The 115,343-nt window shown below is 38.8% G+C and carries 117 protein-coding genes, 7 pseudogenes, 2 riboswitches and 1 other annotated feature (1 of these 127 running past the window's edge); of the genes and pseudogenes, 42 read left to right on the top strand and 82 right to left on the bottom strand.

Annotated elements, in window-relative coordinates:
- The 3 genes from GSM42_RS15635 to GSM42_RS15625 all read left to right on the top strand — a co-directional run.
- Positions 1 to 232 carry the 3' portion of a 2-phosphosulfolactate phosphatase gene (locus GSM42_RS15635; RefSeq protein WP_160802466.1) on the top strand. It extends 479 nt beyond the left edge of the window, so the window shows 232 of its 711 coding nt (coding positions 480-711); its start codon lies beyond the left edge, outside the window; the stop codon is at positions 230 to 232.
- Between the two features lie 55 nt (positions 233 to 287).
- Positions 288 to 743: a DUF441 domain-containing protein gene (locus tag GSM42_RS15630; RefSeq protein ID WP_160802465.1), complete on the top strand. Its 456-nt coding sequence runs from the start codon at positions 288 to 290 to the stop codon at positions 741 to 743.
- A 671-nt stretch (positions 744 to 1,414) separates the two neighbouring features.
- On the top strand, positions 1,415 to 2,026 hold the full coding sequence (locus GSM42_RS15625; protein ID WP_160802464.1) for a DUF2238 domain-containing protein: 612 nt from the start codon (positions 1,415 to 1,417) through the stop codon (positions 2,024 to 2,026).
- On the opposite strand, the gene GSM42_RS15620 is transcribed toward GSM42_RS15625, so the two are convergent.
- The 10 genes from GSM42_RS15620 to aroQ form a co-directional block, all read right to left on the bottom strand.
- Positions 2,023 to 2,760, bottom strand: a complete 738-nt coding sequence (locus tag GSM42_RS15620; protein WP_160802463.1) for an ABC transporter ATP-binding protein — start codon at positions 2,758 to 2,760, stop codon at positions 2,023 to 2,025. The genes GSM42_RS15625 and GSM42_RS15620 overlap by 4 nt on opposite strands.
- Positions 2,757 to 3,461, bottom strand: coding sequence for an ABC transporter permease (locus GSM42_RS15615; RefSeq protein WP_237446656.1), 705 nt, complete (start codon positions 3,459 to 3,461; stop codon positions 2,757 to 2,759). The genes GSM42_RS15620 and GSM42_RS15615 overlap by 4 nt, the downstream gene beginning before the upstream one ends.
- A 37-nt stretch (positions 3,462 to 3,498) precedes the next feature.
- Entirely contained in the window at positions 3,499 to 3,798 is a 300-nt protein-coding gene (locus GSM42_RS15610) for a thiamine-binding protein (protein WP_160802461.1), read from the bottom strand.
- 1 nt (position 3,799) lies between these two features.
- Positions 3,800 to 4,789, bottom strand: a complete 990-nt coding sequence (locus GSM42_RS15605; RefSeq protein ID WP_160802460.1) for an ABC transporter substrate-binding protein — start codon at positions 4,787 to 4,789, stop codon at positions 3,800 to 3,802.
- Between the two features lie 58 nt (positions 4,790 to 4,847).
- Positions 4,848 to 4,958, bottom strand: a riboswitch (TPP riboswitch).
- Between the two features lie 93 nt (positions 4,959 to 5,051).
- Complete coding sequence (locus GSM42_RS15600) at positions 5,052 to 6,368, bottom strand: glucose-6-phosphate isomerase (RefSeq protein WP_160802459.1); 1,317 nt, start codon at positions 6,366 to 6,368, stop codon at positions 5,052 to 5,054.
- Between the two features lie 41 nt (positions 6,369 to 6,409).
- Complete coding sequence (locus GSM42_RS15595; protein WP_160802458.1) at positions 6,410 to 7,666, bottom strand: PTS ascorbate transporter subunit IIC; 1,257 nt, start codon at positions 7,664 to 7,666, stop codon at positions 6,410 to 6,412.
- A 47-nt stretch (positions 7,667 to 7,713) separates the two neighbouring features.
- Positions 7,714 to 8,538, bottom strand: a complete 825-nt coding sequence (locus GSM42_RS15590; protein WP_160802457.1) for an HAD family hydrolase — start codon at positions 8,536 to 8,538, stop codon at positions 7,714 to 7,716.
- Between the two features lie 205 nt (positions 8,539 to 8,743).
- Positions 8,744 to 9,301 carry an elongation factor P gene (gene efp, locus GSM42_RS15585; RefSeq protein ID WP_160802456.1) on the bottom strand — a complete coding sequence of 186 codons (558 nt, stop codon included), beginning with the start codon at positions 9,299 to 9,301 and terminating at the stop codon, positions 8,744 to 8,746.
- Positions 9,302 to 9,323: 22 nt separating this feature from the next.
- On the bottom strand, positions 9,324 to 10,397 hold the full coding sequence (locus GSM42_RS15580) for a M24 family metallopeptidase (protein WP_160802455.1): 1,074 nt from the start codon (positions 10,395 to 10,397) through the stop codon (positions 9,324 to 9,326).
- Positions 10,398 to 10,399: 2 nt separating this feature from the next.
- Complete coding sequence (aroQ, locus tag GSM42_RS15575) at positions 10,400 to 10,840, bottom strand: type II 3-dehydroquinate dehydratase (protein WP_160802454.1); 441 nt, start codon at positions 10,838 to 10,840, stop codon at positions 10,400 to 10,402.
- Between the two features lie 121 nt (positions 10,841 to 10,961).
- On the opposite strand from aroQ, the gene GSM42_RS15570 reads away from it, so the two are divergent.
- The 3 genes from GSM42_RS15570 to GSM42_RS15560 all read left to right on the top strand — a co-directional run bounded on the left by GSM42_RS15570 (position 10,962) and on the right by GSM42_RS15560 (position 13,434).
- Positions 10,962 to 11,930, top strand: coding sequence for a DUF1385 domain-containing protein (locus GSM42_RS15570; protein WP_160802453.1), 969 nt, complete (start codon positions 10,962 to 10,964; stop codon positions 11,928 to 11,930).
- A gap of 21 nt (positions 11,931 to 11,951) precedes the next feature.
- Positions 11,952 to 12,206, top strand: a complete 255-nt coding sequence (locus GSM42_RS15565; protein WP_160802452.1) for a hypothetical protein — start codon at positions 11,952 to 11,954, stop codon at positions 12,204 to 12,206.
- A 175-nt stretch (positions 12,207 to 12,381) separates the two neighbouring features.
- Positions 12,382 to 13,434 carry a coiled-coil domain-containing protein gene (locus GSM42_RS15560; RefSeq protein ID WP_160802451.1) on the top strand — a complete coding sequence of 351 codons (1,053 nt, stop codon included), beginning with the start codon at positions 12,382 to 12,384 and terminating at the stop codon, positions 13,432 to 13,434.
- Between the two features lie 70 nt (positions 13,435 to 13,504).
- Here the strand turns inward: GSM42_RS15560 and GSM42_RS15555 are convergent, their stop codons facing one another.
- The 6 genes from GSM42_RS15555 to GSM42_RS15530 form a co-directional block, all read right to left on the bottom strand.
- Positions 13,505 to 14,473, bottom strand: a complete 969-nt coding sequence (locus tag GSM42_RS15555; protein ID WP_160802450.1) for a patatin-like phospholipase family protein — start codon at positions 14,471 to 14,473, stop codon at positions 13,505 to 13,507.
- Positions 14,474 to 14,537: 64 nt separating this feature from the next.
- The gene (mntR, locus tag GSM42_RS15550; protein ID WP_160802449.1) at positions 14,538 to 14,999 is read right to left on the bottom strand and encodes a transcriptional regulator MntR; all 462 of its coding nucleotides are present in this window, start codon (positions 14,997 to 14,999) and stop codon (positions 14,538 to 14,540) included.
- Positions 15,000 to 15,088: 89 nt separating this feature from the next.
- Complete coding sequence (locus GSM42_RS15545) at positions 15,089 to 15,544, bottom strand: hypothetical protein (RefSeq protein ID WP_160802448.1); 456 nt, start codon at positions 15,542 to 15,544, stop codon at positions 15,089 to 15,091.
- A gap of 99 nt (positions 15,545 to 15,643) precedes the next feature.
- The gene (locus GSM42_RS15540; RefSeq protein ID WP_160802447.1) at positions 15,644 to 16,390 is read right to left on the bottom strand and encodes a metallophosphoesterase; all 747 of its coding nucleotides are present in this window, start codon (positions 16,388 to 16,390) and stop codon (positions 15,644 to 15,646) included.
- Positions 16,391 to 16,456: 66 nt separating this feature from the next.
- Complete coding sequence (locus GSM42_RS15535) at positions 16,457 to 17,254, bottom strand: lipoate--protein ligase family protein (protein WP_160802446.1); 798 nt, start codon at positions 17,252 to 17,254, stop codon at positions 16,457 to 16,459.
- A 126-nt stretch (positions 17,255 to 17,380) separates the two neighbouring features.
- Entirely contained in the window at positions 17,381 to 17,866 is a 486-nt protein-coding gene (locus GSM42_RS15530) for a hypothetical protein (protein WP_160802445.1), read from the bottom strand.
- Between the two features lie 169 nt (positions 17,867 to 18,035).
- Here GSM42_RS15530 and GSM42_RS15525 point away from each other — a divergent pair, with 169 nt between their 5' ends.
- Both GSM42_RS15525 and GSM42_RS15520 read left to right on the top strand, forming a co-directional pair.
- On the top strand, positions 18,036 to 18,527 hold the full coding sequence (locus GSM42_RS15525; protein ID WP_160802444.1) for a ferritin-like domain-containing protein: 492 nt from the start codon (positions 18,036 to 18,038) through the stop codon (positions 18,525 to 18,527).
- A gap of 279 nt (positions 18,528 to 18,806) precedes the next feature.
- On the top strand, positions 18,807 to 20,333 hold the full coding sequence (locus GSM42_RS15520) for an MDR family MFS transporter (RefSeq protein ID WP_160802443.1): 1,527 nt from the start codon (positions 18,807 to 18,809) through the stop codon (positions 20,331 to 20,333).
- A 21-nt stretch (positions 20,334 to 20,354) separates the two neighbouring features.
- Here GSM42_RS15520 and gcvPB read toward each other — a convergent pair whose 3' ends face one another.
- From gcvPB to gcvT, 3 genes are read right to left on the bottom strand one after another with little or no spacing between them, the layout of a single operon-like run.
- Entirely contained in the window at positions 20,355 to 21,806 is a 1,452-nt protein-coding gene (gcvPB, locus tag GSM42_RS15515; protein WP_160802442.1) for an aminomethyl-transferring glycine dehydrogenase subunit GcvPB, read from the bottom strand.
- Entirely contained in the window at positions 21,803 to 23,152 is a 1,350-nt protein-coding gene (gcvPA, locus tag GSM42_RS15510; RefSeq protein WP_160802441.1) for an aminomethyl-transferring glycine dehydrogenase subunit GcvPA, read from the bottom strand. The genes gcvPB and gcvPA overlap by 4 nt, the downstream gene beginning before the upstream one ends.
- Positions 23,149 to 24,249: a glycine cleavage system aminomethyltransferase GcvT gene (gene gcvT / locus GSM42_RS15505; RefSeq protein ID WP_160802440.1), complete on the bottom strand. Its 1,101-nt coding sequence runs from the start codon at positions 24,247 to 24,249 to the stop codon at positions 23,149 to 23,151. Before gcvT ends, gcvPA begins: the two co-directional genes overlap by 4 nt.
- Before the next feature lie 152 nt (positions 24,250 to 24,401).
- A riboswitch (glycine riboswitch) is annotated at positions 24,402 to 24,503 on the bottom strand.
- Positions 24,504 to 24,955: 452 nt separating this feature from the next.
- On the opposite strand from gcvT, the gene GSM42_RS15500 reads away from it, so the two are divergent.
- Positions 24,956 to 26,668 (top strand): DEAD/DEAH box helicase, encoded by a 1,713-nt coding sequence (locus GSM42_RS15500; protein ID WP_160802439.1) that lies wholly within the window; start codon positions 24,956 to 24,958, stop codon positions 26,666 to 26,668.
- Positions 26,656 to 27,468, top strand: coding sequence for a YqhG family protein (locus tag GSM42_RS15495; RefSeq protein WP_160802438.1), 813 nt, complete (start codon positions 26,656 to 26,658; stop codon positions 27,466 to 27,468). The genes GSM42_RS15500 and GSM42_RS15495 overlap by 13 nt, the downstream gene beginning before the upstream one ends.
- A 378-nt stretch (positions 27,469 to 27,846) precedes the next feature.
- Here the strand turns inward: GSM42_RS15495 and GSM42_RS15490 are convergent, their stop codons facing one another.
- Entirely contained in the window at positions 27,847 to 28,593 is a 747-nt protein-coding gene (locus GSM42_RS15490; RefSeq protein ID WP_160802495.1) for an amino acid ABC transporter ATP-binding protein, read from the bottom strand.
- Between the two features lie 18 nt (positions 28,594 to 28,611).
- Positions 28,612 to 29,298, bottom strand: a complete 687-nt coding sequence (locus GSM42_RS15485) for an amino acid ABC transporter permease (protein WP_160802437.1) — start codon at positions 29,296 to 29,298, stop codon at positions 28,612 to 28,614.
- Between the two features lie 107 nt (positions 29,299 to 29,405).
- Between GSM42_RS15485 and GSM42_RS15480 the strand changes: the two genes are divergently transcribed.
- On the top strand, positions 29,406 to 30,299 hold the full coding sequence (locus GSM42_RS15480; protein ID WP_160802436.1) for a DMT family transporter: 894 nt from the start codon (positions 29,406 to 29,408) through the stop codon (positions 30,297 to 30,299).
- A 22-nt stretch (positions 30,300 to 30,321) separates the two neighbouring features.
- Here GSM42_RS15480 and GSM42_RS15475 read toward each other — a convergent pair whose 3' ends face one another.
- The 3 genes from GSM42_RS15475 to GSM42_RS15465 all read right to left on the bottom strand — a co-directional run bounded on the left by GSM42_RS15475 (position 30,322) and on the right by GSM42_RS15465 (position 33,277).
- The gene (locus tag GSM42_RS15475; protein WP_160802435.1) at positions 30,322 to 31,101 is read right to left on the bottom strand and encodes a transporter substrate-binding domain-containing protein; all 780 of its coding nucleotides are present in this window, start codon (positions 31,099 to 31,101) and stop codon (positions 30,322 to 30,324) included.
- Between the two features lie 308 nt (positions 31,102 to 31,409).
- The gene (locus tag GSM42_RS15470; protein WP_160802434.1) at positions 31,410 to 31,616 is read right to left on the bottom strand and encodes a hypothetical protein; all 207 of its coding nucleotides are present in this window, start codon (positions 31,614 to 31,616) and stop codon (positions 31,410 to 31,412) included.
- A 206-nt stretch (positions 31,617 to 31,822) separates the two neighbouring features.
- Entirely contained in the window at positions 31,823 to 33,277 is a 1,455-nt protein-coding gene (locus GSM42_RS15465) for an alpha/beta hydrolase family protein (protein WP_160802433.1), read from the bottom strand.
- 361 nt (positions 33,278 to 33,638) lie between these two features.
- Here GSM42_RS15465 and GSM42_RS15460 point away from each other — a divergent pair.
- Together GSM42_RS15460 and GSM42_RS15455 are read left to right on the top strand one after the other, a co-directional pair.
- Positions 33,639 to 34,317, top strand: a pseudogene (locus GSM42_RS15460) (response regulator transcription factor).
- A 2-nt stretch (positions 34,318 to 34,319) separates the two neighbouring features.
- Positions 34,320 to 35,441 (top strand): sensor histidine kinase, encoded by a 1,122-nt coding sequence (locus GSM42_RS15455; protein WP_237446655.1) that lies wholly within the window; start codon positions 34,320 to 34,322, stop codon positions 35,439 to 35,441.
- 94 nt (positions 35,442 to 35,535) lie between these two features.
- On the opposite strand, the pseudogene GSM42_RS21430 reads toward GSM42_RS15455, so the two are convergent.
- Positions 35,536 to 37,639, bottom strand: a pseudogene (locus GSM42_RS21430) (transposase); the annotation flags it as partial.
- Positions 37,640 to 37,814: 175 nt separating this feature from the next.
- Here GSM42_RS21430 and GSM42_RS15445 point away from each other — a divergent pair.
- From GSM42_RS15445 to GSM42_RS21425, 4 genes and pseudogenes are all read left to right on the top strand, one after another.
- Positions 37,815 to 38,825, top strand: coding sequence for a medium chain dehydrogenase/reductase family protein (locus GSM42_RS15445; protein ID WP_160802431.1), 1,011 nt, complete (start codon positions 37,815 to 37,817; stop codon positions 38,823 to 38,825).
- A gap of 17 nt (positions 38,826 to 38,842) precedes the next feature.
- Positions 38,843 to 39,268: a MerR family transcriptional regulator gene (locus GSM42_RS15440; RefSeq protein ID WP_160802430.1), complete on the top strand. Its 426-nt coding sequence runs from the start codon at positions 38,843 to 38,845 to the stop codon at positions 39,266 to 39,268.
- A 211-nt stretch (positions 39,269 to 39,479) separates the two neighbouring features.
- Positions 39,480 to 41,227: pseudogene (locus GSM42_RS21220) on the top strand (Tn3 family transposase); the annotation flags it as partial.
- 188 nt (positions 41,228 to 41,415) lie between these two features.
- Positions 41,416 to 41,801 (top strand): annotated as a pseudogene (locus tag GSM42_RS21425) (Tn3 family transposase); the annotation flags it as partial.
- A gap of 322 nt (positions 41,802 to 42,123) precedes the next feature.
- On the opposite strand, the gene GSM42_RS15420 reads toward GSM42_RS21425, so the two are convergent.
- The 6 genes and pseudogenes from GSM42_RS15420 to GSM42_RS15395 form a co-directional block, all read right to left on the bottom strand.
- Positions 42,124 to 42,495 carry an SDR family NAD(P)-dependent oxidoreductase gene (locus GSM42_RS15420; protein WP_237446650.1) on the bottom strand — a complete coding sequence of 124 codons (372 nt, stop codon included), beginning with the start codon at positions 42,493 to 42,495 and terminating at the stop codon, positions 42,124 to 42,126.
- 4 nt (positions 42,496 to 42,499) lie between these two features.
- Positions 42,500 to 42,950, bottom strand: a pseudogene (locus GSM42_RS15415) (Tn3 family transposase); the annotation flags it as partial.
- 78 nt (positions 42,951 to 43,028) lie between these two features.
- A pseudogene (locus tag GSM42_RS20745) lies at positions 43,029 to 43,204 on the bottom strand (helix-turn-helix domain-containing protein); the annotation flags it as partial.
- 183 nt (positions 43,205 to 43,387) lie between these two features.
- Positions 43,388 to 43,561, bottom strand: a complete 174-nt coding sequence (locus tag GSM42_RS15405; protein ID WP_160802427.1) for a hypothetical protein — start codon at positions 43,559 to 43,561, stop codon at positions 43,388 to 43,390.
- 306 nt (positions 43,562 to 43,867) lie between these two features.
- Positions 43,868 to 44,128, bottom strand: coding sequence for a hypothetical protein (locus tag GSM42_RS15400; RefSeq protein WP_160802426.1), 261 nt, complete (start codon positions 44,126 to 44,128; stop codon positions 43,868 to 43,870).
- An 81-nt stretch (positions 44,129 to 44,209) separates the two neighbouring features.
- The gene (locus tag GSM42_RS15395; RefSeq protein WP_160802425.1) at positions 44,210 to 45,493 is read right to left on the bottom strand and encodes an anti-phage deoxyguanosine triphosphatase; all 1,284 of its coding nucleotides are present in this window, start codon (positions 45,491 to 45,493) and stop codon (positions 44,210 to 44,212) included.
- 91 nt (positions 45,494 to 45,584) lie between these two features.
- Between GSM42_RS15395 and GSM42_RS15390 the strand changes: the two genes are divergently transcribed.
- Entirely contained in the window at positions 45,585 to 45,758 is a 174-nt protein-coding gene (locus GSM42_RS15390) for a hypothetical protein (protein ID WP_160802424.1), read from the top strand.
- Positions 45,759 to 45,799: 41 nt separating this feature from the next.
- Here the strand turns inward: GSM42_RS15390 and GSM42_RS15385 are convergent, their stop codons facing one another.
- A complete protein-coding gene (locus tag GSM42_RS15385) occupies positions 45,800 to 46,447 on the bottom strand; it encodes an FMN-dependent NADH-azoreductase (RefSeq protein ID WP_160802423.1) in 648 nt (215 codons plus the stop codon).
- A 219-nt stretch (positions 46,448 to 46,666) separates the two neighbouring features.
- Here GSM42_RS15385 and GSM42_RS15380 point away from each other — a divergent pair, with 219 nt between their 5' ends.
- Both GSM42_RS15380 and GSM42_RS15375 read left to right on the top strand, forming a co-directional pair.
- On the top strand, positions 46,667 to 47,002 hold the full coding sequence (locus GSM42_RS15380; RefSeq protein ID WP_160802422.1) for a hypothetical protein: 336 nt from the start codon (positions 46,667 to 46,669) through the stop codon (positions 47,000 to 47,002).
- Between the two features lie 133 nt (positions 47,003 to 47,135).
- The gene (locus GSM42_RS15375) at positions 47,136 to 47,531 is read left to right on the top strand and encodes a hypothetical protein (protein ID WP_160802421.1); all 396 of its coding nucleotides are present in this window, start codon (positions 47,136 to 47,138) and stop codon (positions 47,529 to 47,531) included.
- A gap of 161 nt (positions 47,532 to 47,692) precedes the next feature.
- Here GSM42_RS15375 and GSM42_RS15370 read toward each other — a convergent pair whose 3' ends face one another.
- The 5 genes from GSM42_RS15370 to GSM42_RS15355 form a co-directional block, all read right to left on the bottom strand.
- Positions 47,693 to 48,205 carry an adenine phosphoribosyltransferase gene (locus tag GSM42_RS15370; protein ID WP_160802420.1) on the bottom strand — a complete coding sequence of 171 codons (513 nt, stop codon included), beginning with the start codon at positions 48,203 to 48,205 and terminating at the stop codon, positions 47,693 to 47,695.
- Positions 48,206 to 48,210: 5 nt separating this feature from the next.
- Positions 48,211 to 50,520, bottom strand: a complete 2,310-nt coding sequence (recJ, locus tag GSM42_RS20735) for a single-stranded-DNA-specific exonuclease RecJ (RefSeq protein WP_160802419.1) — start codon at positions 50,518 to 50,520, stop codon at positions 48,211 to 48,213.
- 90 nt (positions 50,521 to 50,610) lie between these two features.
- Positions 50,611 to 51,522, bottom strand: a complete 912-nt coding sequence (secF, locus tag GSM42_RS20410; RefSeq protein ID WP_202404952.1) for a protein translocase subunit SecF — start codon at positions 51,520 to 51,522, stop codon at positions 50,611 to 50,613.
- The gene (gene secD, locus GSM42_RS20405) at positions 51,512 to 52,786 is read right to left on the bottom strand and encodes a protein translocase subunit SecD (RefSeq protein ID WP_237446648.1); all 1,275 of its coding nucleotides are present in this window, start codon (positions 52,784 to 52,786) and stop codon (positions 51,512 to 51,514) included. Before secD ends, secF begins: the two co-directional genes overlap by 11 nt.
- Positions 52,787 to 52,975: 189 nt before the next feature.
- Complete coding sequence (locus GSM42_RS15355; RefSeq protein ID WP_202404951.1) at positions 52,976 to 53,266, bottom strand: post-transcriptional regulator; 291 nt, start codon at positions 53,264 to 53,266, stop codon at positions 52,976 to 52,978.
- A 152-nt stretch (positions 53,267 to 53,418) separates the two neighbouring features.
- On the opposite strand from GSM42_RS15355, the gene spoVB reads away from it, so the two are divergent.
- On the top strand, positions 53,419 to 54,978 hold the full coding sequence (gene spoVB / locus GSM42_RS15350; protein WP_160802418.1) for a stage V sporulation protein B: 1,560 nt from the start codon (positions 53,419 to 53,421) through the stop codon (positions 54,976 to 54,978).
- Here spoVB and GSM42_RS15345 read toward each other — a convergent pair.
- The gene (locus tag GSM42_RS15345) at positions 54,975 to 55,658 is read right to left on the bottom strand and encodes a DUF421 domain-containing protein (protein WP_160802417.1); all 684 of its coding nucleotides are present in this window, start codon (positions 55,656 to 55,658) and stop codon (positions 54,975 to 54,977) included. The two genes, spoVB and GSM42_RS15345, sit on opposite strands and share 4 nt — an antisense overlap.
- A 137-nt stretch (positions 55,659 to 55,795) precedes the next feature.
- On the opposite strand from GSM42_RS15345, the gene GSM42_RS15340 reads away from it, so the two are divergent.
- A complete protein-coding gene (locus GSM42_RS15340; RefSeq protein ID WP_237446647.1) occupies positions 55,796 to 56,179 on the top strand; it encodes a TIGR04086 family membrane protein in 384 nt (127 codons plus the stop codon).
- Positions 56,180 to 56,234: 55 nt separating this feature from the next.
- Here the strand turns inward: GSM42_RS15340 and yajC are convergent, their stop codons facing one another.
- The 15 genes from yajC to GSM42_RS15265 all read right to left on the bottom strand — a co-directional run bounded on the left by yajC (position 56,235) and on the right by GSM42_RS15265 (position 68,479).
- Positions 56,235 to 56,621, bottom strand: coding sequence for a preprotein translocase subunit YajC (yajC, locus tag GSM42_RS15335; protein ID WP_237446646.1), 387 nt, complete (start codon positions 56,619 to 56,621; stop codon positions 56,235 to 56,237).
- An 11-nt stretch (positions 56,622 to 56,632) separates the two neighbouring features.
- A complete protein-coding gene (tgt, locus tag GSM42_RS15330) occupies positions 56,633 to 57,769 on the bottom strand; it encodes a tRNA guanosine(34) transglycosylase Tgt (RefSeq protein WP_160802416.1) in 1,137 nt (378 codons plus the stop codon).
- An 83-nt stretch (positions 57,770 to 57,852) separates the two neighbouring features.
- Entirely contained in the window at positions 57,853 to 58,881 is a 1,029-nt protein-coding gene (gene queA, locus GSM42_RS15325; RefSeq protein WP_160802415.1) for a tRNA preQ1(34) S-adenosylmethionine ribosyltransferase-isomerase QueA, read from the bottom strand.
- Between the two features lie 45 nt (positions 58,882 to 58,926).
- A complete protein-coding gene (gene ruvB / locus GSM42_RS15320) occupies positions 58,927 to 59,928 on the bottom strand; it encodes a Holliday junction branch migration DNA helicase RuvB (protein WP_160802414.1) in 1,002 nt (333 codons plus the stop codon).
- Positions 59,929 to 60,510, bottom strand: coding sequence for a Holliday junction branch migration protein RuvA (gene ruvA / locus GSM42_RS15315; RefSeq protein ID WP_160802413.1), 582 nt, complete (start codon positions 60,508 to 60,510; stop codon positions 59,929 to 59,931).
- A gap of 14 nt (positions 60,511 to 60,524) precedes the next feature.
- Positions 60,525 to 60,998 (bottom strand): crossover junction endodeoxyribonuclease RuvC, encoded by a 474-nt coding sequence (gene ruvC, locus GSM42_RS15310; protein ID WP_160802412.1) that lies wholly within the window; start codon positions 60,996 to 60,998, stop codon positions 60,525 to 60,527.
- 11 nt (positions 60,999 to 61,009) lie between these two features.
- Positions 61,010 to 61,564: a hypothetical protein gene (locus tag GSM42_RS15305; RefSeq protein ID WP_160802411.1), complete on the bottom strand. Its 555-nt coding sequence runs from the start codon at positions 61,562 to 61,564 to the stop codon at positions 61,010 to 61,012.
- 79 nt (positions 61,565 to 61,643) lie between these two features.
- Positions 61,644 to 62,516, bottom strand: coding sequence for a YitT family protein (locus GSM42_RS15300; RefSeq protein WP_338055314.1), 873 nt, complete (start codon positions 62,514 to 62,516; stop codon positions 61,644 to 61,646).
- A 124-nt stretch (positions 62,517 to 62,640) separates the two neighbouring features.
- The gene (locus GSM42_RS15295; RefSeq protein ID WP_160802409.1) at positions 62,641 to 63,567 is read right to left on the bottom strand and encodes a polysaccharide deacetylase family protein; all 927 of its coding nucleotides are present in this window, start codon (positions 63,565 to 63,567) and stop codon (positions 62,641 to 62,643) included.
- Between the two features lie 92 nt (positions 63,568 to 63,659).
- Positions 63,660 to 64,253 carry a class I SAM-dependent methyltransferase gene (locus tag GSM42_RS15290; protein ID WP_160802408.1) on the bottom strand — a complete coding sequence of 198 codons (594 nt, stop codon included), beginning with the start codon at positions 64,251 to 64,253 and terminating at the stop codon, positions 63,660 to 63,662.
- A gap of 151 nt (positions 64,254 to 64,404) precedes the next feature.
- Positions 64,405 to 65,157, bottom strand: coding sequence for a YebC/PmpR family DNA-binding transcriptional regulator (locus GSM42_RS15285; protein WP_160802407.1), 753 nt, complete (start codon positions 65,155 to 65,157; stop codon positions 64,405 to 64,407).
- A gap of 54 nt (positions 65,158 to 65,211) precedes the next feature.
- Positions 65,212 to 66,066 carry an NAD+ synthase gene (locus GSM42_RS15280; protein WP_237446645.1) on the bottom strand — a complete coding sequence of 285 codons (855 nt, stop codon included), beginning with the start codon at positions 66,064 to 66,066 and terminating at the stop codon, positions 65,212 to 65,214.
- Positions 66,067 to 66,924, bottom strand: a complete 858-nt coding sequence (locus GSM42_RS15275; protein ID WP_160802406.1) for a nitrilase-related carbon-nitrogen hydrolase — start codon at positions 66,922 to 66,924, stop codon at positions 66,067 to 66,069.
- 86 nt (positions 66,925 to 67,010) lie between these two features.
- A complete protein-coding gene (locus GSM42_RS15270; protein ID WP_160802405.1) occupies positions 67,011 to 67,970 on the bottom strand; it encodes a phosphotransferase in 960 nt (319 codons plus the stop codon).
- Positions 67,967 to 68,479, bottom strand: a complete 513-nt coding sequence (locus GSM42_RS15265; RefSeq protein ID WP_160802404.1) for a LysM peptidoglycan-binding domain-containing protein — start codon at positions 68,477 to 68,479, stop codon at positions 67,967 to 67,969. Before GSM42_RS15265 ends, GSM42_RS15270 begins: the two co-directional genes overlap by 4 nt.
- Before the next feature lie 154 nt (positions 68,480 to 68,633).
- On the opposite strand from GSM42_RS15265, the gene GSM42_RS15260 reads away from it, so the two are divergent.
- From GSM42_RS15260 to GSM42_RS15250, 3 genes are read left to right on the top strand one after another with little or no spacing between them, the layout of a single operon-like run.
- Positions 68,634 to 69,410, top strand: a complete 777-nt coding sequence (locus GSM42_RS15260) for a GDSL-type esterase/lipase family protein (RefSeq protein WP_160802403.1) — start codon at positions 68,634 to 68,636, stop codon at positions 69,408 to 69,410.
- Positions 69,411 to 69,423: 13 nt separating this feature from the next.
- A complete protein-coding gene (locus GSM42_RS15255) occupies positions 69,424 to 70,341 on the top strand; it encodes an ABC transporter ATP-binding protein (protein ID WP_160802402.1) in 918 nt (305 codons plus the stop codon).
- Positions 70,325 to 71,317 (top strand): ABC transporter permease subunit, encoded by a 993-nt coding sequence (locus tag GSM42_RS15250; RefSeq protein ID WP_160802401.1) that lies wholly within the window; start codon positions 70,325 to 70,327, stop codon positions 71,315 to 71,317. The genes GSM42_RS15255 and GSM42_RS15250 overlap by 17 nt, the downstream gene beginning before the upstream one ends.
- A gap of 53 nt (positions 71,318 to 71,370) precedes the next feature.
- Here GSM42_RS15250 and ilvE read toward each other — a convergent pair whose 3' ends face one another.
- Together ilvE and pheA are read right to left on the bottom strand one after the other, a co-directional pair.
- Positions 71,371 to 72,270, bottom strand: coding sequence for a branched-chain-amino-acid transaminase (gene ilvE / locus GSM42_RS15245; RefSeq protein WP_160802400.1), 900 nt, complete (start codon positions 72,268 to 72,270; stop codon positions 71,371 to 71,373).
- 69 nt (positions 72,271 to 72,339) lie between these two features.
- Entirely contained in the window at positions 72,340 to 73,212 is an 873-nt protein-coding gene (gene pheA, locus GSM42_RS15240; protein ID WP_160802399.1) for a prephenate dehydratase, read from the bottom strand.
- 118 nt (positions 73,213 to 73,330) lie between these two features.
- Here pheA and GSM42_RS15235 point away from each other — a divergent pair, with 118 nt between their 5' ends.
- The 3 genes from GSM42_RS15235 to GSM42_RS15225 all read left to right on the top strand — a co-directional run bounded on the left by GSM42_RS15235 (position 73,331) and on the right by GSM42_RS15225 (position 76,316).
- The gene (locus GSM42_RS15235) at positions 73,331 to 73,810 is read left to right on the top strand and encodes a low molecular weight protein-tyrosine-phosphatase (protein ID WP_160802398.1); all 480 of its coding nucleotides are present in this window, start codon (positions 73,331 to 73,333) and stop codon (positions 73,808 to 73,810) included.
- A 774-nt stretch (positions 73,811 to 74,584) separates the two neighbouring features.
- The gene (locus tag GSM42_RS15230) at positions 74,585 to 75,160 is read left to right on the top strand and encodes a TetR/AcrR family transcriptional regulator (RefSeq protein WP_160802397.1); all 576 of its coding nucleotides are present in this window, start codon (positions 74,585 to 74,587) and stop codon (positions 75,158 to 75,160) included.
- Between the two features lie 193 nt (positions 75,161 to 75,353).
- Positions 75,354 to 76,316, top strand: a complete 963-nt coding sequence (locus tag GSM42_RS15225; RefSeq protein WP_160802396.1) for a VOC family protein — start codon at positions 75,354 to 75,356, stop codon at positions 76,314 to 76,316.
- Between the two features lie 329 nt (positions 76,317 to 76,645).
- Here GSM42_RS15225 and GSM42_RS15220 read toward each other — a convergent pair whose 3' ends face one another.
- Complete coding sequence (locus tag GSM42_RS15220) at positions 76,646 to 76,996, bottom strand: hypothetical protein (protein ID WP_160802395.1); 351 nt, start codon at positions 76,994 to 76,996, stop codon at positions 76,646 to 76,648.
- Between the two features lie 303 nt (positions 76,997 to 77,299).
- On the opposite strand from GSM42_RS15220, the gene GSM42_RS15215 reads away from it, so the two are divergent.
- From GSM42_RS15215 to GSM42_RS20400, 3 genes are read left to right on the top strand one after another with little or no spacing between them, the layout of a single operon-like run.
- Positions 77,300 to 78,055 carry a DUF2087 domain-containing protein gene (locus tag GSM42_RS15215; protein ID WP_160802394.1) on the top strand — a complete coding sequence of 252 codons (756 nt, stop codon included), beginning with the start codon at positions 77,300 to 77,302 and terminating at the stop codon, positions 78,053 to 78,055.
- A gap of 22 nt (positions 78,056 to 78,077) precedes the next feature.
- Positions 78,078 to 78,428 (top strand): GIY-YIG nuclease family protein, encoded by a 351-nt coding sequence (locus GSM42_RS15210; protein ID WP_160802393.1) that lies wholly within the window; start codon positions 78,078 to 78,080, stop codon positions 78,426 to 78,428.
- Between the two features lie 21 nt (positions 78,429 to 78,449).
- Positions 78,450 to 78,740, top strand: coding sequence for an RNA-binding protein (locus tag GSM42_RS20400; protein ID WP_202404950.1), 291 nt, complete (start codon positions 78,450 to 78,452; stop codon positions 78,738 to 78,740).
- A 273-nt stretch (positions 78,741 to 79,013) separates the two neighbouring features.
- On the opposite strand, the gene rbsB is transcribed toward GSM42_RS20400, so the two are convergent.
- The 6 genes from rbsB to GSM42_RS15180 are packed head-to-tail and all read right to left on the bottom strand — an operon-like array spanning position 79,014 to position 84,664.
- Entirely contained in the window at positions 79,014 to 79,922 is a 909-nt protein-coding gene (rbsB, locus tag GSM42_RS15205; RefSeq protein ID WP_160802392.1) for a ribose ABC transporter substrate-binding protein RbsB, read from the bottom strand.
- Between the two features lie 24 nt (positions 79,923 to 79,946).
- Positions 79,947 to 80,888, bottom strand: coding sequence for an ABC transporter permease subunit (locus tag GSM42_RS15200; protein WP_338055317.1), 942 nt, complete (start codon positions 80,886 to 80,888; stop codon positions 79,947 to 79,949).
- 6 nt (positions 80,889 to 80,894) lie between these two features.
- Positions 80,895 to 82,382 carry an ATP-binding cassette domain-containing protein gene (locus GSM42_RS15195; protein WP_160802391.1) on the bottom strand — a complete coding sequence of 496 codons (1,488 nt, stop codon included), beginning with the start codon at positions 82,380 to 82,382 and terminating at the stop codon, positions 80,895 to 80,897.
- Between the two features lie 17 nt (positions 82,383 to 82,399).
- The gene (gene rbsD / locus GSM42_RS15190; RefSeq protein ID WP_160802390.1) at positions 82,400 to 82,795 is read right to left on the bottom strand and encodes a D-ribose pyranase; all 396 of its coding nucleotides are present in this window, start codon (positions 82,793 to 82,795) and stop codon (positions 82,400 to 82,402) included.
- On the bottom strand, positions 82,773 to 83,681 hold the full coding sequence (gene rbsK / locus GSM42_RS15185) for a ribokinase (protein ID WP_160802389.1): 909 nt from the start codon (positions 83,679 to 83,681) through the stop codon (positions 82,773 to 82,775). Before rbsK ends, rbsD begins: the two co-directional genes overlap by 23 nt.
- Before the next feature lie 5 nt (positions 83,682 to 83,686).
- A complete protein-coding gene (locus GSM42_RS15180; protein WP_160802388.1) occupies positions 83,687 to 84,664 on the bottom strand; it encodes a LacI family DNA-binding transcriptional regulator in 978 nt (325 codons plus the stop codon).
- Between the two features lie 204 nt (positions 84,665 to 84,868).
- On the opposite strand from GSM42_RS15180, the gene GSM42_RS15175 reads away from it, so the two are divergent.
- The gene (locus GSM42_RS15175) at positions 84,869 to 85,057 is read left to right on the top strand and encodes a hypothetical protein (protein ID WP_160802387.1); all 189 of its coding nucleotides are present in this window, start codon (positions 84,869 to 84,871) and stop codon (positions 85,055 to 85,057) included.
- A gap of 49 nt (positions 85,058 to 85,106) precedes the next feature.
- On the opposite strand, the gene obgE is transcribed toward GSM42_RS15175, so the two are convergent.
- The 6 genes and pseudogenes from obgE to tnpB form a co-directional block, all read right to left on the bottom strand.
- Complete coding sequence (obgE, locus tag GSM42_RS15170) at positions 85,107 to 86,408, bottom strand: GTPase ObgE (protein ID WP_160802386.1); 1,302 nt, start codon at positions 86,406 to 86,408, stop codon at positions 85,107 to 85,109.
- Between the two features lie 4 nt (positions 86,409 to 86,412).
- Positions 86,413 to 87,117, bottom strand: coding sequence for a Spo0B domain-containing protein (locus GSM42_RS15165; RefSeq protein ID WP_160802385.1), 705 nt, complete (start codon positions 87,115 to 87,117; stop codon positions 86,413 to 86,415).
- 83 nt (positions 87,118 to 87,200) lie between these two features.
- Positions 87,201 to 87,509 (bottom strand): 50S ribosomal protein L27, encoded by a 309-nt coding sequence (gene rpmA, locus GSM42_RS15160; RefSeq protein ID WP_160802384.1) that lies wholly within the window; start codon positions 87,507 to 87,509, stop codon positions 87,201 to 87,203.
- A 19-nt stretch (positions 87,510 to 87,528) separates the two neighbouring features.
- Positions 87,529 to 87,861, bottom strand: a complete 333-nt coding sequence (locus tag GSM42_RS15155; protein ID WP_160802383.1) for a ribosomal-processing cysteine protease Prp — start codon at positions 87,859 to 87,861, stop codon at positions 87,529 to 87,531.
- Position 87,862: 1 nt separating this feature from the next.
- The gene (gene rplU, locus GSM42_RS15150) at positions 87,863 to 88,174 is read right to left on the bottom strand and encodes a 50S ribosomal protein L21 (protein ID WP_160802382.1); all 312 of its coding nucleotides are present in this window, start codon (positions 88,172 to 88,174) and stop codon (positions 87,863 to 87,865) included.
- Between the two features lie 12 nt (positions 88,175 to 88,186).
- Positions 88,187 to 88,262, bottom strand: a sequence feature (ribosomal protein L21 leader region).
- A 210-nt stretch (positions 88,263 to 88,472) separates the two neighbouring features.
- Positions 88,473 to 89,581 (bottom strand): annotated as a pseudogene (tnpB, locus tag GSM42_RS15145) (IS200/IS605 family element RNA-guided endonuclease TnpB).
- A 283-nt stretch (positions 89,582 to 89,864) separates the two neighbouring features.
- Here tnpB and GSM42_RS15140 point away from each other — a divergent pair.
- Positions 89,865 to 90,194: a hypothetical protein gene (locus GSM42_RS15140; protein ID WP_160802381.1), complete on the top strand. Its 330-nt coding sequence runs from the start codon at positions 89,865 to 89,867 to the stop codon at positions 90,192 to 90,194.
- A 200-nt stretch (positions 90,195 to 90,394) separates the two neighbouring features.
- On the opposite strand, the gene GSM42_RS15135 is transcribed toward GSM42_RS15140, so the two are convergent.
- Together GSM42_RS15135 and GSM42_RS15130 are read right to left on the bottom strand one after the other, a co-directional pair.
- The gene (locus GSM42_RS15135; RefSeq protein WP_160802380.1) at positions 90,395 to 90,730 is read right to left on the bottom strand and encodes a hypothetical protein; all 336 of its coding nucleotides are present in this window, start codon (positions 90,728 to 90,730) and stop codon (positions 90,395 to 90,397) included.
- A gap of 217 nt (positions 90,731 to 90,947) precedes the next feature.
- Complete coding sequence (locus GSM42_RS15130) at positions 90,948 to 91,475, bottom strand: hypothetical protein (protein ID WP_160802379.1); 528 nt, start codon at positions 91,473 to 91,475, stop codon at positions 90,948 to 90,950.
- A 289-nt stretch (positions 91,476 to 91,764) separates the two neighbouring features.
- On the opposite strand from GSM42_RS15130, the gene GSM42_RS15125 reads away from it, so the two are divergent.
- Genes GSM42_RS15125 through GSM42_RS15115 form a run of 3 tightly spaced genes read left to right on the top strand, consistent with a single transcriptional unit; the run spans position 91,765 to position 94,219 of the window.
- On the top strand, positions 91,765 to 92,550 hold the full coding sequence (locus GSM42_RS15125) for a prolipoprotein diacylglyceryl transferase (protein ID WP_160802378.1): 786 nt from the start codon (positions 91,765 to 91,767) through the stop codon (positions 92,548 to 92,550).
- A complete protein-coding gene (locus GSM42_RS15120) occupies positions 92,519 to 93,913 on the top strand; it encodes a radical SAM protein (protein ID WP_160802377.1) in 1,395 nt (464 codons plus the stop codon). The genes GSM42_RS15125 and GSM42_RS15120 overlap by 32 nt, the downstream gene beginning before the upstream one ends.
- Before the next feature lie 12 nt (positions 93,914 to 93,925).
- Positions 93,926 to 94,219: a hypothetical protein gene (locus GSM42_RS15115; RefSeq protein WP_160802376.1), complete on the top strand. Its 294-nt coding sequence runs from the start codon at positions 93,926 to 93,928 to the stop codon at positions 94,217 to 94,219.
- Between the two features lie 85 nt (positions 94,220 to 94,304).
- Here GSM42_RS15115 and GSM42_RS15110 read toward each other — a convergent pair whose 3' ends face one another.
- Together GSM42_RS15110 and GSM42_RS15105 are read right to left on the bottom strand one after the other, a co-directional pair.
- Positions 94,305 to 94,568, bottom strand: coding sequence for a hypothetical protein (locus GSM42_RS15110; RefSeq protein WP_160802375.1), 264 nt, complete (start codon positions 94,566 to 94,568; stop codon positions 94,305 to 94,307).
- Between the two features lie 88 nt (positions 94,569 to 94,656).
- Complete coding sequence (locus GSM42_RS15105) at positions 94,657 to 95,511, bottom strand: LysR family transcriptional regulator (protein WP_160802374.1); 855 nt, start codon at positions 95,509 to 95,511, stop codon at positions 94,657 to 94,659.
- A gap of 124 nt (positions 95,512 to 95,635) precedes the next feature.
- Here GSM42_RS15105 and GSM42_RS15100 point away from each other — a divergent pair, with 124 nt between their 5' ends.
- Positions 95,636 to 96,550, top strand: coding sequence for a DMT family transporter (locus GSM42_RS15100; protein WP_160802373.1), 915 nt, complete (start codon positions 95,636 to 95,638; stop codon positions 96,548 to 96,550).
- Positions 96,551 to 96,963: 413 nt separating this feature from the next.
- Here GSM42_RS15100 and GSM42_RS15095 read toward each other — a convergent pair whose 3' ends face one another.
- Complete coding sequence (locus GSM42_RS15095) at positions 96,964 to 97,440, bottom strand: hypothetical protein (protein WP_160802372.1); 477 nt, start codon at positions 97,438 to 97,440, stop codon at positions 96,964 to 96,966.
- A gap of 896 nt (positions 97,441 to 98,336) precedes the next feature.
- On the opposite strand from GSM42_RS15095, the gene nagZ reads away from it, so the two are divergent.
- Together nagZ and GSM42_RS15085 are read left to right on the top strand one after the other, a co-directional pair.
- On the top strand, positions 98,337 to 99,548 hold the full coding sequence (nagZ, locus tag GSM42_RS15090) for a beta-N-acetylhexosaminidase (protein WP_237446644.1): 1,212 nt from the start codon (positions 98,337 to 98,339) through the stop codon (positions 99,546 to 99,548).
- Positions 99,549 to 100,074: 526 nt separating this feature from the next.
- Positions 100,075 to 100,305, top strand: a complete 231-nt coding sequence (locus GSM42_RS15085; protein ID WP_160802371.1) for a hypothetical protein — start codon at positions 100,075 to 100,077, stop codon at positions 100,303 to 100,305.
- A 157-nt stretch (positions 100,306 to 100,462) separates the two neighbouring features.
- Here GSM42_RS15085 and GSM42_RS15080 read toward each other — a convergent pair whose 3' ends face one another.
- The 4 genes from GSM42_RS15080 to GSM42_RS15065 form a co-directional block, all read right to left on the bottom strand.
- Positions 100,463 to 100,831 carry a hypothetical protein gene (locus GSM42_RS15080; protein ID WP_160802370.1) on the bottom strand — a complete coding sequence of 123 codons (369 nt, stop codon included), beginning with the start codon at positions 100,829 to 100,831 and terminating at the stop codon, positions 100,463 to 100,465.
- Positions 100,832 to 101,026: 195 nt separating this feature from the next.
- Positions 101,027 to 101,878, bottom strand: a complete 852-nt coding sequence (locus GSM42_RS15075; RefSeq protein ID WP_202404948.1) for an alpha/beta fold hydrolase — start codon at positions 101,876 to 101,878, stop codon at positions 101,027 to 101,029.
- Positions 101,875 to 102,447 carry a helix-turn-helix transcriptional regulator gene (locus tag GSM42_RS15070; RefSeq protein WP_160802369.1) on the bottom strand — a complete coding sequence of 191 codons (573 nt, stop codon included), beginning with the start codon at positions 102,445 to 102,447 and terminating at the stop codon, positions 101,875 to 101,877. Before GSM42_RS15070 ends, GSM42_RS15075 begins: the two co-directional genes overlap by 4 nt.
- A gap of 492 nt (positions 102,448 to 102,939) precedes the next feature.
- Positions 102,940 to 104,829, bottom strand: coding sequence for a CocE/NonD family hydrolase (locus GSM42_RS15065; RefSeq protein ID WP_160802368.1), 1,890 nt, complete (start codon positions 104,827 to 104,829; stop codon positions 102,940 to 102,942).
- Between the two features lie 359 nt (positions 104,830 to 105,188).
- Between GSM42_RS15065 and GSM42_RS21525 the strand changes: the two genes are divergently transcribed.
- Positions 105,189 to 105,440, top strand: a complete 252-nt coding sequence (locus GSM42_RS21525) for a hypothetical protein (protein ID WP_237446643.1) — start codon at positions 105,189 to 105,191, stop codon at positions 105,438 to 105,440.
- 51 nt (positions 105,441 to 105,491) lie between these two features.
- Here GSM42_RS21525 and GSM42_RS15055 read toward each other — a convergent pair whose 3' ends face one another.
- Positions 105,492 to 106,301 (bottom strand): MerR family transcriptional regulator, encoded by an 810-nt coding sequence (locus tag GSM42_RS15055; RefSeq protein ID WP_160802367.1) that lies wholly within the window; start codon positions 106,299 to 106,301, stop codon positions 105,492 to 105,494.
- 2,612 nt (positions 106,302 to 108,913) lie between these two features.
- On the opposite strand from GSM42_RS15055, the gene GSM42_RS15050 reads away from it, so the two are divergent.
- Entirely contained in the window at positions 108,914 to 110,731 is a 1,818-nt protein-coding gene (locus tag GSM42_RS15050) for a DEAD/DEAH box helicase (protein ID WP_160802366.1), read from the top strand.
- 194 nt (positions 110,732 to 110,925) lie between these two features.
- Here GSM42_RS15050 and GSM42_RS15045 read toward each other — a convergent pair whose 3' ends face one another.
- From GSM42_RS15045 to mle, 4 genes are all read right to left on the bottom strand, one after another.
- Positions 110,926 to 111,153 carry a hypothetical protein gene (locus GSM42_RS15045; RefSeq protein WP_160802365.1) on the bottom strand — a complete coding sequence of 76 codons (228 nt, stop codon included), beginning with the start codon at positions 111,151 to 111,153 and terminating at the stop codon, positions 110,926 to 110,928.
- A gap of 656 nt (positions 111,154 to 111,809) precedes the next feature.
- Positions 111,810 to 112,265 carry an SMODS-associated NUDIX domain-containing protein gene (locus tag GSM42_RS15040; RefSeq protein WP_160802364.1) on the bottom strand — a complete coding sequence of 152 codons (456 nt, stop codon included), beginning with the start codon at positions 112,263 to 112,265 and terminating at the stop codon, positions 111,810 to 111,812.
- A 160-nt stretch (positions 112,266 to 112,425) separates the two neighbouring features.
- Complete coding sequence (gene catA / locus GSM42_RS15035) at positions 112,426 to 113,076, bottom strand: type A chloramphenicol O-acetyltransferase (protein ID WP_160802363.1); 651 nt, start codon at positions 113,074 to 113,076, stop codon at positions 112,426 to 112,428.
- Between the two features lie 159 nt (positions 113,077 to 113,235).
- A complete protein-coding gene (mle, locus tag GSM42_RS15030; RefSeq protein ID WP_160802362.1) occupies positions 113,236 to 114,075 on the bottom strand; it encodes an alpha/beta fold macrolide esterase in 840 nt (279 codons plus the stop codon).
- Positions 114,076 to 114,894: 819 nt separating this feature from the next.
- Between mle and GSM42_RS15025 the strand changes: the two genes are divergently transcribed.
- Positions 114,895 to 115,251: a hypothetical protein gene (locus GSM42_RS15025; protein WP_160802361.1), complete on the top strand. Its 357-nt coding sequence runs from the start codon at positions 114,895 to 114,897 to the stop codon at positions 115,249 to 115,251.
- Positions 115,252 to 115,343: the final 92 nt, after the last annotated feature.

The following is a 115,343-nucleotide window of genomic DNA, read 5'->3' as shown; positions in this document are numbered from 1 at the left end:
GGCTTTAATTCTTTCATCTGAGTATAATGTCAAATTAGATGATGCAGGACTCCTGTTAGCAAATACATTTCAACACATTCAGCAAAACTCTTTTTCTTTATTAAAGCAAAGTAGATCTTCTCGACGTTTAAAAGATATAGACAAATGGGATGACGTGAGTGATTGTCTGCAAATAGATACCTATCCCATCGTTCCGATAGTCCATCAAGGAATTATCTCACTTGATTCATAAGTATAGCTGCTTGTACATAAGTTGATAACATACCTTATGGGACAGGGGCATTGGTATGAACTCAGACTTAATACTCGTTTTGCTTATCGTAACTGGACTTATTGGACGTTCACCTATTATTGCAACAGCTGCAAGCTTTCTACTTATTTTGAAGCTGATTCACTTAGAACGTTTTTTTCCTGGTGTAGAAAGAAGAGGTCTGGAGTTTGGCTTACTATTTCTTACGATCGCCGTATTGGTTCCCTTTGCTTCTGGAAAAGTTTCCGTGAAAGATATCGGCGAAATCTTTTCAACCCTTCCCGGGATGTTTGCGCTTATTGGAGGCATAGCAGCTACCTATATGAACGGAAAAGGTTTAGATCTATTAAAAATGGACCCTCAATTAGTCGTCGGACTTGTTTTAGGATCCATCGTAGGTATTGTATTCATGCGGGGTATCCCTGTAGGGCCTTTGATGGCAGCAGGGATAACAGCATTTTTGTTGAAAATATTTCAATATTTCGCGAAATGATATTTCAACTTGATTGTTATACAGCAAGCTAGGAATTTTATGAAAAATGAAGTGTGGTGAAAAAATCCTAGAATTGAAACTTAATCAGTCAACGGAATTCTAGTTGCAAAAATAATGAAACCCTTATAATTATCAACAGCATTAGATCGTTTTTTAAAAGAAGATAGTTTGCATCTCCCTATTTATCAGAATAGTTTATCATTGAATAGAGGTGATACACAAATGACAACAAAAGAACTTCAACCTTTAACAACAGGACGAATTTTTGAGGCTGATCCTCCAAATGGTTAATACTGTTGAAACAAAGGGAGCATAGCGGTATAATAGTACTTTATGTCTCCCATTGTTTCAACACCATCGGTTATTTCCAAATTCCATTTCTGTTTTAACACATCTAAAATCTGGTTAAAATATGTTTTCAAATCACGAATCTCATTTCATTCAAAGCAATTCTTACATAAGCACCAGCTGGCTAGTAAGGTCCCTCATTCTTGACTAAAATAACACCTGTACCTAACAATTTTTTGAACTCACTTCTCTAAACCGGTTGACTGCTTTATTACTGTTCATCGCGTACTTCAATAAATACACAAATTCTTTTCCGCTTATCCATCAATCATTTTCTATTTCTTACGAATACCATATGAATACACTCCTTTGGAGGAATTCATATGACAAACACAAAATCTCGTGAAAATTGGGTTGTTCTCTTATTTTCTGTTTACACCTTTATATGGTGTATCTTAGCAATTTCGCCTGTTAATCGGTTTAACTGGGCACTAGAAAACATTCTTATTTTTTTTGGTCTCGTCCTGCTAGTTTTTGTATATAAACGAATTCCTCTATCCAATACCAGCTACACGCTATTAACCATTTTTCTCGTTCTCCATACGATAGGTGCTCACTATTCCTATCAGACACCACTTGATGCATGGTTAGATCTTAAACGTGCTTACTATGACCGAATCGTACATTTCTCATTTGGCTTTTGCTTTCTCCTACCTGCCTACCAAATAATTCGGTTTCGATACTCCCTCCTACGCAGGTCTTCGATCTTATTCGCAAACATCTCTTTATTAGCAGCAAGTGGTCTATTTGAACTATTGGAAGTATGGGTCGTCTATTTGATAGCCCCTCAAGCAGGAGACTTGTTTCTCGGATTACAAGGTGATCCTTGGGATGCTCAGCATGATATGCAAATCGCGTTACTTGGCTCTATTTTCACATCTTGCTTCCTCAGTCTCTATCTCCTGATAAACGAAAAAACAACAGACCCACCTTAGGTCTGTTGTTTTAATTGCTGTTCCATTTGTTGTACAAACTCCCAAAATACAGGTGTTTTCCGCACTTGAAAACGTTCCATTTTAGGAAAAGGATTTCGAATCTCAATTGGCCTTCCTTCTAGCAAGTTAGGAAATAAGTAAATATGATCTGTTAATAGGACAGCTTCTTCTATTTGATGCGTGATCAATAGCAAAGTTTGATCTGCATTCATCAAACTGGCAAGCCATTTTTGCATCTTAGATCGCGTAAGCGCATCTAATGATGCAAATGGCTCATCCAAACAAATCAAAGAATGACCACCAGCCAATACACGCAAAAAAGATACTCTTTGCTTCATTCCTCCTGATAACTGATGCGGATAGCTGTCTGCTATTTCTGTTAATCCAGCTCGATCAAGCCAATTCCCTAATGAAAATGTCTTTTTCTTATTTCCTAATTTATATCCCAATAAAATGTTTTCTTTCACTGTCATCCATGGAAACAAAGAGCTGTCTTGTGGCATGTAACCTACCATTCCACTTTTTGAAAGTGGCATATTATCAAGCATTATTTCCCCATCATCTGGTGTATACATTCCCCCTAGAAGATAAAACAGCGTACTTTTTCCGCTGCCAGATGGACCTAAAAGACTGACAGATGACCCTGATTCCACCTCAAAAGACACATGCTTTAAGAGCCATGAGGACTGTTCTTTGTAACGAAATGATACCTGATTAAGCTTTAAATGGCTCATCGCAATCTCCTCTTGTGCTTCCAACTGAGTTCTGCTAACCAAATGAGCAAGAAGAAACATGCACTTAGCAGGACGATGAAGATAATGGCAACAAATACTCGATCTGTTCGAAACGAACTAGCTGCTTGTGTCATAATCATTCCTAAGCCATGTTCCGTTCCAAGCCATTCTGCGACTACAGCCCCCATCACACTGTAAGTAGCAGATACTTTACAACTAGAAAATAAGACCGGAATTGCAGAAGGAAAACTTAAAGAAACAAATTTTTCCCACTTTGTTGCTCCTGCCATCTCTAAGTACCTTTTTAAATTGCGATCCACTTGATCAAAAGCGTCGACCATTGCGATGGTAATGGGAAAAAAGCATACCAGTACTACTACCACCAATTTAGCGGTTACCCCAAAGCCTAACCAGATTACTAATAGGGGTGCCAATACAATAACCGGTATGTTTTGGCTCAGTAAGAGGCTTGGCATTACTAGTTTTTTTAATAAAGGTGAAAAGTGTAGTAGCGTCGCTATCCCTACCCCAACCAAAATACTTAGTAAAAATCCTGTAGATGCAATGAAAAAAGTAGCTCTTACATCAATGAGATAAGAGCTGCTATGGATAGACTGCCACAGCTCTTTTCCCACTACTATTGGGCTTGGTAATTGCCATACAGTAAAATTTCCAAAGTAAGTTATACTGCTCCATCCCAATAAGATAACACCAATGGAAAATAGGAGATAGAAAGCCTTATGCTTCATTGCTATCGTATTTATGTGTTAAGGTAGAAATCGTTATTCCTTCTGGTCGATGGAGTATCTTGATTTGGAACATGGCCTGTGTTGCTCCTAATGCCAACACACGATTATTCATATTTGTAATCAGTTTTAATAAGGAATCCCAGTCTCCTTCTACAGTTGTATCTAATGCACCCACACGATAAGGCAAACCTGATGCTTCAATTAATTTGATTGCCTCTTCGATCAGTGGGATAGAAATAGATCGATTATTATCTTGTGGCAAGATTTGAATACTAAGTAATGTATTCATGTTATTTTCCTCCTTGGGGAATAAAATCATTGGTAAATGCTTTTTTAGGATCAAATTGTCCATCAAGCAGCTGATGGCTTTTCATCCAGTTTGCATATCCGCTCCACACTGACTCTTTTTGCACTCCCCAGCTTTTCGCATCAGCTTGATAACGAGAACTTAGCCACTTTTGACTTTGGTGTACTAATTTGCTGTCTAAGGAAGGATTTTGTTTCACTAATATGTCTGCTGCTTCATCTGGATGATCAATAGCAAATTGGTAACCTTTGCTCACAGCTTGCATAAAGGACTTTACAGTAGAAGACTCTTGTTTTATTTTCGATTCGGAAGTGATTAACACTGGTGTATAATAATCAAGCTCTTTTGCTTGATCTGATAAATAGATCATGTTTAACTTTAGACCCTTTTGTTCTGCTTCTACACCTTGCCATCCATAATAAATCCAGTAAAAATCAATTCCTTGTTTTAAAGCAGTTAAAAAATCGGTTGAACCAATATTGGTTATTTTCACTTTGTTGATATCGCCATTTTCCTTCTTCATTAACGACTGAATCATCGCTTTTTCCACGGGCGATCCAAAACCGCCGTACTCTTTTCCTTCCATATCTTTTGGGCTTACGATCCCAGATGTAGATAGAGAGGCGAATCCAGAAGTGTTATGCTGGATAACTGCTGCAATCGATACAATTGGTACTCCAACCACCCTCGCCTGTGTTACTCCTTCTTGATAACTCACCCCAAAATCTGCTTTACCAGAAGCTACAAGCTGCTCAGCTGTTGATTTGCCAGGCTGGATAATCCGAACCTTTAGCCCAGCTTCTTGGAAATATTTTTTTGCCTGCGCAACATACAGTCCTGTATGATTGGTATTTGGAGTCCAATCCAATACAACTGTTACTTCTTTTTCTTTGGATTTCTCTGGTGAACAAGCTACTAATCCGAAACATAAAACTGCGATAAGACCAATGACTATTTGTTTTTTCCAGTGCAAAAAGTTACCCTCCTAGGCAAATAAAAAACCATCCTGATCAAGGATGGCAAAAAAGCGCAAAGAAACCACAAGTCCTTCCTACGCCGGCATTATCCGGATCAGGTGAAAGGGTCAGTACAAAGGTGTACTATCTCAGCCGGCCAATTCTCCAGCCCCCCTGGTCGTTCTATTCGTTTTCAAATGGATTATATACTCTTTACGGATGATTGTCTACTTCGTGAATGGTAATCCCATTCTCATCAGAGAAAGGGATTAAGTCATTTTATTTCTTTGGCTTACCCAGCAATGCAAACATATGCTGTTTGTATGCTTCTACACCAGGCTGATCAAATGGATTTACCCCTTGTAAATAACTGCTTATTCCGCACGCTTTCTCAAAAAAGTAAACCAATTGACCAAATACAAAGCTAGACAGCTCAGGAACGCGCACTACAAGGTTGGGTACTCCACCTTCTGTATGTGCTAATAGAGTTCCCTCAAATGCTTTCTCATTCACGAAATCAAGAGGCTTACCGGCTAAGTAATTTAATCCGTCTAAATCTTGATCATCTTTTGGTATGGTAATTTGATGTGCTGATTTGTCCACAAACAAAACTGTTTCAAACATATTACGCAAACCTTGTTGAATATATTGTCCCATGGAATGTAAATCAGTCGTAAATTGTACAGAAGCAGGGAACACTCCTTTTTGATTCTTCCCTTCACTCTCTCCAAATAACTGTTTCCACCATTCTGCAAAATACGCCATCGCAGGTTGATATGTCACAAGTAACTCTGTCGTGTAGCCTTTACGATATAATACTTGACGAGCAATCGCATATTGGTAACAAATATTTTTACTCCAATCCGATTGAGCATAATCATTCATTGCTTGCTGAGCTCCTGCCAGCATAGCATCTGTATCCAAACCGGAAACTGCTAAGGGCAGAAGTCCTACAGGAGTTAATACCGAGTACCTGCCTCCAATATCATCTGCTATGGTAAAGGATTCGTATCCCTCATCAGTTGCCAAACTCTTTAATGCACCCTTTTCCTTGTCTGTTGTCGCATAGATTCGTTTGCTCGCTTCTGCTTTGCCATAGCGTTTTTCCATATACTCCCGAAGAATCCGAAACGCTACAGCAGGCTCTGTGGTTGTACCGGATTTGGAAATTACATTAATACTTACATCTTTTCCTTCTAATAAAGCATATAAATCTTGTACATAATCACTACTGAGATGATGACCGAGAAAATATATTTCTGGACCGCTTCGATTACTTTTCGGTAACTGATTGTAAAAACGGTGATGGAGCATTTCAATCGCAGCTCTTGCCCCTAGGTAGGAACCGCCAATCCCTATGACTAGCAAGACATCTGAATTTTCACGAATACGTTTTGCGGCTGCTTTTAATCGATTGTATTCTTCCTTATCATAGGTTTCAGGCCATTTGACCCAGCCTAAAAAATCGGAACCGGCAGCATCTATCTCGCCTTGTAATTTTTTTTCAGCCAATTCTGCTTCTACTGTTAGTTGTTGCAACTCATTTTCTTCCATGAACGAAAGTGCATGTTGATAATCAAAACGAATAGAACCCATTAAACAACACCCTCCAATGAGAAATCAAAATATATGTAAAGCTATTTCAACATCATAACATAACCGATAAGAATACCAATTACGCCATAGTCTGCATCTCCAAAAGTTGTCGTTTTCGAAATTAAATTACCCAGAAAGGGAATTAATAATGCTGGTAGAAAGCTAATGCAAAGTCCATTTGCAAAAGAACCTAAAATAGCACCTCTTCTTCCACCAGTCGCATTACCAAATATCCCCGCTGTTGCTCCACAAAAAAAGTGTGGGACTAAACCAGGTACAATCATAGCCAGTCCAAAAATCGGAAAGAGAAACATGCTCAATACGCCTGCTAAAAAACTCATGATAAACCCTATAATTACTGCATTTGGAGCATAAGGAAAAAGTGTTGGACAATCCAGAGCTGGTTTTGCATTTGGCACCAATTTCTCTGCAATTCCTTTAAACGCAGGCACTATTTCAGAAATCAGTAATTTTACTCCAGCCATAACAATATGAACACCAACTGCAAATGTAATTGCTTGGATAATGGAAAATACAAGAAAATTTGTGCCATTCGATAATTGCTTCTCTACCATTGCTGGACCAGCAAAAAAGGCGATAACCAAAAACAGTATTGTCATCGTCAAAGAAACTGCAACAGATCCATCGCTTAAAAAACTAAGATTTTTGGGAACGGAAATGTCTTCTGTTGTTTTCTTACGATCACCTAAAAATTTACCAATAAATGCAGCGATAAGAAAACCAATCGAACCAAAATGCCCTAAGGCAATTTGATCCGATCCAGTAACTTTTCGAACAGTAGATTGTAATAAAGCTGGTGAAATAGCCATCCACACTCCTACAACGATGGAACCGATTGCAATAAGAGGAATCCCTTTGACGCCACTAGTAGAAAGTACAAGGCTTAATACACATGCCATAAAAAGAGTATGGTGCCCAGTGAGGAAGATATATTTTAATTTTGTGAAACGGGCAATGAATATATTAATGATCATCCCAAAAACCATGATCAATGCCATCTGTATCCCAAATGTTTTTTGAGCGATCGAAACCACTGCTTCGTTACTAGTAACTACACCAGTGATATGAAATGCCATGTTGAACATTTTCCCAAAAATATCAAGGGAACTAACGATAACATTAGCTCCCGCACCTATCATGATAAAACCCATTATTGTTTTTAATGTACCAGACACAATCTCTGATAGACTCTTCTTTTGCAAGATTAATCCAACAAAAGCAAATATACCAATTAAAATTGATGGATTTCCAATTATATCTATTAACGCTTCTAACATTTTTCCTACTCCTCTTTCCACTTTTTCATTGAACCGAATATAAAAGTCTATAATTGAATCGCACTTTTTCGACTATTCAATAACCATTCTGCTGCCTCTGCTACGGATGCAGCTGTCCTAGAGGCTTTAGACTGGACATGAGAACTAGCTGTTTTCATTGCAAAACTGTGTGGTATCAAATCAAACATAGATATATCATTTTCAGAATCGCCGATACAGACAACTTCATTCGGAGATACATCTAAGTGATCAAGCAAAAACTGTAACCCTGTGCCCTTATTTACATGCAGAGGCATAAAGTCCAGGCAATTTTTATCCACAAGGAAACTCGTAAACTGATTTGGAAATCTCTTATGCACTTCTTCTTCCAAAAAACGGAGCATGCTGACTTTTCCAAAATAAGAAAACTTTATTGGTAAAACTTCTCCCCCTATTTTTTTGTCTAGATGGTCAAGATGTTTAAACAAGGCGTCATCTTCATATTGGAAATAAGATTTTTGTTCCATTGGAATAACACGTTTTACTTCTGATTTACTCGATGCCAGAAATGCATCGATAATAACATGTATTGGCAAATCAAAAGATTCAATGAGATGATATAGATTCATTGCGTTTTGTGAGGAAAATTGACTGGAATGTAACATTTGTTCTTTTTCTGTATAAACTTGAGCCCCATTTTGATTTACTTGATGGTAACGCAAACCAATCCCTTGCATGACTTGCTCTACTTCGCCCTTATTTCGTCCAGTTGCTAAACAAATATTTATCCCAGCATCTACTAATTTTTTCAACGCTATTTGATCATTCTTACTCACTTTTTTTTCGTCTGTTAATAAGGTACCATCCAGATCACTAACTAATAAACGAATCATGTCATCACTCTTTCTAAGTTGTGATTAAAACTTTTCGTATATAGCCGAACTATCAAATAGATCCATTTCATATCATTCGTATTCCTTATTATACTTATATATAATCTTTTGTAAATTATATAATAAAATATTTACATATTAATTATATCTACACAAAAAAAGATCACGTGAAAAAACGTGATCTTTACCTGCTATTTTTATATCTCTAAGCTCTAGAAACATAAGCTCCACTCCGAGTATCAACAATCAAACGATCTCCAACATTAACAAATAATGGCACTTGTACCGTAAAACCAGTCGATAGTTTTGCTGGCTTGTTACCACCTGTAGCCGTATCTCCACGGATACCAGGATCTGTTTCCACTACCTCTAGTTCTACGGTATTTGGCAGCTGTATACCAATTGTTTCCCCTTTATAGGAGACAATCTGCACTTCCATATTTTCTTGAAGGAAATTTAATTCATATTCCAAACGTTCTTCTGTAAGACTGATCTGATCATATGTTTCATTATCCATAAAAGTGTAGTCACCGCCGCTTTCATACAAATACTGCATGCGACGCGTCTCTACAAGTGCTTTTTGTACTTTTTCACCAGCGCGAAACGTTTTTTCTTGGATATTACCGTTGCGTAAATTACGGAGTTTGGAGCGTACAAATGCCGCTCCTTTACCTGGTTTTACATGTTGAAACTCAATAACAGACCATACATCATTATCAATCTCAATGGTAAGGCCTGTTTTAAAATCATTTACACTAATCATAATAGCAATTTCACCTTTTCATCTATAAAATAATTAATTCTTTGGGTAAACTGGTAAGTACCTCATACCCTTCACTGGTGATAAGTATATCATCTTCAATTCGAACCCCAAACTGATTTTCCAAATAAATCCCTGGCTCGACTGTTACAACCATTCCCGGAGTGAGGATATCTTTGCTTGATGTGCCTAATCGCGGAAATTCATGAATATCTAAGCCGATTCCATGTCCAGTACCATGCCCAAAACAGTCTTCAAAACCTGCCTGTCTAATAAAATCCCGGGCAACAGCATCTGCATCTCTCGCATTCATTCCTGCAAATAGAGCTGCAATTGTTTTTTCATTTGCAACACGTACTACCTCATAAATCTCACGTTGTTTCGTGGAACAAGATCCAATTGCTATGGTACGGGTAATATCCGAAGCATAACCTTGATAAAAACACCCAAAATCAAACGTCACCAGTTCACCAGCAGCAATTGGTTTATCAGATGCTACCCCATGTGGCAGGGAAGAACGGATCCCTGAAGCTACTATCATATCAAAAGATACCCCACTTGCACCACGTTCTCGCATCAGCCATTCTAAGCGCAAAGCAATTGATTTTTCTGACATTCCAGGAGCAAGTTCTGTTAGCAACTGATGAAAAGATTCTTCTGCAATGTGAATCGCTTCCTTGATATAAGTCAGTTCAATCTCTTCTTTTATCGCACGAATTTCTTCGATAACATTTGTTGTTGCTGTCAGTGATACACGCTTATCTAGTGCACGAAAGAGATCATCATATTCTGCAAAGGATAGATGCTCTGACTCAAAATGCAGCGTAGAAATGCCAAGATTAAGACACACCTCTGCTACTTTTGCATACATTTGATTGCCTAGATGCTCTACAACGGTAAAATCAGGAGCTTGTTCTCTCACTTGGCTCAAATAGCGAAAATCTGTGACCAAAATACTGTCATCAGGCGTGATAACTAGCACTCCAGAAGTGCCTGTAAACCCACTTATGTAATAACAATTGGGACGATAAGTTACAAGAAGCGCTTCCATCTTGTTTCGCTTCAACAAAGCTTGTAGTTTTGTAACTCGCTGATTCATATTTATGCTCCTTCTATCCATTCGCGAACAGCCATCAATGCTAAATCATAGCTTTTGGTACCAAAACCAACAATTTGCCCCTTGCATGCTGGTGCTATGACAGAAGAATGTCGGAAGGTTTCTCGCGTATGAATGTTTGAAATATGTACTTCGATCACAGGTACTGTTATAGCTTGAATAGCATCAAAAATGGCATAACTGTAGTGTGTATAAGCTCCAGGATTCATAATGATTGCATCATATTTATCCATCGAGGAATGAATTTGATTAATCAATTCTCCCTCTATGTTAGATTGGAAAGTATCAACTTGACAACCCCATTTTTGCCCTTTTTCTACCAGACGTTGGTTGACATCTGCTAACGTTTCAGAACCATAATGATCTGGTTCTCTGATTCCTAATGTATTCAAATTTGGACCATGTAAAACCAAGATACGTGCCATTTGTCTCCTCCTTCTATCATCTTCCATATTATCACACAGCCGTTGACTCTTTAAGTTTAGATAATTATGGTACAATAGGAGAAATTAAATAAATGCATGTCATGACTAAGGTGGTGCAACCATGTCTGAAAACGTTGTCCCTTATGGTGGGCAGGCCGTCATTGAAGGAGTTATGTTTGGCGGACGAAATACGCAAGTAACAGCCGTTAGAAGAAAAAACGGTCAAATAGAAACACTTGAATTAGAAAAAAAGCAGATCCCCTGGGTGAATAGCTTAAAAAAAATTCCTCTCCTACGTGGAATTGTTTCCCTTATTGAAGCAAGTGCCAGCGGTGCAAAACACCTTCAATATGCAACAGAAGTATACGAACAAGAGGAAGAAGGAACTCCAGAGATAAAAACAGAAACAAAGACAACAGGGAAAGTTCAAATGATGATAGGTGTTGCCATCATCGGAGTCCTATCTCTTGTCGTGGGAAAAGTTATCTTTACGGTATTACCTGCTGCCCTTGCAAGTTGGATTTTTGACCCATATGTTAAAAATATGATCCTCCAAAATCTTATTGAAGGAAGTATTAAAACTATTTTACTTCTTGGGTACCTATGGGGAGTTTCCAGAACACCTATCATGAAACGAGTTTTTCAATATCATGGGGCAGAGCATAAAGTTATCAGTGCATATGAAAATCGAGAAGAATTAACGGTTTCCAATGTTCAAAAATACTCTACACTCCATTACCGTTGCGGCAGTAGTTTCATGATTTTCACAGTAATTGTTGGTGTAATTGTGTACTCGTTTTTTACGTATGATTCTGTTTGGGATCGAGTATTGACCAGGTTATTACTTCTTCCACTCGTTATTGGCCTTTCATTTGAAGTACTCAAACTTACGAATGCAGTCCGCAAAATACCTGTATTGCAATATCTTGGTTACCCAGGACTTTGGCTACAGAAATTAACAACAAGAGAGCCTGACGATGATCAGGTGGAAGTAGCAATTGCTGCTTTTGTCCGTATGCGTGACCTTGATGAAGCCTATGTCACAAATGGTCAACCAGCAAGAACAGTTGCCAAGAGCATACAAACTTAAGCGAAAGGATGGAAAAAGCCCATGAACAAAACCGTTGGTACATGGCTCATATTTTCGTTTATAGGTATTGCTTTACTAGCACAACTTATTAAAAATCCTGTTCCAACACTGGTATTCTTTGCTATTCTTGGAGTAGTCATACTCCTTTATAAGTTCCCTCCTAAATGGTTGATTTCATTTGCAAACCCTGGGAGAGAGCCAAAAACTGCTCAGAAAGGGCGAAAACGCAAAAAATACCCATTTCGTGTTATTGATGGCAAGAAAAAAAGCAGTTGATACTCAAATGCCTGCCTATGGAGACTAGAGGTAAATCTCTTTTCTACCATAGGTTTTTTATTTGATATTGTAACAAAACAATCATTTATCTACTCGTTTTTAAATTGACTTTATCGAATGTTTGTACTATATTTAAATACGTACATATGATTCCATATTAGCTAGGAGAGACATCATGGCGAAAATCACCGAAAAAGATACAAAAGCTACAATCCTTGGAGCATTACGTCAAGCTGAAAAGAAAATTATTGATTTAGAAAAGGGCAAACTGAAAGCAGAACAAGAAACTACTCAAAAAAAGGCCAAAGAAACCATTACCAAAGCTGACTCCATGGTAGAAGTAAGTATGGAGGATAAAATAACCGACTTAACAAAATCCATCAATCAAGTTTTAGGAAAAATCGGTTCAGATATCGCCGCAGAATCAGATAATCTCCAAACAATTAAAAGTGCAATCGCTCTCAAAGAGGCTGAGTTAAAAGATTTGTTTGGAATTGAGAAACAAGCAAATACCTTGGCTGCATTAGTGGACGCGCATCAAGAATTAAAATTAGCTCAAGAAAATGAATTAGTCGAAGCCAAAAATGAAGCTACCAACAAACTAAACCAAATTGAAGACCTCATCAAAGCAAAAAATGAAGAGTATCAAGTTCTACTCAAAGAACAATCCAAAACATTGGCACAAAAGCAAAAACGCGAAGATGAAGAATTTACCTATGATTTTGCAAGACGTAAAAAGATAGAAAATGACAAATTAGCTGACGAGCTAGCTTCGAAAAGAAAAGAATTCGAACAAGAATTAGAAAATAAAAATACGGAACTTGCTAGCTATAAAAAATCTTTAGATGAGCGCCAAGTAGAGATTGAAAAACGTGAGCAAAAAGCAGACAAATTAGAAGCTGAGATAGAAGCATTCCCAGCTAAATTAGAGGAAACCAAAAAAGAAGCAGATGCGAAAGCAAGTGCTGAAATCAAAAGAGTTCTCGCCATTCGTGAAGCAGCTATGAAGAGAGAAATAGAAGCAGATAAACGGATATTAGAAGCGGAAAGAGATAACCTGAAAACACAATTGGATAAATCTTTAGAAGTCAACGGTACACTTCAAGCAAAACTAGACGAAGCTTATAAACGTATTCAGGAAATGGGTATTCAAATGGTGTCTAGCTCTAATGAATCAAAAGCATTTGATAAAATTGCATCACTTGTTACGGAAAAGAACAGCAAATAAAGCTACTACTATAAAAAAGTCTAAGTTTCTCCGCTTCAATCGAACTTAGACTTTTTTATACTTTAACATGTTATCCTGTAAAACGTCGTTTATTTGGATCTTTTGTAGATTCATTAGCTAAATCAACTCTACTTCGCATTTCTAAATAACTTGAGAATGTAAATCGCTTAAAGAAATTCTCTCCTGCAGTTACACCAGACTGAAACAGAGCTTCTCTTTTTTTTATATCGATTGAAAAATCAGTTATCTTCACATTCAATGCGGGCACAGTAATCGTTCTCACTTGGTCCTGTTCCCGAATATTTCGGTTGTCATGTGCATCCATCATGGTCTCAAATAAGGCTTTAAACATGGATACAGGACTATCAATCTTATGCCCTGTTGGAGGATCATCAGAAGTCAAACGAAATCCAAATGTTGGCCACTCTGGATTATCGGAATCAAATAACCAAATTGGATAATTACTGAGAACAGCCCCATCAACCAAATAACAGTTTTGCTTTATTTCTTTGTTTAGCAAACGTGCAGGTTCAAAAAAGAATGGGATACTACAACTCATACGAACTGCTTTCGCAACGGAAAAACAGGAAGGATCATGACCATATGCAGCTAAGTCTTGTGGAAAAACAAGAAGATTTTCTAAGGTAATATCAGATACAATAATATGAAGCTTGGTCTCCTTCTGTTCTAAATCTTGAAACGTATGAACACCTTTTTGTGCTAATAAATTTTCTAGCCATTTTTCTAAGCGATTGGTTGGATGAAGCCCTTTTTTAAACCATAAACGAGCACCGGGACCGAGGAAAGGAATATAATCATACCAAGTAGGAGCTAAAAAGTCAGCGAAGTTTTTATGAATCATGATTTCGTACAATTCTTGTCCAGAGTAGCCAGCTGCGAGTAGTGCTGCTAAAATCGATCCAGCCGATGTTCCAGCAACTCTTTTCCATTTGTACCCTTTTTCTTCTGCCACACACAGAGCACCTACCAGTCCAATCCCTTTTACCCCTCCACCCTCAAATACAGCATCAGCCCACATAATTACACCTCCATACTTTTATTTCCAATATATGTAGAAAAAAATCCCCTAGAATGTAAATTGTCTAGGGGATAATTTTCTCTTGGGATTTTAGGTCTTCCATTTCCTCATAATCCTCAGTTTGTGGAGTAATTTTCAGTTGTTGTTGAACACTCGTGTTTTTTTCTAAAACCTCCACCAAATTCTCAATACAAGTGATGGAATTCCAACTGAGATGATGTTCAATACCTTCTACATCTTCGTAGACAAATTCTTCTTTCACACCTATTAAACGGAGAAATTGTTCTAAAAGTTCATGCCGATGAACCAATCGCTTACCCATTTTTTTCCCTTTTGCAGTAAGCATCAAACCTCTGTATTTTTCATAAACCAGATATTGGTTTTGATCTAACTTCTGGACCATTTTGGTTACGGATGAGGGATGCACTTCCAACGCTTCCGCGATATCGGAAACACGAGCATAACCTTTTTGATCAATAAGTTTATAAATATTCTCCAGATAATCCTCCATGCTAGGCGTTGGCATGTAAGCAAAACCCCCTGAAACAACTTTTTTAAATAGCGTCTACTATTTTATCATAACTTTGTAAACAATCGTAAGGCGAAATATAAACACTAAATAGTATGTGCTGCCAGACGAATATAATCGACATAGATAGTTCCTCTTACTCCCGAAAAAGAAACAGAAACTGATTTTGTCTGTGCTGGTGGTGGTGGGACAATATTAAAATATGGTTTGAAAGCTAATCTTGTAGCTCTTGGAAGTATAATCTGCAATGGTGTAGAGCGCAAAATCCTTCCGTTTTGATCTAAGTATGCTACGGTTGCAAACAAATTTGCCTGTGCACCTGCAGCAGTCGCATTGAGCAAACGAAAATACAAATAATAGGCACAGCCTCTTTGGATTGTCAGTCGCTGTTTTTGTTTAAGAACACTCCCTGTTCTCAACAATACAGAATAATCATTTTTATAGACTGGATTTTTTACTCGCTTCACATTAATTCCAGTCCATGGAGCTAGACCTTGACGGAATCCTCCATTAACCAAAATATTCGTATTGTTACAAGCCATCGAATCTCCCCTACCCTTCTTCTGATCCTTTACCTTATGCCAGTTGAGTAGGGAATGTTTGGGAATGTATATTTTTTATTACCTGCAACAACCCAACTGCTATGACCATATTCGAAATGGAGAAAAGTCTAATGCATCACAAGAAACTAATTTTAAAGGAATTCCATCAACTTCCCCTTCAACTGCATCCAAGATGGCTTTGCCATGAAGATGACCATAAATACAATACTTTACGTTATACTGTTTGACCAGCTCCCAAAAGCCAGATGTTTCTCCACTTTTGTTAACAGGTGGATAATGAAGCATTACAATAATCTCTTTGTTTGGATGATAAGATACAGCAGACTCTAAAGACATCTGCAATCTTCCTACTTGACGGTTATATATCTTCCGATCATCTTCCTCATCGAAAGATCGATCAGTTGGTAATGTCCATCCTCTTGTTGCACAGATTACTTTTTCCTCTACTACCGCAAAATCAGCGTCCAGCCATTCCATATTTGCAGGAAGAATATTTCTAATTTTATTTTTGCTATGATAGTAGTATTCATGATTTCCGGGAGAGAGCACTTTGTGACCTGGCAATTGACTTATCCAGTTCAGATCATATAAAGCCTCTTTTTGCTTCAAAGCCCAGCTAATATCTCCTGGAATTAATACAGTATCTTGGTCTGATATGAGCTTTCGCCAATTATCACGCACTCGATCATAATAACGTTCATCCCAACCAAATATATCCATTGGTTTGACAATATCCTTTTCTGGATCAATTTGATCAATATGTACAGATCTATTAAAAGATAGGTGAAGATCACTTATTGCATAGATTGCCACTCGTCTATCCATTCCCTTCTTTTGCTATCTCTATTATAACAAGAATGTACGAATGGATTGAAGTTACAAATAAGTATTCTATCTTTTTTCATTCCATTCTGTTTTGCTGTATTTATCTTTGACTAACTGTTCTGCTAACTCCCATTCATAGGGCGATAGATTTTGTTCCACCAATGAAACACTTAATCCCTCTTCAAAACCAGAATAAACCGCCTTCATTGCTTCTTCCATCGGAATAGGTCTGTTACATAGTTGTGTAAGTGTGCCTATTCTGGTTTCAAACTGAAGTCTGCTCTGTTTTGTGGGAAAAGTGAATATATCATAGAAAGTTTTGAAATCAAAATCAAGCAATATACTCCCATGTTGTAACAATACTCCTTGTTGCCTCGTTTGAGCACTTCCTATTGCTTTTCGTCCATCGATTAAAAACTCCTCTGAACCTGGTGCATCAAAGCACGCTGCTGAAGATGTCTCTGATTGTATCTTCTGCACGCTCTCATCCACTTTAAGAGTTAGTTTTTTGATTGCCGTCTCTAGAGCTAAATTTATTTTTCGGTACGTTGCTTGGACGGAACTGGAAACCAGAGGATTTTTTTCAGAAAGTATCACACTGTAAGTTAACTCTCGATCATGAAATACCGCTCTTCCCCCTGTCATCCTTCTGACAAAACCTAAGTTCAGCTCTTCTATTTTTTCATGATTGATCTGGCGATGTGCATGTTGAAAATAACCAATGCTGAGTGTTGCAGGATTCCATCCATAAAGACGAAGTGTTGGCAGCACTCTATTTTCGTGATGAGCAATTAAAATAGCTTCATCTATCGCCATATTCCAGTATGGATCATAAACTTGGTAGGGAATGAATCTCCAGATCATCGTATTCTCCTTTCTGTAACGAGGTTCAATGTAGTTACCATCTATCTGAAGTCAAACTGCTATCATTATACAATGATGAGGTACAGAACAACGGAATGTTCTGTACCTCGACTTCATGCTTGATCGTTATTTGATGAGCTTCATACACTGCCCTTGAGGACGGGATCGATCGTCGTAAAACTGCTCCGCCAGCTGATTCAACTTAGCATCAGTGGGGTTCTTTTTCTGTGCCCCGTACTTCTTACCATAATGGAGGATACTGTTTCTCAAATCACGACAAGAATCCGAATCAGGAAGTCCAGACATCTCTACCACAAGACTAAGCTTTGAGAGACCACCTGTAATGTCCCAAATATACTTGGCATATAGATTCCCAGCATTTTGAGGCTTCGCGTTTACCTGTCTGAGAGTTTCATCTGCTTTCCTGCGCAGCATCCTGTCCTGTAGAGAATCTGCAAGTTCCTTGTCTTGATGAAGAAGCTTTACGACTGCCTCTTTTGTACAACTAGCAGAACATACAGGGCTGTTTGTCTCATTACTTCCCGACTGTCCACCGCTACAAGCTGTAGCAAAAAGCATCCCAGCAGTGACAATAATAAGTTGCTTTTTCATGATTCCTCACATGAAATCGACTACTTGATTTCCATTTACACTTCAATTATATCAGGCAATCCATACCTTTACCAAACTCAACCGAGATAAGGATAAATCTTTTCGAATTACGTTGAAATGAGCTGGGTATAACTAAAGGAGAAAATTGATTAGAGAAGGAGATTTTAGAGTGGACCATAAAATACACGAAGAACTGAATAAACAGGTAGCGAACTGGAGTCTTTTGTATACCAAATTTCATCATTATCATTGGTATGTAAAAGGGAGTACTTTTTTTGAGTTACATAGTAAATTCGAAGAATTGTACAGGGAAGCAGATAGTATATTAGATGAATTAGCAGAGCGTCTCTTATCTATTGGCGGGAAGCCAGCATCTACTTTTCCAGATATTCTTGCAAAAGCTAGTATTCAAGAAGCGACAGGAACAGAATCTACGGAACAAATGATAAAACAATTGGTGTATGACTTCCAACAACTAAGTGGTGAACTACGTGATGGTATCGCAATTGCAGATGAAGCGAAAGATTATCCAACTGCAGATATGTTGACTGGAGTGTTAACAAAGATAGAAAAGTATGGCTGGATGTTCGAATCATACATTGGAGGAAAAACGATAACAAGTATTAAAAAACGAGAAAGATCCCTAAGTCAAAGACTATAAAATTGGAAGTCGTTTTTGTGACCCCTTCTTTCCTACCCTCCTTTTTCTAAAAAGGAGGGTACTTTTGTTCCATTTTCTATTTTATATTTCTCAAAGAAAACATTTTCCATATTCGTGCAGTAAGCAATATCTTTTCTTTGGAAAGTAAATCTCTATATTCGAGCATCCTTTCTCTATAGATCGAAACTTATTTATTTCGGAAGTAGAAATGTTATAATCTTGATGGTGGCGAATATCAAAAATTTTTTAGCCGCACCTAAAGAAACGAGGTTACCAAATATGACTTCTTATGCACCTACAAACGAATTATCAGAAGCTGCTAAAAAAACAAAACGAACTCATGTGTTTGTTTTTTTACTCATCACCATGTTTATGATTTCGATTGAATCCACCATAGTGGCTACTGCTGTGCCAGAAATCGTTGCAGAATTAGGTAACTTTTCTGCTTATAGTTGGGTTTTTTCGTCATTTTTATTAATGCAATCAGTTACCACACCAATATACGGTAAGCTTTCAGATATTTTTGGCAGAAAACCGATCTTTTTGATTGGAACGATCATCTTTTTAATAGGTTCTTTGTTATGCGGTTTTGCAACATCTATGGGGTTACTTATCTTATATCGTTTTATCCAAGGAATTGGAGCAGGTGCAGTAATGCCTATTGCGACAACATTGGTAGGAGATTTATATTCCTTAGAAGAACGATCTAAAATTCAAGGTTATCTCTCCAGTGTGTGGGGGATTTCCTCTGTGATCGGTCCCTTAGCAGGCGGATTGATTGTTCAGTATGTAAGTTGGGCTTGGGTATTTTGGATCAATATTCCACTTGGTATTTTAAGCATTATTGGGATTCACCACTATTTGCATGAACAAGTAGAAAAAAAGAAACCATCGATTGATTATTTAGGAGCAAGTCTTTTTTCTGTTTCTGTTTCCGCCCTTATGCTGATATTAATCGAAGGAGGCTCCAATTGGGGTTGGACTTCCACACCTACCATCTCATTATTTGTTGTATTTGCCATCACTATGGCTATTTTCATCTGGTGGGAAACAAAAGCTACTTCCCCTATGATGCCATTGTCTCTATGGAGAAATAAATTAATCGCTGTAGCGAACGTATCCACTCTACTAGCTGGTGCATCCATGATCGGACTGGCGAGTTTTTTACCCACTTATGTCCAAGGTATCATGGGGTCATCCGCACTTGTAGCTGGCTTTGCGTTGACAGCTATGTCAGTAGGATGGCCTTTGGCTGCAAGTGCTACTGCAAAACTATTCCCACGCATAGGGTTTCGCTACACTGCTATTCTTGGTGGTATCTTCCTTATTTTAGGTTCTATCTTTTTTATCACCCTTGATCCAAGTAAAGGACCAATTTGGGCTGGTTTGGGCTCCTTTGTTATCGGAATAGGAATGGGATTTGCTACCTCTACTTTCACCATTTCGATTCAGAGCAGTGTAGGTTGGGAGATGCGAGGGGTAGCCACTGCTTCCAGCATGTTCATGCGATCCGTAGGAACTACATTAGGAACGGCAATTCTTGGAGGAATCCTCAATCTTCAATTAAAAAATTACTTAGAACAGCATCATGCAAGTAATCTAAACCTTTCATCGATCGATGCAGCAAATGTATTATTGGACCCAGTCAAAAAAGGACAATTGACGAGTGATGCTCTTCATCTTCTTCAAAGCGGACTACAAACAGCGCTACATACTGTTTTCTGGGGTGTTTGTATCTTTGCTGTACTAACATTTTTGTCCACTTTGTACTTCCCTTCTGCTCAAAAAGAAAAACAGCCGAAATAATACATTCCGGCTGTTTTCTTCTTATTTCGTCCAACGAAGTTTTGGTTTGCGTGCTGCTAAAACTTCATCTAAGCGTTTCACTAGTGTATGGTGAGGCGCTTCTTGTATTACTTCAGGTGTTTCTTTTGCTTCGTTTGCGATTTGAATCATCGTTTCAATAAAGTGATCCAGTGTTTCTTTGCTCTCTGTCTCTGTTGGTTCAATCATCAAACATTCTTCGACAATAAGCGGGAAGTATATGGTTGGTGGATGGACACCGAAATCTAGCAAACGTTTGGCGATATCCAGCGTACGAACTCCTGATTTTTTTTGACGGTTGCCTGAGAGTACAAATTCGTGTTTGCATGCTTGCTCAAAAGGAAGATCATAATAATCTTTTAAACGCGCCTTCATATAGTTTGCATTTAACACTGCATTTTCGGATACTTGACGAAGACCTAGAGCTCCCATTGTTCGAATGTAAGCAAATGCCCGCACCAAAATCCCGAAATTCCCATAATAGCCTTTTACTCGCCCAATGGAATTTGGCAAATCAGATTCTAGATAATAGGTTCCATCTTCTTTTTTCGCTGCAAGTGGTTTAGGCAAAAATGGAACGAGTTCTTTTTTGACCCCGACTGGACCGGCACCTGGCCCACCTCCACCATGCGGAGTAGTAAAGGTTTTATGCAAGTTCAGATGCACGACATCGAAGCCCATATCCCCAGGACGAGCAATCCCTAAAATGGCGTTTGCATTGGCTCCGTCATAGTAGAGCAAACCTCCAGCTTCATGTACAAGTCTAGCAATCTCTACAATTTCTTCTTCAAACAATCCCAGTGTATTTGGGTTTGTCAGCATTAAAGCAGCTGTATCTTGCCCCAATACTTCTTTTAGTGCAGCAACATCAACCAAACCTTTTTCATTAGATGGAATTGTAATGGTTTCAAATCCAGCAACCGCTGCACTGGCTGGGTTGGTTCCATGAGCAGAGTCAGGAACAATTACTTTGTTTCTTTGTCCTTCACCACGGCTTTGATGATATGCTTTGATCATCATCAACCCTGTCCATTCTCCTTGAGCACCAGCTGCTGATTGTAACGTTACCCGATCCATGCCAGTAATCTCTGCTAGATCTTGTTGTAGCTCAAACAACAATTGCAAAGCACCCTGCACAGTTTCTTCTGCTTGATAGGGGTGAATTTTTGCAAAGCCGGATAATCTTGCAACATCTTCATGTACTTTTGGATTGTACTTCATGGTACAAGAACCAAGTGGATAAAATCCATTATCAACCCCGTGGTTCCGACGTGATAACTCCGTATAGTGGCGCATAAGATCAAGTTCTGAGACTTCAGGAAGATCAGCTACCTCTTCTCGAATAAATTCGTTTGGAAGTTGTTCCACTTCAGGGACGTCTAGCACCGGTAGACTATGAGCGATGCGACCTGTACGACTCATTTCAAAGATTAAAGCTTTATGTGCATTATTCATATCAGCAACTCCTCCAGTGCATGACATAATGTAGCAATATCTTCTTTTGTCCGCTCTTCTGTCACCGCAATCAGCATGTGATTAGTCAGCTCTGAATAGGCAGCTCCCAAATCATATCCACCAATTACACCATAAGAGAGCAACTCGTGATTTACCGCCGCTACTGGTCTTGCTAACTTTAGGACAAATTCATTGTAAAAAGGAGAGGAAAACACAACTTCTACTCCCTTTATTTTGCTAATTTCTTGTCTTGCATAGTGTGCCTTATGAAAGTTTTGCCTTGCTACCTCTTGCATTCCCTCTCTGCCCATGGCACTAAGATAAACAGATGCGGCAAGTGCATTGAGCGCTTGGTTGGAACAAATATTAGATGTAGCTTTATCACGACGAATATGTTGTTCCCGTGCCTGTAAGGTCAGCACAAATCCACGATTGCCGTCTTCATCGACTGTCTGACCAACAATTCTCCCAGGAATTCGACGCATCAAAGCTTTTGTGGTAGCAAAAAAACCACAATGTGGACCACCAAAAGAAGCCGAAATACCAAGCGGCTGAGCATCTCCCACCACAATATCTGCTCCAAACTGGCCTGGTGGTTTCAACATTCCCAAAGAAAGAGGATTGCTGCTGACTACGAACAAACTTTTGTTTGCATGTGTTAATTTCTCAATCTCGGTTAAATTTTCTATATGACCAAAGAAATTAGGAGTTTGCACAATAACAGCAGCAGTTTCAGATGTAACTAACTGTGCTAGTGCTGTAACATCTGTCACTCCATCACGATATGGAGCTTCTACGATTTCCAAACCCAAGCCATGGGAACTCGTATCCAATATTTCTCTCGCTTCTGGATGTACTGTACGAGAAATGATGATTTGCTTTCGTTTTGTTACACCCGAAGCCAAATTTGCTGCTTCTGCTAGTGCTGTTGGTCCATCATACATAGAAGAGTTTGCAACATCCATACCTGTCAGCTCTGCAATCATCGTTTGAAATTCAAAGATAGCTTGTAATTCACCTTGGCTAATCTCTGGTTGATAGGGGGTGTAGGCTGTATAAAATTCTGATCGAGAAATCACATGTCCCACCACACTAGGAATATGATGGTCATAAACACCTGCACCTAAAAAGGATGCATAGGAATCCGTAGAAGCGTTTTTTCCAGCAAGTCGACGCATGTGACGAACCAATGTGGATTCTGCCATCGGGGCCGGAAGGTTCATTTCCCCTTTAAATCGGACAGTGGATGGTATTTCGGCGAATAAATCTTCTACTGTATCTACCCCAATAGTTGCGAGCATTTCAGCACGGTCTTTTTCTGTCATTGGCAGATAGCGTTGTTTCATCCTCTTGTCCTCCTATAAAATGGTGTAGGTACGATTTTTGCTTTGACACGTTTTCCTCTTATCTCTACTTCTACTTCTTGCTCAATCTGGGCAAAAGCCGAATCAATCAGCGCAAGTCCAATGTTTCTTTTGGTAAGTGGTGATTGAGTTCCAGAAGTAACTTCTCCAACTGCTTGACCCTTTACATAAATAGGATAATGACTTCTTGGGATTCCTCTATCTATCATTTCGATCCCGACTTTTTTCCGTTTTAATCCTGATTCCTTTTGGAAAAGTAGAGCATTGGAACCTATAAACTCTCCTTTCTGTAGCTTAACAGCAAATCCTAATCCAGCTTCAAAAGGAGAGATCTCTGCTGATAATTCTTGTCCATACAGAGGTAAAGCTGCTTCTAAGCGTAAGGTATCGCGCGCTCCCAGTCCACAAGGAATCAATTGATACTCTTCTCCAGCTTGTAATAAAAATTTCCATAAAGCCTGTGCTTCTTTAGCGTCCACATAAAGTTCAAATCCATCTTCACCTGTATAGCCAGATCGAGATACTAAACAGCGAACCTCCCCTATGTCTATGTTCATAGCAAATTGAAAGGGAGATAAAATAGCTAGATCAAAGGTCGTGCAACGTTGCAATATATCTTCGGCAAATGGTCCTTGTAATGCTAGCAACGCTGTTTCTGCTGAACGATCTCTTAATTCCAACTGTTCATCTTTTATTTGATTTTGTAACCATTCGATATCTTTTTCTATATTGGATGCATTGATAACAAGCAAAAACCCCTCTTCTTTTATCTGATAGACTAATAAATCATCTACTGTTCCACCATCTGGATAACATAATAAGGAATACTGGGCCTGACCAACAGTCAACTTCGAAATATCATTCGTCGTCACACGATTTACAAATTGCTTCGCATCAGGTCCACTGATCTCCACTTCACCCATATGGGAAACATCAAACAATCCTGCTCTTGTTCGAACAGCTTCGTGTTCTTCTTTGATACTGGAAAACTGGACAGGCATCTCCCATCCGCCAAATGGAACAAGCTTTGCTTCTTTTTCATAAACCGAATAAAGGGGCGTTCGCTTTAATGCTGTCATCTTCGCACCTCCACATTTTATTAACAAAAAAAGACAGAAAAATTCCTTATAAAATAAAGAATTCCCCTGTCCTTGTTACCTGAGAGTTCGGTCTATCTTTACAGACCTGCCCCTTTGGTGGCTCTTTTCATGAAGAGCGCTCTCCAGAGTGACGTCCGATGAGCCTCCTTTTGCCTGAGAGATTCACCTATACAGGTTTGCTCCTTCGGCGCCAACTACCATCCATAGTGGTTGGTCTCTCCTCTCATCATCAACCGTCTACACCTATGTATTTGTCCCCTTCATTGTGCCATAAAATCCGATCATTTGCATGTTTTTTTAAAAGAAAGTACGTCTTTTTTTATTGCGAGTAATTCTTTTTTTCAATGCGCACAAAATTATTGGTGATCCTCTATGAAATTCATTGCCATCACAATCCTCTTCACTTTAACCTCAGTTATGAATTCATTTCAGTTTTCCATTCAGCTAGATAAAATCAGATTTCGTGCTGGGCAAGTGGTGACTGTATAGCATTATTTGAAAGCATGCCATTGTTAGGCACTAAGAGGGATAAGAAAGGCATTACATTTTAAAATAAAAAACGATTATCCGCCAACATTTCACTCTTGTTGAACTTACTACCTTCTTATTTCTATTCATCATGCATTATTTACCAAAAAACAACCCATACTACATCAGATACTACATTTACTATAGGAGGCGAAAAATGAACACCCCTCCGATTCGTTTTCACCGTGAATGGTTACCTCATTTTCAAAATCTCGTAGAACTTGACACGGGATGGGCAAATTGGGATCGATTTCAGCTGGCACTAGAGGCAGCCCAGATATCCGCTGTCCCTTCCTTTGACACACTTTTATGTCTTGAACAACTGCAAGGTATTGAACCTTTGCCACATCAGATTGATGTGACAAAACGTGTTATTCAAGAAATGCGTGGCCGGGCAATATTAGCTGATGAAGTAGGGTTAGGAAAGACCATTGAAGCTGGGCTTATTTTGAAAGAATATCTCATTCGCGGGTTGGTGCAAAAAGTATTAATTCTTGTACCTTCTTCCCTTGTTCTCCAATGGACAAGGGAATTAAATCAAAAGTTCCAAATACCAGCTGTGGCTCAGAAAAAAGCTTGGATGTGGGACAAATACGATATTGTGGTTGCCTCTATGGATACAGCCAAACGGGACCCGCATCGAGAAGTTGTTCTGAATCAACCTTACGATCTACTCATCGTCGATGAAGCACACAAATTAAAAAATCGCCGCACGAAAAACTGGCAGTTTATCAGTGAAATGCAAAAGAAATATTGCCTACTGCTAACTGCCACTCCTGTTCAAAATGAGATGGAAGAACTATATAACTTAGTCTCCCTCTTAAAACCAGGTCAACTAGGAAATGAATCTCGTTTTAACAAAGATTATGTGGCCGGAAAACGAAAACCAAAAAATGAGGATCAATTAAGACAAGAAATAAATCAAGTATTAATTCGCAATCGACGAAAAGAAAGTAACTTACCATTAACAGAACGAATCGTAAAAACAATTCCTATTGAGCTTACGTCAGAAGAAAAAGCACTATATGATGGTGTGAGCGATTTTGTTCGAGATCGTTATTCTTCCAAAGCTGATTTAAAGAGCATGCTTTCTCTCCTAGTATTACAAAAAGAAGTATGCAGTAGTCGAGACGCGGTTTTTCTAACACTTTTTAAATTGTTTCAAAAAGGAAACGAACAAAAAACTTCTATTCCACCTGAAGTAAACCACTTAGTCAACCTTTTAAAAGCTGTCACGACTTCATCAAAAGCCGAAGCAGCCGTCAAACTGATCGAGAGCATACCCGATAAAGTGATCTTATTCACTGAATATCGGGCTACACAAGAAATGTTACTCCGTGCTCTTGCAGCAAAAGGAATACATGCTGTTCCTTATCGAGGCGGATTTAACCGGAATAAAAAAGATTGGATGATGGAGCTTTTTCAAAAGAGAGCACAAGTGATGATCGCCACAGAAGCAGGAGGAGAAGGCATTAACCTTCAGTTTTGTCATCACATCATCAATTATGATATGCCATGGAATCCCATGCGTGTCGAACAACGAATTGGCAGGGTACATCGCCTCGGTCAAAAAAACGATGTACATATCTACAATTTTGCTACGGTTGGAACCATTGAAGAACATATTATTTGGCTGCTTCATGAAAAAATAGCATTATTTGAGTCAGTTATTGGTGAACTTGAGACCATTTTGGAAGGGTTAGAAAAGGATGACTCACTCGAAAAAAACTTAATGGAAATTATGGTCAATAGCAAAACAGAGGAAGAAATTAGAAATCAACTCAGCCAGATTGGCGATCGATTTCAACAAGCAAAAAAGGAACATCTTCAGGATAAAGCAAGAAAAGAGGAGTTATTGTGGACCAAATAACACTGCGAAGCTTTACAGAAAGATATTTACAAGCAAATGATTGCCAGATTTTAGAATCTACTCCATCTTACCTCCATACTCAATTATCCGTTGAAGCAGATAAAGATTTGATTAATCGCCCTTTTTACTGGATGTATGTAGAGAAGATGAATCTACCAGCTAATCCTATGCAGCTTTGTCTCGTGTTCGATCCTGAAAATCCTCCTGAAGAACGTCGGGCTGAACATTTATTTTATGGTTCCCCCCGTTTTCGGCAACTTTTACTCTCGGCTCGAAATCAAGGAAAATTTGTACGGCTTTATCAAGAACCGCCTAGGTGGACACCATCCTCCTCAAAATCTATTGGATACAAACCATGGCTATCCATTCAATATCTTATTTCTTATGTATGTGATCAAAAAAAAGATCGAATCGCTTCGTTTGGTATCGATTTGCAAACGGCACAAATCGAACCTAATTTTATTCAGCGTCTTCAATCATATAAATGGACACATAAATTACCAGAGCGCAGATATACGCTAAGTCCGCGAATGACGATCCAAGAAGCAGTTGGTGAAGTAGAATATATGCTAACAGAAGAACTAACAGCAGAAGATCACCAGTGGGCAGAAGAAGCAGAAAAACGTCTGCAAGAGGAATTAAACCAAGTTTCCACCTATTTTCCAGTAGAAGAAAAACAGACAGAAGAGGAAAAAGCAGCAAATACCGCGCGACGTCGGGAATGTATCTGGCAGTACCATCCACGTATTGAAATTCATGTAGTATCTGCTGGATTGTTTTATTTAGAAGACTGTAAATAACAGCACAAAAGATAAAGCGCCTAAGCAAAAACTTAGGCGCTCTTTATTGTTCAAGCCTTATTATTGTGCGGCTCGGACGGGGTTCGTCCGAGCCTTCACTCAGTTCTGCGGTCGCTCGACCCGGTCCTGGTAAGCCATCTTACCCACTCCAATCGCACACGCCGCAGAAATTGCAAAGATGCTCAAGAAGAATACCTGTCCAAAGCCCTGAAGCCCAAGAAACAGGAAGAAGAGAGAGATTCCCCCTACAGCAATTGCGCTGCCCGTCATCTGGCTAGCCTGCGACGACGCCGTTTGGGAAGTCATCTCCACGTTCTCCATCTTACTTGTCCTTCCATATTTGCGAGTTATCATTATCATACTAATTTCGCATGAAAATCACAACTGATTAAATCTTTCCAAAAATTGCTTTGTTCGATCCTTTTGCGGATACTCAAAAATATCTTGTGGTCTGCCTTGTTCTACAATTTGTCCTTGATCAATGAAAAGAATTCGATCTGCTACCTCTCTAGCAAACGATAACTCATGCGTTACAATCAACATGGTTTGATTTCCTTTTGCAAGTTGTCGAATCGTCGCTAATACTTCTCCTACTAACTCTGGATCAAGTGCTGAGGTAGGTTCATCTAGTAATAAAACCTCTGGTTCCATTGCAAGCGCACGAGCAATGGCAACACGTTGTTGCTGTCCACCAGATAATTGATCTGGATAGGCATCTTGCTTATCCTTTAAACCTACTTGTATTAATAAATGCTCTGCAAGAGACACTGCCCTGCTGGTGCTTATCCCTTTTACTTGAATTGGTCCTTCCATCACATTTTGCTTTGCCGTCATATGAGGAAACAGATGAAAACTTTGAAAAACCATCCCTGTTTTTCCTCTTAATTTCCGAATTTCTCGATCAGCAATTCGCTTATGTTCTTGAAAAGAAAGGATCACATTATCTATTTGAATGGAGCCCATGGTTGGAAGTTCCAATAAATTTAAACAGCGCAAAAAAGTCGACTTTCCAGAGCCACTAGGTCCAATAATTGCAAGTACTTCTCCTCTTTTAACTGTTACATCCATTCCATGTAGCACTTCTTGATCATCAAACCGTTTCACTAAATTGGTAACTTGAATCATATCCATTCTCATTTCCTCCTACTTCGTAAACTTCCCATAGCGATCTTCCAAGCGATCTTGAACCCATGCGAGAATGGTACAAACAATCCAATAAAAAATAGCAACCAATATGTACATGGTTAAATAATCAAATTCCCTGCCACCGATGATTTTCGCTTGATACAGCATTTCTGGTACTGTAATCATAGAAAGTAGAGAAGTGTCTTTTACCAAACTCAATAATGTATTTGCCAGCGATGGAAGTGCTACACGAAGTGCTTGTGGCATCACAATACGTCTTAATGCTTTGCTATACGACATATTAATGGAATATGCTGCTTCCCACTGACCTTTTGGAATCGCCAATAATGCTCCACGAAACGTCTCTGCGGAATATCCTCCTACATTGAGTGATAAACCGATTACTGCTGCAAGAAATGGGGTTAAATTTAGTCCGATGACCGGTAATCCAAAATATAAGATAAATAATTGCACCAATAGTGGAGTACCACGAATAATCGAGATATAGGCTCTTGCTGGATACCTTAGTATTTTGGAGGAAGACATTCTCATTAATGCCACGATCAGGCCTAATAATAACCCGATAACCATCGTAATGATGGTTATGAGGATGGTATATTTTAACCCTTGGAGTACAAACCACGCAGAGTCTTGTGCTAATTGGAAATCAAATAGATTATTCCATTGTATGGCATTCCAATTCATATTTTCCTCACCTTTTTTCTGTTTCTATGTAAGGTATTTATTTTGATTTATAGATAACGTATAATCAAATTGGATGTTTTAAGACTATTATGAATAGGGGAATTTCCTTGTTTGATAGATTTTCTATGGGATACTTCTACTTATCCATCTCTGTTATCTTTTGGGGAAGTGGATATGTATTATCTAAAATACCTATTGACCAAGTAGTACCTTCAGTTGCTGTATTTACTCGATTTTTTATTGTAGCTATTTGTTCCCTTTTTATTTTGATCTATCATTGGTCTACTTTTACACGACTAACTAGAAAAGATCATCTTATTTTCCTGACTATGGGTCTCGCATTAGGTATCTACAACTGGTTTTATTTAGAAGGTTTAGCTCGGACAAATGTCATTGATAGCATTTTTATCGAGACTGCTTTCATACCCATTTTCACCGTTCTTATCGTTTATTTTTTTAAAACGCCCATCTCCAAAAATCAATGGATTGGAGTTAGTATTTCTATTCTTGGTTGCTCCTTTTTCTTTTATCCTCTTTTAGAAGTCGATTCCTTTCATTCTACACGAATCATTGGGATTATCATTTTATTCCTATCCGTTTTTTCATGGATACTCTATACCTTGCTCGGAAAAGAAATATTTTCCAAGATAAATATATTGGTCGGAACTTCTTATGCAATGATCATTAGCAGTTTTTTTCTTTTACTTATTGCATACCCAGATATTCAAAATGTTTTCTGGTCTGATTTGCATACAGACTATTGGCTCACACAGTTATATTTAGGAATTTGTTCAAGCGTAATAGGAAATATATGTTATGCAATTGGAATAAAAAAAGTTGGTGCTGCCACAGGATCATTATTTCTCTTTCTTGTACCAATCGTTGGGTTTTTATTAGCTCATCTACTTATTCAAGAAACACTTACTATGATCCAAATTATTGGTACTTTTACCATGCTGATAGGTGTTTGGCATGCGAATAAAGTTGGAAAAAGTAGTTGATCATCATCAACTACTTTTTGTATTATTTTGAAGCATCAATTCCAAAATATTTATTAGAAATTTTTGCGAGGGTACCATCTTTTTTCATATCTTCTAATGCTTTGTTCACTTCATCCACTAACTTCTTGCTATCTTTTGGAAAAGCAAATGCGGAAGAAGATTTTTCTACAGGTTCCCCTACTGTTTTTAGTGGAAGCTTCGTTTGTTTCATCATTTCAGCAATCGCCAAACGATCATTCATACTCATTTCGATTCTTCCCGCTGCTACATCTCGCATCGCACTCATCATATCTTCATAAGGAACAATAGTTGCCCCAGCATCTTGCGCCATTTTCCCATAGTTACTGGTAGTGGTTTGACCAGATTTCTTGCCTTTCACATCTTGAAGAGTCTTAATCGATGTATTATCGTTTTTCACTACAATTTGGGCATAGGAAATCGTATAAGGAGTGGAAAAATCAAATTTCTTTTGCCTCTCTGGTTTAATCCCTACTTGATTCGCAACCATGTCAATTTTTTTGGACGATAAACTTGTAAGCATACCATCCCAAGGAATTTCTTTAAACTCGACTCTTAGTCCAAGGCGTTTTCCAACCTCACGAGCAACCTCTACATCATATCCTGTAAGCGCATTTGTTTTTTCATCATGATAACTAAAAGGTTTATAAGTTCCTTCTGTCCCAACTAGCAATACTCCACTTTCTTTTACTTTTGTGTATGTATCATTGGTAGTACCAACACTACATCCAGCTACTAGCGCAAAAACAAGTAGAATTGGAGCTATCCACTTTAATCTTTTCATCAGCCCAGACTCCTCTTAATCTTATTGTTAAAAGCATGTTCCAAACTAATATAATTATACATAATAGGCGATCAAAGTCAATAAAACCAACTGCATTAGTCGGATTTTTATTCATCTTAAAGAATCTAAAGAAAGTATACTTCTTTGATTAATTGGGTTCATTTTCTTTCCCCTAGAAAAAGTATACTTTAAGAAGTGCCTTTCAAACCTTTGTTGGTTCACTATTTGCAAAATTTCCATATCAGCAGATGTTTTTAGTAATTAGATTAAATTTTACTTAATTATTTTTTGGTATCACTACTAAATTCTCAATTGGAAGATGAAAGGCGTGGTATATTCTGCATTAATCTGCTCATCAGGCGGATAGTGTCGCTTGCCTTCTTTTGAATTCTTGACATAATACCCATTCGTTTTGCTACCTCAATCTCCTGTTCTCGTATATCAACCCCATTGTCACCCTCCCGCAGCTTAGGTGCTCGCTCGATCACAGTAGGACGAAATCCATAGCGTTCCAACCAGTATGCTAGAGCCAGGCCTCAATACTTGACTTGCACCTGAAATTAGAATTCGTGGGTTATTTGTATACACCTCATAGGTTTTATTATTTTTGTAGAACATTTTGCATGTCTGCCTCCGCGAACTTATTAAAAGTCCTATGCACGTCTATTTCGTCCTTTCATCGTTACTATACAGAATAATCATCGACTTATGTCTATCTAGGTCACCGTTTTTCAAAGTGCACTTCAGGATATTGTTTTGATGGTTCATCAAGCAGTTTTGCTGGCTTACTCTTTAGATACTTATTAAAAAACGCCAATGTGTAAGAATTAATGATACTGTTTGCCCGATCGCCATCGATTGGTCCGGTTAGACCTGCCCATGACATCAGTGGTGAGTAAAGTGACGCATCAGTAAAGTTTACGTGAAAAGTGCCAGGTATCATAATTAAGTAACCGTCTTTTGGCAGTTTCTTGTAAACTGACCTCATAGTCGTTTGAGTCAAATCTATATCCTCTTTCGACCACCCCTCCATCTTCATCCACTTAGCTTCACGACCGATAAACATAGTTGGTTGCTTTAAACCAGAACGAATCACATTGGCAGGCATATGAACATCCAACGCTATAAAGGCACGCAAACGTGGATCTAAGTAACTGGCTTCAGCACCTATAAGACCACCCAGTGAATGTCCAATCATACCAACATGCTTAAGATCCAATCGTCCAGTCAGGATTCCTTTCGGATCAGACTGGTTTAAGGCTGTGAGTTGATCAAGTGAAAACATAATGTCCTTGGCGAGATAGGGAACAACAGTATTGTCAAAAAAGTTGCGGTCATCTGGCAAATCACTTTTAGTCCCGGGAAAAAGGCGAGAGTCAAGAGAAATCAAACGACCATCAGGAAATTTTACTCCGCCAGCGGTATAAGGGTGATCGATGGAAGCCACAATGTATCCATGTGACGCCAACTCCTCAAATATTTGAGTGTTTTGTTGACGAAAACCGCCACGCGCAGCTGAAAAAATTAGCACTGGATATTTAGACTTAACTGTCGACACTGTTGCAGAAGGAATAGCATGAGTCTTAACGTACTTTAATTGCTCAAAGATAAATCCCGGCAAACCTTTCATACGGGCAACTGACGCTAAGGGTTCTGTCTCCTGAATGTAGGGAGCGTGCGGCGATGATAGATTTTCTTTGGCAGGATACCAAATCTGTACCATGATCTCACGACGATCTTTGGGATTATCTGTGAAAATCTCTGGACGATTTTTATCTACCCAATGATAGATCAATGTACCGATTTGGTTAGGTCCTGACGGTTGTGGTAAGTTGAATACAGGAAAAAGAAACGGTAGAACGGAAGAAACTATCAGACTCAGTGCTCCTAGACTAATCGTAAAACCGGAGGCAAGTCGCTTAATCATGCCTGTTTCACCAAGTTTAGGCTTTCGCACAGTATTTTTAGCTAACCAGGCCACAAAAAATATTCCACTCATGATATAAGCTGGGATTATTCCCCAACGAGAACCCTCCACCAGTACCTGAATACCAACTATTGGTAACGGAACGAGAGCCAAATATTGCGCCCACTTTATTGACTGTTTCAATGGGATTACCAAGGAAAAAAAAGCCAGTAAATTGGCAAACAGTAGTATTAATTCAATAAGTCTCATCACAGACATCCTTCCTTTGGATGCCTTGCACCCAGAGAGATTTTTACGATCAGTGATTCATTTTTCATAGAAGGTAACTCCTTTTCTCTACCTATTGAGCAAAGCAGAGATCTTTGGGTTTCACTAGATGTGTAATATAACAAAATATCTTTCGTGTTAGTATTGAATTTCTCGCTGCCTCCTTGCGAACGGATTAAATGTCCATTGCTCGCCGAGTCCGTTCTTTCATCGTTAATTTACAGAATAAATATCGAGAACTTATGCAGATTTTTATCTATTCTTGTGAATCTTTTCGTTATCCCAACAATCACACGATATAATATGATAAAGAATTTCTGTGTATTGGAAGGATGAAATTAAAATGGAGCCAAAATTGATGATTGTAGAGGACGAGAGATACATGCTGGAAGAAATACAAACTTATCTGCAGCGTGAAGGGTTTCAAGTCCATACCTGCCAAAACGGAAGAGAAGCACTTGAGCTCGCTCAATTAGAGCAACCAGAACTCGTTGTGCTCGATTGGATGCTTCCCGAAAAGAGCGGTCTTGATGTTTGCCGCGAGTTAAGGCAAATATCGAATTGCGGCATTATTATGGTCACAGCCCGATCAGAAGAATCGGATAAAATCGTTGGTTTGGAAATCGGTGCAGATGATTATTTGACAAAGCCTTTTAGTTTGCGTGAGCTGTCTACGCGAATCCGGGCTTTACTTCGGCGCTTGCATGGGGCTGAAAATAAGCCTCAGATTTTGAAAAGAGGCAACTTGACCATTTCCGAAGCCAAATGCCAAGTATACAAAGACGACCAAGAAATCCAACTAACACCGACCGAATTTAAACACATTGGCTGCACGTCCTGGCATTGTTTTTAGCCGCCTGCAGTTATTGAAAGTCGCACTCGGGGACGAATATATGGGTTATGAACGAACGATGGATTCCCATATTCGAAACCTTCGCCGAAAATTGGGAGACGCTCCCGCCAATCCGAGATATATCCAGACGCTATACGGCTTCGGTTATCGGTTCGGTGAGCAGACATGAAAATGACCGTACGTCAAAAAACCTTTGGTTACATGGGACTACTCGTCCTGATCATTACCCTGTCTCACATCTTTAGCTATCAAGTTTATCTGGCACTTGTGTTCGATGATTTTCAGAAGGAACAAATCGGAAAGGCTTTTTTGAGCGCCTCACCCGATCATCAAATGGAGATGTTGAAGACGTATGTAATTGACAAAATGAAGCTGATGGGGGTTGGGATAGCCGTATTTTTTATTGCAACGGGCCTGTATTTTAGTCTATGGATATCGGGAGTCATCACACTTCCGCTTCGAAAACTGATTACCTCTATTGAACAAGTTGCAAAAGGAGATCTCAATGTGAACGTTCCGATGGAATCTAGGGACAAATACGGGAAAGTCGTCCAGACATTCAACGATATGACGTTTCGCTTACGTGAAGCCGAGAATGTGCGAAAGAGGATGTTTGCGGATGTCGCTCATGAGCTTCGCACTCCGCTTTCTATTATGCAATTAAAGTTGGAAAATACTCAGCAAGCGAGTCAGCATGTTTCCCCTGAAATGCTGCTTAGACTTCATGACGAAGTGATCCGTTTGAGTTTGTTAGTTGATGATCTTCATCTTTTGTCGTTGGCCGAAGCAGGACGGCTGCGTTTGGATTGCAAGCCGATCGATCTGACGACAAAACTGAAACAAATCGTGAATGATGTAGAGATGGAGGCCGAAGAGAACGGATTGAGGATTAGCCTCTCTTCCTACTCAAAACCTGTGATTACAAAAGTCGATGCTAGACGAATAACACAAGTATTTATCAATTTGTTGAGCAATGCAATCCGCTATACTCCGAAAGGCGGAATGATAACGGTTGATATCAAAGAAGAGGTTGTAGATCAACATAAGGTTTACACATGTGTTTCCGTAAGCGACACCGGAATTGGTATACCCAAGGAAGAACTTCCACACTTGTTCGATCGTTTTTATCGGGTTGAAAAGGCCCGTTCACGGCATACAGGCGGAACGGGGATTGGATTGTCCATTGCCCACCAATTTGTTAAAGCCCATGGTGGTTTTATCGATGTAGTAAGTCAGCCTGACGAGGGAACGACATTTACCGTTTACTTGCCTTCAGAAGATTTATCGGAATGATTTGACCTCGCGGGGTACAGCAAGAATTACTTCTTTTTTGGGCCACATAGAAACAAGAGAGTATAAAGTTCATAAATACTCTCTTGCTCAGGTTTCAAATAGCAGATTTTAGTTGAGAAGGAGATACAGAGATATCAAATTGAAGATTCGAAGGACGACGATCCGAGTCCAAATGATACTTTCCAAAACGATTTACATGAAAGGTAAGATAGGGGCTTAGATCAGACAACACTTCTTCGTCCAATGAATTTCCTTCTTGCATGTATTCATGAAGAATATGAGTGAGTTGGAAGACATTATAGAAAATTAAACAGTTTGCAACTAAGTGGTTATACTTAATCATTTTTCTTTGTCTCTGACGATTGTTCTCCGCGATGATCCCTTCTCCACCAAAGAATAACCATTTGATAAATCCATTAAAGGACTCACTTTTATTGGTAGCCGCTTGAATAGTGCTTCGCAATTCTTCATCCGATAAATAATATAATAAAAACAAGGTACGAATCGCACAGCCTAATTCGCGAAATGCTTGATACAATTTATTTTTCTTGCTATATGTACTTAACTTGTTCAGGATGGTGGAGGGATGAATGCGTCCTGATTTAATTGACATGGCCACCCGTAACAAATCTTCATAATGATCTTCGATCAGTTTCCAATCGATAGAACCAGAGAATAACTCATCAATGTGCAGATAAGCAGATTGTTTACTTGGGTGTAGCACATTTTAAATTTTTCCAATTTCGGATACGAGGCAAAGCTAATCCAAATACAGGTGCGTTCTGTCCTTGTGTATCAGAATGGAGAGTATCCGGTTGAATATCCGATTGATTCTTCATCAAGATATCTAGAATGTAAACTCCTTTCCACACTCCACAAGGAATAAAGTGACTAAATAAAGCAATATAGGTATCTAAAACATGATAGTAACCAAGCCCTCCATATCCCCCGTAGCGGATATGATTTTCAGACAGGAGGTTTTGTTCATACAAATCCCATTTTGTTCCGTCAGCGGACGCACTGGCTCCCGATCCCCAATACTTAGGCAAATGGAATTTGTTATAAGCGTTAATGATCCATTCAATTGCTTTTTGAATATTTTCCTTGGTGATATGTCTTTCATTTATCCAAGAAATATGTTTTCGATCTATATTACCCAGAGATCGAGCGGTTTGCGTTGATCCTAAGTTACATCCATAGCAGAAAGCTGTTGTGATATAACGTTCAGATGGGTTGTCTATTTTTGCGTCATGACCAGATATTGGACCAAAAAAGCGGGTCCAGTTTAACCAATATTCGGTGTCCGCCAACAAGTCTAACACATTGATGGGTACCATCTTTTCTTCAATTCGTTTTCGAATCGCTTTCAAAAGCGGAGATGCTTTTTTCTTTTTCACTTTTGTAATAAATGGTTCACCATTACGGATCGTGACAGCTTTATTTTTAGAAAGAGAAGCATCCACTTTTCGTGCTACCTGCTCCAATTGCTTATAAACCTGTTCCTTAAACGCCTGAGCAGTTGTAGGAAGCCCTGCTTGTTCGCAGAAAGTATGCACATTTTCTCGATACTCCTCCCAAGAGATTAACTGTTTTCGGTAATCTGCGTATTTTTCACTCCCTTCAATACAGAGATCTCCTGACTATAATTCATTCCAGACCTGAGAGAATACACAAGCTTCAAAATGGCGGCGATTAATTTTCTTGGGATATATGTTTCTTTGATGATGAGAACTAATCCATCACCACCACCCGTCTGGAACCCAAGAAAGATCAACTAAATGAATCCACTCCCAATCGTCTACACTATTGCTTTTCTTATGTAAGTAAGTGATCGGAATCCAATCCGATTTTTTATTTTTATTCTCTAACAGAAACGTAATAGCTTGTTCTAATCCTTTGTTTTGATTGGTTGATTTCAGGTCAAGCGATTCTAGCATCTTGATTAACCCAGACCGACTACTCTTCAAGTGTTTCCATACGAAAGAGAAATAGTTGTTCCTCGAATATGCTAAATGATCTTCACAATTTTCTAAAATACGCTGACCACGATTCCCATCGAGCATTTTCTCCAATCCTTTTAACCGCTGTTCTGCTGATCCTTCAGATTGGAAAGCGACCACTGTATCACGCAGAACGGTAACTAGGCCATCTGTTTGTTTTTCTCTCTTTTCTTTCAAATCCTTAAGGGACTTTTCTGCTTGACTATTAGCGCTTGTTACTCGTTTCGTATACCTTTACAAACGACGAATTAAAAGAAATGATTTCTACCATACTCTTTTATGTAACGAACGTAAATCAAACCGCTTGACTTAGAGTTTACTCTAACAAATATAATACAGACACATTCGATTCTTTTTATAGAGGTGAGAAATCATGTTAAACACACGTGTGATTGTAACTCGATACGGAGGACCAGAAGTGATCGATATGATAGAGGAACCTCTTCGTAAACCTGAAAAAGGAGAAGTTCGCGTAAAAGTCCAGAGCTCAGGAGTTGCGCTTGCAGATATTATGAGGAGGGAGGGGAAGTACCCATTATCTCCTATACCTCCATTTACACCAGGATATGACGCGATTGGAATTGTTGACGAAGTGGGAGAAGGCATGCAAAAATATTCGTTGGGAGATAAGGTAGCCGTTTTTTTTAACGGGACAGGTGGTTATGCTAGTTATGTGTATCCAAAGGACGATGAACTGGTTAAAATTTCTGCGACTATCGATGTTGTATCAGGAGTTGCTGTCATCCTAAACTATGTAACAGCTTATCAAATGCTTCACCGCATTGCCAAGGTTTCTGAGGGAGAACGTATTCTTATTCATGGGGCAAGTGGAGGAGTTGGTACAGCATTACTTGAGCTTGGAAAGCTTGCAAAATTGGAAATGTACGGAACGGCTTCCTTGGCTAAACACTCCATTGTTTCCCAATATGGTGCCATGCCGATTGATTATCGAAACGAAGATTTTGTAGAGGTTCTCCGCCTTCACGCTCCCGAAGGGATGGATGCGGTATTTGATCCGATAGGCGGACGGAACTACGAGCGTTCCTTACAGACCTTAAGTAAAAACGGTCGGTTCATCGGTTATGGATATACGTCGATTCTTGAGGAGGGAAGTCCAGAAGATTGGGCGAAGGATTGGGAAAATCTAGCGAATAAACAAACCACAGTAAATGGAAATCCTGTATACCTTTACATTATATCTTCTTTAAAAAAAGAAAAATTGGATTGGTTTCGAGAAGACGTTCAGTTCCTTCTCTCCTTATTAGAGAAAGGAAAAATCAATCCATTGATTTCTCATCGTATTCCATTACAGGAAGCAGCTCAAGCGCAAGAACTACTTGAAAAATCTTTATCTATCGGAAAGGTTGTTCTCATTAATGAGTGAGAGGAGTATAAACTTCTATGTACTCGATAAGTGAGATATCTAAATTAACGGGTATTACAGCATACACACTTCGATATTACGAAAAAATTGGTATTTTGCCTAATCCTACTCGTTTGAATGACAAACTAAATGGAGTTAGGCGCTATGATGAGCAAGATCTTCGCTTTATCCGTTTTATTTATGGATTAAAACAAACAGGAATGAAGTTAAAGGATATCGCATTGTTTGCTGAAGATGGTTGTCTCTTAACCGATGACAACCAAGAAATAAAAGATATGGAGGGTACTTTACACAAACGAATTGAAATATTAGATAAGCATATTGATTTACTAAAGCTACAAATTGATCAATTGGAAAATGTGAAGGCTCTTGCACATGAGAAAAAAGCTATTTATTCTACTATGCTAGATGAACAGACTTGCAAATCGACGAAGGAAGTTTAAACGGAATATACCCTGCCTGTTTCATATGAGTCATGATAGTAAGAATAGATTATAAAAAAACGTTCATTCACTTTTGATGAACGTTTTTTATAAGAGGCCCAAAAAAGAAGTAATTCTTGCCGTACACCTACTATACTAATTTGGAAAAATTTTCAGATGTGGCCCCTCATTCCTCGAATCGTTCACATACCCCAAAAAGGTCGGGAAGCGCTTTAATGCGGCTTCTCTCCATGATCCATTAATCGAAGCTGTTCATTTTTTGAAAGATGCATTTCATCAAAATAAACCGTTATCAAAAATTGATTCGGATGACTTACCAGATCGCTTTATACCTAATCGTACAAAACGTTATATTCACAAACGAAAAAAAATCTTAGTAGATCGATATGAATTTTTGATCTATCGTCTGTTACGTCATCGCATAGAAGCAGGGGATATTTTTTGCCGAGATAGCATCCGATTTTGTAGTTTTGAGGACGATTTAATCACGAATCAACAATGGCAACAGAAAGAAACATTTATAGCCGATATGGGTTTGACTAATTTCAATCAATCTATTCATAGTCACTTGGCTGAGCTGGAGGAGAAATTGGAAAGTCGAATTGCTGAGGTAAACGAAAATATATCATCTGGTAAAAATGAACATCTCCAAATCAAAAAAGGGGTCAACACACCAGTTGGACATTACCTTATACTAGGGATGCAGAGTCTATTAACCATTCTTTTTATGACTCATTAAAACAAATAGACATTAGAAGTGTCCTGCACTTTGTCCATCAACACTGTCCATTCTTGGATTCGTTTGAACACATCTTAGGACGTTATGCCAAACAAAATAAAGATAATCGCATCCTCATCGCATGTTTGATCGCTTGGGGAACCAATATGGGGCTCAGCAGAATGAGGGAAATATCTGATATTCCTTATCCCTTGCTCGCTTCTACGTCAGATAACTTTATTCGTCTGGAAACGTTAAAAAAAGCGAGTGATTGTATCAGTAATGCAACATCTAAGTTACCCATCTTTAAGCATTATGATATCGGTGAAACGATTCACTCCAGTAGTGATGGACAGAAAGTGGAGACCAAAATTAATACCATTCATTCTCGTCATTCCCCTAAATACTTTGGTTTGGGAAAAGGAATTGTCTCTTATACGATGGTAGCGAATCATGTTTCTGTTAATACTCGGATCATTGGATCCAATGAGCATGAAAGTCATTATATATTTGACATTCTCTATAATAACACAACGGAAATTCAGCCCAGCGTGCATTCTACTGATACACACGGAACCAATGAGGTAAACTTCGCTATTCTTCATTTCTTTGGTTACCAGTTTGCACCTCGTTAAAAGATATTCATGGCAAGGTTAGTGATGATCTCTATGGATTTAAACACCCAACCCAATATGGGATAATTTAATTAAGCCAATCCGAAAGATTAATACAAAATTGATCATAGAAGAATGGGAAAATATTGAACGAATCATGTTATCTCTGGCTGTTAAAACCACTACTCAAAGCATTATCGTTGGCAAGTTAAACTCCTATGCTCGAAAAAACAAAACGAAACGTGCTTTATGGGGGTATGATAACATCATAAGGAGTCTATATCTTCTAAATTATATTGATTCTCCACCTTTACGCGCAACGTACAAAAAGCATTGAACCGAGGAGAAAGTATTCATAAGCTCCGTAAGGCAGTATCCTATGCCAACTTTGGTAAGTTACGCTTCAAAAATGAAAATGATCAACATATATGGGGTGAATGCAGTCGACTATTGGCTAATTGCATTATTTACTACAAGTCTTGCATTTTATCTAATATGTTGACATATAGAGAAATGAATGGTCAGGGTGCAGATATGATAAAACAAATATCCCCTGTCGCATGGCAACATGTTAACTTATATGGACGATATGAATTTAATACCCAACAAGAGTCCATAAACATGGAGAAATGATACAGGAATTAGCACAGTCTAAGGTAATATCTGAAATGAAGTAAAAAAATAAGGAGTACTGCACTGATTTTTTTGTGACGTATTCCTTATCCCTTTTTCCATGGAGTATGAGTGATAGGAATCCCGAAAATATCTGAAAATTCAATATTCCACCTTTTCGAGGCGCTGGGCAAAAACACCCAATTTGTACCCTCTTTTTACTTCGATATATTACAGATATGGAGCTACGACAACAAATTACAAGCGAGACCAACAAAGTAGAGGCGTTTCATGGTTTTTCTGGGTGGCTATGTTTTGGAGGCGATGGAAATATTTCAGATAACGATCCGGAGCAGCAAGAAAGAGTCATCAAGTATAATGAACTTGTCAGCAATGCTGTGATTTTTCAAAACGTTGTGGATATGACATTCTGAGAGATTTAAATAGAGAGGGTTATTTGTTCGATTCGGAAGATGTTCGATTCATAAGTCCTTACTTGACAAGTCATATTAAACGATTTGGAGATTACATCATTGATTTGGGGCAGTCTCCACAGCCTTTTGAAGGTGCACTGGATTTCACAGGTTAACAAAATGCGTTAGCCCAACGGTTGTTGGGCTTTCTGCGTTCATTGGTAAATATTCCTTGGTTATGTCCTATTTTTACACGTATCTCCCCGCTACCCCTAATTGGTATGATCCTTTGTATTTTTTGGTGATAGCACCATATTGTTGACTGTACTAAGAAAATTGAGTCTGCTGTTATTTAAGAAAAGAGCTCGATCTATGAACTTCTGGCTTGAATCCAGTCATCAAAATCGACGGCCACGATACGCTCGCCGGTAATTCCTTGTGCATCATCGGAACAAAGGAAAATGACTGGCTTCGCCATAATCGAAGGATCGAGTACATTCATCTGTTTCGCGTAATTTCAGCTCTGATTTCTTCTTGATCTGGAATCATTCCTGTCTCTGTAATGCTTCCAGGCAGGAGCTGATCTACGGTGATGCCATAAGGTTTTAGATCTTCGGCCATAATTATTGATAACGATCCAGTTGCCGCTCGGGATGGGCCATAAGGAATAAATCCTCTACGTTTCATTGTTTCATAATTCACAGAAATATTGATGATGTGTCCTTGGCCTTGCTGCACCATTAATGGAGCAAAACCTCGTGATACCAGAAAATATCCTGTCAGATTGGTATCGTAGAACCAGCATCCGGCGACTGAGGGGTAACGTAACCATATAATGGAAAATGAACCAACCAAAAAGGAACGGTTCATTTTATTAGGCCAATAAAGCTAATCGCTGATCGAGATCCATACGGAATTCACCGTATTGATCAATATGGTTGTAAATAAGAGGAGTGAAGTGCTTGGTAGTCTTCTGCCGTCATCTGATCCACCCATTCTTTTTCTTGCAATACATGTTGGATTTTGAGCGTATTGATATAGACCAAGCAATTTTGCAGTAAGTGGAGGCTGATGATGGCAATTTCCTGCTCCTGAGGTTGATTTTTTTGGATTTCTCCCCCTTCTCCATAAAAGATAAAGTCACTGCCTGAATGCCAGTTTTCCACCACATTTAGTCCAGCAAGGACTTCAATACGCACTTCTTCGAGATGTAGGTATTCGCATAAAAAAATCGTTTTCAAAACCTTCCCCAACTCCTGTAAGGCTTTATAGGTGGGATGGGAGGTGTTTTTTGAGAATTGCTTTAGAATGGACTCTGTGTCTGCTAGGGGTACGGAACCGATTCGGAAAATGAGGGGCCACTCTGGGGATTAATTACATATCCAGATGTAGAGTGGCCACTTCTATTTTGTTAGATACCGATAAACAGTGGTACGGGAGATCTCCATCATTTCAGCAATATCTTTAATCGGTGTTTTATTTGCTGCAAGTGTTTTGATCATCTCCCCTCTTTTTTTCCTAATTTTTCAGGTCTGCCACCTAACCGTCCTCTCGCACGAGCTGCAACTCGTCCCGCTTTGTTCTCATTAAAATTAAGTACTACCAAGTAATTTGTAGGGATGACTGCCATGAGCTTGTGGCATTTGAGGATGTGCAAACGGCTAACTGATTTAAGACGTTCTATACTCCAGTTCATAACTTATAAATGACTTCGGCACAGACCCTGTTAGATCTGCACCGAAGAATGTTCCTTGGCGGCGGACTAAAAGAAGACCGCCTTGATGACGTTCACGACGAGCAGGATCGCACCTGTTCCCATTGAGAGATAAGCTCCAATGAGGGAAGGGATTCTGAGAATCGCCTTCTTCTCATGGGTAACGACCGCCATACCGATTCCCAGTACGACCAGCAGGGATCCGATGATCATCGGATTCATGACACTCCTCGGTTGATTGAGAAGACAGGAACTTCTTTCATATTAACTCTTATCAAACAATTGAGCAAATCGCGTATAAAGCAGTTTTGTTTATTTAAGATGTTTATAATAGTGTTATCATTTCTGGTTTACAAAAAACAATATGTATAAACAAATTTATTATGAATCATCCACATTTACGGATGGATATTTAGTATAAATGAACCTAAGAGTGAATATTTCGTATTATCATGAATATGTACCCTAATTAGAATTATAAATAATAATGCTTGATCGTGTGATCAAGCATTACTTCCAACTTTCTATTTAAAATCGTTTCCGATCAGTCTTTGGTAAATTTTCGCTGTTTTGCATAAACAACAGTTGGGTTTCCACATCATGAATTCGTTCTTGTAGATAACGGATTTCTTGGTTTAATCGGTAGAATTGTTCTTCATACTGATTTTCAATTTTATCCATTCTCTTTTCGATTTCTCGTGTCTTGCTACTATATCGATCTTCTAACATTTCATAGCGGCGGTCTACACTTTCTAAGAGAACATGAATTATTTCATGATACTCATTCATGGAAAACACCCTTTCTACTTGTCCCTTTCACCTCCTAAATAATACCATCTTATAATAAAACTCATCAAGCAGGATTTTGCCCTATAGATGTGGAATAAAACCTGCCCCGTCTCCTCTACCAAATAATTGCTGATATATTTTCATCGCATAAGAATCGGTCATCCCAGCTATATAATCACAGACAACTCTTGCTTTATCTGCTGTAGCAATACCTGATGCAATTGATTGGCGGTCATTCGTTGGCAATAGATTGGTTTCATTCATCATAGCCTCAAACAGTTGCTTGATTACAAAACGTCCTTTCCAAGCCATGGTCTGTACTGTCTGCGAATATACTACCTCATCGATCACTAACTTCTTTAGAAGCCGCAATAATTCAAATCTCTCTGGCAACAGCTCTACGCGATATTTTAATCGAGGATATTCGGTTTTCAGCTCATTTTCTTTCAATTCCACGCCGAATACAAAATAGGAAATAAGCGCCGAAATAAGTTGTTTCAAATCGTATTTAAAATGATCCGTTCGTAAAAAGTGCCTTTGAAACTCCGGAAAAGATGAAAGTAACTGCAATAACGTAGAGGATGGAATAAAACCCAAATTAATCGCATCTTCTACATCATGGGTAACGTATGCGATGTCATCAGCTAATTCTAATAAAGAACACTCCCATGCTTTGCGAATCGTTTTTTGAAATCCTTGTTTGGATTGCTTTGTTTCCATATAATAGTTTTTTTCTTCTTCTGATAAAGGCTCCATCATCCAGTTAAACGCATCTTCATCCGCTTTATATATATTTGCCTTCGGGGGGATAGATTTATTTGTATTCGTCCCGATTGCATCATCAAGAATAATCGGATATTTGACAATAGAATATAGCAATGCACGAGTTAAATTTAATCCTACAACCTTATCGCCTTCTATACGCGAAAGAATCCGAAAGGTTTGTGCATTTCCTTCAAATCCTCCATATTGATTCATACAATCATGGAGAGCTTGCTCACCATGATGACCAAATGGAGGATGACCGAGATCATGCGCTAAAGCTGCTGCTTCTAAAAGAGAAACATCAAGTGAAAAATCTTCACCTAGCTTTGGATCATGTGCATTCAGAAAAATAACAATACTTCGTGCTATTTGCGCCGCCTCCATGGAGTGTGTCAATCTTGTCCGATGAAGATCACCAGCTTCCGATCCGATCACTTGTGTTTTCGCTTGAAGTCTACGAAAAGAAGCGCTATGCACAATTCGCCCATAATCTCGCTCAAAAGGGTCTCTTGTCTCCAAAGGGGAGGTGAAAGTAGATTGTCTCCTAGCTAAATCATCTTGGTTGTAGCATGTATTGGTAAAATTAGAATAAATAATCATATTCTCAGCTCCATCTCAAAGAAAGTTGCAAATACTTACGCTTTTTTCTACTATTATTTCATATGTAACAAATTATCGAAGGGAGCATGAAATGGACTTTTTTAATAAAATAATAGATGACTTCCAAAGTGTAGAATGGGGATTTCCTGATATAAACATACCAATCTTTGAACGTTTTCATCCATTTTCCAACGAGCAAGATTTCATTGTGATGGTTGTATTTATTATTCTACTTCTATTACTCATCTTATCTCAACAAAAATAAAAAAGTACAACCAATAAGGATTGTACTTTTTATATTCATTATCAAACATGAATCATTTCACCAGCGAAATTTTTTGCGACTTCCCTTGCCTTTTCAATTGCTTTGGCAACAATACCTTCTGCTTTACTCGGATCGTAAGCCATCCCTTCAGCCACTACGGTTTGAATATCGGTAACTCCTAAGAAACCAAACACGGTACGCAGGTATCGGTCTCCAAACTCGAGTTCTTTCGTTGGTCCTTCTGAATAGAAACCGCCACGTGCCTGGATGTGTACCACTCGTTTTTCACCAAGTAATCCGACGGAACCGTTCTCCGTATATTTGAATGTTTTCCCTGCAATACAAATGGCATCAATATATGCTTTTAATTTTGGCGGGAAGAAAAAGTTCCAAAAAGGAGTTACAAATACATATTTATCTGCCGAAACAAATTCGTCTGTGATCTCTGCAATTCGCTCCACTTTCGCTTTCTCATCGGAAGTGAGGTCTTTTCCGTTTGCAAGTTTTCCCCATCCGTTGAATACATCCGCATCTATCATTGGGATATCTAGTTTGTACAAGTCAAGATGGACAACTTCATCTTGTGGACTGGCTTTTTTATATTCTTCTAGGAATGCTTGACCTGTACGCAAACTAAATGATTCTGCTACTGGTTTTGGATTTGCTGTAATATATAGGACTTTTGCCATTTAGGAATACCTCCAGGATAAGTTATACACTGTCCAATTCATATGTGAGTATGTAAAAAATAAAATGATATCTTACTTTATTTGTATTTTTCCCTACTTCATCCTTTTTATGTAGAATTAATATGTAGAACAAAAACAAAATTTATTAGCGGCATTTGTTGTCAATTGTGCTACTATTTATATGAATAGATTCCACGTTCTCTGTGATCAGGGAGAGCATTGTCCTATCGATCAACCACAAACCAACTTATTAACCTTCGAAAGCAAAGGTTGAAACTAGAAAAACAATGTTGGTCCATTGCTAATCAAACATTACGCGAAGCATCTGATGTGCAAAAAATACTAGATGCATTGAATGCTGCTTTTGAAGCCTTTGCAAAATTCATCGTAGCTGGATGCCCCCCTGAACTCAACTCCAAGTTTCAGCAACTCCAAGCAGATGTTGCCGATATCTTTGTAAAATGGGAAGCGAAATGGAACATGCTCCCTTTCACATGCGTGACAGAGCTACGAGATGTCGATAATCGCATCTACCACTTGGTGCGTCCATCCTGATCAAAACAGGGTATCTCTCAAGAGATACCCTGCCTCTATTTTTAATAGGTATGTAGATCTATTTATTGCAACATCTATGTTTGTTTTTTAATATATACATAAGGCAATAATGCCGAAAAGGAAAGGAATTCACGTGGGTAAGCTCACTGAGGTTGTAGAAGGAGTGCCTGAAGGTGCTTGTCTTCTCTATGATGCACTTGTCAACTCGACTGAGCCTCCTTCAAATGTTCAGCAACTCATCGACGACTTGGCCAAGGCTTTGCGAGAGGTGATGGTGTCCAAACTCGACTTTAGCATTTTCGTTGAGTCACCCGTACGGCCTGCCAACAATCAGAAGAAACTCAAGCAGGCAGCCCGACAGCTCGAGAAAGAGATGCAAAACTTCTTCCAGGTACACGAACAGTATGGAAAAAATTCTCGAGAAGTTTCCGTTGCCGTAGGAAAGTCCGTCCGGGCACTCAAAAACTTCGAACATGAACTCGGTGCTGCTCTAGGAGCGGGTGTGGCGATTACCCTTCATGTGGAGTAATCAGCTTTTCTTCAGAGATCTTCTGGAGGGTTTAAAACATAGCCATCCAGAAGATCTCATACAATATTTCATAAATAAAGCAAAAGCTGATAACGGAAAGTTATCAACTTTTTACTGCCAATCTTTTCAATTGATCCAGCTGTTGCTTGTGTAAGTTCTTATTAGTATTGGACAAGTGTTGTGATATCCATATCTCCAAGTTTTTTTCTGCCATTGAGATATGTTAATTCAATCAAAAATGCGGCTCCAACTATTTCCGCTTCTAGTTGTTTGGCTAACTCCAAAGTCGCAGCAATAGTTCCCCCGGTTGCCAATAAATCATCTGCAATCAAGACTTTTTGCCCTGGTAAAATAGCATCTTTATGCATAACCAAAGAATCTTTTCCATATTCCAAATCATAGGTAACTTCGATTGTTTCATGTGGCAGTTTTTTTGGCTTGCGAACGGGAATAAATCCTACCCCCAATGCATAAGCCAAAGGTGCTGCAATAACAAATCCACGTGCTTCTGGACCAATGATCAAATCAATTTCTTTGTCTTTGTATATATCTACAAATTCATTGATCATTGCCTGGTAGGCAGGTCCATTTTTTAATAAAGTAGTAATATCTTTAAAGCGTATTCCTGGTTGAGGGAAGTCTGGAATGACGCGAATGTTATCCTTCAAATTCATGGTGTTTATGCTCCTTTAATTGTTTTACTTAATTCGCGATAAGAGGAGTATATAAGAGTTTGTAATACTTCTGATTGGTTTATTCCTTGTTGATAAATTTTGGATTCTGAAAGATCGCGCTTTGCAGGATTAGCAATCACTTCCATTTGATCCTTTTCGATCTGAACAAATTGTAACTCTTGAAAAACATCCATCAAAAAGCGAATTGCTTTTTTGGAAAGACCAAGTCTTCTGCTAAGTGCTTCCATGCTAGCTTGCAAAGGGAGTTTAGCAGAACGTTTTGTCCACAAAGTTTGGTACAACAGTTTAAATTTCTCCCTATTCGGCACGACAGGAAGTTGATAAGTTATATCTTCATCACCAAAGCAAACATAGATCCGCTCTATCCCTTCTAAATGATGAAGAATTTCTTTTAATTTAGCCAGTGACGGTGGGGCATCTAAAAGCGCCAAGTGTGCAAATGGTAAATCACTTGGTATCGCTTCATCCCATGTAAATAATTGACCATCTTCAAGATTGGTATACCTCTTTTTGTCAGAACAGATACATAACACAGGTTTTCCAGCTAACTCAGCAACTCTATCCAGTTTACGATTGGTACGCCAATCAAAAATTTGCAATTGAGATATTGCCAGATCACGAATCAAAACTTGTATTTTTCTTCTTCCGTTCCACTCGTTTACTTGTAGTTCACCTACGATTTGTGTTGGTGCTCCTACGGTTACTTGATCAGCTAGTTCACTGCATCGAAAGCGGATTGCTTCTATTTTATGACCTGAAGTATCTTGCAAATGCAGCTTGAGATGATTGGACTGTCCCCCCATCCAGTCCACTTTAATCGTCTCCGCTTCCTCTATCTGAAACAAAGGTACAGGGTTCCCCATTCCATAAGGGGCAAGTTGGTCTAAGGAATCCATTAAGGTGGTATTCGCTTCTGACAATGCTATTTTTTCTTCTATGATAGTCTGTTTGATATAATCTTCGCTGCTAAGCCACTCGTCGGCGAGCATGGTGAGCTTCTGACGAAAAGCAGAGAGGTTATCGAGGGGTAACGCCATGCCAGCTGCCATTTCGTGACCACCATATGTGGTTAAAAGCGAACCGACTTCTGTAAGTGCTTTGTGCAGATGAAATCCGCGGATACTCCTTGCTGATCCTTTCATTAGACCCGTTTTTTCATCTCTTCCCAGTACAATCGTTGGTCGATAAAAAGTTTCTACTAACCGAGAAGCAACAATCCCTACTACTCCCAAGTTCCAATCCTCTTGATATACAACAATCACTTTTCGATGTTGATCCACATTTGCTTCCACTTGGGCTATTGCTTCTGTTGTTGCAGTATCCACTAGGGCTTGTCGTTCTATATTTTTCTCATTTAGCTCCGCAGCCAACAATTTTGCACTTGCTTTATCATCCGTTATCAGTAGCTCCACGGCATTTTTTGCGGATGCGAGTCTGCCGATTGCATTTATTCTTGGTCCAATCGAAAACCCTACATGACCAGCATTTACTTTTTTCTCAATTCCAGCAACGGCCATCAGCTCTGTTAAACCAACATTTTTTCGTTGATTCATACAAGCAAGACCATATGTGGCAAAAATACGATTTTCACCTACAAGTGGTACTAAATCAGCAATGGTACCAAGTGCTACTAAATCAAACCAGGGTAATGGTATTTCTCCTAACAAAGCAGTAGCCAATTTTGCTGCTACTCCTACACCAGCGAGTCGTTTATCTGGATAGCTACACATCGGTTTTTTTGGATTAATCACAGCTAAGGCTTCTGGCAAAATTGCTGAGGGTTCATGATGATCCGTAATAATGAGATCCAATCCAATTGATTTCGCAAAAGACGCTTGTTCTACTGCGCTAATCCCAGTGTCCACTGTAACCATCAAGTCAATTCCTGTATCTTTTGCCGATTGAATAGCTGCTTGATGCAACCCATATCCTTCACGAAAACGATCAGGGATATAGTAATCCACACTGGCTCCTAGTTGGCGTAAAACATGCAACATCAAGCTAGTACTGGAGACTCCATCAACATCATAATCCCCATATATGAGAATTTGCTCTTTATTTTGAATGGCTAAGTGAATACGTTCTACTGCTTTTGACATATCATGGAGGAGAAATGGATCATGTAAGTCATCGAGAGAAGGATGTAAAAATCGGCTCACTTCCTCTTTTTCTCTAAGCCCCCTCCCTATTAAAATCCGGGCAACTAATGGATGTATCGATAATTCACCTGCAAGTTTTCTAATCTCTTCTTCTGTTACCGATACGAACTCCCATCTAGATTTGGGATGTAACACAAACCTTACTCCTCTCCTTCATCTTTCTCTAAAAGGATAAAACCGCGAGAACGCGGTTTATCTCAATAGATAAGAAAGTATACTACTTCACTACACAAAGTTTCTTTTTGCAGATTCCAATTTTTTTTGCATCGATTTCCAAGTCCAAACGATCCAAATTTGACTTGCAATAAAAATAGAAGAGTACGCACCAGATATCAATCCCAAGACAAGAGCTAAGGAGAAATTCCGAATACTTTCCCCTCCTAAAATGACCAAAGCGAGAGCAGCAAAAAGTACAGTAACAACCGTATTTAACGAACGCACTAATGTTTGCCTGATACTTTCGTTGACCATGTTGGCAAGATCATCCCATTTTTTTGGTTGCATCTTTTGAAAGTTCTCCCGGATACGGTCAAAAATAACGATGGTATCGTTAATCGAGTAACCGATAATGGTAAGTATCGCTGCAATAAATACAACATCTACTTCGATTTGAAAAATCGAAAAGATTCCGATTGTAAACAGAGCATCATAAAACAAAGTGACAACTGCTGCGATGGCAAATCGGTGTTCAAATCGTATCGAGACATAAATCACAATAGCAACACATGCCAGTAGAGTGGCAATGATCGCATTTCTCGCCAGTTCACGACCAATAATGGGATCAACCACTTGGGACTGGATATTTACTTTTGTAGCAAATTGTTTATTAAAAGCATCTTCAATTGCTGATACTTTTGTAGCAGTAATCGTTTGAGAAGTACGGAAGATGAGGACATCTGCCTGTTTTCCTCCTACACGTGCATTTGGCTCTGTATAACCTAAATCTGTCAAAAGTTTTTTGGACTGATCAATGTTAACAGCTTTTCCCATTGAAATATCTAAACGCGTACCACTGACAAAGTCAATCCCTAGATTTAATTGCTGTACAAATAGAGAAACAACTCCAGCTATGATAAGAAGAACCGAGATACCAAAAAATAGCTTTCGCTTCCCTACAAAATCTATATTATAAGTCACTAATCTCATCCTCTTTCACATTAAACCACCTTGGTTTGTTCATCAGGTTAGATTGAACCAATAAGTTAACCATAATACGAGATAAAGCAACTGCGGTTAATAAACTGACCACAATGCCTGCAATCAAGGAAACGGAAAATCCTTTTACTGCTGCCGTACCAAAATAAAACAACAAAAGGGAAGCAACAATAGTGGTGACATGAGCATCAATGATCGTGAGAAAAGAGCGTCTCGATCCTGTTTTCACAGCAGAACGTACACTTTTTCCATGCCTTAATTCTTCTCGTATTCGTTCATTCATAATGATATTGGCATCTACTGCTATCCCGATTCCCAAGATAAATGCTGCAAGCCCTGGCAGAGTGAGTGTCATATTCAAAGCATCAAATACCAATAAAACAAGATAACCATATGCAATCAGCGTAATAACTGCAATCAAACCAGGTAAACGGTAATAGCCTATACAAAAGATAAAAATGGCTAAAACAGCGTATGCACCAGCTTTCAAGCTGTCACGGAGTGCTTCTTCCCCCAAACTAGCATCTACTGCATAACTTTGGACTTCAGAAAGTTTTATGGGCAACGCACCAGCATTTAATAGACTCGCCAAATCTTGTGCAGCTTCTGCAGATTCTTGACCACTAATCTGTGCTCGCCCACCTGGAATCGCTTGCACAATGGTTGGGGCACTCAACTGATTTTCATCCAGATAAATAGGCATTGGCTGTCCTATGTATGTTCGAGTAATATTTTCAAACTTCTTTGCATCTGTTAATTGAATCTCTACAAGAGGTTGATTGGACTGATCATATCCTACTTTTGCACTTCCTGGCTTTAAATCAGTTCCTTTTAGTAGAACTTTCTTTCCGGTAGGATCTCGAAAGGTTAATTGGGCAGGTTTCCCAATAATTTCACGAGCTTTCTTCTGATCTTTCACTCCTGCTATTTGAACTCGGATGCGATTTGGAGGTTCGATTGTAATGTCTGGTTCTGTTACACCAAGAATATCAATCCGATTTCGAATCGCACTAGCAGTTTGATTTAGGATATCCGTATCTACTTTTTGATTGGGAGCAGCTTGATAGAGTACTTCAAAACCGCCCTGTAAATCAAGTCCTTTGGTAATCCTTCCCCAAATGGTTTCTGTTGTTGACAAAACCGTTCCCAGAATAATTACAGTAAGGACAATAAATATCACGATTCTACCGCGCTTTACTTTCATTCTTTCTACTCCTTCATCTGCACTTAAAAACAGTTGATTCATAAAAATACATTCTCATTATCCCAGCAGCAGATAAACGTTGTCAAATTCACAAAGAAAACTTGCCAATGATTGGCAAGTCTCTCCAGCCACTAAAAACACTCTTTTTGCCACTATGTTAGTGAAGTACAAACAACTTATTAACCAAATCTACCAAAATAGCGACCGTAAATAGGTCGCACATGGAAAAATTTACTCATCTGTTTTGTACACGCTAAGCATAAGCCAATTCATAAATCGATTAGCTTTTAGAGACATGATATCATTCACCAATCGATTTAATCTCGGCCAGCCCCGTCGATAGCTTTCAGAAACACATGCCCAAATTTGTTCTCCTGTGACATCTTCATAGCCATACATTTTAAATTCAGCTGCTTTACTATCACATAAATCCTCAATACACCCACGTAATTCCTCTTCGGTCAAGAGTTCTACATCTTGTCGATTATGGATGCTACTAACTGCTCTTAATGATTTTGCCATTTTTCTATCTTCCCTTTCAATTAGTTGTTAGTATGGCAAAAATTCGACATAAACGATGTCGCTTCCTGCTTATTGATAACTTTCTGACATGGAATAACCGGACAAGGCATACAAATTTACAAAGGATTATGTGAACGAGAAGGAGAGGCAATATGTCCAAACAAGGCTTTCTATACGGAACGATCATCCTAGTTGGTGCTGGTTTTATTACAAAAATACTAGGCTTTGTATACCGCATTGCCTTGTCGCGCATTATTGGAGATGAAGGAATGGGACTATTCCAAATGGTATTCCCTATCCTTATCTTTGCTGTTGTGATTACAACTGCAGGCATCCCAGTAGCTATTTCCAAATTAGTGTCAGAAGCAGAAGCACGAGGTGAGGAAGATCGTATTCCTGCAATCCTCATTGTATCAATCTTTATCGTTATGTTCACCAGTGTAATCATTGCCATTTCTATCTATTTTGGAGCATCCAAAATAGCTCATGTGATGTTAACAGATGGTAGAACGATTTATACACTTTTGGCAATAACACCAGTCATTCCGATCATCGCAATATCTTCTATTTTTCGAGGATATTTTCAAGGTCGACAAAATATGAGTCCTTATGCTATTGCACAAATCATAGAACAATTGGTTCGGATTTTTACCGTTATTTTCCTAGCTCAATATTTACTACCTTTTGGCATCGCTTATGCAGCTGCTGGTGCGATGGTGGGTATGGTGGTGGGAGAATTTGTTGGGATGGTCTATATCTATATCAGTTATCGTAGAGATGAAAAATACATACCATTACCTTTGTTTCGGCGCCCAAAGCACCTATTAAGAAGCATAAAAGAAGTACTTCGTGTTTCTGTACCTGTTACATTAAGCAGAATGATCGGTTCCTTTTCATATGCACTAGAACCTATTGTTGTTGCGCATAGTCTAGCAATCGCTGGCATCACCACATCTGTCGCTACTGCACTATACGGACGACTGGAAGGAATGGCTATGCCTCTGATCTTCTTTCCAACTTTCATCACATACGCATTAACCGTTTCTCTTGTTCCAGCTATAAGTGAAGCAGCAGCCCAAAATCAAACGAGGCTAATTGAGCATCGACTGCAACAAGCTATCCGACTATCTCTATTGATTGGTGCTCCTTGTACCGTCTTTATTCTTATTCTAGCGGAACCTTTGTCTGTACTACTCTATCACAAAAAAGAAATCGCACATATGATTTACTTGATCGCTCCTGTTTCATTTATACATTACTTGCAAGGTCCTTTTGCTTCTGTTCTACAAGGATTGGATCAAGCGAATATTGCCATGCGTAATTCAATCATAGGAGCCGTCTTAAAGATTCCACTCATTTTTTTACTGGCATCTAGACCATCCTTAGGTATTGATGGGGTAGCAATCGCTGTCAATATCGGAATTATATTGGTTACTGGGCTTCATTTTTTTAGCATATTGAAATTTGTCCCCATAACCTTTCATGTGAAATCCATATCGAAATTAACATTCTCTGTTCTGACTATGGGGGCAGTCGCTTATTACTTAGTGAACCAAGAAGGAACACCATTGCTTCAAAAAGTTTTACTGACAAGCATTTGTAGTTTTGGAGTCTACTTTATATGTCTTCTTCTTTTCAGTCTGGTTCGAAAGGGAGATGTAAACCGAATACCATATATCGGGAAATGGATTGCGATGGTGCTGCCCAATTAATGCTTTTTATCTTTGGCATCCACAAATAACTTGCCTTCATAATTCACACTAACATAAAAAATATTAGCCAAATCTTTGTAGCCTTTTTTACGAAGCTCTTTTTTTAACCAAAACCGATTTTGTCCAAGCTGTTCCAAACCATCTTCTAATATTTTTCCTTCTAATACAACTGGGATCGGTGGATGAAATGCTTTTAGATTTTTTATTTTTAGATCCTCTTTTGTTACAGGTGTTTTCTTTATTTTTGGAAACACGCTCAATTTACCTGAAGTCTCTAAAATCGCATATTCTACATCACTAACATTGGCAATATTTTTTTCCCTTAGCTGCATCATCAAATCATCCATATTGTATCTACTTTTTGCCATCACCTTATCTAGTATCTTTCCATGCTGGACAATAATGGTAGGTTCTCCATCAATTAAATGCCGTATTTTTTTGCTTTTTAGCATGACAAAAGAAAGGATGATTTGTAGTATCACAATGGCAATGATGGGAACAAGACCTATCATAAGCTCTTCATTTTGATTTTCTAACACCATTGCAGAAAGATCAGCAATCATAAAGGAGACAATCAGATCAAATACAGATAACTTCCCTATTTCCCTTTTACCCATCAATCGCATCATCAGTAACATAAAAAAGTAAATAAAGATTGTCCGAAGTAATAAACTACCCATCTACGAGACTCCTTTCTGCTTAAATCCTTTTTTATTCTTACCTTAGAAAAAGAATCTATGAGAACACTTCCAAAAAAGAGTCATAAAAATTGCTCTCATCCCATAGGTTGTACCAAGAATACCTAGGAGGTTCGGACATGTTGAAAGAGACTTTTCGCTTTGGGTGGAATTCACCCATGGTAGCTGGACAGATAATTTTATGGGCTTTTATACTCGGACTATCCCTGATTACAGCTCTTTTTCTTCGCTTTAGCAGTTTGGAAACGAGCAGTTTACCTACCATTACTTTCTGTATAAATGCAATCTCTTTGTTGTCAGCAGGTTTTATATCTGGAAAAAGATCCGGCAAAAAAGGCTGGTACTATGGTGGGCTTCAAGGAATTGTTTATACCTTATTCATTTGGTTGATCGCCTTCCTCGCATTTGATACTGGGTTGCGAGTTGATCCACTTGTTTTTGGGATATTTGCATTTGGAATAGGGGCTTTAGGTGGGATTTTTGGGGTAAATACAGCGAGATAATTCTATACAGAAAAAGGAGCTGAGATGCAGGCTCAGCTCCTTTTAACTACTTCCTTTATTTCGTTTCTACCTTTTCTTCTTGAACTGCTTTATCTTCATCTGATCCTTCTAGATATCTCTTTTCCTTGTCTTTTGGTACATCTTTCGCTGCTGGTGATTCTACTACTTCGCCTTTATCTGATACTTTTCCTTTAATTGCACCGCGTTCAAAAACTACTCGAGTGGTGTCACTAATTTTTAAAGTAACACGATGTTCATCGAGATCCACGATAGAACCATGCAATCCACCAATAGTAACGATCTTATCTCCTTTTTTCAAAGAAGCAAGCAGTTGCGCTTGTTGTTTCCGTTGTTTATTCTGAGGTCTTATCAAAACAAAATAGAGAAGCCCGAACATAACTACAATGTACAAAATGGTCATCATACTACTATTTCCGCCCATATGTATCCTCCTTAAAATGCTTTTGTTGGATGAAGTGATCCATAATACTGAGTCATAAACTCTTTTTGAAAATCGAGCAAACGATCTTCACGAATCGCTTGTCTTACTTGTTTCATCAAGTTCAATAAGAAATACAAGTTGTGATAAGTGGTAAGACGTAAACCAAAAGTTTCATCTGCTTTAATCAGGTGTCTTAAATAAGCCCGAGAGTAATTTCGACAAGTGTAACAATCACAAGCAGGGTCTAATGGTCCAAAATCACGAGTAAACTTTGCATTTCGGATGACCAGCCTTCCTTCACTTGTCATCGTCGTACCATTTCGTGCAATTCTGGTAGGTAGAACACAGTCAAACATATCCACTCCAAGAATCGATCCTTGAATGAGTGCATCTGGTGAACCAACCCCCATGAGATAGCGAGGTTTGCTTACTGGTAGAAGTGGTGTAGTTACTTCTAGCGTTTCATACATTAGTTCTTTGGGCTCCCCAACACTAAGTCCGCCAATTCCATAACCAGGAAAATCCAATTCTACCAATTGTTCAGCACTCTGTTTTCGCAAATCCGCATACATTCCACCTTGAACAATGCCAAAGAGTGCTTGTACATCAGGTCGTTTATGTGCTTCTTTACAGCGTTTTGCCCAGCGATAAGTCAATGCTACAGAATCTTCCACATATTTGCGTTCAGCAGGATAAGGAGCACACTCATCAAAAGCCATCATAATGTCTGCGCCGAGTGCGTTCTCGATCCCCATCACTTTTTCTGGTGATAAGAATAGCTTTTCGCCATTTAAATGTGAGCGAAACTCTACTCCTTCTTCTGAGATTTTCCGTAAATTACTCAGACTAAAAACTTGAAAACCTCCACTATCGGTTAGAATGGGTCGATCCCAATTCATAAAAGTGTGAAGTCCGCCAGCTTCTGCAACAAGCTCATGTCCTGGACGTAAAAAAAGATGATATGTATTACTTAAGATAATCTGTGCTTCCATTCCCTTTAACTCTTCTGGGCTCATCGTTTTCACGGTTGCCTGAGTGCCAACGGGCATGAAAATAGGCGTTTCAATGGTTCCATGTGGAGTATGTAGTTTTCCCAATCTAGCACCAGATTGTTTACACACTTTTATTAATTCGTATCGAACAGCCAATGTTCCTGTTCCTTTCTAAATAACTCTTGGTGAGATACACAATATCCATTATACACCAAAGCTTTCTCTGCTCAACCTCCAATTTACTGGATAAACATTGCATCTCCAAAACTAAAAAAACGATATCCCTTGTCAACTGCTGTTTTATAAGCTTGCAACATGATATTTCGAGTGCTAAATGCACTGACTAACATCAATAAGGTGGATTTAGGGAGATGGAAATTGGTTATCATGGCATCCACTACTTGAAAGCGATAACCGGGATAAATAAATATATCTGTCCAACCACTGGTCTCGCGAAAACCTGCAGGTTGATTAGCAATTGTCTCCAATGTACGAACAGAAGTCGTGCCAACGGCTATAACCCTTCTACCTTCGTCTTTTGCCTTCTTAATTTGTGAGGCAACTTCTGCTGACAACTCATAATATTCCGCATGCATTGTATGATTTTCCACATTTTCGACTGACACAGGACGAAAGGTTCCTAGTCCAACATGTAGTGTCAAGTATCCAATTTCTACCCCTTTTGCTTTGCATTTATCCAATAATTCTTTTGTAAAATGTAAGCCAGCCGTAGGTGCAGCAGCAGAACCAACTTCCCTAGAGTACACAGTCTGGTAACGTTCATCATCTTCTAGACGTTCCCGAATATACGGAGGTAATGGCATTTCGCCTAATCGGCTAAAAAGGGTCTCGACATCTCCTTCATATTCCAATCGAAACACCCATCCACCTGCCATTTCCGTGGGGTTTTCGGCTACAGCTTTGAGCTCTCCATCTCCAAAGGAAATAATGGTATCTGGCTTTACACGTTTGGCTGGTTTCACCAGTGCTTCCCATCGATCAGAGCCAAGTGGTTTTAAGAGAAGCAATTCGATTTTCGCTCCTGTTTCTTCTTTGATGCCAAGCAGCCGTGCGTGTCTGACACGACTATTATTGAGAATGAGTAAATCTCCAGCTTGTAAAAAAGAAGGAAGTTCTGCGAAAGTTGAATCTTTTCGTTCACCAGTCTTTTTTCCTACAACCATCAATTTGGAAGAAGTTCGGTCTTCAATTGGTGTCTGCGCAATCAATTCATTTGGCAGGTCATAATCAAAAAGAGATACATCCATTGCGATATCAACTCCAAAAAGAAAAGAGGCATCCGCCTCTTGTTTTTAAGACTTAGGCCATTTCATACCTAAGTAATCTGCACATTGTTTAGTCACCATTCTACCACGTGGTGTACGTTCCAAGAAGCCCAATTGCATCAAATATGGTTCTATTACATCTTCTACTGTATGTGATTCCTCGCCAATCGTAGCAGCAATCGTCTCTAAACCAACAGGCCCGCCTCGAAAATGGGTAAGAATCGACTTGAGAAAACGATGGTCCAATTGGTCTAATCCCATTTTATCCACTTGCATGCGGTCCAATGCACCAATAGCAGCATCTTTACTGACAAATCCATCGCCTTCTACTTGTACAAAATCACGTACTCGTTTTAATAATCGATTGGCAACGCGGGGGGTTCCTCTCGCACGTGTCGCTAGTTCATGAGCACCTTCTGGATTCATCCCAACTTGCAATAAATCTGCTGTTCGTAACAAAATCAAAGAAAGCTCTTCTTCTGTATAAAACTCAAGCCTGCTAACAACACCGAATCGATCCCGAAGCGGGGATGAAAGTGACCCAGCACGAGTCGTTGCACCAACTAAAGTAAAAGGAGGAAGATCAAGGCGTACAGTTCTTGCACTTGGACCTTTTCCAATAATAATATCCAACGCGAAATCTTCCATCGCTGGATATAATACTTCTTCCACAGAACGATTTAAACGGTGAATTTCATCAATAAACAATACATCATTCGCTTCTAAATTGGTTAAAATAGCAGCTAAATCCCCAGGTCGCTCAATGGCAGGCCCAGATGTTGTACGGATATTAGCATCCATCTCATTGGCAATAATGTGAGACAGGGTAGTTTTCCCTAAACCAGGTGGTCCATAAAGTAACACATGATCCAATGATTCGCCTCGCTGTTTTGCTGCCTCAATAAAAACTTTCAAATTTTCTTTTGCATGTGACTGCCCTATGTACTCGCGTAAAAACCTTGGTCGAAGGCTAAATTCTACCTGTTCTTCTTCCATGGCTAATTTAGCGGAAATGATCCGCTCCTCCACTTATCTCACTCCCTTTTGACGAAGTGCTGCTCGAATCCAAGCTTCTACTGATTGGTTTTCCACAAAACTTTGCTCTACTAATTGATTTGCTTCTTTTTCATCATACCCCAGAGCCGTTAACGCGTCGATCACGATTTGACGATCATCAGGAGCTTGTACTTTTGGTGCGTCTTCGAAGGCAGGAAGCCAGTGCGCTAGTTTATCTTTTAAATCTAAAATTAACCTTGCAGCAGTTTTCTTGCCTATCCCGGGCAACTTAGTCAAAAAGGTAATATTTTCGGATTGAATAGCAGAGACAATTTGCGAAGGAGAACCTGCAGATAATATTCCAAGCGCAGCTTTTGGTCCTACTCCTGAAACTGCAAGCAAAGACCGGAACAAATCTCTTTCTTCTTTCTTGGCAAAACCGTATAGCAGTGCTGCATCTTCCCTCACAACATGATGGGTATAAACAACAGCGGAATTCCCTTCTTCAAATTGATAGGGGTTCACTACATATACTTGATACCCAACACCTTGCACATCAATTCCAACATAATCATTTTCGATCAGAAAGATTTCACCTCGTAATCGTTCTATCATTTTTATACGCTCCCTTATCTAGCCCCTGCATGTACTTCACATATAGCAATTGCTAATGCATCTGCTACATCGTCTGGTTTTGGTATTTGGGGTAAGTGCAAGAGTCGTTGCACCATTTTTTGCACCTGACTTTTCTCTGCTTTCCCAAAACCAGTCACAGCCATCTTTACCTGTAACGGTGTATACTCTGTGATTTTTATATTTGCCTCTTCCGCAGCCAGCATGATAACACCACGAGCAGCACTGACCGTAAACGCATTGGTCACGTTTCGATTAAAAAAAAGCTTCTCTATAGCAACCACATCAGGTTGATGAAGGAGAAACAAATGCTTGGACGCATCATACACTTCTTTTAATCTACGTGGAGTCGGCATTCCAGCAGGAGTCTCAATACTACCATAATCAATCGGATGCAATTTGTTGCCTTTTCGAGTTAAAACGGAATAGCCGACGATAGCTATCCCAGGATCAATCCCTATTATTTTCAAAGTGGTTTCTCCTACCCAGATCGTACGATCTTATCTATCTTTTCTTCATCCTGCATTTGAGATAATAATTGTAAATTTACTTTCCAAATCTCTTCTTCTCGTATCGATTCGGCAAACAATCCGAATTCTTCTGCTAATTCTTTCAACCTTGAATTAGATAGAAATGTACCATTTCCCAACCTTACAGCTATCCCACTGTTCATCGGAACAAGTTCAACATGCCCAATATGATTACCGTTATTGTCTTTCTCATTTATATACTCTTGTATCAGCACATCACGGAACGGAATATCATCTTGCGCTACCATAGTCAATAAACTATACAAATGATTCAAGTCAATATTTTTATTTGGCGTAAAAGCAATTACTTTCCGGTTTGCCAACTCCATCAATGTCTTCTTAATCTGTTCTTTTGGTAAACCGGTAACTTCTACAATCACATTCATATCATCAAAATGTATACAACTATGTAACAATACATACTGTTGTTGATCTAGTCCTAATCTTCGGTGATATCGAAGCAATAATTTGTGTAATTGTTGTAAAGAAGGTTGTTGGGTAGTCATGGTTTGCCTACCTTTCTGTCTTGCTGTGGCCTCAGTCCCATTTTAGACCATTCTTACCCAACCTGTCTATGAAGGCGAATCAATGAATATCGTTCTTGGCAAATTGTTTTCCGCGTACATCATGTATATTTCCAATAGCCAAGAAAGCTTCTGTATCAATTTCTTCCACAATCGTTTTTAATTTTGCTTCCTCTAAACGAGTCACAACACAAAAGATAACTTTTTTCAAATCTCCTGTATAGGCACCCTCGCCATTTAAAAACGTAACTCCTCTGCCTAGTCGTTTTAACAATGCTTCCGAAATCTCTTCGTGGTGATCACTTATGATCCAAACTGCTTTCGTTTCATCAAAACCTTCGACCGTAAGATCGATGATTTTAAACGCAATATAGTAAGCAATGAGGGAGTACATCGCACGATCCCAACTGCCAAATACAAATCCGGCGCTTCCTAAAATAAACAAATTAAAAAACATCACAATTTGTCCAATAGAAAAAGGCGTTCGTCTTGAAATCCATATAGCCAATATTTCTGTCCCATCTAATGATCCACCATAGCGAAGTACCAATCCAATTCCTATACCGAGGATAATTCCACCGAAAATGGCTGCAAGCAATGGATCGTTCGTAATCGGTTGATTATGAGCAAATAACACGGTACCAATCGACATAACTGCAACACCTAATATGGTTGCAATGGTAAATGTTTTTCCTATCTGCTTGTAGCCAAACACAAAAAAAGGAAGATTCAATACAAACAAAAATATTCCAAGGTTGATATTTGTCAGATAAGACAGCATGATGGAAATACCAACCACACCACCATCGATAACTTTGTTAGGAACCATCAACATTTCCAAACTAAATGCTACCAGTGTAGCTCCCAGTATAATAAAGATGACACGCTTTATTAGAAGTGCCCAAGATGCACTTTTATGTTTCTTTTTACCCACGTACAAGACCCCTTTCTTCTAGGTATCCTAACCATATTCTTCTATATACAAAAAAAAAATAACCCCTCATTCCACAGGGGTTATTTTCCATCTTGCTATTGCTTTCATTGATGACAATATGTTTTTAGTTTTTGTCAGACTTTTGTGACTCAGGTTGCACTTTTTTCATGACAGGTTTCTTCTTATTCGGGCCAGAATTTTTGCTGTATGCTGGCATATTCAACATATCATCTATTGTTACAAATTCATATCCTTGATTTCTAAGGTAATGAATGATGTTTGGTAAAGCAGTGACAGTGGCTTGAATACTTTTTGAGCCTGCACTATGTTGCAAAATAATACTGCCTGTTTTTAAATCTTTTTTCACTGTTCCCAAAATCTTCTCTGGTGTTTGGTTATTCCAATCCAGTGTATCTACATCCCAATAAATCAATTTGTATCCTTTGTTGCCAATAGATTTTGCCAACTTCTTATTGAGAGCACCATATGGTGGTCGAATTAAAAGAGGAGTCTTCCCAATAACATTCTTAACCACATTGTTGGTATCTTCAATCTGTTTCATTACACCAGCCTCTGGGAGCTTCGTTAAAACAGGGTGATTCCAAGAATGGTTTGAAACAATATGCCCTTCTTGATCAATCCGCTTAAGAACGGAAGGATATCGTTTCGCCATGGTTCCTACAACAAAGAAAGTTGCTTTTACATGTTCTTTCTTTAAAATATCTAGGATTTGCAGAGTATAGTTATTATCAGGTCCATCATCAAAAGTAAGAGCTACCTGTTTCTTATAACGAGATCCTCGATAAAAAGATGTCTCATGTTGCATTCTCGTTGCTTCAAGTGCTATTTTTTGCTTTAAAGTAGTCATATCAATTTTTGGAGCGGGTAGTGCCTTTGCCTGAGTCAATTTCATCGATTGACTAAATAATTCATTGGTGTATTTGACTGATTTGGTATCGCTTTGTGATTTTACAGGTTGATCATCGGAACATCCTGTTAAAATAACCGCGACAGCCGTAGTTAGACAAACGAATCGGCCAAAAAGGGTCAATTCCAATCACTCCTCAAAAACCATACGTGAGGAAATCAAACTAACAAAAATCATATGAATCCTCGAACAAAGCTATTTTACCACAAACGATTTTATTCGACAGGATATTTCTCAGTTGATTGGGCGATTTTGTTACAGTTGAAAACAAAGGCAGGTGGAATATTTAATGGAACAAATGAAGTCGAAACATGACCAAATAATGATTGAAAGGTATGTTTCATTTGCCTGGAATATTGAAAAGCGACTAATTTCCCATTTGGTTTTAATACTTTATATATATCTTGTGCTATTTGGGTTCTTATTTCCCGGGAAAAGTTCGCAAAAGGAAGGCTTGAAATTACTACATCTACATATGGTTCATCAAGCGTATTCACTATATTTGTCATTTCCAAGGCATTCGAATAAAAATTCAAATTGGGATATGTTTCCTTTAATTTATTCTGCATGATTGAGTCTTGTTCAAAAATGAGACCTTTTGCAGAGGAGGAAATATTTTCTGCTATCAGCTTTGTAAAAACGCCTGTTCCTGCACCCAGTTCAATAATTGATTTTATTTCAGCAAAATTTATAGAACGAAACATTTCTTTTGCAAGATAAGAAGAGCTAGGAATAACACTCCCAATGCGCTTTGGAGATTGTATAAAAGAATAAAAAAAGTGAATTTTGTCGTTTTTGTTCAGATTCATCAAACCACCTCTATGGCTTTGCCCATTAATCTACCCTAAACCTATCGATTAATTTGGTTTTGACTTTTATCATACGATTTTTTAAGCAGTTTTGTCGAACAAAAATAAAAAAGCTCACCCAAAAGTGAGCCTATATATATTGTTATATATCTTAACTGTACTTTTCTATCTCATTCTCATCTGCATCAAAATTGGTATAGACTGCTTGTATATCATCATGATCTTCCAATGCATCAATTAAATCCAACACTTTTTTAATTGTATCCCCATGGACTTTAACTTTATTTTCTGGAATCATGGATACTTCCGCTGTTGATAAAGGTATTTCTTGTTGCTCCAGATAAGCCTGTACTTCTTCTAAACGCTCAGGCTCTATGTATACTTCATACGTATCTTCCGAGATTTCCATATCTTCTGGATCAAGATCCAGCAAAAATAGTTCCATCTCCTCTTCTTCCATGGAGACCTCTTCTTTTTCAATCTCAATGACACCTAATCGCTTAAACATCCAAGAAACACAGCCTGATTCTCCAAGATTCCCTCCCCGTTTGGTAAAAGCAAATCGAACATCCGCTGCAGTACGATTTCGATTGTCTGTCAGTGCTTCCACAAGGACCGCAATACCATCTGGGCCATATCCTTCATAGGTGATGGATTCATAATTGCTTCCATCACCTTCTCCTGCTGCTTTTTTGATTGCACGCTCTATATTCTCATTTGGCATATTTTGCGATTTTGCTTTAGCGATCGCAAGCCTTAGCTGATTGTTATTTGCTGGGTCTTTATCCCCTCTCCGCGCTGCCACATAAATCTCTCGACCCAATTTAGCAAAAATCTTTCCTTTGATCGCATCCTGTCTGCCTTTACGATGCTGAATATTTTTCCATTTTGAATGTCCTGCCATGTTTTTCTCCTCTCTACAAGTATTGATTTTTTTGCTAGGAATCATACTTGTTTTTTATAGTCCCCAGTCACGCATATATCGAAAATCTACCCCGACTGTTCGATTGCTAATTTTTATAATGATAGGCATTCTTCGCTTATATTGATTACGTGCGATTCTTTTGGTAACCTGTTCCACCAATGTATCAGAAAATCCTTGCTGAACAAGCTGTTCTCTACTTAACCTTTTATCGAGAAGATGGTATAAAAACCGATCAACGTCATAATAAGAAAATCCTAACTCTTTCTCATCTGTTTGATCTTCCCACAAGTCTGCACTCGGTGCTTTTTCTAATATGGATGACGGGACTCCGATAAATTTGGAGAGCTGTCTTACTTGTGTTTTATATAAATCACCTAGTGGATTAACTGCCGATGCCGCATCTCCAAATTGTGTACCATAGCCTAAAAGCAATTCTGTGCGATTGCTTGTTCCGACGACAAGCGCATTGTAATGAGCAGATAAATCGTACAAAATCGTCATCCGCTCACGTGCCATTTTGTTTCCTTTTCGCAATGGGGTAGCTTCTGGCATCAACTCAAAATAAGCATCAATTTGTGGACTGATGTCAACCGTTAAAGATTGTACACCTGTATCAAGAATCACTTTCTGGGCATCTGTTAGACTAGAAGCACTGCTTGTTCGATATGGCATACATACTGCAATGACATTGTCTTTACCAAATGCTTGTACTGCTAAATAGAGTGATAAAGCAGAGTCTATCCCACCAGAAAGTCCTAAAACTACTTTATGAAAGCCTGCTTTCTCTACTTCTTCTTTCAATGCAGATGTGAGGATACTGATCGCAAGTGGTGAATCCAATGCTAGATAAGGAGCCATTTGTAATTGTTCTTCTAATTTTGAAACCATCTATGTCCACCTCTTCTGTTCCAGCCGGTTCTGACGAATACGGTTTAACTCACGAATGGTAAGGTCCAAATTTTCATCTCGTAATAAAGGAGTTTCTAATCGTGCACGACGCACTTCATCTAAATCAATATCGGTATAGAGCAACTGTTCTTCTAGCATATTTGCTCTTACAAGCTCATCCCCATATGGATTTACAATGGATGATCCTCCAAAAAAGCTGATTCCATCCTCTGTTCCAACTCGATTACAAAATAGGATGAAAAGGCTATTTAATGCAGCTTGATTCTCTAGGTTGGCATACCAAAAAGACTGCGAACCAATCTCGGATTGATCCAATGATCTTGCCGGAGAATTGGAAGGTACCAAAATAAATTGCGCTTTATCTTGAGCAAGTAAAAACGGAGCAGAGGGGTGCCACATATCTTCGCAAATCAATATCCCCATTTGTCCAAAACGAGTAGGAAAACTTCGGATTACTTCCCCTCGTCCAAAATACCTTCCTTCATCAAACATACCATACGTAGGAAGATACACCTTTCGATGAATATGAACGATCTCTCCATTACTTGCATACAGCGTGGAGTTGTAGAGTACATGATCTTCACTTAATTCCACAAATCCAAAAACGATATCCAAATCCTTTGAGTATGTAACCAATTCTTTTATTTCTTGACTATGGACGGAGCGTCCAAGATCATATGTTAGATCCAGTAGGTGATAACCAGTTAAACTGAGTTCAGGAAACAAAAGTAACTCCACTTGGTTTTGTTTGGCTTTTTTTATCCAATCCAAGTGAAGATGATAATTGCGCTGTATATCCCCTAAGGCAGGGCGCATCTGGGCTAATCCGACTCTCATATTTTATTTTGTGCCTCCTTGAAAGCATGTCAAATTTATCATAACATACTCATTCATCAGACTGAAAAAGTTAAATGAAAAGAACATTATTTGTTTAACCATATTCTAATCTGACCAACTCGCTGTAACCAAATAGGATAATCAAAAGCCATCTTCTCTAAGTAAGGAATGGTTTGTTCTTCTTTGTATCCTGATTTCTTCTCTAGTATACCAATTGTCTCCCGTAGAAACTCATTATGAAATAGAAATAAAGTTGCTAATATTTGTTTCTCCCATGATGCTAAAGGTTTTACCACCTCGTAGGACTGAATTAATTGTTTGCATAATGAAACATCCCATTGATGTTCGCACAAAATTCTAGAGCATATCTGCCACACATCTCCTATCTGTAAATCATACGAGGCAGTCTCGAAATCAATCATCCAAGGATTTTCTCGCTTATCCAAAACCCAGTTATGACTAGCTAGATCCCTGTGACACAGCATATGATGACGGCTGGAAGCCTCTCCATAGGTTATCAGTCCATTTCTACACAGTTTCAGATAAGATTCGTATGCATGATGGTAAAATCGAGGACCCATATAATGGAGCAATTGTACAACCCTACTTGCATTTATTCTCTTTGGTCTCACCAAAAGATGATAAAAATGATCCAAACGATCATATAGTCTATCAGATAAGAGATACGCCACCTGTTTAATAGGCGGCGTTTCTAAGTATTGCCCTTTCTGATGAAACTGCGCAAGCAGCTGCATAAGGGCAAAAAGATGCGTTTTTTCTTTATAAGAAATCGTAGTACCTTCAATAAATAAAGATAAGAGCCAAGTACCTATTTGTTTTGTTTTTGGAAATGAATGAAATCCTCTCTTCCTTAACTCTTGTTCAATATCTCCCCACCAAATACTATGCTGATTATCTGGAAACGGTTTGGCAATCCATTTTTCTTTTTCTCCTATGATCATCCAATAATTGCGATATGCTTGTATATCTACAATTTCGGTAGATAATCCCAAAGACATCTGTTTTATATTTGGTTTCTGGTTCATCCGTATACGGTTGAAGAGCTCTCTTTTTTTGCTTTTCTCATTTTTTGATAGGTTGTTGGAGGATATATAGGCGGTGGATAGATTGGATAAGGCATAACTGGCAACGGCTCAAATTGTGACGTTGAAAAATAAGGTTGAAATCCTGGTTGTGTTGGGAAAATAGGAGCAAATGGAGATGCGACAGATGAAAATTCTTCTTCATCTAATTCACTCTCTAAATCGTCCCATTCATCCTCATCTTCCAATTCCCAACTTAACTCTGTTTCATCAAGGGGAACTGGTTCTAAAAAAATAGGAGTTATATCCTCTACTAATGCTTCCTCTTTTCTTGAATCCGGAATCGATAATGGTACTTTTCCAGAAGGAATTCGTATTTTGTTTCCAGGCTCCAAAGAAACCTTCTCTTTGTCTAGATCTGGATTTGCTTCTAATAATCTTTCAAATGGTACATTATATTTCTGTACAATCTCTTCAAAGACTTCTCCTGGTCGAACAATATGAATTTTCATGCCCATCCTCCTAATTAAAAAAGCATATATCTTCATCCTATGCATGAAGTGGGCTAATTTTGCTTTCCGTTTTTGAAATAGGACTTAAGAACGGTATCTTATGGAGAACATAAGCGGTACAATAATCAATGGATCAAATGAAAAGGAGAAAAATATGCGGAAGAAGACTATGATGTTCGTTTATATCGTGGCTGCACTCTCCACTGTGTTTTTGATCACTGGATTTGCTCTCGGAGTCAAAGAAATTCTCCTACCCCAAATCCAAACTACACAGCAAATAACACAGTCAAATGAGAATGTTTCGATAAGCAAAGAAGGATTGTTACTTGGTTTAGGGGATTCTTTAACAAGAGGAATTGGTGACTCTAGCGGACAAGGATATCTAGGTCGCTTAAAAAAGAAAATGGAAACTACAGGCCAATCCAGTCTCAGTATGATGAACCTCGCTGTTAGCGGTGAAGTTTCTCCTCAACTGGTCAAGCAGGTAGAAGATACGCAAACACAAACTTTAGTGAAACAAGCAAAATGGATCACCATCACCATTGGCAGCAATGATTTATTTCGCGGAAGTGGTCAATTAGAAAACATCGACTTAGCGAGCTCTAAGAAAAGTTTAGATGCGTACAAGAAAAATATATCGAGTATTCTCCAGCTCCTGCGGAAATTGAATCCAAATGCTACGATCATTTTTATGGGTATTTACAACCCATTTTCCGGGCTAGAGAATGAAAAATTGACCTCTTCGCTAGTAGCAGATTGGAACAGTGCTCTTCTTAAAATAACTTCTAACTATTCAAAAGTAATTGTTGTTCCGACTTTCGATTTGTTCCAAGTAAATAACAAACAACATCTATCAAGTGATCATTTTCATCCAAATGATGCCGGGTACCGGCGAATAGCAGATCGTGTTTTCCAAGTAATTAATGAGTAAGGAGGCCAATGATATGGAAGCTGTATTGTCTGTTGAACACCTCACCAAAAAAATTGGAGCTCGAACAATCGTCGATGATGTTTCTTTCGAAGTAAAAGCAGGTGAAATTTTTGGTTTTCTGGGACCAAATGGTGCTGGGAAAACAACCACTATTCGTATGTTAGTAGGATTGATCAGACCGACCTCTGGTTCTATTGTCATAGGAGGTTATAACCTTCAATCTGATTTTCTTCAGGCGATTAAACAAGTAGGCTGCATTGTCGAAAATCCAGAGCTATATCCTTATCTAACAGGACGAGAAAACTTAGAACATTTTGCCCGCATGATTGATGGGATTGATACCAAGAGAATTGAAGAAGTAGTTCGCTTAGTCGAACTAGACAAACGGATCGATGAAACCGTTAAAACATATTCCCTTGGTATGCGGCAACGTTTAGGGATTGCACAAGCACTTTTAGGTGATCCACAATTGCTTATTTTGGACGAACCCACAAACGGACTAGACCCTGCGGGAATCCGCGAACTACGCGCATTTATCCGTCGTCTGTCTCAAGAACAATCCATTAGTATCTTCATATCCAGTCATATCCTATATGAAATCCAACTTCTATGTGATCGAGTGGCGATCATTAGCCATGGAAAAGTATTAAAAACTGCTCCTGTTGTACAATTGGTTGGAGAAGAAAGCAAAGTAGAATGGTCTGTAGACCCATTACCAAATGCAGTCTCTCATTTGTCCAATCTACCTTATATCAAAAATGTCGAACAACTCGGAAAAGAACGTTTAATGGTACATATGCCTGTTGAAAAAATTGCAGAAACCAACCAATTACTACTTTCCTCTAAAATTCAAGTTAGTGCAATTCGACCAATGAATCAAACCCTTGAAGATATCTTCTTAGAGATAACAGGCGGTGAGGGTATTGGCTAAACTTGTTTACAATGAACTATTGAAAATGTTTCGCAAAAAGCGATTTCTAGTAGTTGTTCTTATCTTAGCAGTACTCATTCCGATCTTTACCTATGCTCAGTATATAACCGTACAAACAACCATAAAACAAATAGGAACTTCTGATTGGAAAGCTATATTGCAACAACAAATTATCGATCAAGAAAATCGACTCACTTCAAGTAGAGTACCCGATGAATGGAAAAAATGGACTCGCTTAACGATTGCGCAAGAAAAATATTATTTGAAAAATAATATAAATCCAACTTCACCTGGAGCACCTACATTCGTTCGAAAATTTGTAGAAGAAGCAGTCGCTTTATTTATACCGCTAATCGTTGTTATTTTAGCCGCTGATTTGGTCTCATCCGAATATGGGAACGGGACAATAAAGTTACTATTAACTAGACCAGTCGCACGTTGGAAAGTCTTACTGAGTAAATACTTAGCCTTACTCTTAAGTGTTTCATTGGTGATGTTGATCACTGGGTTACTCAGTTACCTTATATCTGGGATCATATTTGGGTATAAAGGATGGGATCTTCCCGTATTAACTGGTTTCATCCAACAAGGAGATCAATTAATTACCACACAAGTCCATTTGATACCTCAATGGAAATATATTATTTTCGCTTATGGATTAGCATGGTTCTCAGCATTGGCAGTTGGCACGATCTCCTTTATGGTGTCCGTACTAGTAAGAAATACAGCTACAAGCATGGGTGTTATGCTGGCTGCTGTTATTTCTGGCAGCCTACTCTCTCAGTTGGCTCCTACATGGCAAAGTTTGCGTTACTTTATTTTTATCAATCTCCGTTTAACGGATTATCTCGCTGGAAAACCAGTGATCATCTCCGGTATGAGTCTGCCATTTTCCTTGGCGATGCTTTCTATATGGTCCTTAGTAGCTATTGTGATTGCCTTTGTCGTATTTTCCAAAAAAGATGTGCTAAACTAAAAAATAACCCACACCGTTTTGAATTAAAACGGTGTGGGTTTTATGTGATGGATTTATAATTTTACTTCACTAGGAAAAGCAGATACACCATCAACGGTTACTAATTTTCTGAATTGACTAATTAAATCTTTTGAAACAGGTCCTGGAACCCCTTTACCGACTGAGCGACCATCTACTTGTACGACAGATATTACTTCTGCACCAGTTCCTGTTAATAATACTTCATCCGCATTAAATAAATCATGTCGGGTAAATGGCTCTTCTTTTAATGGATAGCCTAGTTCCCCAGCGATATCGATGATCGTTTGTCTGGTGATCCCTTTTAATGCTCCCAAATAACAAGGAGGGGTATAAAGAACATTATCTTTTACCATAAAAATGTTATCACTTGAACCTTCAGTTACATATCCATCGCTAGAAAGAATAATCGCTTCCCCAGCACCAGCTTGTTTTGCTTCTGATTTTGCGAGGATATTGTTTAAATAGTTAAGCGATTTTACACGCGGATTTAGAGCGTCTGGAATATTTCTTCTGGTCGGAACGGTTACTACGGTAAGTCCCTTATCATAAAGTTCTTGTGAATATAGACGGATTTTATCAACAATGATAACGACATTTGCGATTTCACACTCCGATGGATCCAAACCTAATGGACCATCACCACGAGATACAACAAGTCGAATGTAAGCATCTACAAGCTGATTTTTGCGAACGGTTTCTACAACGTGTGCTTCTAATTCGTCCAATGAATAAGGAATATCTAGGAGGATTGACTTTGCAGATTCGTACAGACGAACCATATGCTCATGAAGGCGAAAAACATTTCCACTATAAACACGAATTCCTTCAAAAACTCCATCACCATATAAAAAGCCATGATCGAATACCGAAATCATTGCTTCTGATTTTCTTTTATATTCGCCATTCAGAAAAACCCAACGTTCGCTTTCCATTTCTAATCCTCCCATAATTTTTAATAATTATTTAGATTTCTGTAAGTATAAGCCTGGCACTACTGCTTGTCAATGAATAGCCTTCTCCAAAAACGAGAAACATGGATACGAGCCTAATACCCGAATTTTACATCCAATCGCTTCAATCTCTTCTATACAACCTTTTAGTAAAACATGTTCAACTGGTAAATCTGCATCAATCAAAAAGAAATAATTACCAATCCCTGTTTTGGTTGGACGAGACTCAATATGTGTTAAGTTAATTTTGCGCCAAGAAAAACTAGCTAATACTTGATACAAAGCCCCTGGGTAGTCTTTTGGCAATGTAACTTGCAAGCTTGTTTTAAACAACTTGGAATCTTTGCTCCATGTATCTTCATTTTTACTAATTACAATAAACCTAGTGACGTTATTTGAATGGTCTTCTGCATGAGATTCCAGAATATCTAACTCATTCATCACAGCTGCCTGTCTTGCACCAATAGCAATCCATGGTTCATTCGGAGAGTCTGCAACAATCTTTGCAGCTTGAGAAGTACTATCGGTGAATACCCACTCTGCTTGGGGATATTTCTCTTTTAAGTATACACGACATTGGGCAATCGCTTGTGGGTGAGACATAATTTTTTTAATTTTATTAGCAGGTGTATTTTTTTGATCTGGATGCGCAACGATACATTGTGAGATAGGGAAAAGAAACTCTGCTACAATAGGTAAATTCACTTGGTGCACCAGCCAGTCTAACGTTGCAGTGACGGAACCTTCAATCGCATTTTCTACTGGTACAACACCAAGATCAACAGAACCTTTATCTACAGCACTGATCACATCAGGAATGCTCGTCAGCGGGGTATGACGATATAAATCGGGTCTAAACAAGGACTCTGCTGCCTCGTGACTAAAAGAACCTACGGGTCCTAAGTATCCAATATTTTTTAACATATAGTAATTCTCCTGACTCACTCATTTTCAACTTTATACAAAAATGAAGTAGACTGTCCATCTACTAGGTTATTATGTTAAACTAAAAATGAAATTATTTTAATTAAGGAGTAATAGCATGATATCCGTATTATTTGTCTGTCTGGGTAACATCTGTCGTTCTCCTATGGCTGAAGCTGTTTTTAGACATTACGTAAAAGAAGCAGGTTTACAAGATAAGATACACATTGATTCAGCAGGTACTGGAGATTGGCATATCGGAAATATACCCCATGTCGGTACCCGAACCAAATTGGACCAAGCAGGTATGTCATATGTTGGGATGGAAGCGAGACAAGTCGCTCCTTCTGATTTTACCTATTTTAACTTTATAATCGCAATGGATAATAGTAATTTTAAAAATTTGACACGTTTATCTGGGCGTCCTTGCTCTCACCTATACCGATTTGTAGACTTTATTCCAGAGACTAGCTATCAAGAAATTCCCGATCCTTATTTTACTGGAGACTTTGATGAGACATTTGATCTCGTCTCCAAAGGTTGCCATGAGTTACTTCATCGCATACAAGTAGAATATCATCTCCAGTCAACAAAATAATCCATATAGCTTTTTGGTAAGTAATGTTTGCATACCCTCCTATTTATGTGCTGATCAAGGCCCCTTTCCTATTGTGATACATAAATTTTCCCACATTCATTTTAGGAATACGAATCATACTGGGCCTTTTTTGCGTATCGTGATGTTTTATCCCTAGACATATATTCTAGTTAATGTATTTAGATTCAACTAGGTGCGTCCCATCGCAACAAACGTGCACAATTTTACGTAGCCCTGTTACTTTCTCAAGATTTTCAAAAATCAAGCACATCGAGAACTTGGATATTCATCATTACCGTAGACCTGTTACACCATTCTAGCATGCTAGACAACCGGTTCCAGTAGATAATTATGTCAGGTCGCCAACGAGTAAATGCAACTTCGAAAAAATACTCCTCAAGCTGTTCTAGAACGATGTGCTTGATACTACTGCGTCGAAATTATTTTACACAGGCTGTATCCAGAAACCTAGAGTATTGAACATGTCCGAGAAGTTCTCTTACATGAATTCAGTAGAAAATTTTTGTCCTCCCTTCCCCATACAGAAAGACCTTAATTGTCACTGAACTCCTTTCCAGTCTTCGACCGGATGAAAAAAATACAGCAATCCATAGCAATGTATAAGCTGAAACAAATATTGGTTTTCTCCCTCATACTCCACATAATAAAATTTCCTTTAGCAGATATATTGTAAAAATAACATTTGATAAATATCTGAGAATGAGGTAAATTAGCTACAGACCAAACGGTCGGTTTGTTAAAAGGAGTGAACTGATGACAAATACGAAAGAACACATTTTAAATGTTTCCTTAAACCTTTTTATGCAGAAAAGTTACAAAGAGGTTACATTGAAGGAAATTGTTGATAAGACAGGAATGTCAAAGGGGGCATTTTATCATTATTTCGAAAGTAAAGAGCAACTTTTTGTTGAGGTAATTAATTTTGCCTTTGCTACTGTTATAGACGATTCTTATAACAAATTTAGTAAGGAATCTTTGTTTCAATTTTATCACGATTATATCGATTACTTTATCAATGAAGAGGCTCCTAAGCTGACTGTAAATTACATTTCTCTTACTTTTGATGCTTTAAAGTTTGTTCCTGATTTCCAGAGAAAATTATTGAAGTCTCAAAAAGCACAAATGGAGACTTGGAAGGAGGTTATACAGGAGGCTAGAGATCGTGGGGAAATTAACACACCTATGAAAGATGAAGAAATTGCAAAAATGTTTATCTACTCGATAGATGGATTTGGTTTGCATAGAGTATTTGGACAAATAAATAGGGAGCATATGAAATTATCCTTATTAACTTTATGGGATAGTTTTTATGAAGAATTAAAGGTTTAATTTTTTATAATCTACATACCGACTATCCGGTTTGTAGGATAAAACCAAAAATTCAACTTAAAAAACCTCATTCCACCAATAAAATAATCAATTTACGACACTGGTTTTTATTAAAGAGCAATTATCCCTATCAAAACTAACACCTTTTTGAGGGTTACGGAAAAATAAGAAAAAGAAGAAAGTAGTGAACACGATGAGCACTAAAATCAAGCATATACATCACGTAGGTCATGTTGTAACAGATATGGGAATCGCTCTAGAGTTATATCGAAAAATTGGATTCATTTTGCCTGAACCGTCTTATCCAATGATGGCTGAAAAAGAAGGGGAGATTCCCAAACCATTTGGTGCAGGAAATACACACGCTACATTTCTTCATAATTTCATCGAAATAGTTACTGTAGTGGATGACGAAAAACGGATTCCTCACAATGCCCATCTCGTCTCCCTTCAGGCCCCACCGACTGTAATTCCTCAAATTATCAAAAATATTCGCCGTACTGTTTCTAAAATTTCTAAATGCCTATCACGTTTTGAGGGAACACATATTTTGTGCTTCTGCACATCCGATGCAGAAGCATCAGCGGCTCAATTCGATCAAGTAGGGGTTAAACATAGTGGTGTTAATCCCATACAACGCCCAATCGAAACCACAAATGGAAAGCAACTATTCCCTTTACATTACCTTGAAATTGATGGAGAAGATATTCCCGAAGGTCGATTGGCCATTGCCGAAAATCCGTCATTGGATATTTTGAAGACACAAGCCCACATGAATCATCCTAATGGAGCGATTGAACTTGTGGAAATAATTCTTTGCGTTACTGATTCTCAGCTTGATGATTTCACCAAACGTTACTGTCGCTATTTAGGTCAAGATGCACAAATAGAGGAAGCAAAACGAATTTTTGATCTTAATGGTGCACACATAACAATTGTTCCTGAATCTCGACTGAATGATATTTTACCAGGTGAAGCATCGCCTCCTTTGCCAGGATTTGTCGGATATGCGGTTACAGTGCATGATATCTCAGACACACGTAAATATATCGAAGGAAATGGGTTTCCAGTAGTAGAAACGAAGAATGGAGATATTTTCGTACCAGCTTACGCGTTTCTTGGTACTGCAATAATCTTTAGGCAACATAGAGGATAGAAAGATTTATTTTTTAACCAAATGAAATAATCAACGCTCACAATCGCTATCAGCTGTAAGAATAGGATTAATAAGAAAACAAAGTCAAACAACCAGCTACTTAATGACAGAGATAGTTGGTTGTTTTGTGGTGCTATATGAAAGCAATTAGGACTAATGTTCTGTTTTTACACGTATCTCCACGTGCACCCCTTTTATACACATACTGGAATCAATGATAATTCGCTGATCACTTTAAAATTTAAGCGAGCACCTTATATGTTAGAGACTAGTATTTGGGTGTTGGTAGAGAGCAGTAGAAATTAGCTTATGGTATTTCATGTCCTTATTTATGTTACCCGTTTCATGAGACAAAATGAATCCACATAGGCAGCGCTCATCTTCATTTGATTTCCCTTCACTTGAATCGTGATCTCATGGTGTCTTCCTTTAGGCGCTACAATATCATAAAGATCACCATTGAGGTGTTGATACGATCCTTCTAACCATTGATGTCTACCAACTAAAAATTTTGCCTGACCATTTTCTTGAAAAACCATTTCATTATAAAGTCTGCAAGCATATTTATCTTCTTTCCAATGACCAATCAACAGCTGTTCCTTTTTCTGGTGTTCAGCATTAGAGATACAAGAAGATAGGATCGGTAAAAAGATACATAGAAAAGACAGGATACGTTTCATGATAACTCCTCCAAAATGGGGCTTACATCTTATTGCTCTCCGGTTTGTTTATTTAAAAATCTCTTGCCTCATCTTCAAACATCATATCATCACATAAAATCCATATACCATTTTATCATCCTATCGCAAAAAATTCTGCATTTGGCAAACAAAATATAACTTATATACGCATAAAAGCAAACATAAAATAGATAGGTTTGCTTTTTTATTGACACGACTTAAACATTATACTAATATAATCATGAATAACCAAACAAATTACACTTATGTTTGGGTTTCTTAAAATAAGGAAGTGCGAGAACAATGGTCATATCAGATATATTTTGGAATGCTTCTTTGGAAGAGTTGAAACGGGGCTATATCCAAGAAAGAGATTGCTTTACATGCCTGTTATGTGGGGAAAAAATAGAAAAAGGGATTGTTTATCCTTATGAAGATCGATTTTACGAAGCAGTAAGGTTTATACGGGTCCATATAGAGAATACTCACCAATCCGTTTTTGATCATCTATTGGCAATGGACAAGAAACTCACAGGTCTTACTGATCATCAGAAGAAGCTTATACATCTTTTTTATCAAGGGAAAAATGACAAAGAGATCCAAAAAGAGTTGGATATCGGCAGTACCTCTACCATTCGTCACCACCGTTTTGCATTAAAAGAAAAAGAGAGACAAGCAAAAACTTTCTTAACGATGATGGAATTGTTAAAAGACAAAGACGCACACGCACCAGCCTTTATACCTGTGCATAAAACAGCCACCATGATCGATGATCGATATAACATCACACAAGAAGAGCATGACAAAATCATAAAACAATACTTTCCAGAAGGAACTACTAAACCTTTAACTAAATTTCCATCAAAGGAAAAACAAAGACTAGTTGTCCTTCGAGAAATTGCTCAGCAGATAAATGAACAAAAAATTTATAAGGAACAAGAATTAAATCAAACGTTAAAAGGATTTTATGACGATTATGTCCTGATACGGAGATATTTAGTTGAATACGGCTTTTTGGACCGAAAACCCGATGGCAGTCGATACTGGGTAAAAAAATAGAGAAAAATGCAGGTGAGGAACTATGGATCGCAAAAAAGAATGGAAACGGCAGTTCAAAGAAACAACTGTTGATGCTGGTGTTTATCTTATTAAGAATATAAAAAATCAAAAAATATTGGTAGGAAAATCCAGAAATTTAAAAACGTTAAACGGAGTAAAATTTATGCTTGAAAATGGGACATATACCATTAACAAAGCACTTCAAGCAGAATGGAACGAATTTGGAAAAGAAGCTTTTGTTTTTGATGTGCTAGAGAAACTGAAAAAGAAAGAAGATCCCTATTTTAATGAGAAAGAAGCATTACTAAAACTGGAACAAAAGTGGTTAGAACAGCTTCAACCGTTTGAAGAAAGAGGTTATAACCAAAAGTAGTCTTTTAAAGGGATACTGGTAGTGATTCCACAAAAATATTCAGTAACACCTCTAGATCGGATGAATTATTTATTAGGCTTATATTCTGCAACAAATCAGCGTTACCTGACGATTCTAGAACAAAGAATTAATCAATTTAAAGAGATAAAAGCAGTACCGGGTGAGCAATCGTTACTGGGTGTTCTGCTTCGTGTCCCCGTACTTGATGTCCAGGTATGCACCGAAGCCGGCAACAACTGCCATGACGACCATGCCTACCAGAAACCACATGATCTGCATCACGTTCTCCACATCGAAGAAGTTGCTCGGTAGTTTCATTTTAACAAATAGAGGATACTTTTGAAAATCAAATTTTAATAAGTCATACATTTAAAATATAAGATCACTTATATTTAATCATTAGCAATCACAATATTAAGTTTTTTTATCCGATTAAAAGCTCTCCTTTTGAGGGAGCTGACCATTTTATTATTTTTCCTATGATCGAAGAACTGCCCCCCTACAGGTAGCAGTCCTTCTGGTACTCTTTTACTGTGCATTTTGAAGTAATTGTATTTATTAGTGTTATTGCATATTACTTTTACTTTACTTTTTCACGGTAAGCTCCAAGTCCACTGGAATCTGGGCTTCTACTTTTTGACCATCTAATACTTTTTTAGCTGTTTCAATCGCTGTTTGTCCCATTACATCAGGTCTTTGCGCGATCGTCGCTGATAGATCTCCCTTGTTCACTGCATCTTTCGCTTCGTTTGTACCATCAAAACCAATTACTTTTACATTGGTCAGACCTGCTGATTTTAAAGCTTCGATTGCACCTAGCGCCATTTCATCATTATGCGCAAAAACAGCTTGAATGTTTTTGTTACCTTGGATGATGTTTTCCATTACAGATAATCCTTTTGATCGATCGAAATCAGCAGATTGCTTGGAGATCACTTTTAATTTGCCATCAATGACTTTATGAAATCCTTGTCCACGTTCACGTGCCGCAGAGGAGCCAGGAACACCTTCTAATTCCACGATGTTTGCTCCATTCCCAACGAGTTCTATCAAGTGTTTCCCTGCGATTTCTCCCCCTGCCACATTATCGGAAGCAATGTGTGAGACTACTTTCCCACCATTTGCAGAACGATCAAGGGTAATAACAGGAATACTTGCATTATTTGCTGATTGTACTGCAGAGACTACTGCATCTGAATCAACTGGGTTGATAAGCAACACATCTACATTTTTTTGAATTAAATCTTCCACATCGCTTGCTTGCTTAGCTGAGTTATTTTGCGCATCTACAGTAATTAATGTATAGCCCATTTCTTTTGCTTTCTTTTCTGTTGCATTTTTCAAAGTAACGAAAAATGGGTTATTCATCGTAGAAATAGACAATCCAATCGTATCAGACTTCTTATCAGTAGCATTTTTCTGACCAGCTGGTTGCATGGAACAACCCACCAAAAGTAACATTCCAACAAGGAAGAGAGTAAATATTTTTTTCATATGATCTCGATCTCCTCTTATGAATTATGATTTTTTCCGATCAATTAATACAGCTAACAAAATCACAAAACCTTTTACGACAAGTTGGTAAAATGGGGAAACGTTTAATAGATTCAACCCATTATTCAGTACACCTATAATCAATGCACCGATTAACGTACCTAGAATCGAGCCTTTTCCACCAGAAAGGCTGGTTCCACCTAATACAACTGCTGCTATCGCATCTAATTCATAGGAAGCACCTGCATTGGGGTCAGCAGAATTTAATCGAGAGATTAAAATAATTCCCGCTAACGCAGACAAAGCTCCAGATATCGAATAAATAACCACTTTGACTCGATCAACTTTAATACCAGCTAAAATAGACGCTTCTTCATTCCCGCCAATTGCATACGTTTGGCGTCCAAAAACGGTTTTTCTTAAAACAAAGAGTAATATCGCAAATACGACTAACATCGTGACCACTGGGATGGGAATACCAAACAGATAGCCTTTCCCAAACATTTGAAAGGATAAATCATTATTCATTCCTGTAATAGGGCTCCCATTTGTAAAAACGAGGGTAAATCCTCGGAAAATAGTTAGCGAAGCCAGCGTTGCAATAAAAGGTGCTACTTTTCCTTTGGTAATCATAAGTCCATTGAATGCACCCATGATCGCACCACCGATTACGCCTATTAGCAGTGCAGGAACGAAATCTACTCCTTTAGCCATTAATTGTGCAACCATCGCACTTGATAGCGCTAACATAGAACCCACCGAAAGATCTATGCCACCCGTGAGAATGACAAAAGTCATTCCAAAAGCAATCAGCGCATTGATCGAAACCTGTCTTAATACATTTAATAAGTTATTAATCGTTAAAAAATCCGAACTTAAAGCGCTTACAATTGTGATAATCAGTACTAACCCAATGGTGGAACCTAACTGCTTCCAACCATCTCCTAGCCTCTGACGAATAGCAATCACGATTTATTTCCCTCCTGTCGCTAGATTCATGATCGTCTCTTGAGTAGCATCCTGTTTATCCACAAAACCTGTAACTTTCCCCTCAGAGACAACCATTATTCGGTCACTGATTCCTAAGAGTTCTGGTAAATCAGAAGAGACCACAATGATCGCTACCCCTTGATCAGCTAATTCCTGTATAAGGGAGTAAATTTCTTTTTTTGCTCCCACATCCACTCCACGTGTTGGTTCATCTAGTATCAGGCAATTTGGCTGAAGTCCAAGCCATTTGGCAATGACCACTTTCTGTTGATTTCCTCCGCTCAACGACTTGACTTGTTGTGCTTCATCCGTTGCCTTTATGTTTAATTTCTCCATCATCTTATCTACAAAGCTCTTCTCTTTCTGCTCTGATATGACTAAGAAAGAACGGAACTGTTTTAAGATAGGCAAAACCATATTTTCTTGAATCGAAAAATCTAAAATTAATCCTTCTGATTTTCGATCTTCCGTAATAAATCCTAAACCGTGGTCAATAGCATCGGAAGCCTTGTGGATAGACACTTGTTTTCCTTCTATCCAAATTTCTCCTGAGTGAGCAGGTTCATAGCCAAAGATCGCTTTCATTATTTCCGTACGACCAGCTCCCATTAAACCAGCTACACCTAAAATTTGTCCTTTATTCACCTGGAACGAAACATCTTCGAATACTCCATTCCTTGTAAGCTGCTTTACTTCAAGGAAAACTTCTTCTTTTGGCTCTCCTGCTCGAATAGGAAATCGATCACCAATACTTCGTCCAACCATCATAAAGACTACTTCGTCAAATGATGTATCCCTTACTGGCTTAGTCGCGATGTACTCTCCATCACGGAAAATCGTTATGTTATCACATAAATCGAATATCTCTTCCATTCGATGAGAGATATATACAAAAGAAACACCTTTTTGTTTCAAATTTCGAATCAAAGTAAATAATATTTTGATTTCCCGATCTGTCAGGGCAGCTGTTGGTTCATCCATAATGATCACTTGCGCATTTAACCGCAGTGCTTTAGCAATCTCAATCATTTGTTGTTGACCAACTGAAAGTGAACCAGCTAGTTTGGTAGCTTTCACCTTTAAACCGAGATTAGTTAAATATTTTTCTGTCTCTTGTTCCATTTGTTTTGTTTTTAAAATCCCGGTATAACTTATTTTTTCTTCATGCCCCAAAAATAAATTTTCAGCTACGGTTAGATTAGGAAAGATATTTAACTCCTGATGAATAAAAGCAATTCCAGCGCGCTCCGCTTCTTTGGAGTTTTTAAATCTCGTTTCCTTCCCATCAATGAGAACTTTTCCTTCATCTTGTACATACACACCTGTCAGGATTTTCATCAATGTTGATTTTCCTGCTCCGTTTTCCCCCATAAGAGCATGAATTTCCCCTGGTCCCAAAGAGAACTGTGCGTGTTTTAATACCGGATTTTTAGAAAAAGACTTCGAGATATTTCGTAATTGAATCTTCACGCTTTCCCCTCCCTTCTCTAAAAAATCACCCCAGCATGCAAGATAATATTAGCGTATGGTGTATTTTCGCCTGTACGAATCACAGCTTTCGCTTGATGGCATGCAAGTTTAAACTGTTCATGCGGGATAAAAGCTTTCGGTTGGATCGGAAGCAAAGATTCTATTTCCTGTAAGATAAACATATTTTGCTGTTGTATCTCAGTAGCCATCGTGATTTTTTCTATTTCCATTTCTTTTGATAGGACAGTCAATAATTCTAAAAATGAAGGTTTTCCTATGTCGATAGCGAGATCAATTCTCTTTACTTGATCAGGAATAGGAAGTCCACAGTCTGCAATCACAATCGTATCTGTATGACCCATTCGTGCAAGTACGCTTATGATCTCACTATTAATCATTCCAACTTTTTTCATTGATCTCACCTTGGAGTTGATGTAGTTGTTCTAAAGTAGGCATTCCACCTTGTGCACCTAACTTTGTTACGGATATTCCTGCAGCTAGATTCGCGAAGCAAATCGCCTCTTTTAATTCCATTCCTCTTGAAAGCCCAACTGCTAAAGCCCCATTAAACGTATCACCTGCCCCCGTAGTATCTGTTGCTTTTACTTTTACAGCTGGCACATGTATGAGGTTCTCTCCATCGTCATATCGAACACCTTCGACTCCTTCCGTTACCAAAAGCTTCTTCGGATATCGCTTCAGTAATTGTTCGATAGTTTCATGTGGAAAAAGAATTTTTACTTCGTGCTCATTTGGTGTCAAATAGGTTACTTTCTCCAGGAGAGCCAGTGGCAGTTTTTGAGCAGGTGCTGGATTTAAAATAACAGGGACATGAAACTCGGTACAAAGATCCACGATATACTCAATCGTCTCTATTGGGATCTCGAGCTGCAACAGTACAATATCCGAGTCTTGAATCAATGATCTTACAGAATCTACTTGGTTTGGAGATACTTTTTCATTGGCAGCTGGAACAACAATGATCGTATTATCTCCCTCCGCTACAGTGATGTGAGCAGTGCCAGTGCTTACATCCGATAACACCTGAATGTGGTTCGTGTTTACTCCTTCTGCTTGCAAATTCGTAAATGCTTGCTTTCCTAATTGATCGTTCCCCACTGCTCCTACTAAGTGCACATCTGCCCCAAGACGAGCTGCAGCAACTGCTTGGTTTGCTCCCTTACCTCCAGGAATAATATGAAATTGTTCACCAAAAATCGTTTCGCCTGGATGAGCTCGACGAGTTGCGACCACTACCAGATCCATATTAATACTGCCAATAAGCAAAATTTTGCTCATCCAACCTACTCCTTTCGAGTTGTATCTCTTTCTACCAACTGAACAGGTAAACGACATATCTTTTGCTCAGTTTCTTTTTTTTCAATCAGATTTATCAGCATCTGTACTGCCTGTTTCCCAAGTTGGTAAATTGGTTGAGCAACTGTTGTAATCGAAGGATAAAACAACTGACCAAACAAAATCCCATCGTAACCAATTATTTGTAGATCCTCAGGAACTGATATGCCACGATGTAATGCTGTTTTCAAGACGGAAACAGCAATCACATCATTTGCCGCAAAAACTCCATCGATTTCCGGAAAACGCTCAAAAATATTATTGATTAAAAACTCATCATTTCGTGGTTGAAACGAGCTTTCAAAAATGTGATAGGATATTTTCTCCTTCTCTACGACATCCAAAAACCCTTGATAGCGGGCTTCTGCTGAATCTAAATATTTTGGACCGCGGATATGGACAAGTTGGGTTGATCCTTTTTGCAGCAACGTCTGAGCCGCGATCTTCCCTCCTTGGTAATGATCGGCTTGGATAAATGGGATATGGGAATGTATCGGTCTATCCAATGCAACGATTGGAATGCCCAACTCCTCATCCAAAAAAGTCGCTTTTTCATTAGTAATCATCAGACATCCATCTGCTTGCCGCTGTTTTAAAACCTCCATATAATGTTGTTCTTTTTCTAAAATCTCATCGGTGTTACAGAGTACCATTGTATAACCATAGCGATGAGCAGTATCTTCGATTGCTCGTGCAAGTTCTGTAAAGAATGGGTTTGTTATATCTGGAATAATAAGTCCAAGCAATCTCGAGTTTTTTTTATATAAGGTCCTTGCTATTTCATTAGGACGGTAATTTAACGTTGTGATGGCCGCTTGGACAACTTCTTTTGTACTTTTATGGACATTGCCATTATTATTCAGAACTCGTGACACGGTGGCAACCGAAACCCCTGCTAACTTTGCCACATCACGAATAGTAGCCAATCTGTTACCACCTCCCATTTCTATGTAACCGGTTACATGAAACCGGTTACATAGAATATAACTTTGTTTCTGCTGCTCGTCAAGGGAAATAGCAAAGATAAGAAAATAGTTTTTTTTCTAATATTTCAATCTCCCATAGCGTTATCTCTCCCACTATTCCGTAAAATCTTGTATAGTTAAGATAACTGATCAAAGGAGAAAAGGATGTCTTCTGTAGATGATGAATGGGCGAAGATCTTGGAAGCTGTGGGAGATGTAACTCCTGAAGTCGAAAAGGGGATCAAAGCCTACTACCTTCAGTGTGCAAGAAGACGCCAGCAAAGGCACAGATCAAAAAGAGAATGGTCAGAACTTCTTGCACAGGTCAAAGAGGCTCTCGCCGACTTCAAATGATCAGAAAACGGCTGGACTCCATCTAAATAGATGATGTCCAGCCGTCCACTCAGTAATCAGTATCTAACCCATCCGATAGCTCAAACTCCATTTCCCCAATTCGAACCGTATCTCCTTCTTGTGCACCCCGTTTGCGAAGAGCATCTTCTACACCCATCTGTTTGATCGTATTAGCAAAGCGCATCAAGCTATCTTGAAAGCGGAAGTTTGTCATCTTGATCAGTTTTTCAATCCGAAAGCCTTCCACCACGTATATCTCATTCTCCTTCCGAATCGTAAACGCAGGCTCTTCTGCTTCACTTTTGTAAACAACTGGTTCTTCTTGAACTTCTTCTACTTTCTGTTCTTCCTCTGCTTCTACACGATCCAAAACATCGGCTACTGCAAACAAAAGATTTTTTATCCCTTCTTTACTTACTGCGGAAATAGGGTAAACGGGAATATCTTCTCCAACTTGTTCTTGGAACAACTCCAAATGCTCTTTCGCATCAGGTAAGTCCATTTTATTTGCTACAATAATCTGAGGGCGATTCTCTAGATTTTGCTTATACAAACGGATTTCCTCATTGATCTGGAGGTAATCAGCATAGGGATCACGACCTTCAGAACCTGCCATATCGATAACGTGTACGATTACTTTTGTTCGTTCCACGTGACGTAGAAACTGATGCCCTAACCCTACTCCCTGATGTGCACCCTCAATCAAACCTGGTAAATCTGCCATCACAAAGCTCCGTCCATCATCTACACGAACCACTCCCAGATTAGGTACAATCGTCGTAAAATGATAAGCCCCAATCTTTGGCTTTGCCGCTGAAACAATGGATAATAACGTAGATTTGCCAACACTTGGGTAACCTACTAACCCAACATCTGCTAACAATTTTAATTCTAATACGACCCATCGCTCGGAACCTGGTTCCCCATTTTCCGCAATTTGAGGAGCTGGATTGACAGAAGTAGCAAAGCGAACGTTTCCTCTTCCGCCACGACCTCCTTTTGCGATCACTGCAGTTTGTTGATGATGAGTCAGATCCGCTACTAGTTCTCCTGTCTCTGCATCACGGACAGTAGTACCAGGTGGAACCCTCACAATTAAATCATCAGCCCCTGCACCATGTTGATTTTTCTTTCTGCCATGTTCCCCGCGATCTGCTTTAAACTGCTTTTTGAAGCGAAAATCAACGAGGGTACGAAGTCCTTCTTCTACTTCAAAGATGACATTGCCCCCGCGTCCGCCATCTCCACCCCATGGACCGCCTTCCGCTACATACTTCTCACGGCGAAAAGCAACCATTCCATTGCCACCATCGCCGCCTTTCACAAAAATCTTTACTTTATCGACAAACACACTCTCACCTACTTAGTCCTGTACGTAATGTTAATCGTTGTTGACTCACAATCTCCATTTGCAACTGTTTAAATTGATCTTTTAAGTTTGTCCATTCTCCTGCTGGAACATGAAGAGGGATAATTTCATTTTCTGCATTGTACACTTGAAAGGAAAAGAAATTGGTTTGATCATCTCCAGATAATTGCAAAACAACTTTCTGCCAATCGTACTTTTCTTCTCCCATTTTGGCTAGTACTCTAATGCATACCGCTAGCCACTTTGCTATTGGTTCATTCGTTTTTGCACGCGGTTCTATATATGTTGGCAACTTCTGAACTTCCCATTCCCACTGAGGATAGTGATGAGACAATGTAAGGAGAAAAACGGCCAGTTCTTCGTCTTGCAACTCCGCTATCTCTCTTTCTTTTGCCGCGTGTTCAGCCAATCTTTGAAGATATTCGTTTCCTTTATCTTCTTGTTTCATCATATGATATCCCATCAGTACTTGCACGTGGTTCATCAAATCATGTCTTATTTTCCCGAGCAATCGCTTTGTGTCTGCCGCTTCTTGTTGTTTATGTTCTCTATTCCTTGCTCTTATAAAGAAAAACATACTGAGGACAAAAATGATACCAATGGTAACAAACCACACATGTTCCCAAGTAGTTAACCACCAAACTACCAAGACCAAAAAAGGTGGTATCAAGTAAAAAGAAGAACGCGGCAATCCAAATCGCCCCTTTATGTATTTCAAGATAAAAAAAGAGCGACACTACCCATGTTGAGTGTCACTCTTCTTTGCAAATGTGTTTACGCTTGTGTTGCTGCTACTTCTTCAGTAGCAACTGGGTAGATGCATACACGCTTGCGGTCTTTACCAAAACGTTCAAAACGTACGATACCATTTGCTGTTGCAAACAATGTATCGTCACCGCCACGACCAACATTGGTTCCTGGGTAGATCTTTGTTCCACGTTGGCGAACCAAGATGTTACCAGCAAGAACGAACTGACCGTCTCCACGTTTTACACCTAGACGTTTGGATCGGCTATCACGACCGTTCTTTGTCGATCCTACCCCTTTTTTAGAAGCAAACAACTGTAGATTAAGTTGTAGCATTGGTTACACCTCTTTCCTTTTAATTTTGTTTGTATTGTACATAATCTGGGTACGCATCTGCGATACCCTTTAGCGATAAATCCATCGCTCTCATCAGGAGACCAAGCTGTGTACGAACTTCTTCTGTAGGCAGATCAGCAGGTACTCGACAATCTACTTTGCCTTCTCCATCATCGGGTTGATGAATGGTGACACCTGTTATTTGCTCCATCGCATTCACCATACCGATGGTTACAGCAGAAACAGCAGCACAAACAATATCCATCCCGTGCTCTGCAAAGTTAGCATGACCAGTCACCTTTATCTGCTCTACAAGTTCTGCTTGATTTCGCTTTACTCGAATTCGAATCATCTTACGCTTCGATAGAATCGATAACTACACGAGTAAATGGTTGACGATGACCTTGCTTTTTCTTGTAGTTCTTTTTAGGCTTATATTTAAAGACAGTAATTTTCTTAGACCGTCCTTGTTTCAATACTTTACCAGTCACTTTTGCATTTGCCACTAAAGGACTACCTACTTGTACTCCACCTTCACCGGACACAAGCAATACCTTTTCAAAGGTAACAGTATCTCCTTCAGCTGCATCTAACTTTTCAATAAAGAGCACACTATCTTTTTCCACACGGTATTGTTTGCCGCCTGTTTCGATCAATGCGTACATCTTTTAACCTCCTCTATCATGAAGACTCGCCAAAAGATAGGGAGGATTTCTCCATTTGAAGCCCTACTTTGTGCGGTAACAGACAACATGATACCACGGATGGACAGAGTTAGTCAACAAGAACAGAATGAAATCCTATGTCAATAAAAAACTCTATCATAAATTTACCATACTAAAGTATAAGAATAACCAAAAACCCGATTTTTAACTACATAACATAGAATTGAACACTCCCACCACCTAACTGACGCTCGAGGTAGGGATTCTTAGGAACTCCCATCTACGGACAGGATATTTACTAAGTTTCAACCGCCATCCCAGCGGCAAGGAGTCTCCTACCTTCTTGCAAGAAGTTGTTAGCTGCATTGATATCACGATCATGATTGGAACCGCATTCCGGACATCTCCATGCTCGAAGGTTCAGATTTTTCACGTCTCTGTTGCGGTACCCACAACAAGAACATCGTTGACTCAATGGGAAGGTTTTCCCCACTTTTACAAGAGTTCTCCCGAACCATTCCGACTTATACACCAACATCTCGGTGAATTCAGACCAGGAAGCATCTGTGATCGACTTTGCTAATTTGTGATTCTTCACCATGTTCTTCACTTGCAAATCTTCCGTGCTGATTACTTGGTTTGCGTGAATCAACTTCGTCGAGAGCTTGTGAAGGAAATCATGACGGGCATTCGTGATCTTCTCATGAATCTTCGTTACTTGGATACGTGCTTTGTGCCAGTTCGAACCACCTTTGGTACGTCGACACATAGTTCGCTGCGCTTTTGCTAATTGTTTCTCATACTTTCGAAAGTATGTGGGAGCGTTTATTTTTTCTCCATCCGAAAGGATGGCAAAATGCTTTCATCCTAAGTCGATTCCGACCACTTTCTCTTTTTCCACTGGAACATAAGGACAATAATTCCTCTCACAAAGAACCGAAACAAAGTATTTTCCTGAGGGTGTACGGCGAACAGTGGCAGAGAGAATACGCCCTTCTACTTCCTTCGACTTGGCGAACTTTACCCAGCCCAGCTTCGGAAGTTTGATCTTATTTCCCTTGATACTCCCTTCTGGAAGTTGGTTTTTCTTTTCGATCTTGGTGGTGTAAGACTGGAGTAAGTTCCGTTTACTTTTGAAACGAGGGGCATCGTTTTGCTTTTGGAAGAAACGTTGAAACGCAAATCGAGATTGTGTAAAGAGGATTGCAACGCATGAGCATCCGCTTCTTTTAGCCATTCCAACTGTTGTTTCAAGGAGGTTAGAAGCTTGGCGCAGATCGAATAGGTGAGCCCTTTCCCCGTTTCCCTGTAAGTATCGTTCCATTTTGTTAAGAAATGATGGAAAACAAAGCGACTAGATCCAATGGACTTATGAATGGAAATGGCTTGTTTTTTGGTTGGATACAGACGAAAACGGAATGCTTAGTGCATGTGTTTCTTTCTCCTTCCTTGTTTTTAAGGCTGATGATACACTCAGAAACAAAAAAGGAAATATTCCAAACCAATTCCTTTTGGCTAACGCCGAACCGACATTCACCACCCACTTAGCAAGCTTGAAATGGGAGTACTCTTTCGGAAAGATCGATAGAAAATACAGATCACTTCCATTCTATACACTTTATCCTGACATTTTCTGAATAATACTATAATATATAGATAGCCATTCACATTTCTGAAAGGATTTCCGAATATGTATCAAGCAAAACTTCATGAGATGCTGCGAATCCTTGCATGCGGGGATATTATCTACATCCGTTGGTACGCATCATATGGAGTCGATGCAGAAGTATTTTTGGGGGCGTACTCTGGTCAGAGGAGGCTGCAACTCGACAAGCTTCCTCTTCAGAAACAATCTGGAGGAATGTCTGCTTGTTACAACTATGTCAATGAGAATGATGTGCTTATCTGTAACTCGAGTGAGCCTATCTGTTTTAACGAACAGATGCTCGAAGACGCGGTAGTTGTCAAAGGTTACTCCGTTGTAGATAGGAAGGACCACGTGATCCTCATGAAGAGATAATTTTCCTTTTAAAAAACAGATGTGAATGTCTCCCTGTATGTTATTTTTGTGCAGGGAGACTCTATTTGAACAATTAATCTGGGTGGTTACAGTCGTGCCTGCATACAGCTATACTCCCACCTAATATGGACCACATTCCAAGTTCTTAATATATACTTTTGTCCCCTGTCACCAAAACCACCTTAATGAAATCCATATCCTTAATGACCTGTCTGCCCTGTTAACATTTCTGTCCAATAATCTTCTGTTCGATAGATATCCATACCTAAAAATCCTTTATAGTTAGGCTTACAAAAATGAAAAGTAACTGCTTGATTCAAATGATAAGAAGAATTGCAGATCTTATCACTAACTCGAAAAGAAAAGTACTCATGCTCCTTATTTCGAACAACCCGAAAAACATGTTTTTGTCCTGCTAGATCTCTCAGTCGATTTGACTCTTCGTTAAAAAATTCAATTACTATCAAGCGTTGGTTACCACCAAAATCTAAATTTAATAATGAATTAACAGCTAGTTCAGCCGTACAAACAACCATTTCATCTGCTAGATTAGATATCCCATCGAATGCTCATATGTGATTTGGGGACCAAGAGAAAACATGAATAAAATCAACTCCAGAAATATATAACAAGTTATATCTCTATGCCTCAAAACTGCGATAAAAAATGAGCTGCCCAGCAACGACAGCGTTCGCTGTTGTTACTGGGCTAATACCACAGGGGATCTAGATGTTCTGCTCACAAACTCTCCAATCAGGTTTCGTATGCAAATTCTCTGGAAAGACTGTCGTTCTCCATCTGAACCAGCCTCATGTTTTCTCGAGACTTTGCCAACTCTCGAGTCAAACGCTCGACTTTCCTGCTCAGCCGGCCAACCTGCTTTCGGTGTGAATCCTTTACCACTTCTTCAGACTGGATCCAAAGTTCAAGCAGTTCATCAAACTCTACCTGCCCTTCCGCGAGAGCACGCTGAATTTGATGAATGTTATCCCAGAGCGCATCCACCTCATGCTTATGACCTGCATGCAGTGACTGCAGATGACTAGCATGTGTATCTTTTTGCTCCTTCAGCATCCGCTCAAGAAAAGCGATTTCTCGAGCATGAGAAGCTTTTCGTGATTCCTGTCCCTTGTGATAGGCCTTGGGAATCTCTTCTTGCAACCGTTCATTCTCCTTCTCCAGCTCTACCACCCTCGAAGATTGAAGCTGACTCTTCTTGATGGTCTTCGCCAAGTGATAGAAGAGAATGAGAATAACGCAGCTAAGAACGACTGACAGCATGATATCTCCTGTGATGGTGATAATGGACTAACTTATATTAAAATCATAACAGTTTTGATAAAGAAAAGAAATCGATGATTTCTAAAATGGAAGACAGTTCGTTTACATAGTAAAAAAATGAAGTCATTTTTTATTAGATCTCTTTATTCAATCGAATATTTTCAAATGGTGAGCAATCTACCCTAATTAGATAAATATACACTTTTTATTAAATTAGATACTAAATAGAATATTCTTACACAAAATGATATAATCTTTGTGGAACATGAACACAAAAAGGAGTCTCGTCATGCACTTTCCTTTTCTTTTTTCCATCGGTCCTCTAACCATTCATCCACATCTACTCATGGAATCACTTGCTTATTTCATCGGTTTTCGTGTTTATCTTTATACACGAAGAAAAGAACAACTCTCGATGATGCAAGCCATGTGGGTGGTTGTGGGAGCAGCTACAGGTGCTTTAATTGGTTCGAAAGTACTTTGTTGGTTTGAAGATCCAGCTAAAACACTCGATCAATGGAACAATCTGCTGTATTTGATGCAAGGAAAAACAATTGTTGGTGGATTATTAGGCGGACTAATCGGAGTAGAGTGGACCAAAAAACGTGTAGGTATAACCAAGTCTACAGGTGATGACATGGTTTTTGCTTTATTAATAGGGATGTCTATTGGTAGAATTGGATGCTTTCTTACTGGTTTGTCAGACCACACCTATGGAACACCAACCACTTGGTGGACTGGAGTAGATTTTGGAGATGGGATACTTCGACATCCTACACAACTTTATGAAATTGGATACTTATTATTACTAGCACTCTTTCTATTTCTACTAAAAAGAAAGTTTTCCCTGCCAAATGGGGTTCTGTTTCAATTGTTTATGACAGGTTATTTATTTTGGAGACTAGCTGTTGATTTCATCAAGCCTACTCCTCACCCCTATCTAGGGCTGAATAATATTCAACTCGCATGCATTGCCGGTTTGCTCTATTACACTTATAAACTTTGGCAATGGCGAAAAAAAACAACTATAAAGGAGTATGAGGATGCCAAAAAATCGTCCGTACCTGTTTTATGAATTGACCAATAGCGTATGTAGTACATGCTTGCAAAAATTAGAGGCTAAAGTAGTTTTTCAAGATGGGAATGTATATTTACTAAAACGATGTAAGGAGCATGGCCCCGAAAAAGTCCTTATTTCTACTGATGTCGAATATTACAAAAGATGTCGAGAATTTATCAAACCATCAGAAATGCCATTGCGCTGGAATACCCCTATAAAATATGGATGTCCCTATGATTGCGGGTTATGCCCAGACCATGAACAGCATAGTTGCCTCACTCTTCTAGAAGTAACAGATCAATGCAATTTAGAATGTCCCATTTGTTATGCTGAATCTTCCCCCAAACGACAAACATGGCGTTCATTAGAGCAGATCAAAAAAATGCTGGATGCAATCGTTGCCAACGAAGGGGAACCGGATATCGTACAAATAAGCGGGGGAGAACCGACAACCCATCCTCACTTTTTTGAAATATTAGATATGGTAAAAACACGACCTATCAAACACATTATGGTCAATACAAACGGTCTTCGCATCGCATCAGATCGGAAATTTGTGCAAAGATTGGCTACTTATTTGCCAGGATTTGAAATTTATTTGCAATTTGACAGCTTTGAGGAAAAAGCTTTAAAAGAACTGCGAGGAGTAGACTTACGGGAAGTTAGAAAAAAAGCAATCGATCACCTAAACGAATTTAATCTATCAACGACCCTTGTTGTCACACTTAAAAAGGGATTAAACGATCGTGAGATCGGTAAGATCATCCAATATGGGCTCAATCAAAAAGCCGTTAGAGGTGTGACATTTCAACCAATTCAAGCTGCGGGACGACTCAAAGATTATGATCCGGCAACAGATCGATTAACATTAAGTGAAGTACGGCAAATGATTATCGATCAATCAGAAATCTTTCAAAACGAAGATATGTTACCTGTTCCTTGTCATCCAGATTGTTTAGCGATGGGATATGCGCTAAAAACAGAAGATGGACCAATACCGCTGACTCGACTTATCGATCCAGATATTCTACTTCAAGGCGGGAGAAATACGATTGTATTTGAACGTGATGAGGAACTAAAATCACGTATTTTCGAACTATTTTCAACCAATCACTCACCACAAACATCTGCACTATCTTTAAAACAGTTACTCTGCTGCCTGCCACTTGTTCATGCACCAGAAGAAATCGCTTATGACAATGTTTTTCGTGTGATCATCATGCAATTTATGGATGCTTATGATTTGGATGTCCGTTCTGTGAAGAAGTCTTGTGTCCATATCGCCCATCCAGATGGTCGGATTATCCCTTTTGATACATTTAATCTCTTCTATCGGGATGAAAAAGAAGAGCGACTTAAAGAATTACAACAAATCTAAGGAGGGGGAAACATGTCATCCGAGTACAGTAAGAAAGAATTAAAACGATGGTTTTTCATTCCTATGATTCCTTATTTGATCATGGGAGTCATTCTGTTCTTTGTGTTTGGAACTCAAGACGGGTCTTTCGTCCCTGGTCTAACTTTAGGTTTGGGTATCTCTGCGATTGTGAATGCATTCCTTCTCGCACCGATTTATCTCGTTGTAAATTTCAAAGTAAAAGAACGGGTTCAAGGTATCTTATTATCAACAGCAGTTATTGGTTTGCTCACTTTTTTTGCTTGCTTTGGCCCAACTTCCTATTGATGTTTTTCAAAGTCATCAATGCAAATGTGGATCAGGCTACTCTTTTTTAAGAGTAGCCTGATTAGGTTAATCTATTCTGTACCCTCTAACGGAGAATCTTTTCCACAGCGTCCCGAAGCTTTCGCTGTACTGCAGGGTCGCCTGCTTCAGCTTCCACAAACTCCATCACACTCTTGGAGAAGCTGGCGACAATCCTATCCTTAGCAGCGGCGAACTTCTCTGGACTATCAATATCATGTGCTTCTAGAATGTCCATTGCATAGTCACCAGCGTTCTTTTTTGCTTGCTCAAGTGCTGCAACAATTACACCCTGAAGCCCCTGCTGTGCCTTCTTCTTAAAGTTTGACATTTCGCTCCTCGGATAGAGGTTTCTATATTTCCTCCAGAATATAGCATGGAATCAGAAATTTTACAAAGATTATAATTCCCCAAAAAAGTCAATCGCATGTGATATGTTCTAAAAACCTCTCAAATGCACGTGTTTGAAAGAAATCTTTGCGAAATACAAAATAAACTTGATAGTTACGGTAAGCTTCTGGGATGGTATAAACACGGATCAATCCCTGTTCTTCTCTTCCTTTCACTGCTGATTTGGGTAACATAGAAACGCCCAAACCAGCAGAAGCACCTCCTAAAATAGCCTCCAACGTCCCAAATTCCATAATATTATTCGTTTCCATATCTTCCTCTTCCAACCATTGCTCCAAACGATTTCGCATGGAACATCCTACACTTAATAACAACATTGGTTTTTTCAAGATCTCTTTTAGTTTTTCATCTGTATTTTCCGATATCAGAACTAATTCTTCTTCAAATACAAGCACCTGTTCCATATCTGGATGATCGACTTTTCCACTCACAAAAGCACCATCTATTTCATAATCTAGCACTTTTTGCACTAAATCACCTGTATGACCAGTTACCAAGCTTAGCTTCACTTCTGGATACTTTTGCAAATAATTCCTCAATAATTTTGGCATATGAACAGCAGCTGTCGTTTCTAACGCACCTATTGTCAAAGGACCTGAGGGATTTTCTGTATATTGCACTGATTTTAATGCTTCATCTAATAAATGGAGTATTTTTTCAGAATACCCAAATAAGTTTTCTCCAGCTTGCGTCAAAATCATCCCTTTTTTACTTCGATAAAACAAGGGAGTACTGACTTCTTTTTCCAATTGACGAATTCGCGCAGTAACATTGGATTGTACATAACCCAAAACCTCCGCTGCCCTCGTAATATTCTTCTCGATCGCAACAGTATGAAAAATACGTAGGTCTTTGCTATCCATCCAAAGACTCCCTCTCTTTTCAATCATCATTTCCAATAATGAATTATATCATAAACAATCATTTTACATGATGCTTATTTATTTTTAGAATTATATCATGATCATAACGGAATGAGGGAAAATCATGAATCGATCTTTGTTGTTACCATTAATTTTGATAAGCACACTTGTAGCAGGGCTAAACTATCCAATAGGAAAAATGGGTTTAAGCTTTTCTAGCCCCTATTTGCTTTTGGCCATTCGCTTTCTCGGTGCTTTTGTACTTATGCTTCCTTTTATTATCAGTCTGCCTCATCCAAAACGCTTTATGCCCTGGTTAAAAATTGCAATGATTGGTTTCTTTCAAAGCACTTTGGTTTTAGGGATGATTTATTTCAGTATGCATACCATCACATCAGCGAACGCATCGATTTTATCTTCCACCAATCCCATTTGGTTGGTTCTCATCCAGTCTCTTTTTTTAAGGGTTCGTTATAGGAGATTGCAGTGGATGGGAGTTGTTTTAGGATTTGTTGGCGTTGTATGTACACAAGGGTTTCATTTTCAATTCCAACCCGGTACGTTATTTGCTTTATTAGCAGGTCTATGCTGGGCAATTGCTACCCTTTTAACCAAGCATTGGGGAGAGACAATCCATACATGGGTACTAACCACGTATCAAATGGGCTTTGGAGGTTTGTTTCTTGTGATAGCTAGTTTGGTATTGGAACAGCCTATGTTTACCTTACAGCAAGTTTCTATTTTTCAAGTTGTATGGATATTGCTCTACTTAATAATCATGAGCTCCATTGTTCAATTTGTTACTTGGTTTTACTTAATAAAAAACCATGATCCTGCAAAAATTAGTTCTTTTTTGTTCCTGGTACCTCTCTTTGGAACAGTTGGAGGATGGCTAATCCTAAATGAAGCTTTGCATTGGTATGTAGGACTTGGAGCCATTTTCATTGCTTTAGGTATCTTCTTTGTCAATCAACCTTCTCGTAAAAAAGAGAATAAAACGCTATCTTCCCCCATTCCAATAGCAGAAAATACTGTCTAAAGCAAATTATTGCAGCGAAAACATGAGAAAGCCTTTTGTAGTAACGTACAAAAGGCTTTCTTTTTATGGAGAGGATCAGCTACTATTTGATTTATCAGTAGAATATTGATTTCGATTTAAAATATACCCACACACAATATTGGAGACGAGACAGATATCACATAACACATTCAACAACTGGAACTCTGGAAGATCAAAATAATATTTCCATGTAAGATAAAAGACCAAATAAATAGATTGTACAACTAATAATATCTTCAAATACTTCATCTATTTTATGCTTCGTTCCTTTCTCTTATAGAGGATTATAAATTTCACGCAAACTAAATTCATATATATGCAAATCTTTATATTCGTTTGGTTGTGCGGTCACACCAAACCGCACAAGAACCAAAATGACAGAGGATGACAGATTACACTCGGTGCTCGAGCGGAATCTCCATGATGAACTCTTCCACCTTTTCTGCTACACCAGAAGCATCTGTTACGATGGTAGTCATCAAACACCCAGCATCGCAGGGAGAATAAATGATCTTCTCCTTCTTACCATCTGGATGGACTACATAAACCGTTGTCTGATACTCCTGATAGTACCCACCTTCAAAGTAAGCAAATCCTTCACCTACTTCCTGACGCTCGAAAATAGTAAACTTTCCATCAGGATCGTTTACCATACGAATATCCAGATCAAAGGTTGCTTCCCAGTCACTGACAGATCGGCGGGTCGATTGATAAGAGAGAGATGCATGCACCCCTCGACTCATCAAAGACGCAACGATAGTGCACTCGCTATGCCTTACCATCCGCACAGGGAAAACGCGGATATACGTTTCCTCTCCGTACTCATCGTCGGTTGTAACCGTGATAGCAGACCGGGCAATGGTGCTCATTCAGAACCTCCTATGGTTCTCTTGTTATCTTTCCTTGTGAAAGATATCTACTAATATAATAACAGAAGATTCAATCAAAATGAAACTTTATTTCTAAATGTCGATACTGGTTTAACACGAATATATTGTCCATAACAATCTGAATATTAGAAAGGAGGAGGGACGGGAGAACAGAGTATTGTTCGAATTCTCTCACAGGGGAATACTAACAACGCCGCCACCTCCCTACCTATATAAAATTGGGAGATCTTGTTGACCAAATGATGAAAAAATCTAAGTACCCGTGTTCCTAGCTGTGGGACAAAAAGATATTTTATTCTGTAAAGATACCACCTATCTCTGTACCAATAGTGCCAAGATACAAGAGCGAGAAAGTCCTTATTTCAAGCAAGTAAAAAGTGTACAATCTTATCTTCTCAATAATGCTGGACATGATATCCATTTAGATCCAAATGCACATTTATGGTTTGAAAAAGCAAATGAGTGGACAAAAACAAATATTGGAAAAGGATCGTTGTATTTCCCTGTCTCAAGACTTGTTATGGTTTTTTTTATTTGTTTTGTCCTATCTGCATGTGTCATAAATTGCTTTCACAGATAATACAATCTCTATTTTTCTCATATTCTATATAATAGACAAAGGTGCATAAATAAAATCTAGCCATGATACAAAGTCGCTTGATGCGTGCGTTTTCCGCGTCTGTTATTGTAAACCTACAAAGGACACTCCACCCGCAAGCAAAGCGAGACTAGGAGCACAGTGACGTAGCGAGATTGTGCCGTCTGAGGTGCATCTTCGCTTTTGAGTCAAATAGTGCAACAAACTCTAAACAGAGTAAATCTTCGAGAGTGAGTGATGCTGTATTCTTAAAAATAGAATATTATTAACAATTGGTTTGTTATTTTGTTTGCTTGCTGCGGGTTGTGCTGGAGGTAATGCTTCTCATAATACATCCAATAAGCAGATCACCAAGACTACACAACAGAATTCAGAAAACGAGAATGAAGCATTACGAAAGCAAGCACAAGAAAAATTAGCAGCTATGACCCTAGATGAAAAACTAGGTACCATGATCATCGCTGGAGTAGAAGGAACTTCTGCTACAGAAAAAACAAAAACGATGATTCAGAGTCAACATGTAGGAGGAGTAATCTTTTATAAAAACAATGTAAATACTCCAGAAGGATTAGTTACCTATGTGAATCAGATCAAAAAATGGAATCAGCAAAATCCTACTCCTCTTTTTGTTTCTATAGATGAAGAAGGTGGAAAAGTCAGCCGACTTCCCGGAATTAAAAAAATACCTACTGCCAGAAGCATTGGGGATACAGGAGATTTGACTTATGCCCAAAATATAGGGGAATTTTTAGGCAATGCTTCCAAATTAATGGGGATGAATGTGGATTATGCACCTGTATTAGATATCAATAGCAATCCAAACAATCCAGTTATCGGCAATCGATCTTATGGTACAACCTCTGAAATCGTATCGAACATGGGCAGGGAAGTCATGAAGGGAATTCAATCTACTGGAACCATATCAGTTGTGAAGCATTTCCCTGGACATGGTGATACTTCTGTTGACTCTCACTTGGATCTCCCTATAGTACATAAAAGTTTGCAACAACTTCAGTCGTTTGAATGGAAACCATTTGAAGATGCGATCCAACAAGGCACAGATGCTGTCATGATTGCGCATATCTTATTTCCAAAAATCGATAAAACATATCCAGCGTCTCTGTCCTCCACGATCATCACCGATCAATTGCGAAAAAAAATCGGATACAATGGCGTTGTGATCACGGATGATCTAACAATGGGAGCTATCACAAAAAACTATGGAATTGGCAATGCTGCCACCCAAGCTGTCAAAGCAGGAAGCGATATATTACTCGTTGCACATGGCTATGAAAATATCAGCGATGTCATACGTTCTTTAAAAGAGGGCATTACCAACGGCAGCCTGACTGAAAAACGAATTGATGAGAGTGTCTTGCGAATACTAATGTTAAAAGAAAAATACAAACTAAACGATAAACCGATCAGCACTCCTGATTTAAATGAATTAAATCAAGATATTCGGGAAGAATTAGCAAAACATCCATAAAATATGAAAAAAGCGTTTTGAAGGAAAATCTTCATTCGCTTTTTCTTTTCTTTGAAAAAGTATATAATTTCTAAGAACAAATCCTACTATTCTCTAAGAAATGAGTATGCAATGGATCCTCTCTTCAATGCAATGTATGAAATGAGCAACAGACTTTCTGCGAACCAGGGCCCCAGACAGTCGCTGACCATCGCAATCTTGTCCACCTGTCTTGTCTACCTGGATGACAACCCTAGCTGGGCAAACTCACACAAGGTTCTGACCGCTCTTAATCAAGCAATGAAGGGAAAGACGTTCACCAATCGTGAACTCGCGCAGGTGATTCCAAACCTCCACTTCTAAGAGAATAAGACTGGGTGTCTGGAGATCTCTTACAGACAACCAGTCTGCACAATTAAAACATGATGAAACATCCATAAAACGAAAAAGGCGTTTGAAGGAAACTTCATTCATCTTTTTCTTTTATTTAAAAAATTATATACTATCTAAGAATAAAACCTACTATTCTCTGAAGAATGGGTGTGCAATGGATTTCCTGTTCTCTACAATGAATAAAATGAGCATCATGATTTCCAAGAATCAGGATAACAGACAGCAGATGATCATCGCAATGCTGGCAAACTGTCTCGTTTACCTGAATTCCGAACCCGACTGGGCAGACGCAGAAGAGGTTCAGGCCGCTTTCGACCAAGCGGTGAAGGGAAAGGAGTTCACCAATGGTGAACTGGAGAAGCTGATTCCAAACCTTCGCTTCTAAGAGAATAAGACTGGGTGTCTCAAGATATCTCCCAAACACCCAGTCTGTACAATTAAAACATAATAAAAACATCCATAAAAATGCTATTTGCTATAAAAAATCAGGTGGTGCAGTCACAAGGCTCCTTGTAAACTGCACCTACCACTAGAAGGAGCGCTCACCTTCTCAGCTCAGAGGGAAGTTCCCGAATCCACTTCTTTTCGCTCGGTTTCGCAGGTTTCTTATTGGTCTTGAAGGTCTCTGTGGTTACCTCCCAGCCTGTGTCCTTAAAGATGTACGTCGTACGAGTTTGGGTGCCATCATGGAGTAGATGTAGACATACCACCACAGACTGGGTGTAGTAACCCTTATTCCGACCCTTCCGTCCTGAGGCACCAAAGTAGGAAAACCCGCTTACCTTCTTCTCATAAGAGAAGCGAATCGCGTACGTTCCATCTTCCAGATAACCTTCAAAGATCATCTGAAAATTAGCTAAGTCCTTTGGAGGAGTGTATTTCGGCTTCTTCACCCTCGGATTGGTGCTCATCTCAACCTCCAGTGGGATTCTTCACTTCATCTGGTAGAAGTGATTCTCCCTTGATTGTACCGAAAAAATCTATTATGAAGAACTACTAATTTCTTTCATAAATGTCTTTCTTAAAGAAACTAAAAAACGAAAAAAATTTTTGCTTTAAAAATACATAATAGTCGACGTTTTTCATTGAAGGAATTAATTAACTTTCTATTTAGAAAAAAGCGTATCTAACCAAGGACATATAACAGACAAGACATGATTAGCCTGCATTGCTTGGGTATGATCGAGCCCATCCAATACGTGAACAGCCCAGCCTAATGCTTCTAATTCTCCCTGATTTCGCATCAGTGGTCCTACAATATCCACCTCTACACCTCCCCAGCGTTCTCCATATTCGATTTTATCCGCAGTGCCTGCAAAACAAAGACGAGGGATAGATATACGCGATTGAACTTCTCGATCATGGAAATCTTGTAAACTCTGGTATAGGGTAACAAACTGTTTTGTTTGCTCAGTACTCAGAGTCACTTCTACGGTTGACCAATCGATTTCTTCAGAAGTTGTTTGCTGTTTTTTAGAAGAAGGTTTTGCTTCTACAGACATTTGATAGGTTGCATTGGTTACCTTTAACATCTCTTGATAAGGCCCATCTATGGGAGGGAAACCACCCATGATCAAGGCAGATAGTCTACTGGTTCGAATCGCTAATTGCAATCCACAAAGTGCTAACCAAGAGTAACCATAATAGACAAATTGTTCTGCATTTGTTGTATCCGCAATCGTTAAGAAATCAGTGGCAATGTTATGAGGTGTTAGCGTTTCAGCTTTAGGAAAAGCTTGTACATGCCCTTCATAGTCAAAAGCGATTACTCGATACTTATCGCTCAATCCATCTATCAAATTTCGACCAAGTGCTGGGTCTGCTCCCCATTTTCGCATTTTCTCGGCTTGATCTCCCTCGATCGGATGAGGGTTAACAGGTAATAGTAAATTTGGACCGGACCCTTTTATTTCAATAGGAATGATACTTCCATCATGCAATTTTGCTGATATCATCATATTTCCCCTTCCTCTTTCTTCTCCCCCAGAAAAAGATAGTTACCAGATTCAATCGATTGCATTAATTTTTGTGTTGCTTCGATCATGTATTCAAAATATCCAATCCAAACTCCGATAAGCTCTGGATGCTTAGAAGGTTCAGATGGAATCTGCTCAGTTGGCAGTGTATGCAAAAAATGTTCTACATCTTTTAACGATGCTAGGCGTTCTTCTAAAAGCTCTAACACACGTTGTCGAGGCAGTATTTCCATAAATGCAATACCTGCTGATAATAGTTGAAAATCATTGCTTTTCAGTGCTGACTCTAAAAGAGAGATAAATTCAGCTCTCCCTTTTTCTGTTACTTTATACTCCGTTCGAGAAGGTCCAAGTTTCGTGAGATCACCTGAATCTTCTGCTACTATCATCTCCCCTGATTCGAGCTTTTCTAAAGCGTGATAAATAGAACCTCGCTTCACATTCGTCCATGTCTCCGCTTTCCACGATGTAATATCCTGAAAAACACGATAACCATGGGCGATTCCTCGTCTTACAATCGCTCCCAAAACTAATAGTCTAACAGCTGACACTTCTTATGCTCCTTTCTTATCGAAACTCATTATAATGCAATTCACTCAACTAGTCAAATTTGAATAGTGAATAAGTCTTATTTTAGGCTCCGCTAACTGTGATGAACACAAAAAAACCAGCGCAATACAGTGGCTTCTTAAGGCTGAACGTAAGCACTTGGATGTGAACATATTCTCTTACAAGCTCTGTACAGTAGTCCGCAGATGGAGTACACTGCCAACCCCTCTCAGGAGCAGGAAGCCAACAAAATCTGGCGACTGCTTTCTGAGTCTAAAGAAGTTTCTAAATGAGGAGAGAGCATCCGCCACTGATTCAAAAGCCCGAAAAAGCGGGAAGGTCTACTCTCATTGTAGTAGCCTTCCCGCACAGGTTGTCCCACTCAAGTTAAAAACCGATCTCCGCATACTACGATCGTTAAAACATTTCATTTACATCAATAATAAAATTTTTAAAATTCTAACCTTTTTCTTTTATTCAATGCATAAAAACAATTATCTTCTTGGAATAATAGGCAGAACAATCGAAGAAGAATGTTCTTTATCATGTAAGATTGTTTGCTGAGCAACTATTACATCTGACTCTCCATCTACTCCAAAATCGTGTCCTGTATTGGGATTTCTATCCCACCGGGGAAAACTGCTACTAGTAATATCCAAGCGAATTCGATGCCCCTTTTTAAACAGATTGCTAGTTGACCATAAGTCAATTTCATAGAGATAAGCTTTTCCTGGTTCTAGTAAGCTTGGTTCTTCTCCATTGTTTACATCCCGGAAGCGAGTACGAATGATGCCATCCGTTAAATTAATCGCTGTGCCATCTGGAAATACATCTACTAAACGAGCCACAAAATCGGTATCTAATGCACTAGAGATCGCCCAAAGCTTCACTTTAACTGGTCCAGTTACTTCCACATCCTCTTCCAAGACAGAACTAGTATATACCAATACATCATCACGTGATTCGATCTCTCTTTGATCAACTGGCCCATCCATAAAATCTGGCAACATCAAATGAGAGCCTCCCATTGTCGGAACAGGATTCAATGGATCATAGATGAAATGATCTGGTGCTTCTTGCTCAGGAGGTTGCAGACTAAGCATTCCATTTCCTTGAAGCGTATTTGCTTGACCTTGGCTATGCAGATAAAAATCGATATATTCGGTACGCTGCAAGGGCCATTCATACTCATCTCGCCAAATATTTTCGCCCATGACAAATAATTGGATAGGTGCTTCTTGCAACATTCCAGTATCTTGTTTTTTTAAGAAATGATCAAACCAACGAAGCTGCATTTCGGATAGATCAATGGAAGTTGAATTTGCTTGTAAACCAAAGTTCACTTCTCCTGCATGATGACCATGATCCAAGTGTCTCCATGGGCCAATAATTAATTGACTATTACGTGCTTTCGGACTTTTCCGGTGATTACGCATTTGTACAAAATTATCAAGCGTACCTTGTAGGAAAATGTCATACCATCCTGCAATATTCAAACTGGGTAACTCTAACCTTTCAAGCTTGTTTGTTAGGTTTAATGAATCGACGAATTTATGATCCATATATCCGCGTTTTATTACTTCTATAAGGGAGGTAGCTACTTTGGTTCGTGTAAATGGAGCATAGTTTTTTAATGGAAGTGACTGAATTTGTCTGGGTAATTGATCTATATCCGAAATCAAGCGCTCCATGGCTTTTGATAACTCTTGTTGATCCGAGTAATGCCTTGGGAGTGTATCCAGATACATTCCCATTTGCCAATAAGTTAACAATCCCAGCTCCAAAGCCCCTCCTCGATACATAAGCCCATCATAAGGATCATTCCAACTAAAAGCAGGTGCTATAGCTTGAAGTGTTTTGGAGTGCGATGACAAAGCACTTGCCCATTGTGTAAAAGCATAGTAAGAAAGCCCAAACATACCTACTCTCCCACTGTTATAGGGAAGATTGGAAATCCACTCAAGCGTATCATAGCCATCCGATACTTCTTGATTAAAACTAGGAATAGGGTCCCAATTTCCCTCTGATACAAAGCGGCCACGTGTATCTTGTATGATGACCACATAGCCTTCTTGAACAGCTTTTGGCACTTGAATCAAAAAAGGCTGCGCAAAAGTATCTTTGCCATATGGCAAACGACTTAGAAGAACTGGCCATTCTCCATTTTTTTCTGGTCGATAAATATTTGCTCGAAGGATAGTCCCGTCTCTCATTTCAACAGGAACATTAAATTCTGTAATCATTTTGTATCTGTTTGATTCTATCATGATAAGCTTCTCCTTTTTATAGTTGTCTAACCGCAGACTTATGATAGTAAACAACGCACCCAGCAGTGTTATCAGACCTGCAATCCAAGCCTGTAAATCCAATGATGGAGTTTTCATTACTACTCCAAAAAAAAAGCCCCCTATTGCATTTGCTAGATTATAGACAGCTACATTAAGTCCAGACGTGAATTGTGGAGCATCTGATGCGTTTTCCAAAATACACATTTGCAGAGGTGAAACAGATGCAAACGCAAGGATTCCAAAGAAAAAATGGTGATGATTGCTGGAATTGGATGGTATATAGTTAATGTCAAACCAAATAAAACGAACGCTAAGGAAAGTAAAACCCCTAATAAATAAGATAGGCATCCAACGCTGATCAGCCAGTTTTACCGCTACGATCTAACTTTCCCCCAAAAAAGTTCCATGCATAAAAGCAACCAAAATCCTTGCAATCATCAAAAAGAGAGAATTGGGTGCCACTGCATACAAGAGGTTTCCAAGAGCAAATCCATCAACAAAAAGAAAAAAGTAATGTTTTTCGAGAAATTTTAGCTGATAACAAAGAAATAAGTGGAACTCCAACAACCACACCTAACGCATATCCTGCAATAAGAAGACCAGCAGCAAAAAGAGATACCCCTAGATCTTTTGCCATGGTTGGTAAAATCCTCATGAGAACTAATTCAGTTGTCCCAATTCCAAAAGAAGCCAGTGCTAATGCCTAAAGCGCAACTGGCATTCGTTGTGCTTTTTTATTCGCTTTAACATCCATCCCATTACAACTTCACAACTGGAATCTGGACTTCTGCAATATAATAGTTTCTATCACTCTGATCTGGATGGAGATATATTTCACGACGTGGTTCATTTTCTTGGATCCGATACCCATTTTGTTCAATCCAAATACCTAAATCTATACTCGCTGTACATGTACTTGTCGGTTGGCAGCGATGTAATAAGGTCGCCATCGTAAGGGCTTCTGGTAACTCATGCATATGAGAAGATAAGCTAGTTGTTTTCTGTTCAAGTGTGTATCCTACTTCCAAATCAACAGCATCTTCACATTCCTCGCATCCATGCCAAAGTATTATCTTAGATAGAGAGTTAGAGGAAGATATCCCCATCGCATGCTCTAACTGATCAAACAGTTGAGGAATTTGTTGAATGGAAGCAGCTTGCCGCAAAGAAAATATAGATTGGCTCTCTACTTTTTTTAGAACAACCTCATGAGCTGCTTCAATGCCTCCTTCTTTTTCTATTTGCTGCAATCGATTTCCAATCCGATTTAGTCGAGCTTGCTCCATTTCTACTAGATGTTGAATTTCAGCTTGTTTCAGTCGAAACATCCCTCTTATTTGATCTACTGGAATGTTATCATCTAACAAATGTATAATTTGATTTAATGTAAATCCTAACTCTTTAAAAGCAAGAATACGATTTAACAAAAAGAGTTGATCAGCAGAATAATAGCGGTAACTTGTATCAGAATCGGTATGAGACGGCTTTAATAAACCAATTTGATCATAATAGCGAAGAGTTTTCACCGAGATCTGAGCAAGCTTGGAAAACTCACTTATTTTAAACATGGTTTCATCTCCTTTTATACAGCTAAATCTCTCTCCAAACTGAATATACACCCTCCAGTGCAGAGGAAGGTCAAGCATAAAAATGATTAAGGGATACCGAATGAATCAGTAAAAAATAATTATAAATGCACGTTCATTATTAGAATAACAATCATAACATCTGTGATTTTAGATAAAAACTGCTTTCAACTAAAAAACCACTCCTTACGGGACTGTTGACAAAAGTGATTTAGGAGTATTTTTCTCCTAAACCACTTTTTGCTTCAGGGATCGTCTATAAATTGTTCCTATTCTTGATGTGTTTTCAGTTAAAGCAAAAGCTTTCATATTCGCTTTAGGTTTAAAGCCAATGCTGAAAAGAGGCAATGTTCCTGCACATTTTTTTTATGCCTCTCTTAAATGTCCTTCTTAAATTTGTGTAAATCTTTCTATGTTCCAATTGTCCCTTCACACCAAATGTTTGAATTTATGATACTGAAAAGTTTTGAAATTCTCTTTATTACGAGCAAGAAAGGATGAAACATAGCTTTACCTAACATCTTAAATTTTGCTGTTTTTCCAAATCAATGGGGTTGGGAAGTACAATTATTACAGGTGCTTTTTTTTTGCAGCATATACTTTTTGGTATTTTTGTACTTTCTGTTTCTATTGAAAAGTAGTGAATTCAAGATATTCTCCAGCAGGACATCGAAACCAATCAAACTCTTCTTCATAAACAAATTGATCCGGTGAATTGTGTACTGGCTTACTAGGCGGCGCTCTCGTTTGGAACTATTGGGAGTCTATTATAACGAGCCTTGCTATTGATGGCTCAGTTGGTGCCGTTGGTGCTCTGATGCAGCTTCTAAGATCATGAATCAGCGAGTTGGGAAGTTTACTGCTATTGAGGTTAAGCCAAAAGAAAACGGAAAAGTGAACATGGAGAAAGTCCAGAAGATGGTCGAAGGTTTTGGCCAATAGGGACGCTCTTGGTTTCAAGAATACATTACACACGGTCGCCTTGGTTCCGCAAGCAGATCGTGAAGGATGACTCTGGTCGTATCAGTTTTTACTTTATCTGTCCAGAAGAAGTTACTCAAACCACAGTAGATTTGCTAAAGCTCGGCTTCCCTGGCTGCTCTACCGAAATGTACAAGTCTAACAAGGGTTTTCTCGATTTTTACACCAACGAATTTACTGTAAACAAAAAAATGAAAAAGAACGTTTTTTGTTGGACATATGAAGTATGTATCCAAGAACCACAAGGCTTTGGGCTTGAAAAATGACCTAGAGAATAACGTTGAAGATATTCTTTAAATGATGCCCAACGAATCCATCTTGGAAATGCGCTTTAGTCCTACCGAAGTGAAAGAACTGCGGATAGATGGGATTGAAGAGATTGTTGATTGAGAAGAAAGCGCAAGTGCTTGACGAAAACGTCGGGAAGCAGACCCCCCACCCCGGGGTCTCGCTCAGTGGCGTTACGAAGAAAATCAAGATGATTACTGACTGTTTTATGGAGCGCACTTTTTAGGAAATAATGAAATCTTAATTCGATTGCTGAAGGTTGGAGCAGTGATTGAAGATTACAGCGGGAGAAGAAACCGCCTTTCTATTAGGAAAGGCCGAGGCAGAGCCAATCATGATTGGTACGTTGAATGAAGAAAAGGAGCATACCGCCATCTTCTATGATTAATCCAACTCATAATAGAATCAGTTATAAATTCAATCACTGTTCCTAAAACAGGGATCTCCTTCACGGATTCCTTTACTTTGATCAACAAGTAAATTAAAAAAGTAAGAAACAAAATGGCAAATCCAACTGCGCTAGTACCAATAAACAATTTATAAGGATATCCATTAGGGTTAATATAAAAGATTGATGTCCCACAAAACCGATAAGGGTTGGCTTGAGATCGGGGAAAATAGCAGTAGCCACAAAGAGCGCAGTAAGTAAAACTATCCCTTCTAAGAGGGTCGCCGTACCCAAAGAAAAAAATACACGTTAAAACATATTTTAGACACAACTAAACCCTATACATTAAGGTAAATAGTCGGTTGTTTTTGTATTACTCGCTTATTATTGCCCCAGTAAAAGGCTCAATTTATTTGGAATTCAATTGATTTCTCTGGTCTAGTCGTGTGAAACACCCAGACCTATTCGTTCCAAGCAGACAAAGTCATTTTCTTAGAATGAGCGTTGGGTGGTATCTGACTAGCGAGCTTGACAGGATATATCAGGATCATGACTCCATCAGGGAATCTTCGATCTTGTAACTGTCTTCGTGACCTTTCACATACATGATCCAACAAGGTCCGGTGATGGAACTCCCATCCGGAGCAGTAAGATGAGGTGTATGCTTATTCTCTAAGCATTTTTTTGTTTTCTAGAAGCGGAATACTATGAGTTTTTATAGGAGATCATTCGTGATAATCCGCGGATGACAGATTCATATATTTCCATTGTGTCTCTCATTCCTCAAATCACTTACATACTCTATATGAAATCTATAAATCTATAAATCTATAAATCTATAACTGAATCTTATAGGTATAAACCCATACAAAGTACAAGTCTATCTATTTTTTTATTATCCCCTTAACATATATGTTTACAGGAGAGTGATAATAATATGGAGCTAATGTTATTGTGGAAAAACCTATTCAGTCTGTACAACAGTTCGAATGATTACATCAAAGAAATTGTTAAAACGGGGCATCAATTAAGTCGTACAGGAGCTGTATATAATTATAACCATGATGTTAATTCAATTCTAGCAATGGTTGCTGATAAAAGCGGGAACTATGAAGTGAAAATTCAGGATTCAAAATATACTTGTACATGTTCAGTATCCTCGTTTTGTGAACATATCACTGCAACGTTATTTTATGCAGAAAGTATGCAAAAACCAGGACAGTCAAGTGAATTATTCAAGTATTGGGAAACTGTTGAAAAAAAAAGTGTACCTGCAGATAACTCGGAAAATCCATTATATAGTGACCGATTGAAGGCAGTTAAAAAAAGAAAAACCTCCTTAAAGAAAACTGCAGATCTTAACTGTACATTACGGCCATACCAATTAGATGGAGCTAAATGGTTAATACATTTACATAAACATAAAATGGGGGCTTTATTAGCAGATGATATGGGGCTTGGGAAAACAATTCAAACGATCGCATTCTTTAATGAAATACGCGAAAAACCAAAAGTTTCATTGATTGTTGTACCTACGTCTCTGATAGTCAATTGGGAAAAAGAATTCAGCCATTTCGCTCCAAATATTAAAGTCCACATCCACTATGGAAAAGAACGCAAAAAAAATAGTTTTAAAAAGGATGTAACTCAATACGATATTATCTTAACAACTTACAGCACGCTTGTTATTGATCATACCCTCTTTAAGAGTATAAATTGGCATATTATTTGTTTGGATGAAGCTCAACATATAAAAAACGCCCAGACAAAAAGAGCGAACGTCATACGCTCTTTGAACAGCGAGGGTCGATTGGCATTAAGCGGAACACCTATTGAAAATCGTCTAATGGAGTTATGGTCACTGACTGAATTTTTAAATCCAAAATTTCTTGGTACACAAGCGATATTTAAACAGCAGTATGTTCAACCAATCGAACATGGGCATAATAAGGCTAAGGTACACCAACTTCACCAACTAATCCAGCCTTTCATTCTACGGAGAACAAAAGACGAAGAAAAAATAAAAGGTGGTTTACCAGAAAAGTTAGAGCAGAAGCAGTACTGTACATTAACGGATGAGCAAGAAGAACTATACAAAAGATTGGTATATGAAGTGAAAAAAGAAGCAAAAACTTTAACAAAGAAAAAAAGGAAACCATATATCATGACTATGATTGGGAAATTAAAACAATTATGTAATCATCCAGGGTTATATTTAAAAGAAGGTAACATAACAAATGTCGCAGAACGTTCCAATAAGGTAGCACTAGTTGAGGAACTCATCAGTAATATAATGGAGGCAGGTGAAAGTGTAATTCTTTTTACTCAGTATGTACAAATGGGAGAAGTACTACAACACTATTTAACTGAAAAGTTTAAGGTCAACGTTCTATTTTTGAATGGGAGTACTCCCCAAAAGGAAAGAGCAAAGATGGTGGAAGATTTCCAAAGCAAGCAAGCACCCATTTTTATTCTGTCTTTAAAAGCTGGGGGGACAGGTTTAAACCTTACGGCTGCTAACCACGTTATACATTTTGATCGCTGGTGGAATCCAGCAGTAGAAAATCAAGCAACTGACCGGGTACACCGTATTGGCCAAGAAAACTTTGTACAAGTTCATAAACTCATCACTGTAAATACAATAGAGGAGAAGATTGATAATGTTATCAGTCAAAAACAAGAGTTAAGTGACTTTATGTTATCACCTTCAAGTACAAACTCGATATTCGATGAGGATATCGATAATTTAATTTAAGACCGAGGAGAAAGTATTTTCTAGTAGCCCCAGAAACGAACAACGAACCCTCATTCGACCAAAAAATGGAAAATAATGCTGTGGACTAGAGCAGGACCCCTGCCACTGGGCCAACTAGAAAATTAAAAACGAAGCAAAGGCAGTTCAATGATACACAATGTTAACAATAAATAGTTTCAATCATTATAGAGTGATTACCCAAATACTTTCTCAACAGCTTGCTCCAATTCGATTTCTGAAGGCTTTGCGTATCTGCGAGTAATATTAATACCACGATGACCAGCAAGTTCAGCCACTGTTGCAATGTTAACTTCTGATACAACCATTCTCGACAATAACGCTGGGTAATCATCTTCACGGTGATTCAAATAGGAGTGAATCGCGTTTCGAGCATCAATTGGTAGAGGAATGCGTCTGGACACGTTTCCTTTCCCTTTCCGAATAAGAACCGATCCACTCCTTTCCCTTAGTATTAAATCTTTCCGATCTAAAGAAACGGAGTATGGACACTCGAAGTCCTGTATAAAGGAATAAAATAAATAATAGCAATATTTCGTAGGTGTTTGGAACGCTCGACTTCACGAAGTATCCGATTTCGCTCCTTTCGATCTAGTGATTTGGGTGCCATGTGACGAATTTTTCGGAAATTCGGGTCGACGTATGCAGGAAGGCATATTTGTCTGATTCAAATATTTGCAGAACACAGAGATAGCAGCAAAACTTATTATCAATGGTTGATGTCTGATTTCCTCTCTTACGAGTGGCAAAGAAATAAACTCTCCTATTTATCCGTCGAAATTTTTATACAAAAATAGAAATAATAGCGGATCGGATAGCAGATTGATATCTCATCTATCTACTACCTGATGTGAATCAGCAAAAGTTTCTCTCAGCTAATTCAGGATTTTCGGTTATTGAGATTACACCATCCGAATGCTGCGCTTGGGTCGGAGAATGGTCTTGCAGACGTCAGCGATCTCGATGCCGTCAGCCGTGACTCCTGCTCGGATTTCCTTCTCCGAGACGAAATAAATCCATCCTCCAGAGGAAGACAGGAGCTTGTCCATCGGTGTCTCGCTCAGCGTAACCGTAAAGATTTCCGCCAGGCGAACAGTAGGGATGGGATTAGACCCGCTGTAGTGGATGCTATTCCCACGGTGCTTCGCAAGCCACTGAACGAGACGGTCATCCCTTCCAGATCCTCCTTGGCAAGGACCTTTGTCTCATCAACGAGTTCCTCTTCCACCTCACGCGTCGGCAAGAGCTCACGGTCCACTCGCTGGACGAACCACTTCTTCAGTTTTCGAAGCTGGCGCTTCGGGAGCTTGAACCGAAGATCGTTGTCCCTCTCGAACTCGACTGCCCCGATACTGCGCAGGTAGTCGAGACCTCGCTGATCAGCAGCGATTCCACCGCCGATCGGACTGAGAACCTTCTTGCCGTGACGCTTGAGCTGGTTTTCGTTGACCAGCAAGCAGTAACGCCCATTCTCATCGCGCAGGATCACAAACCCAGCACAGCTCAGTCGAATCATCCCAGAAAACCTCATACTCTCTCCAAAAATCGTTGGATCAGATTAATTGCATTATATCCTAAAAGTAAACCAATTAAAAAGTATATTCCAACTACTTTTAATCAAATACTTTTTCATCTATCAACCTAAAACAAAGTCTGTTGAACAAAGGAACACTGTCTTAAGTTAACCAATTATCACAACGATCAACCATTTGTTGCAGCTCTTCAAAAAATGCACTAGCATGATATCCATCGCAAACCGCATGGTGTACCTGCAAGGAAACTGGCAACCATACCTTGCCGCCTTGATCGAAATATTTTCCTCCCGTAAAAATAGGTAATAAATAGTTATGATCCTCGTTTACATGGAGGTTAAATCCCGTAAAACTCACCCATGGAATACTTGAGATGGGAAAAACATTTTTTGGGGTATTCTCTTTTGGAAAAAAAGACGGAACATGACCGTAGTGCTTGATGTCTGCTTGATAATTTTGATAAAAGACTCGAAACTCATCGGAAAATTCGGTCCATAAAGAAGAAAATGTTTTACTTTCGCTGTGAAAGATAGTGTAACTAGGGGTCATCTGATCCCAGTAACCAAGGCAGCCTTGATCATCAAAACAAGTTCTAAATTCGAGATGATCATGAACGACTCTTGTTATCATATAAATAAATGTCGGGTATAACTTTATCCTCTGCTTACGAAGCTGTTCTAGTAGCAATGTAATATCTATATTTGCAGTCATGCTAAATGTACACTTTTGCAGTAAATAATGTTCAAAATAAGGTTTGCGATCCCATTTTTCTCTGTTTATCAGATGAAATTTCATGTTTATAGCCTCCTAAAAATGTGTTGTGCTCTTTTAGGAGGCTATATCCACTGCTTTCCTCATCACTCTCATCCTTTCTTCATTTGGAATAAAATCTATACATTTCTTTAAAGTAGGAAGAGTGGCATGAATTATTTCATGTCACTCTATTATTAGTTACTAACTATGAGAAGTATGGTTGATGATTCCTTCGATAATCATATCCCAATCATCATAATGAAGCTCATGACCTGTTCCTTCCAATGTAAGTAACGTGGCATTTGGAATAGTATGCGCCAACAGCTGCCCATGTTCAAAGGGAATGATGGGGTCTTCTGTCCCATGGATAACTAATGCAGGTACATTAATTTCGCTTGTTTTCGTTAAATATTCCTCCCCACCTGATACGAAGCCATGGTTATTCAAACTAGCGATGTTATTGCTTTTGTTCCACTCTTCTTCTGCTAGATGATGAATTCGCTCTTCATCAAATACATATTTGGTGCCCGCAATCACTTTCCATTTCCCAACATTAAAATCAATGACGGATTGTTTATTCGTCCAATCTATTTCCTCATTATCTATAAAATAATCGATCACCTTTTGCTTCATCGGAGGCAATTCTGGTGAGAAATTGGAAGTAGCGATCAAAGAAATGCTCAAGACTCTGGATGGATGACGTAAGGAGATGATCTGTGTCAGCATTCCACCCATTGACATCCCAACGATATGAGCTTGCTCGACCCCATAAGCATCCAATACTCCAATCGCATCATCGGCCATATCTTCAAATGTGTATTCGGGCTTTCCTACTTCATAAGTAGTAGAACGCCCCACATCACGGTTATCATAACGAATCACAAATCGTCCTGCATCAGCTATTCGCTTGCAAAACTCTTCTTCCCACCAAATCATCGAAGACTGTGCACCCATAATTAACAAGATCGCTGGATTTTTCTTATCTCCAAAACTTTCTGTACAGATCGTAACTCCATTGATATCCAATAATTGTTCGTTCATATAGAAAACCCTCCGGATGAAGTGAGATATAAAAAATAAAAAACACAAGCTTTTGCCTGTGCTTATCGTAATCGGAATTTAAAATAACACATGAGTCCCAAAGATTGGTAATGAAATAGATTCGCAAAAAATAACTATTACCAATTTTCAGTACTACATATTGCATTTTCTTATTTAGACATACAGATACAAAGTTTAGAGTTGTTCCAAACCATTGTCTCAAGCATGCCAAAATATAGGTTACCTGTTGGCAGACCATTCTCCGATTACTATACACGAAGCATAGTTTTCAAGCGCTATTTTATTGCCTTGCGCAGTGAACAATCGAATCATTAATTTGCCACACGTAACCCTCCGCCCATTTGAAGTGATTTTATTCTAACAACATTTCATTCATTTGTAAACATTTTATTTTTTGATTAATTAAATTATTATTTTTGTTTAGCGATTTCTTTTGTAATTGATTTCTGGAGGAGCTATTCTACTTCCAATGAACTCTGAACAAGTTTATCATCTCCTGAAGATGTAATGAGTTTTACTTTATTTCTAAAAGTGATAATTATAGTGAGTCTGTTAGAGGTAGAATAGTAACGAACAACGAAGTGCAATATGTCCAGCAATTGAGAATGACTAGGCATACTGGATACAGCCATCCTGTCCAAGAAATACACAAACAAGCGTCCAGCGTGTTTATGAACCCAACCAAAACCCTAGCATGTATACACTACTTACGGGCTCTTTCATTGGATAAAGGAAAAAATTTATGTACAATGAAAATGTCAGCTGTAGTTTCTTGATATAGAAAAAAAGGAAAAACACATGACCAGCCGTAAGAAACTCGCTCAGAAGATTATTGAACAGATTCGGAATAATCTTGATCAGATTACCGATCCAAATGATGCAAAGATGCGGACAGAAGTGCTTGATCGACTGAAGTCTGCCGGCATCATTATAAATATGCATTCATCGAGGTTTTTGCGGATCTCCAATCGCCGTCGGACAGGAGATGAGCATTATCAGGTGCAGATGAACATGGTACGCTCATGGCCTGTTGATGAGCAAATGGAGTATTATCTGGGCGCAATTCTCAACATGATGCACTATTATGATGTTTCTCGTCAATCTCTCTTGCGTCTTGTAAATGATCTCAACGAAGTGGTTATTAGGTCAAATTAGCAGCTAAACAGGACAGGGACAATACATAATGTGTTGATCCCTGTCCTTCCATAACTTTCAACTAGAAGTCATTTCATAAATTATAAATATGA

Source organism: Shimazuella alba (assembly GCF_009831235.1).
Classification (GTDB): Bacteria; Bacillota; Bacilli; order Thermoactinomycetales; family Thermoactinomycetaceae; genus Shimazuella; species Shimazuella alba.
Note: the sequence above shows the minus strand (reverse complement) of the source record. Positions and strands in the feature narration are given on the sequence as shown.

What these genes read in the sequence shown, in the direction of transcription:
- GSM42_RS15290 (WP_160802408.1), bottom strand. Translation starts at nt 64,253, where the DNA reads ATGAATCTGAACAAAAACGACAAAATTCACTTTTTTTATTCTTTTATA.
- yajC (WP_237446646.1), bottom strand. Translation starts at nt 56,621, where the DNA reads ATGGGCGGAAATAGTAGTATGATGACCATTTTGTACATTGTAGTTATG.
- GSM42_RS15595 (WP_160802458.1), bottom strand. Translation starts at nt 7,666, where the DNA reads ATGTTAGAAGCGTTAATAGATATAATTGGAAATCCATCAATTTTAATT.
- gcvPA (WP_160802441.1), bottom strand. Translation starts at nt 23,152, where the DNA reads ATGAAACAACGCTATCTGCCAATGACAGAAAAAGACCGTGCTGAAATG.
- GSM42_RS15075 (WP_202404948.1), bottom strand. Translation starts at nt 101,878, where the DNA reads ATGATGATATCAGCAAAATTGCATGATGGAAGTATCATTCCTATTGAA.
- GSM42_RS15580 (WP_160802455.1), bottom strand. Translation starts at nt 10,397, where the DNA reads ATGAATCAGCGAGTTACAAAACTACAAGCTTTGTTGAAGCGAAACAAG.
- mntR (WP_160802449.1), bottom strand. Translation starts at nt 14,999, where the DNA reads ATGCCAACGCCTAGCATGGAGGATTATCTGGAGAATATTTATAAACTT.
- GSM42_RS15055 (WP_160802367.1), bottom strand. Translation starts at nt 106,301, where the DNA reads ATGTTTAAAATAAGTGAGTTTTCCAAGCTTGCTCAGATCTCGGTGAAA.
- GSM42_RS15265 (WP_160802404.1), bottom strand. Translation starts at nt 68,479, where the DNA reads ATGAAAATTCATATTGTTCGACCAGGAGAAGTCTTTGAAGAGATTGTA.
- GSM42_RS15570 (WP_160802453.1), top strand. Translation starts at nt 10,962, where the DNA reads ATGTCTGAAAACGTTGTCCCTTATGGTGGGCAGGCCGTCATTGAAGGA.
- catA (WP_160802363.1), bottom strand. Translation starts at nt 113,076, where the DNA reads ATGAAATTTCATCTGATAAACAGAGAAAAATGGGATCGCAAACCTTAT.
- GSM42_RS15535 (WP_160802446.1), bottom strand. Translation starts at nt 17,254, where the DNA reads ATGATCTGGAGATTCATTCCCTACCAAGTTTATGATCCATACTGGAAT.
- GSM42_RS15620 (WP_160802463.1), bottom strand. Translation starts at nt 2,760, where the DNA reads ATGAGCCATTTAAAGCTTAATCAGGTATCATTTCGTTACAAAGAACAG.
- GSM42_RS15110 (WP_160802375.1), bottom strand. Translation starts at nt 94,568, where the DNA reads ATGTCAAACTTTAAGAAGAAGGCACAGCAGGGGCTTCAGGGTGTAATT.
- GSM42_RS15545 (WP_160802448.1), bottom strand. Translation starts at nt 15,544, where the DNA reads ATGGCTTGTAACAATACGAATATTTTGGTTAATGGAGGATTCCGTCAA.
- GSM42_RS15230 (WP_160802397.1), top strand. Translation starts at nt 74,585, where the DNA reads ATGACAAATACGAAAGAACACATTTTAAATGTTTCCTTAAACCTTTTT.
- ruvA (WP_160802413.1), bottom strand. Translation starts at nt 60,510, where the DNA reads ATGATAGAACGATTACGAGGTGAAATCTTTCTGATCGAAAATGATTAT.
- GSM42_RS15465 (WP_160802433.1), bottom strand. Translation starts at nt 33,277, where the DNA reads ATGAGACTTATTGAATTAATACTACTGTTTGCCAATTTACTGGCTTTT.
- GSM42_RS15135 (WP_160802380.1), bottom strand. Translation starts at nt 90,730, where the DNA reads ATGGTTGTTTGTACGGCTGAACTAGCTGTTAATTCATTATTAAATTTA.
- GSM42_RS15280 (WP_237446645.1), bottom strand. Translation starts at nt 66,066, where the DNA reads ATGGTTTCAAAATTAGAAGAACAATTACAAATGGCTCCTTATCTAGCA.
- GSM42_RS15105 (WP_160802374.1), bottom strand. Translation starts at nt 95,511, where the DNA reads ATGGATAGCAAAGACCTACGTATTTTTCATACTGTTGCGATCGAGAAG.
- GSM42_RS15085 (WP_160802371.1), top strand. Translation starts at nt 100,075, where the DNA reads ATGGATTTCCTGTTCTCTACAATGAATAAAATGAGCATCATGATTTCC.
- GSM42_RS15285 (WP_160802407.1), bottom strand. Translation starts at nt 65,157, where the DNA reads ATGGCAGGACATTCAAAATGGAAAAATATTCAGCATCGTAAAGGCAGA.
- GSM42_RS15610 (WP_160802461.1), bottom strand. Translation starts at nt 3,798, where the DNA reads ATGAATACATTACTTAGTATTCAAATCTTGCCACAAGATAATAATCGA.
- GSM42_RS15530 (WP_160802445.1), bottom strand. Translation starts at nt 17,866, where the DNA reads ATGAAAAAGCAACTTATTATTGTCACTGCTGGGATGCTTTTTGCTACA.
- spoVB (WP_160802418.1), top strand. Translation starts at nt 53,419, where the DNA reads ATGTCCAAACAAGGCTTTCTATACGGAACGATCATCCTAGTTGGTGCT.
- GSM42_RS15215 (WP_160802394.1), top strand. Translation starts at nt 77,300, where the DNA reads ATGGTCATATCAGATATATTTTGGAATGCTTCTTTGGAAGAGTTGAAA.
- GSM42_RS15485 (WP_160802437.1), bottom strand. Translation starts at nt 29,298, where the DNA reads ATGAATTGGAATGCCATACAATGGAATAATCTATTTGATTTCCAATTA.
- mle (WP_160802362.1), bottom strand. Translation starts at nt 114,075, where the DNA reads ATGAACGAACAATTATTGGATATCAATGGAGTTACGATCTGTACAGAA.
- GSM42_RS15390 (WP_160802424.1), top strand. Translation starts at nt 45,585, where the DNA reads ATGGACTTTTTTAATAAAATAATAGATGACTTCCAAAGTGTAGAATGG.
- GSM42_RS15445 (WP_160802431.1), top strand. Translation starts at nt 37,815, where the DNA reads ATGTTAAACACACGTGTGATTGTAACTCGATACGGAGGACCAGAAGTG.
- GSM42_RS15345 (WP_160802417.1), bottom strand. Translation starts at nt 55,658, where the DNA reads ATGGGTAGTTTATTACTTCGGACAATCTTTATTTACTTTTTTATGTTA.
- gcvT (WP_160802440.1), bottom strand. Translation starts at nt 24,249, where the DNA reads ATGACAGCATTAAAGCGAACGCCCCTTTATTCGGTTTATGAAAAAGAA.
- GSM42_RS15440 (WP_160802430.1), top strand. Translation starts at nt 38,843, where the DNA reads ATGTACTCGATAAGTGAGATATCTAAATTAACGGGTATTACAGCATAC.
- GSM42_RS15065 (WP_160802368.1), bottom strand. Translation starts at nt 104,829, where the DNA reads ATGAAAACTCCATCATTGGATTTACAGGCTTGGATTGCAGGTCTGATA.
- gcvPB (WP_160802442.1), bottom strand. Translation starts at nt 21,806, where the DNA reads ATGAATAATGCACATAAAGCTTTAATCTTTGAAATGAGTCGTACAGGT.
- GSM42_RS15080 (WP_160802370.1), bottom strand. Translation starts at nt 100,831, where the DNA reads ATGAGCACCAATCCGAGGGTGAAGAAGCCGAAATACACTCCTCCAAAG.
- GSM42_RS15385 (WP_160802423.1), bottom strand. Translation starts at nt 46,447, where the DNA reads ATGGCAAAAGTCCTATATATTACAGCAAATCCAAAACCAGTAGCAGAA.
- rbsK (WP_160802389.1), bottom strand. Translation starts at nt 83,681, where the DNA reads ATGAGCAAAATTTTGCTTATTGGCAGTATTAATATGGATCTGGTAGTG.
- GSM42_RS15275 (WP_160802406.1), bottom strand. Translation starts at nt 66,924, where the DNA reads ATGAGAGTCGGATTAGCCCAGATGCGCCCTGCCTTAGGGGATATACAG.
- GSM42_RS15560 (WP_160802451.1), top strand. Translation starts at nt 12,382, where the DNA reads ATGGCGAAAATCACCGAAAAAGATACAAAAGCTACAATCCTTGGAGCA.
- aroQ (WP_160802454.1), bottom strand. Translation starts at nt 10,840, where the DNA reads ATGGCACGTATCTTGGTTTTACATGGTCCAAATTTGAATACATTAGGA.
- pheA (WP_160802399.1), bottom strand. Translation starts at nt 73,212, where the DNA reads ATGTTAAAAAATATTGGATACTTAGGACCCGTAGGTTCTTTTAGTCAC.
- GSM42_RS15255 (WP_160802402.1), top strand. Translation starts at nt 69,424, where the DNA reads ATGGAAGCTGTATTGTCTGTTGAACACCTCACCAAAAAAATTGGAGCT.
- GSM42_RS15210 (WP_160802393.1), top strand. Translation starts at nt 78,078, where the DNA reads ATGGATCGCAAAAAAGAATGGAAACGGCAGTTCAAAGAAACAACTGTT.
- GSM42_RS15305 (WP_160802411.1), bottom strand. Translation starts at nt 61,564, where the DNA reads ATGACTACCCAACAACCTTCTTTACAACAATTACACAAATTATTGCTT.
- GSM42_RS15100 (WP_160802373.1), top strand. Translation starts at nt 95,636, where the DNA reads ATGAATCGATCTTTGTTGTTACCATTAATTTTGATAAGCACACTTGTA.
- GSM42_RS15395 (WP_160802425.1), bottom strand. Translation starts at nt 45,493, where the DNA reads ATGATTATTTATTCTAATTTTACCAATACATGCTACAACCAAGATGAT.
- secD (WP_237446648.1), bottom strand. Translation starts at nt 52,786, where the DNA reads ATGAATCAACTGTTTTTAAGTGCAGATGAAGGAGTAGAAAGAATGAAA.
- GSM42_RS15340 (WP_237446647.1), top strand. Translation starts at nt 55,796, where the DNA reads ATGTTGAAAGAGACTTTTCGCTTTGGGTGGAATTCACCCATGGTAGCT.
- GSM42_RS15220 (WP_160802395.1), bottom strand. Translation starts at nt 76,996, where the DNA reads ATGAAACGTATCCTGTCTTTTCTATGTATCTTTTTACCGATCCTATCT.
- GSM42_RS15355 (WP_202404951.1), bottom strand. Translation starts at nt 53,266, where the DNA reads ATGGCAAAATCATTAAGAGCAGTTAGTAGCATCCATAATCGACAAGAT.
- GSM42_RS15125 (WP_160802378.1), top strand. Translation starts at nt 91,765, where the DNA reads ATGCACTTTCCTTTTCTTTTTTCCATCGGTCCTCTAACCATTCATCCA.
- GSM42_RS15025 (WP_160802361.1), top strand. Translation starts at nt 114,895, where the DNA reads ATGACCAGCCGTAAGAAACTCGCTCAGAAGATTATTGAACAGATTCGG.
- rbsD (WP_160802390.1), bottom strand. Translation starts at nt 82,795, where the DNA reads ATGAAAAAAGTTGGAATGATTAATAGTGAGATCATAAGCGTACTTGCA.
- GSM42_RS15095 (WP_160802372.1), bottom strand. Translation starts at nt 97,440, where the DNA reads ATGAGCACCATTGCCCGGTCTGCTATCACGGTTACAACCGACGATGAG.
- GSM42_RS15565 (WP_160802452.1), top strand. Translation starts at nt 11,952, where the DNA reads ATGAACAAAACCGTTGGTACATGGCTCATATTTTCGTTTATAGGTATT.
- GSM42_RS15405 (WP_160802427.1), bottom strand. Translation starts at nt 43,561, where the DNA reads ATGAATCCGATGATCATCGGATCCCTGCTGGTCGTACTGGGAATCGGT.
- GSM42_RS15260 (WP_160802403.1), top strand. Translation starts at nt 68,634, where the DNA reads ATGCGGAAGAAGACTATGATGTTCGTTTATATCGTGGCTGCACTCTCC.
- GSM42_RS15175 (WP_160802387.1), top strand. Translation starts at nt 84,869, where the DNA reads ATGTCTTCTGTAGATGATGAATGGGCGAAGATCTTGGAAGCTGTGGGA.
- GSM42_RS15630 (WP_160802465.1), top strand. Translation starts at nt 288, where the DNA reads ATGAACTCAGACTTAATACTCGTTTTGCTTATCGTAACTGGACTTATT.
- GSM42_RS15475 (WP_160802435.1), bottom strand. Translation starts at nt 31,101, where the DNA reads ATGAAAAGATTAAAGTGGATAGCTCCAATTCTACTTGTTTTTGCGCTA.
- GSM42_RS15555 (WP_160802450.1), bottom strand. Translation starts at nt 14,473, where the DNA reads ATGTGGGCTGATGCTGTATTTGAGGGTGGAGGGGTAAAAGGGATTGGA.
- GSM42_RS15400 (WP_160802426.1), bottom strand. Translation starts at nt 44,128, where the DNA reads ATGAATGAGTATCATGAAATAATTCATGTTCTCTTAGAAAGTGTAGAC.
- rpmA (WP_160802384.1), bottom strand. Translation starts at nt 87,509, where the DNA reads ATGCTACAACTTAATCTACAGTTGTTTGCTTCTAAAAAAGGGGTAGGA.
- GSM42_RS15050 (WP_160802366.1), top strand. Translation starts at nt 108,914, where the DNA reads ATGGAGCTAATGTTATTGTGGAAAAACCTATTCAGTCTGTACAACAGT.
- GSM42_RS15115 (WP_160802376.1), top strand. Translation starts at nt 93,926, where the DNA reads ATGTCATCCGAGTACAGTAAGAAAGAATTAAAACGATGGTTTTTCATT.
- GSM42_RS15155 (WP_160802383.1), bottom strand. Translation starts at nt 87,861, where the DNA reads ATGATTCGAATTCGAGTAAAGCGAAATCAAGCAGAACTTGTAGAGCAG.
- GSM42_RS15225 (WP_160802396.1), top strand. Translation starts at nt 75,354, where the DNA reads ATGAGCACTAAAATCAAGCATATACATCACGTAGGTCATGTTGTAACA.
- GSM42_RS15540 (WP_160802447.1), bottom strand. Translation starts at nt 16,390, where the DNA reads ATGGATAGACGAGTGGCAATCTATGCAATAAGTGATCTTCACCTATCT.
- GSM42_RS15500 (WP_160802439.1), top strand. Translation starts at nt 24,956, where the DNA reads ATGAACACCCCTCCGATTCGTTTTCACCGTGAATGGTTACCTCATTTT.
- GSM42_RS15490 (WP_160802495.1), bottom strand. Translation starts at nt 28,593, where the DNA reads ATGATTCAAGTTACCAATTTAGTGAAACGGTTTGATGATCAAGAAGTG.
- GSM42_RS15130 (WP_160802379.1), bottom strand. Translation starts at nt 91,475, where the DNA reads ATGCTGTCAGTCGTTCTTAGCTGCGTTATTCTCATTCTCTTCTATCAC.
- GSM42_RS15520 (WP_160802443.1), top strand. Translation starts at nt 18,807, where the DNA reads ATGACTTCTTATGCACCTACAAACGAATTATCAGAAGCTGCTAAAAAA.
- GSM42_RS15600 (WP_160802459.1), bottom strand. Translation starts at nt 6,368, where the DNA reads ATGGGTTCTATTCGTTTTGATTATCAACATGCACTTTCGTTCATGGAA.
- GSM42_RS15270 (WP_160802405.1), bottom strand. Translation starts at nt 67,970, where the DNA reads ATGAACCAGAAACCAAATATAAAACAGATGTCTTTGGGATTATCTACC.
- rbsB (WP_160802392.1), bottom strand. Translation starts at nt 79,922, where the DNA reads ATGAAAAAAATATTTACTCTCTTCCTTGTTGGAATGTTACTTTTGGTG.
- ilvE (WP_160802400.1), bottom strand. Translation starts at nt 72,270, where the DNA reads ATGGAAAGCGAACGTTGGGTTTTTCTGAATGGCGAATATAAAAGAAAA.
- rplU (WP_160802382.1), bottom strand. Translation starts at nt 88,174, where the DNA reads ATGTACGCATTGATCGAAACAGGCGGCAAACAATACCGTGTGGAAAAA.
- GSM42_RS15455 (WP_237446655.1), top strand. Translation starts at nt 34,320, where the DNA reads ATGACCGTACGTCAAAAAACCTTTGGTTACATGGGACTACTCGTCCTG.
- GSM42_RS15140 (WP_160802381.1), top strand. Translation starts at nt 89,865, where the DNA reads ATGTATCAAGCAAAACTTCATGAGATGCTGCGAATCCTTGCATGCGGG.
- GSM42_RS15625 (WP_160802464.1), top strand. Translation starts at nt 1,415, where the DNA reads ATGACAAACACAAAATCTCGTGAAAATTGGGTTGTTCTCTTATTTTCT.
- efp (WP_160802456.1), bottom strand. Translation starts at nt 9,301, where the DNA reads ATGATTAGTGTAAATGATTTTAAAACAGGCCTTACCATTGAGATTGAT.
- GSM42_RS15370 (WP_160802420.1), bottom strand. Translation starts at nt 48,205, where the DNA reads ATGAATTTGAAGGATAACATTCGCGTCATTCCAGACTTCCCTCAACCA.
- GSM42_RS15235 (WP_160802398.1), top strand. Translation starts at nt 73,331, where the DNA reads ATGATATCCGTATTATTTGTCTGTCTGGGTAACATCTGTCGTTCTCCT.
- GSM42_RS15040 (WP_160802364.1), bottom strand. Translation starts at nt 112,265, where the DNA reads ATGATTCGACTGAGCTGTGCTGGGTTTGTGATCCTGCGCGATGAGAAT.
- GSM42_RS15420 (WP_237446650.1), bottom strand. Translation starts at nt 42,495, where the DNA reads ATGAACCGTTCCTTTTTGGTTGGTTCATTTTCCATTATATGGTTACGT.
- GSM42_RS15590 (WP_160802457.1), bottom strand. Translation starts at nt 8,538, where the DNA reads ATGATTCGTTTATTAGTTAGTGATCTGGATGGTACCTTATTAACAGAC.
- queA (WP_160802415.1), bottom strand. Translation starts at nt 58,881, where the DNA reads ATGGATGTATCTCTTTTTGATTATGACCTGCCAAATGAATTGATTGCG.
- GSM42_RS15120 (WP_160802377.1), top strand. Translation starts at nt 92,519, where the DNA reads ATGCCAAAAAATCGTCCGTACCTGTTTTATGAATTGACCAATAGCGTA.